Origin of the sequence: Synechocystis sp. PCC 7509, assembly GCF_000332075.2 — a bacterium.
GTDB lineage: Bacteria > Cyanobacteriota > Cyanobacteriia > Cyanobacteriales > Chroococcidiopsidaceae > Aliterella.
The window spans coordinates 1,378,880-1,494,222 of the sequence record NZ_ALVU02000001.1; the positions used below are offsets into that span (position 1 = coordinate 1,378,880).

Genomic DNA, 115,343 nt, shown 5'->3' on the forward strand with positions numbered 1-115,343 from the left:
ACATCAAAGCGCGAAAACCTGCTTGACTGAAGTGGCGATCGCACTGATGTAGCCATAATCTGACATAACTCCTGACTGCCTCCTCCTTTGATGCATTAACTCATTGACCTCGTAGTTCAAGTAGTTGAAAATAGAAGGGAAGGACTGATATAGGGATGAATTGTAGTTGAGGAACTCAAACCTCTCCTAAAGCTGACCCTCTATTTAATTAAGACTTCCTGTATAATAAATCCTTCGGAAATTTTTTACCTTATTAAAGCTAAATACTATAAGGAATAATTAATAAAATATGATTGGGATCAGCAACAATAATTTAGCCGGATTTTTAGTAAGTTGTTTCAATCCATCTTTGGTATCCTTTCAAGGAGAAATACTACTCTTTTACCGATTTATATCCTCTACATCCAAATACCCTGATAGCTATACCAATATTGCCTTTGTGAAGCTTAATCCTATTAACTTTCAGCCTATTAGTAAGCATCAAGTTGTCAATTTCACGGCAATGACAAAGCTACCTGCAACATTTGATGATCCAAGGGCATTTGTTTGGATGGATCAATTATGGCTTATGTATATTCAATCAGTTAAAGCTACTTCTGGAAAATGGTGTTCGGCAGTTGTTATCAGCCAGATTGATTTAGATGGTCATGTTATTCAAACTCGTATACCTGAATATGGTCGTAATATCAATTTTGCCGTCTCAGAAGATGCTTTGCCAGCGCAAGAAAAAAACTGGTCTCCTTTAGTTCTTGGAAACGAGCTTTATTTCCTTTACGAGATCAATCCTTTAAATGTAATTAAATTTCAACCAGAAAATAATACTTGTGTACAAGTTTTATCTAGTCCTTGGGAGAGTCATTTCCAGACTTATCTATCTGGAAGTACACCTTTAATTCCTTGGCGTGGAACTGAATATATTGGAATTTTTCACACTTATGAACTCTCAAACTCAATTCGTACATACTCAATGGGATTTTATATCGTAGATATAACCCAGTGGCGGGTAACTCAAATTTCTTCAGAACCAATATTAATTGCAGAACCTGGAATATTTAAGAAATTGTTTGGAAGATTTTTGAATAAACTTTGGTACAGTAAATATTCAAAAATTGATTGGTTAGGATATCTTTTACGGATAATATACGGAGATCCTTGGAATGTAATATATACGTGTGGAATGATTGATTATGGTGAAAAATGGGCGGTGTCTATTGGGTATAACCACAAAAATTGCTATATTGAAATTTATGATAAAGTCAAAATTTCTGAATCTCTTTCTGTTGTTCAATAATTGTCGTTTTTAGGGATGGATTATAAAGAATAGCTCTACAGTTGTAAAAAACCATGTTAGTCAAATCAAATTTTAAATAAATTAGAGATGCGCGATCGCATTCAAGCAACAGTATGGGCGCTGTAGTAAGTTGTTCATTGCAACCATTGCCAAACTAAAGCTAATAGCACCGCAGCTATTGCGCCAATTAAGGTATTAAAAATATTGACTACTTCATTGGTTAGCCAATCTACCTTGGCTTGCAAAGTTGCGCCAATCACACTTTCTATATTTGTGGCGATAAAGGCAGCTACTACACAAAAAACTAACCCCGATACGTCAATTAAACCTACTCCCCAGCCAATAAATGCGATCGCAATTGAACCAACTATTCCGGCTAATGTCCCTTCTAAACTAACCGCTCCCTCAGTTCCTCTAGGTACGGCTTGCAAGGTTGTAATTAAATAAGTCCGCTTTCCGTAAGCTTTCCCTACTTCACTGGCGCAAGTATCTGATAGTTTGGTACTAAAACTTGCTACATAACCTAGTAGTAACAATGGTGCGATCGCTTTTATCCCCACAGCTACCCCCACTGCACATATAGCCGCCGTTAGCGCTGAACCCCAGACATTTTCCGGGCCTCTCGCCCCTGATCGCTTTTCGGCAATTCCTTCAGCTTCTTTTTGCGCCAAACCAATGCGAGTAACGCCCGAACCAACTAAAAAGTAAAACAAAACAACTATGTATCCCTGCCAACCTAAACTACCCCAAATTAGTACCCCTAGTATCCAGCCATGAAATAACCCGGCGTTTGTGAGGAGTTTTTTGGGAGAAATCCAGGCAATAGTTAATAAAACTGTGTTCAATATCACAGCAATTATCCAAGGATTTAGCGAATAAATTGGAGATACCATTACATTACTAGCCTGTAAATTTTGAGCCGTGAATCAAACTTTATTCCATCTTGCCTTTCCCGTCACCGATATCGCTCAAACAAAAACCTTCTATGTTGATGGGTTGGGTTGCATTCCTGGACGTGAAACTCATCATGCTTTAATTCTTAATTTACACGGTCATCAACTGGTGGCTCATACAACTAAAGATGTCCTTACACCTCAAAAAGCTATTTATCCTAGACATTTTGGTTTAATTTTTACTTCAGAACCAGATTTTGAGAAGCTGCTAGAGCGATCGCGCGATTCTAATCTACTTTTTCGAGAAGAACCCAAGCACCGTTTCCCCGACTCACCATTGGAGCATCGTACCTTTTTTTTAGAAGATCCTTTTTACAATTTGCTGGAGTTTAAATACTATCGTTATCCGGCGGCAATTTTTGGCGATCGCGATTATGCTCAAATAGGCGATCGCTAACCATCCCCTAAAGCCTCCGCTACTACTTTCAAACATCCTTGATCTGTCACCATCCAATCATGGCGCAATACGTGCAGGGGAATATTTTTGCCCACAGGTAGCTCGGAACTATTTGCTGGCACAATCATTAAATCGTAAGGTGTCCAAATAGATGTAAAGTTTATACGCTCCAACATTTCCACGTCTTGCTCTAAGTCTTGCAAAAAAGCGCTATAAGGTCGCATTTGTACGCAACCGGGAGTGTCAAACAAATGAGCTACCCAAGTTCCTTGATGGGGAGAAGCTATAGTAATAAAGTTTTTTACTCGTTCTATTCCCCCCAACCTTTGAATGTAATAGCGGCTAACAATTCCCCCCATACTAAAGCCAATTACACTTAGTTTTTGATCGGGGGCAAAAGTTTCATTTACATAATCCGCTACCTGTTGCGCCAATTTGTCAAGAGGCAATTCCCCATTACTTGGTAGCAAATCAAGATCGTACACTGACCAACCAAGCTTTATTAAACTTGGAGCCATGGTTTGAAAAATTGCCCTTGTGTCATTTAATCCATGAACCAATAGTACGCATTTGCTAGTTTTCAAACTTGTCTTATCCCTTTTTATACTTACTACTTGAGCTAGAGGATTTATTTAAGGTACTGGGCTAATATATAACTCAACTTTAACTCAGTGCAATCTGTACCTTTTACTTAAATCTATTTTAAATATATGTAACTATTTACTAAGTAATTCCCTATATTACTCCTCTTGATAATTAAGTATTAATGCTTAATTATCAGTCTTGTATAAGTTTTGTTAACAATTATATAAAATTCTTGCAATAAGTCACAAAGAGAACTCATAATTAATGTGAACTAAGTGCAAGTTGTAGTTAACAAAAAGCAATTTAATAACAACTAAAAATTGCTATTAACAACAAGTAAATTGTTTGTAAGTAATTGCATAACGAGACAGAGCAATAGACCAATAGTTTCTGCATAAAAAGAAAATTTTGTTGTTACTTTAATCATTGTTAGAAATCAGGAGAAATTATAATGATTGGCAGTTTAAAAAATATATTGACGGGAATTTTATCGTTTTTTGTTGGGTTGTTTGCTGGTAAAAAAGCCCAAGCCGATAAGCAAATAGCTTCAGGTTCGGCTAAAGCCAAAAAACGTAGTGGCTATTTTATGGAACTTGATGAATCAGAAGATCCCAAGTTTTTAACTGAACCTGTTGCTGCGGTAAAACAAGCTGTAGAAAAAACTAAAAATGCGACAGTTGAAGCCGCAAAGCAAGTAGCAGAAATCGTAAAAACTTCTGAGCCAGTAGCCGCCACAAAACAAGCTATAGATAAAGATAAAACTTCTGAGCCAGTAACCGCAGCAAAACAAGCTATAGATGAAGCTAAAAATACCGAATCTACGCCCAAAGAAACAACAAAAACTGCTGAACCTGTAGCCGCTAAAAAAAGTAAGGTTGAGTTAGTACAAACAGCAGAAGGTTTGAAAGCAGAGCCAGCAAAACCAAGTAAATCTATAGCCGCAAGCAGCAACGGACAAAGCAAAACTGAAACGACTTTTGCACCCAAGTATCTTAACCCAGTTAATAGTTCAAGTAGCCGCCGTCGCCCTGGGGCAAATATGACTAATTTCCTGGATATGGCAAATCAAGTCAATAGTCCTACTAAAGGTTAATTAAAATTTAGAGGAGAATTAAATGTTCTCCTCTTTTTTATTAGCAGCTTTAATCGATACTAAAGTGCTGTACAACATAAACGCAGAATCCCAGGTAGAGGGAGTACGGCGAAAAAGATGAATATTAGAGGGAATGCGCTTCAATAGCTCAATTTGATCGATTACAGTTTCTGCAAAAGGAGAAAAATCAGACCAAATTGGAGTAGTGGGTAGTTGCAAAGAGAGAAAATCGAGCAGACTATTCCAGCTAATTCTAATAGTTGAGCGATCGCTTTTATCAATTTTAGTAACGCCTTTTTGGTACTCGTAGCTGTTATCGTGAATACGCAAAATGCAACCTCTGCTAGGAAGGACTAAATCGCAAAAGTGGGCGTAGTCTTGAGTTTTGGTTTTGCGCTGAAGTTTGCCTCGTACATCTCGGTCTACAACTTGCTCAAAAATGGGTAATAGTCCTAAAATGCGATCGCTTACTTCTGACCATTCAAAAGACATAGCCCCCATTTGTCCTTGTTCGTTTTGGCAAATTACCGTAGCTTGAGGTTCAGCGTGCTGAATATAGCTAACTTGAAAAACGCGAATTTGGTTAATTTCAGCTATATTTGCCCAAAAACAAGGAATCCCAGCAGCGCGGAGTTCTTGACCTAAAAATTGTAATTCCCCAATAGTACCGCTTTTGTAAAACCGCCAACCGCGACTAGGAAGCTGTAACCGTGCGGCGTAGGGTTCAATTTCCATAATTTGAGCAAAGTTTTGCGCCGCTACAGTTTTACTTTCACTAGAAATTGCTTCTAATACTAATACACCTAATTGATTATTATTTGACCCTGTAGTAGCTTGAGCAATTCCCCGTTGTCTTTGTTCTTGAATTAGGGTTTCTAGGCGCTGTAGTCCTTGACGTATTTGAGAAAGAAGTTTTGTATTCGTAACGTTTTTTAGCAAACTGCGATAAACTTTTTGAGCGGATTCTAGTTCGCCTAACTCCTCGTACAATCTTCCGGCGTAAAATTGCACCCAGGGGTTTTCGGGGGATGTTTGCAATAATGGTTGCAAAAGTTGGGCGGCGGCTTGGTAATCTTGGCGTTCAAAAGCAGCAATAACATAGTCAAGCATAGCGATGAAAATAGTTATAAAAAAGCTAAAGTCCCAGTTTACTAGCTTAGGATAATTAATTAGCGCGATCGCGTTTAATTATTTTCTAGCTTCAAAAGCCGCCGCCACAATAGCTACAGCAACAATTGGCGCGGTAACGGCTCTTAAAATGCGATTTCCTAAAGAAACCTTTTGAAACCCCGAAGCAATCGCTTTATCAATTTCTGCACCTGTCCAGCCTCCTTCAGCGCCAATAGCGATCGCAATTTCCCCTTCCCTTGCAGAATTAATTGCTACTTTTAAATGAGGATTATCGCCCCGCGCCACGCATAAATAACGATAATTAGATTTAACGGTAGTAAGCGCCGAACTAAAAGCCACAGGCTCTAAAATAGCCGGGATAATCGATCTTTCTGATTGTTCCGCAGCCTCTAAAGCAATTCGCCGCCACCGTTCTAGTTTTTGGGGACTGGGATTAAGAATAGTGCGATCGCTAATTACGGGCATAATTGTTGTTACGCCTAGTTCTGTACAGCATCGCACTACTTCATCAAAGCCGTTTCCTTTTGGTAAAGCAGCAATTAAAGTAATAGCTACAGGTAACTCGCTTGTAACTTCTAGCGGTTCTAAAATCTGTGCTTTTTGGTCTTCTAGTACCGCCAGCCACGAATTACCCTTACCATCCATCGCAATAAAAGACTTGCCCTTTTCTAACCGTAAAACGCGGCTTAGATAGTGCAATTGTTCTCGTGTTAGCAAAATTTGTTTGTCTTGCAGTTGAGAAAATGCGATCGCAAGTCTTTGTAATTGTGCCATTAATCAGCTTTTAAATAAGCCTCAATTGCAGCGTTAGCAAGTTGAGTCATCGATTTACCTTGGCTAGTAGCAGCATTTTTTAGCTGAAGATAAATGTCATCGCTTAGACTAATGCGACGGCGTAGTTTATTTGTAGCAATAGTGGTATTGCCAATTGCTACAGTTTGTCCGTCATTTTCGGCGATGGCGGAATCTGCCATTGCTTCGACTAAACCATCGCTATCATCGGTGGAGTAAGCTTCGACAACGTTTTGGGCTTCGTAATTAGCGGCAAATTCGCGGATAGAATCAAAACCAATGCGATCGCAAAAACAACCAAAACTTTCATTTTCTTGCTTTTCTTGTTTAAAATAAGCAAAAATTGGCTTTAATTGCGTCTCCAAATCGTTGATGTGCATCCGTTCCATATAGGGAACAGCTAGGCGCGTTTGACTTGGCGAACCACCTAACCAAACTTGATAAGACTCTGTAGCACTACCAACAAAGCCTAATTCAGCCAAATAGGGACGAGCGCAACCATTAGGACACCCAGTCATTCTCACTACAAAATGCTCGTTTTCTAAACCTACTTGTTCAAGCAAGGTTTCAATCCGTTTAAGAACGCTAGGCATAACGCGCTCAGATTCGGTAATTGCGAGTCCACACGTAGGCATAGCTGGGCAAGCCATAGAGTAACGTACTAAGGCGTTAATAGCTTGGGGGTCAGTTTGTACGCCACAACGAGTCAAAATGTCTTGTATCGCCTGCTTTTGACTTGGTTCGATATCGTAGAAAATTATATTGTGGTGAGCAGTAAGACGAATCGGTAAGTTAAATTGCTGGACAATTTCTCTTAAAGCCGTTCGCAATTGCAAAGCACCTTCATCTTTAACTCGTCCATTTTCTACCGATATACCAACAAATAGTTTACCGTCTCCCTGTTCTTGCCAACCTAAGAAATCTTCATACTTAAATTCTGGTAAAGCTTGGAACGGTGCGAGTTTTTTGCCAAAATATTCCTCAACTTTGGTGCGGAATTTATCTACACCCCAATCATTCATTAAGTATTTTAATCGGGCGTGGCGGCGGTCAGTGCGATCGCTATAATCTCTTTGAGTAGCTACAATTGCCTTAATAAGCTTGTAAACGTCCTCTTTGGCTACATAGCAAATCTCGTCAGCCATCCGCGCAAAGGTTTCTTCTTTGTTGTGGGTTCTTCCCAATCCACCACCAGCAAATACGTTGAAGCCTAGCAACTCTTGCTTGTCATTGGTAATAACTACCAAACTCAAGTCTTGAGAATACAAATCAATCGAATTATCTCCTGGTACAGTTACCGAACACTTAAACTTACGGGGCATATAATGCGTACCATAAATAGGTTCTGGGTTATCGTGAATAATTGTCCCTGTACCGTTGCTTTGACGTGCGGCGACAACTTCCGGGTTTTCTTCGGCGCTAACTGCTTTTTCGCCATCAAGCCAAATTTCGTAATACGCGCCTGTTTGCGGCGTTAGTAACTGAGCAATATTATCAGCGTATTCCCAAGCATACTGATAAGCTGGTTGATTTTTAAAGGGAGCGGGGGGAGCCATAACATTACGGTTGACATCGCCACACGCGCCCAAAGTCGAACCCATACTTCTTACAATAGCTGCGATCGCACTTTTGAGATTTTTCTTCAAAATCCCGTGCATCTGAAAGCCTTGTCTAGTTGTAACTCTTAGCGTCTTATTACCGTATTCTTCCGCTAATCTATCGAGAGTTAAATACAGTTCGGGAGGTACAAAACCTGCGGGGTTTCTAGTTCTCAGCATGAACTGATAATCTTTTTCTTGTCCCTTGACGCGATTATCGCGGTTATCTTGCTGATAAGAGCCATGAAACTTGAGAATTTGAATTGCGTCTTCCGAAAAATGCGTTGTATCTTGCTTTAGTTCGGTAGCGACGGGTTCGCGCAAAAAATTACTGCGTTCTTTTAAACCTTCAACTTTAGAGGGTTTGCGCGACGCAGCAGGATTAGAGATAGAAGACTTTACCATTGCACTTGATTAAGGGAGATTTTAAGACTACAACGTTCACCGCCGCACCAGTAGAATTACAAACATCCCAATCGGCTGTTCAATCTCCGGTAAATCCGTCGGTATTATGAGGAATACCTTAATTTTAACACGAGAAAAAGTTGGGGTTTGCCAATTCTATGACTAAACAACCCCAACTTTAATTTAATTGAACCTCACCACACCTAAAATTAGAACCGATAAGCTGCACCCGCTTGGAAACTTACCGCCGAGGCTGGGCTATTTTCATAAGCTTTTATACCTAGTTTGGCATCAGTATAAAACATTATGTTTTTGGTTGCTTCTGTTTCCAAACCTGCCGTTAATACAACAGAATCCTTGTTGCCTAAAGGTGTAGGTTTGCCATTTGCTTCTACAAAAGAGTAGCCTGCACCTACATAAGCATTTGCTCTATTTGTAACCGGAATATCGTAGGAAATTATCGGTATAAGGGCGCTAGTTTCGTTGCTAAATAAAATTGCTCCCCGCGCTGAAATTGATGTATTGGGAATTGCTAACCGTCCTTGAATATTCCCGCCAAGTTTTGCCGCATCTCCAGTTTGTCCACCATTAGTAACGCCCGTAGAAATACCTGCGCCGAGATAACTAGCTCTAGTGCCTGAAGGCATTGCTGAAGCTGATTGTGCGGATAATACTGGAACAATTAATAAGGCTGATAATGCTGCAAACTTGACAGATTGTTTGAGAAGTGATTTCATAAGTGTTAGTGTTTTTGATTTCATATTTTATTAGTCTTCTGACTGTTTAAAAATGTTCCAGTTTTGTTAAAAAAGTTTTCTACAGAAATCAATATTTATTAACGTGTAAAGGATTAAATAAAGGCACTATATAGACTGTTTATAAACTGTCACAATCTAAATGATTAAGTCTTAAAACAAACAGTAAGCCTAGGATTTAAACCCTAGGCTGATAATGGATATTGAAGCTAGTTTTAATTAGCTTTACTGCTTCAAGTCGAGTAAACCTTTTTCTTTTAACTTAGGATTGAAACGCACTTGCATTTTTAAACCGCGATCGCTCAATTGTGCTAATATTTGTTGCTCTACTCGCCGGGCAATATTTTTAAGTAATTTATCTTGCATTAATCCATCGCCAGCATGATAACTACTTTTCTCCTCCGCCGTCATTGTCAGTTTGGCATCAATAGGATCAGTCCATTGTGCGGCTTCTGATCCTACGCTGGCGGGAGTTGTGCTATTTTCACTTATCCAAGCATCTTTAATAGATTCTAAAATAGTGCGACTAGGGCGATCAATCAAATGGACTTTAAGCCAGTAACATTTTGTTGCTTGGCGGACTATATGTTGCTTCAGGCTAAGATCGATATCGCGGGAATAACCCACGTATTGCAACACTTTGTCTTGATCAAAAATGGCATAAACCCCGACTTTTCCTTGAAATTGTGCGGGGAGTTGACCCTCCGCATCCAAGTAAGGGATGTATTCTAAACTATCAAGGGTAGGAATATTAGCTTCAGTTGTCATTATCTACTTGGCGGTAAATTGCACAAAGGCGACTGGGTTTAAAGATTTTTGCCTGAAACATAAAGTTAGGCGGGACATTGATAATAATATATTCGTCGTCAGCGTGGTACTTTTCAAACTCTGCTGGCATTCCTTTGGGTGTCGCCGTAGTATAAGGTACAGGCTGAAACAACAACCCCGTAAACTCAACAGTTTTGCCCTCTATTTGCCCCGATAGTTGGTTAAGGAAAGATTCACCACGTAATGAGCTAAACAAAGCTTCCTGGGCTTCAGGAGCGAGGGTAAAACTACTATCAAAGTGTTCGACGATTTTGAGCGGCATTTTTTTGTGTAGGCGATCGCACGTTGTAACTATTTTACGATTGACAGAGAACTTCGGATCTATTTTTTCTTAAACCTAAGTTGGCAGATTTGCGAGAATATGATGGTACTTTCCATCACTCAAAATCTATGGATTCATCGCTATCAAATGATAAATCCCCCTTTCGCCATCCAATTCATCAAGCTTTGCTTGCTAAGACTTTTCACTGGGTTAATCTAATTAGCTTGTTATTAATGATGACAAGCGGAATCCAAATTTATAACGCTAATCCCGTATTTGGTGGACGTGGTGGGTTGCAAATTCCGCCCATATTTGCTCTTGGAGGTTGGTTAGCAGGTGGTAGACACTGGCATTTTGCGGCAATGTGGTTATTTGCCCTCAATCTACTTTGGTACGGAATTTATATTATTATTACTCAGCGCTGGAAACACCGATTTATCAGCCGTAAGGATCTTAAAGCTCTTAAACTCAGCCACAACCCAAAACGTAAGAATTATGCTTGGCATCGATTAGCTTACACGGCGATCGTGCCTATTTTACTACTTGCTATATTTAGCGGTATGGGAATGTATAAACCCGCTCAATTTTATTGGATAGTTGACTTCTTTGGTAGCTGGGAAGCCTTGCGAATTGTTCACTTTTCTTCTGTACCAATAGTAGTTATTTTTACTATTGTTCATTCTTTATTAGGGCTTAAAGTTGGCGGGTCGCGGTTAGTAGAATCAATGTTTTGGAAAGGTATAGTATGAGTTTAATTGAAGTTCCAAATCGTCGTTTGTTAATGCGTCGTCAATTCTTGCAGCTATCGGGATTATCTAGCCTAGGCTTATTATTAAATGGTTGTGGAGGAAGATTTTTTGAGGATGTAGTCGGTAAAACTTTTGAGCCTTTAAATCAAAGCGTAGAAGAATTATTATTAAACTCTCAAAAGCCTGTACCGGAATTTGCCAAAAGTGCTATCGAACCAGATGCTTTAATTATTAATACTTTTGATTTTACTCCCAAAATTGACGCGGCAAAATTTCGGTTATTAGTGGAAGGTGATATTAATAATCCTCTAAGTTTGAGTATGGCAGATATTCAACAAATGCCCCGTACATCAATGACAATTCGTCACGTCTGCGTTGAAGGATGGGCAGCAATTGTTCAGTGGGGTGGGTTACAATTGCGAGATATTGTTGCACTTGCCAAACCCATAAAAAACGTCCGCTACGTCTATTTTCAGTCAGCAGATGGTTACTATGAAAGTTGGGATATAGCTTCGGCTTTGCATCCTCAAACCTTGATGGCTTATGAGAAAAACGGGCAGCCTTTACCAATTGAAAATGGTGCGCCTTTGCGTTTAGCTGCTCCAATCAAACTTGGATATAAACAAAGTAAGTGGGTCACTCGCATCTTATTACTAGAAAACTTCTTACCAGTTAAAGGTTACTGGGAAGACCAAGGTTATGAATGGTTTGCAGGACTATAATAAAACTTTTCTAATAGGTAAAAAATTATACAATCTACAGAGGACTTTCAACAGCAAGTATTAAACAGACTTGATAAGTTAGATAGAGAGATTCAATCTTTAGACCTTAAGCAATTAGAAAGTAATACTAAAATAGATGCCTATCAAAAAGCTTCTAATCAAATAGTAAACTTAGCTTTTGCTTTAATTTCTGCGGCTACAGTTACCGTTGTTATCTCCGCAGTATTACAAAGATAAAAGAAGGGGCAATTATTCTATAAATTTCATCCCTGCTACGGAGGACACAAACAAATAAAAACTGCTTCACTAAAGTAGGAATGTTACAAGTTTTAGGCAATGACAGACCAGGTTTTAATTCTTGGAGGACGGGGGCGAATTGGCAGCAGTGTGGCTCAAGATATTGCTACCCATACACGATCGCAAATCACAATTACAAGCCGCAACTCAACGGCGGGAGAAGCTGTCAGCGCCAAGCTTGGACTTCGCGTACAGTTTTTGCAATTGGATTTAGCAGATACCACTGGTTTAAGAAATGCGATCGCCTCCTCTAATCTTGTCATCCATTGCGCTGGGCCTTTTCATTACCGCGATGCTGAAGTTTTGCAACTGTGTATCGAGCAAGGAGTGAATTATTTAGATGTTAGCGATCATCGCTCTTTTACTCGTAAAGCCTTGGCTTATCGCTCCCAAGCAGAAAAAGCCGGAGTAACAGCAATTATTAATACAGGGATTTTCCCCGGTATATCTAATAGCATGGTGCGCCAGTGTGTAGAACAATTAGACGAACCCGATCGCATTCACCTAAGTTACCTAGTAGCGGGTTCGGGTGGCGCGGGAATAACAGTAATGCGGACAACATTTTTGGGTTTACAACATCCCTTTGAAGCTCTAATTGATGGGAAATGGCAAGAAATAAAGCCTTATAGCGATCGCGAAGAAGTTCAATTTCCCGCGCCTTATGGTAAAGCGGGTGTGTACTGGTTTGATATGCCCGAAGCTTTTACACTTCCTGAAACTTTCCCCGTTAAAACCGTAATTACTAAGTTTGGCTCAGTTCCCGATTTTTACAACCATTTAACTTGGATTGCCGCCCATTGGTTTCCCAAAAAACTGATGAGACAGCGCAGCGCGGTAGAATTTTTAGCTCGTGTTAGCCACTTGATGACCGATGTAACCAATCTTTTTAGTGGTACTGGGGTGGCAGTGCGATCGCACGTTACCGGGCGCAAGAGTGGGCAAAATGCGGGGTATTGTGCAACGTTAGTACATGATAATGCCGCGACTTCTTCTGGTTACGGTACGGGTAGTATTGCTCAGTTGTTGCTAACAAAAAAACTTATTAAGCCTGGAGTATGGGCAGTAGAGCAAGCTTTACCAACAGATTTATTTGAGCAAACTTTAGCTAGTCGCGGCTTAACTATTCATCAAGAATGGTTGCCCTAAAGCCATCAATATATCCTGCGGCAGAAGGCACGGGTTAGGGCGTAAAAGTAGGATGCCTCTGGTAATGATAAATAGAGATCGGTTTATGCAAAGCTTACTAAAATCTTTGGCTCAAAAAATTGTAGTTTTGGGGCTAATGCTATTGATGGTTTTTTCGAGTGTAGCTCCAAGTTACGCGATAACTGCTTCTAGAGACAAATTGACAAGTCAAGACAAAATCGATCGCGCTTATCAATTTGGAGAAGGTGCAGGAATTTTAGAAGAAGAAAAGCAAGAATCGTCCAGCGCGAAACAAATTTTTAAACCGGAAGATAAAGCTAATCTTAAAAGTGTCAAAGAGTCTCAAGCTACAGATTCAGAAAAAAGCTTGGTAGAGCAAGGCAAAGATTTACTAGAAAAAGTAACAGGCAATAAAAAATAACAATTTTCCCTAGGGGCGTTTTTAAAAGCGTCTCTACTTTCATGACATATTAAAACCTGCAACCACCTTCTTGTAGTACGGGTCAGATGCTTGTACTAATGAATGAATGAAGTAGGAATATTTTTTATGAAACCAAAGATTATTGTACTTGATGACGATCCTACAGGTTCGCAGACAGTCCACAGTTGCTTGCTATTGACGGTTTGGGATGTAGATACTTTGCGCTTGGGTTTAACTGACGAGTCGCCAATATTCTTTGTGTTAACCAATACTCGCAGCCTTCCCCCAGAACAAGCGGCGCAAGTAACTAGGGAAGTTTGCCAAAATCTCAAAATTGCGATCGCATCTCTAAATCTCCAAGATTATTTAATTGTCAGTCGTTCCGATTCTACTTTGCGCGGACACTACCCGATTGAAACCGATGTAATTGCCGAAGAATTAGGCGGTTTTGACGCTCATTTTCTTGTCCCTGCTTTCTTTGAAGGCGGACGAATAACTATTGATAGTGTGCATTATTTGATTGTGGATGGCGTACCTATACCTGTAAATGAGACTGAATTTGCCCGTGATTCAGTGTTTGGATATAGTTACAGCTATTTACCCGACTATGTCGCCGAAAAAACTCAAGGGCGCATTCCAGCTAATACTGTAGAGCGATTTTTGCTTATAGGGATTCGCACGGGTTTTGATATTACTGGGAAACTTTCTACTTTAGAGCGCTTGCTAAAACTTACAGATAATCAATGCGTCGTTGTAGATGGCGAAGTTCAAGAGGATCTAAATATTTTTGCTAAAGATATCCTCGCCGCCGCAAGTAATGGTAAACGTTTTTTGTTTCGCAGCGCTGCTAGTATTTTAACGGCTTTAGCAGACCTTCCACCCCAAAGCGTCCCCGCCGAGGAGATGTTTCAGTATGTGCGAAATGGGAAGCCAGGAGCGTTTATAGTAGGTTCTCACGTCCAAAAAACTACCGATCAGTTACAAGCATTGCTACAAGAAACTGGAATTGTTGGGATTGAAATAGATGTTGCTCAATTGCTGGATAATTCAAAAGCCCATTCTTTACTACAGCAAACTTTAGAACAAATCCAACCCGTACACGCAGATAATAAAACTCCTGTAATTTATACCAGTCGTCAAGAATTGGCTTTTGCCGACGTGCAAGCGCGGTTACAGTTTGGCGCGGATGTTTCAGCTTTGCTTATGGATATTGTGCGCAGTTTACCTAGTGATATTGGTTATTTAGTCAGTAAAGGCGGGATTACTTCTAATGATGTCTTGAGTACGGGTTTAGCACTAACTTCAGCTAGGCTATTAGGTCAGATTTTAGCTGGCTGCTCAATGGTTGTTACTCCTGAAAATCATCCACAGTTTCCCAATTTACCTGTAGTATTATTTCCGGGAAATGTAGGAGATACCGACGCATTAGTGACAATTTACCATCGGTTGACAGGGAAAAAATAGCCAATTTAAAGAGGCAAGAAATTTTCTTGCCTCCCATATTATTACCTTTGAGGCGATTGAGCTACAGAACTATTTGCGAGAATTGCGATCGCTCTTGTATATTGAGGATCGTTTTTAGTCCCTAATAAAGTAGGATTAGAACCTAAAGTTTGTGCTTGAGATTCAGTGAGATCAATTTTGATATCTGGGGTAATTCCCTTATGGCTGATATCAGTACCTTTAGGAGTGTAGTAGTGAGCAATAGTTACAGCTATACCCGATCCATCAGAAAGGGAATGTACCGACTGTACTAACGCTTTACCAAAAGTTTGACTACCGACAATAATGCCGCGATTATTGTCTTGCAACGCTCCCGCCAAAATCTCACTAGCACTTGCCGAATTGCCGTCTACTAATACTGCTACAGGCAACTTAGTTAAAGCCGTGCGATTTGCTGCGGGTTGTTCGCTAGCACCATTTCGATCTACAGTCTTGACAATTGCCCCACTATCTAGCCACATCCGCGCAATTTCGATACTTGAATTTAACAAGCCGCCTGGATTGCCGCGTAAATCTAGAACATAAGCATCGACTTGTTGACTATCCAAGTCTTTAATCGCTCGTTGCATTTGTTCGGCAGCATGAGAGCTAAATTCTCTTAAGCTGATATAACCTACTTTCCGCTTACCTTCTTGTTTGAGGGTATAACGAACGGTTGGCAATTCAATAGTGGCGCGAGTCAGCTTCAAATCGAAGGTTTTTTGTCCAGAGCGTCCAATTTTTAGCGTAATTAGAGTACCAGCTTTGCCGCGAATTAGACTAGAAGCTTGTTGAACATCTAGCCCTTTGGTAGGTTTGCCGTCAATAGCTAAAATTTCATCTCCTGACTTAATGCCTGCTTTCAGCGCCGGAGAAGAAGCGATCGCTTCTACCACTGTAAGCTTATTTGTTTTTTCGTTTAATTCCAACCGAATCCCTACCCCAGATAATTCTCCAGAAGTTTGATCGGTTAGCGCTGCATAAGCTTCGGGAGTGAGAAAGCGCGTATAAGGATCGTCTAGTTTTTCTAAAGCTTGCTTAACGGCCGCATAAGCTTGTTCGCGAGAAGTATAATTACGGCTTAATAAGTCTTGACGAACTGCTTGCCAGTTAGTTTTATTAAACGTGCCATCTACATATTCGCTATTAACCAGTTGCCAGACTTCATCGACCAAAATTTTGGGGTTGTTGTCTTGCAACGAAGTACGGAGAGAATTACTCCAAACTGGAGCATACACAGATAAAGTAGCCGTAGTTGCGATCGCTCCGCTAAACAAAGCGATTTTGAGTGGTGAGAAGCGTCTTGATGGTTGGTGCATTGAAATTCGCGCTTTTTTTGGAGGAAAGGATGTGGAAAGCCGATTCACCCAGGCATTAAGTACCACGACGTAAGTTGTGGTGGTATTTGTATCGAATATACACCCGACTAGCGGTTTTGTGGGGAAAAGAAGGATTAAAGTTCTATTTTAACAAGGAGATTATTACTACCATAATCGAACTATTTGAATTTTGTTGTGACAATTTTTAGCCAGTTTTGGGACTGTCCTCCCTAAATACAGTATAAAAACTTACAATTCCCGAATTTTTAACTTTGATTTAATTTTAGCCAATTAAAGATTTGGGCGGCAGTAATTTGTAGATTTATTTCTGGCAAGATGAGAACTTGGACTTCGCCTCTATAAATATTAGGTTCTTGTTGAGGGGCAAAAGTTAAAATAGAATAATCATGAGGATCGACTAGCCACCCTAAGCAGCAGCCATGATGCAGGCAATGAAGGATGTTATCAATTACACGAGTTACTTTTTGATCGGGCGAAAGAATTTCAATTGTCCAATCTGGAGCTTCAACAAAATTATCTTCTGGCTCTCCAGTATCATTAACCTGTATGCGATTCCAGGCAATTACAGATATATCGGGGACAATAGAACGTCCAGCAAAGGTACATCGCAATTCAGGTAACGCAGTGTAGTTGTCGCTACTATTATCAAGGGCAATTAATAAGCGCTTTTGCAAAATAGAATGTCGCAATTTTGGCATCGGTTTTTGGATTGCCACCCCGTTAGCATACTCCCACGCTGGAGAATCATCTAAGTATGGCAGCCTTAGAAATTCATCAAGAGGAATTTTTTGAGTTAGTGCAACACTCATTGTCTAGTTAGGCAAAGCTTGATTAGCCTTTAGTATACAGAAGCTTAACAGTTTTAGTGCAAAGGGTCACTATTCTACTGTACAAGTTTCAACTAACAACCATTTTCCTGAGTAATTGAGAGTTCCCCAAACTTTTAGATATTGATTATTGGTACAGATTTGTAATTTATCGTGGATGTGCGATCGCATTGTGACTAATTGCCATGTCTGCATTGATTCGGTTAAGGTGAGCGTATAATTTTGCTCGCGATGACAGTTAAAGATGCCTTCAAAGCTGTGAGAATTAGGTTGTAGTGGTGGTGAGGCGTTTTGACTACAAGGGCAGTTGCCGCTAATGGGGTAAGCTTCTTGATTGTCTAAATAATAGGTTTGCCAGTACAACCAATCGGGATGATTAGAAGGCAAATTGAATAAAGGAATAATAGAAGCTTTAGCTTGCAATAAGGCGTTTTGTAGCTTTCTTACAGGCAAGTCTCGCGGTTGACAACCCAATTCTACGCACAGCGCCGCCGCCATTCCCGCCGCTTATCCAATATTCATAACTACGGGTTGTAATCTAGTTGCACCATTAGCAATGTGAGAAAGAGAGATATTTTTTTCACAGGCTAATAAACCATCGGTTTGCATTGGTACAAGGCAACTATCAGAAATTGTAAAAGGCGTACCCGTCCAGCGTCGTCCTCCCCAACGGATAGATTTAGGTTGGAGGGGATAGTTGTCGTTAGGGTAATGATGATCGTTGGCGTAGTTGCCTATAGCAATACTTTCCGGCGGTAATAAAACAACCTTTCCCTCAGAAACAGGTAAAATATCTTGGTCTGTTACGGTGGTTATTCCAACTAGGCGGCGACTTTCGCGGTAGTAGGGATGAATTGCATAAGCACTACCGTTAGGAAAAATATTCGTTGCAAGTTCGTATTTGCGCCCGAATTGAGTTTGAATAAAGTGGGCAAATCCTTAGAGTATGCCAAAGACTTTGTTGTAAAAATTCCTGTTTTGATGTTTCTGATTCAATTAAACGTTGTACGCCTTCTGCATAATCGTTACCATGCAGGGTCCAATTAATCATAAATAGATTTTCTGGCAAACGTCCGTAGTTTAAAAATTCTTCTTTCCCGTAATTTGCCCAAGCATCAGTAAACTTTGTGGGGTTGTAAGTTGGTGGTGCGGGAATTGTTGGCGCGATCGCACTTTCAAATTCTTGCATAATTACTACCCAAGTAGGCGCTTGAATTGGGTAAGTTTTAGTTAATTCATTTTCGGTAACGGGCGCACTAGCTTCGCCCCATTGCGCGTGTAATTCCCAACCCCAACGATAGGGAATTTCGGCTAATTCTAACAAGTCTCCAAGTTCTGTTGCATCTAAGGTAATCTTGGCTTTGACGGTAAAATCGCTAAATCTTACCCCAGTAACTGCATTACCATCTTTGATGACTTCTAAGGGGATGCTTCCCGCAATCCAATGTAAATTTGGTAATTCTTTTACCCAACCCTTAAATATTTCTGCACCTAAGCGGGGATTATAGCTAAAAAAACTTACCCAACTATTATTTAATCTGCCTATTTGTTTTTGTTGTAATTGCTGTAAAAATTCGCCCCATAGCCCGGTTTGAAAAGCTTCTAATTCTTTCCCATCGGGGGCTGCTATAAGCATTCCGCCTAACCATTCAAATGCGCTAACCAGGATAGTTTTAGCCCCTTTCCTTGCGGATTTGATTGCTGCCGATGTACCACCTGTACCACCGCCAACAACTAAAACATCGCAGGAAATTAGTTCGTTAGACTGCTTGGGCAAACGATCTTTTGTCCCCCTAACCCCCCAATTCTGGGGGGAACTAGATTTAAAGTCCCCCAAGGTTGGGGGCTAGATTCTTCAGTTTTTCCCACAACTCATTGATATAAACGCGGAACTAGATTTAAAGTCCCCCAAGGTTGGGGGCTAGGGGAGCAAAAAATTATTTATGCAGGAAGTCTATTATTTTCGAGCGCCATCGAGTAATCGTTGCTTGATCTCTCCCAAGCAATGAAGCTAGTTCTTTTCTACTGCTTACTTGTCCGCTTTTGAGCAAGTAGAGCATTTGTAATCTTTCCTTACTACTTGCTGTCCGAACCTGTTTGAGATTTTTATCTAACTTTTCTCGGCTTTCAGCTATCTCTACTTGGAATGGACGACCCATCACTTTTATCCTTCTGCACATTCTTATTCCCTTTTAGCGCATCTTTATACAGAATTGATGTCACCCGAAAACCCAAATTGAAATTTTTATGGCAAACTTGGGCAGTATAGATAAAACTACCAAGTAAAAAACCATGGATGGCAATCTTACAACCACTTTAGGTTTAGTTGCAGGTGTACTCACTACGATCGCCTACTTACCCCAACTAATCAAAACTTGGCAGTCAAAATCTGCTGGTGATTTGTCTTGGAGTATGTTAATTATTCTGTGTGCTGGAATTATTCTATGGCTAGTGTACGGTTTTACCGTTCATGATATCCCTATTGTGGCAGCAAATATCGTGACTTTTTTTCTTGCCTCAATCATCTTGGTTTTAAAGATTCGCTACAAGCAAGAAGCGTAACACCTGCCAATTGAAAACTTTTAAATTAGTTCAGACACCATTAGCCCTAGCGATACTATACCTAATAGGCTCATCAACCCCGCAGGCATAAACTTACGAGTTTTGGTAAGTCGGATTGCAAAGACAATTAATAACACTGATGTTATTACCGTTGCCAAAATTAGCCCCGCTTCTTGTCCTTGTAACTGCATAACACCCGCTACAATCAGCAATAAGCCGCTTATACTGCCGGAAATGAGCGATGCTTTGCTTTGTGCTTGCACGTAACCAATGATGCCTCCTATAAGCGCTAAGACACCGTAGGCGATCGCAGTAATAATACCTATCATAATTTTAAGTAGAACTATCTCTTTTACTTATCTAACTACAAATACTGACTTATCTTAAATGCGATCGCCTTTTGGTTAACAAAACTATTTAAACTATTGAGAAAAAATTTGCTTGGGATTAGCTAATTTTCTAATTTCTCAGAGTTAATGCTTATTTTTTGATAATTTATATAAATAAAATAAACTTAATTAAATTAAGCTTCAGTATAGACACCAAAGTTCAAGATAGTTCGTATATTTGTTCAAAATAAAAGTTGCGTATTTATTAACAAAAAATTGTTCAAAACTTTTAGTTAATTACTAGACGCTTACTTAGTTTTAAGGTTACAGTTATAAAGAATTTACCAAGCTTGAGCAACTACTAGAATTGCGGAGTTTGGCTTTTATTTAGCTAGAAATTCGCCAAGATTAAATTTTATATTTTTAGTCTTTGCTGCTTTATCACCTATTGTGTTTATTGCTGTTGCTCATCATTGACTTCATATAATTATGGATTGTCTAGCTCCAAATAGTAAATCTTCACAGAATACAGAAATAAGCTTTTTTCCGGGAATAATTAGCTGGTGGGAAGGGTTATATGGCTGGGTAGTAATAACATTATCAATAATGATAACTGTTAGCATATTAGGCTTTTTGTTTCCTGCTTTCAACTTTATAGTGTTTCTAAGAGACTGGCATAAACTCGAAAAGTTTTTTACTCCCCAAACTCTTTTTTGGGTAAGTGTAGCGGCTTATTTATATCATTTTGAGCATCTAGTCAGGCAACGTTTATCAGCTAATCAATAATTGTCATTGCCAGACTTATTTAAACTCAAAAAATAAAAATATTCTAACAAGGGTGGGCTTTGCTCGCCCAATATATTATTTAGGAAACAATACTCATGACGGCTAAAGTAGCAGCAACAAATTTCTCAAATTTATACTGCTGCCAAAGATTATTTAACTTATTTTAGCGAAGATGCTTTTACGAAGCTCTATCAATATGAGAAGACAACTATCGAGTCTATTGAGTTTCATAAAAGCCGAGAGTCGTTGGAAGTTAATAAGCAAAATTATCAGGTGCAGTTAATAAATAATTTGTTAGAAATGTTATGAATAGTTTTGAATCTTGGGAGATTGAGGAAAAATTAAACCAGCTAAAAGCTCAAATGCGTAATCCTCAAGCGCCCGCCAATCCTGCTAATGTTAAATATACTCCGCCTACAAGTGACAGCAAGACAAAAAAGAAATATTTATCCCAAGAGATTGAGGAAGAATTGGAGCAGCTAAAAGCCCAACTGCGTAATCTTCAAAACCTCACCAATGCTAAATATACTCCACCTATAAATAATAAAAATAAAGCATTTTGTGAAATTTTAGAAGTTAAATCCGGCGCTTCTCAAGATGAAATTAAACAAGCTTACAAGCGTCTAGTTAAGAAATGGCATCCAGATTTATTTTTTAATAATCCTAAATTGCAATTATAAGCTCAAGAGAAATTTAAAAAAATTAATGAAGCCTATAAAAAGCTAACTGATTGTTAATTTTTACGGATTAGCTCAAGAGAAAAGTGTAGTTATTTGGTAGCTTAGAATGCACTTGTCAGGGCATAAATTTATGAAACTTAAACATTTAGCGATCGCCAGCATCTCTTTACTACTATTTGCTTGTACTAACCAAACTCCGCCAGATCAAGCTATTGCAACCATTACCCCTGTAGTTGAGACATCTAAAAATGCGATCGCAAAATTTGTAACGGTATCCCACTCTACCGAGGGTGGGGTGAGAGTAATAACTGCTAATGGTAAGCGTTACCTAGAATTTGACGAAACGTTTAAAACCGAGGGTGGCCCAGATGTATTGGTATTATTACACCGCGATCGCCAGCCAAAAGAATATCAACAGCAAAAGTTTATCAGTTTGGGACACATCCAGAAGTTTAGCGGTACTCAGCGCTATACAATTCCTGACAATGTAAATTTGGCAGACTTTCGTTCTGTTGTAGTAAGATGCCGTTTGTTTAGCGTCACGTTTGGTTATGCGCCCTTAATATAGTTAACTTCTAAGCACATCGCTGTTAGGATAGCTTAAAATTAACCTAACTATGGATTTATCAATTCAATTGTTGCGCCGTTGCTGCGCGTCTTTACTGCTATATCAATCGGTTTTAAATAATCCCGTTGGTAAGTCATTTATTGACCTATTGCAAGCATTGCAGCAAATCGAACTAATGCCAGCTATGGGTCATAGTGATATTGACGAAATTGCTGTCATTCAAGCTTATGCTACATGGTTTAAGGCGACTTCTCAAACTAACCAAAGTTGGCAAGATTTTCTAATCGCACAAATTCTGTTAGATGATAATCCTTTCTCTCGTCAAGTACACAATTACGCAAATTTACCACCAGCATTAATCGCCGCTACTAAGCAAGATTTGCAATCTTTGCAGCTTCTTTATCAGTGTAGTGGCGACTTGTTAAGCGAGTGGGTGCGATCGGCTACTAATTTTGCTCCGGTTGCTTGGTATTGTGATTCACAAACAAAACCAATTCAAACTAAGTTACAACAATTGGATAATTGGGCGGATGGTTTGGAAGATTTAGCCGCTTACTATCAGCAATATGGTACGGGTTTATTTGCTCAATACCAAGCTTTGCGCTGGCAATCGGGGCAACTTGTGGGTATAAATACTCCCGATCCCGTGCAAGTCAGTCAACTGGCGGGTTACGAGTATCAGCGCGATGCTTTAATTAAAAATACTGAGTTTTTGCTTGCAGGTTATCCAGCTTTGCACGTATTGCTCTACGGTAGTCGCGGTTCGGGTAAATCTTCTTTAGTTAAGGGATTGCTGCATGAATATCAAAGTCGCCAACTGCGGATAATTGAAGTTGCTAAATCTGACTTGCAAGCTTTACCTACGATTTTGGAGCAGTTGCGCGGCGCTGTACAGAAATTTATCATCTTTGTGGACGATTTATCGTTTGAGGAAGATGACGATACTTTTAAGGCTCTTAAAGTGGTGCTAGAGGGCAATTTAACTGCTCGTCCCCAAAATGTAGTTGTTTATGCGACTTCTAATCGGCGACACTTAATTAAAGAATTTTTTGACGATCGCCCAAGTCCCAGCAATAGCGAAGAAGTCAATGCTTGGGATACAGTACAAGAAAAATTATCTTTTAGCGATCGCTTTGGTTTAACTATAACTTTTGAAAGCGCCGACCAAGAAACCTATCTAAAAATTGTTCGTCATTTAGCCGCCCAAGCTAAAATTAATCTTAGTCAGCAAGACTTGAAATATCAAGCTTTGCAATGGGCTACTCGTCACAATGGGCGTTCGGGAAGGACTGCACGACAGTTTATTGACTTTATCCAAGCAGATTTGGCAGCTAAATAAAAATTAACCTACAAACAATTAGCATAATTAGACTTTGATCGCTTACAATTCCTGCAATTGTGATTGAAGAAGGCACGCAGTAATAAAATATTTTATCCTGCGAACCAATTGCCTGTATTTTCTTTACTGTTATCTGTTATGGGAAAAAATCGGTTGCTTCTGGGTGCGGTTGTCTTTAGTGCCAGCTTAGTCCTAAGCTTAATTGTCAGCCAAGATGTAGGAATTGCTTTAGAAACAGGTTTAATTACTATACCTGCTACATTTTTGGGTGTAGGGGCGATAAATCTCAAACAGCGAAATCAGCAAAAGCTAATTCTCAACGATTTGCAAGCAGAGATTTATAAGTTAGAAAAGTGGCAAGTACAGTTAAATCAAGCTTTACGGGTAACTTCTGAGCAAAGGCAACAAACAGAAACTAACATCAATTTTCTGCAAGTTCAACTGCGCCAACTATCGGAACGTACAACTGAGCAACGTTATTATCAGCAACAAGTTACTCAAGAATTGGATTTATTAGTTCAACAAAAAACTAATTTAGTAAATAATGTTCAAGAATTACAGGTACAAGTTCAAGACTTAGAACAACATAAAGGCGAAATACATCAATCTGTGCGATCGCTAAAAAAATTAAAGCACGATGCAGAAACAGAATTTTACTTATTTGAAAATCAGTTACAAGACTTGCGCAGTCAAGTTACTCACTTACACACTCAAAAACAAGACTTAGAAGACGGTGTAACACTACTTAATCGCCTCAAACCCCAGCTAGAAGAAAAATCTCATCAGTTACAAACCGAGATTCAGCAGCTAGAGAAACAGCAAACAGAATCCACTGAAGCTTTAAATGCGATATCTGAGCAAAAAGATAATACTCAAATTCATCTTAGCTTTCTAAATAAGGAATTACTAGAATATCAATCTAAAAATGATAAAATAAAACAAGAATTAAATCAACTTATCGAACAACAAAAACATTTAGTTACGGAGAAAACCACCGCTAAAATTCCTGAAGAATGGCAAAACTTTATCTCCCATATTAGTAAATCCGAAATGCAAGTAATTGAAGCAATTATACAGCAAAACGATCCTAGTGCAACTATTAAGAAAATTGCTGAGGATAATATTACCATGCCGGAATTATTAATTGATTCTATAAATGAATGCGCCCTAGATACTATAGGAGATTTATTAATTGAACCAGGGAGCGATTCTATACCTTTAGGAATTATGGAAGAATATTTAATTCAATTAAACAAAATACTTAACTTAAATAAAACTCTATAAATGTCTATCAAAATACCGAAAAGAGTTACTACAGCTTTAATCAATTCTTTAGGAGCGGGAGTAGTACCAAGAGTTGGTTTAGAACATATTGCTGTAGGTAGAGAAAAGGAAGTCACTGCTCTATTACAAGACTTAGATAATATTGGCGAAGGTGGCGGTGCATTTCGGTTTATTGTCGGACGTTATGGCGCGGGAAAAAGTTTTATTTTGCAACTTATTCGTAACTATGCAATGGAGCGCGGATTTGTAGTTGCAGATGCAGACTTATCGCCAGAGCGTCGTTTAGTGGGAGCAAGTGGACATGGAGTAGCAACCTATCGAGAATTGATGCAGAATCTTTCTACTAAGATTCGTCCTGATGGTAGCGCTTTAACACCAATACTAGAAGGTTGGATTAATGGGATTCAAAATCAAGTTGCTCAAGCTACCGGAATGCGCCCAAATGATGAAGGTTTTGACGACAAAGTAGAAACAAAAATAATCGAAGCAATTAAAGAAACTGAAGGCTTAGTACATGGGTTTGCCTTTGCTACAGTTATTACTACTTATTGGCGCGGTTATCGTGGGGATGATGATAGTAAAAAAACTGCGGCTTTACGCTGGTTAAAAGCTGATTTTGCTAATAAGATTGAAGCAAAATCATTGTTAGGAGTTAGAGATATTATTGAAGACGATAGCTGGTATGACTATATTAAAATCTTAGCTAAGTTTGTTGCCGATATTGGTTATAAAGGATTAATAATTTTATTAGATGAAGCTGTACATTTATACAAAATAAGTCACAGTATATCGCGGCAAAATAATTATGATAAATTGCTAGCAATATTTAATGACACTATGCAAGGTAAAGCCGAACATTTAGGTATTTATATCGGCGGAACTCCTAACTTTTTAGAAGATTCAAAGCGCGGACTTTTTAACGATTTAGCTTGGAAGCGACGCACGACAAAAAGCCGTTTTACAAAAGGTTTTCAAGATACATCTAGCCCAGTTTTTCAATTAGAAGCGTTAACAGAATCAGAAATATTGTTGCTTTTTCAGCGATTATCTAATGTTCATGCTGTTCATTACAGTACGGAGAAAAGCTTAACAAATGATGAATTAAAAATGTTTATGCAAGAAGTAATTAATCGTTTAGGTGCAAATGCTTTACTAACTCCTGGTGAAGTAGTCCGCGATTTTGTGAGTGTTTTGAATGTTTTGCAGCAAAACCAAGATTTGACTATAACTAAATTACTGCATAGTTCTGGGTTTACCCTTACTGCTAATAGTAAAGTTACCAAAATAGATGATAGTGAATTTGCTGAATTTACTTTATGAACGATCCCACTTTTTCTAGACTTGCGCCGTTTATTCAAGAGTATATTTATACTCACAATTGGACGGAATTAAGACCTATTCAAATAGAAGCTTGTCAAGCAATTTTTGACACGGATGCTCATGTATTACTAGCTGCGGGTACGGCTTCAGGAAAGACTGAAGCCGCTTTTTTGCCCGTTTTAACTTTGATGCAGCAAAACCCCACAAATACAATTGGGGTTTTATATATTAGTCCGATTAAAGCACTAATAAACGATCAATTTGCGCGGTTAAATGACTTATTAAAAGAAGCTGATATTCCGGTTTGTCATTGGCATGGTGATGTTGCACCAAGTCGCAAACAAATGTTATTAAAAGATCCTAAAGGTGTATTGCAAATTACGCCAGAATCTTTAGAAAGCTTGTTAATAAATAAATATAGCCAACTAAATCGTTTATTTGGTGAACTAAAATTTATTATTATTGATGAAGTTCATGCTTTTATGGGTTCTGAACGTGGCGGTCAAATTATTTGTCAATTAGCACGATTGTCTAAGTTTATTCCCATTCCACCGCGCAGAATTGGTTTATCGGCAACTCTAGGCGATTATACTTCCGCCGCCAACTGGTTGCAAGCTGGAACGAATCGAGAAGTTATTACTTCAGATATTCAAGGCGGACAAAGAAAGTTACATTTAGCTGTAGAGCATTTTTACACACCAGATAAAGAGGAAGAATCTCTTACAAATCCTTACTATCAATACATTTTTGAACGGACAAAATCTCGTAACTGTTTGATATTTGCCAACAACCGCGCTGAAACTGAATCAGTGGTTTCTAACTTGCGTCAAATAGCAGCTAATGTTGGGTTTCCAGACATTTATCATGTTCATCATGGCAGTATTTCGGCAAAACTGCGTCAAGATGCAGAATCGGCAATGCGCGATAGCGCAAGCGCGCACGCAGGGCTTCGCACATCTTCGGCAGTGACGGCAGCAACTGTTACTCTAGAATTGGGCATAGATATTGGTCAATTAGAGCGCGTAATGCAACTAGACGCTCCCATATCAGTATCCAGCTTCTTGCAGAGGCTAGGACGTTCGGGAAGACGTGGAGAACCATCAGAAATGGGGTTTGTCTGCACGGAAAAAGAGCCAAACGCAGAATCCGCTTTACCTTATCAAATTCCTTGGCAATTATTGCAGGCGATCGCAATTATCCAACTGTACCTAGAAGAACGCTGGATTGAACCCATCCGTCCCTTGCAGTATCCGATGAGCTTGCTATACCACCAAACTATGAGTATTTTAGCGGCAATGGGCGAACTTTCTCCGGCGGCGTTAGCTGTACAAGTTTTAAAATTGCCAAGTTTTACCGCTATTGCTACCGACGATTTTCGCCTATTACTAAATCACTTATTAGAAATTGACCATTTACAACAAACAGAGAAAGGTAATTTAATTATTGGCGTAAAAGGGGAGAAGGTTGTAAATTCTTTCCAATTTTACGCAGTATTTGCGGACAATAAAGAATATAAAGTTAGAGATGAATCTATGGAAATTGGCAGTATCATTATGCCGCCGCCAGGAAACAGATTTACTCTAGCTGGTAGAACTTGGGAAATATTTGATATTGAACCAAAAGCAAATACTATTTGGGTGAAACCCGTAGAAGGAATAGCGAATATTGCTTGGCGTGGCGGTAGCAGCAATATTCATACTAAAATCTTGCAGAAAATGCAGCAAGTTTTAGCAGAAGACACAGAGTACAGTTACTTACAATCCGGCGCTAAAGCAAGATTAAAATCTGCGCGTCAACTAGCAAAAAGCACGGGATTAAATCAATTTAATGTTTTATTAACAAAAAGCAATACTTGCTGTATTTTTCCTTGGATGGGAACAGTAACTTATCGTACTTTAGAAAGGTTGCTTAATTTGTATGGTCGAGAAACTTTAGAAATTAAAAGTATTACTGGTGTCAGCCCATATTTTATGCTACTGAAAGTAAATAAAGATAAAATAGCTAACACTTTTAACAAAATTTATTCTTTATGCACTCAACAAATAGCACCTCAACAGTTAGTTAGTAGTAAAGAAGTATTGAAGCTGCAAAAATATGACCGATTTATTCCTACTCCTTTGCTGCATAGAGCTTTTGCTTTAGATTATTTAGATACCAAAGAATTAGCAGAAAGAGCAAGAAATTGGCAAACAAAAATTTAGACAAGTTAGACAAAGTGGCTTTTGCGTAATAATTATACAGATTGGTATATTGACATAAAACCAAAAATAACATCTAAATTCCCACCTGTTTAAAAATTAATTCAGGGCATTTTTATCTTGAGTATTTTTACTGATGGCAGCCCAAGGAATTGAAAAATAAGATAGAGCGCAGGACAAAAAGATTGGAGGATACAATAGACAAATAAAGTAAATTATTTTCCGAAAGCGATCGCATACTAACTGTTAGCTATTACCAAAGATTTCTCCTAGCACAAATCAAATTCCTACTTGTTTAGCACAGGAAAACCAAATCATGGCAGTTTCACTAACTAAAGGACAACGAGTATCCTTAGAAAAAGTTGCTCCAGGTTTAACAGAAATCTTTATTGGACTAGGATGGGATATTAAAGCCACCGATACAGGTTACGACTTTGATTTGGATTCTTCAGTGTTTTTGTTAGGTAGCAACGAAAAATTAATTTCTGACAACCACTTTATTTTTTACAATAACCTAACTAGCTCTGATACTGATAAATCCGTTCAGCACATGGGGGATAACCTCACGGGAATAGGTGAAGGGGATGATGAAATTATCAAAGTTAACCTCAAAAAAGTACCCAACGATGTCCAAAAAGTTATTGTAACTGTAACTATCTACGAAGCTCAACAACGCGGTCAAAATTTTGGTCAAATTAGAAATGCTTTCGTGCGCGTTGTCAATGCTCAGACAAAACAAGAAGCAATTCGTTATGACTTAGTAGAAGACTACTCTGTTGAAACCGCGCTAATTATGGCGGAACTTTACCGCAAAGATGGCGAATGGCGGCTTAATGCTGTGGGATCGGGCTATCAAGGTGGTTTGCAAGCCATCCTTAATCGCTACAGCTAATTGTTTACTGGCTAGGCATATCAACTAATAATTAGGATAATTTACATGGCAATCAACTTAGAAAAAGGTCAACGCATTTCTCTATCGAAAGAAGCACCAGGGCTAACAAGGCTAATGTGTGGATTGGGCTGGGATGTAGCAAAACGTGCCAGTGGTGGCTTATTTGGCGCTTTTAGCAATACTCAAGATTGTGACTTGGATGCTTCGGTCATTTGTTTAGACAGAGAAGGCAAAATTAAAGATAAAGCTAACGTGGTTTACTTTGCCAATTTGTCCCACAAATCGGGGTCGATTACACATTTAGGCGACAATCTCACCGGTGCAGGAGATGGCGACGACGAACAGATTATTGTAGACTTGGCACGGATACCTCAAGATATTCAAAAACTTGTTTTCACTGTCAATATCTACCAGTGTAAAACTCGCAATCAAGACTTTTCATTAGTTAAAAATGCTTTTGTCCGCTTGGTTAATGCCGCGAACAATCAAGAATTGGCTAGATATAATCTATCTGGTACAGAATACAAAGGGATGACGGGAATGATTATGGCGGAGATTTATAATCATAATAATGAGTGGAAAATGGCAGCTATTGGTAACGGCGTTAAAGCTAATGGGTTAGAGGAACTTGTGAAAACCTATGCTTAAATATTAGGTAAAAATCACCTTTGTCTTTTATCCTAAACTTAGGTATAAACTGTCTAATTGCCTCCGTTAGCAAGCTACGAATCGTTGTAAAAAACTAGGTAACAATTATGTCAATTAATCTCGGTAAAGGCGAACGAATCAATTTATCTAAAGAAGCACCCAATTTAAAAAATGCCGGAATTGGCTTAGGGTGGGACATTAACGCTACAGATACAGGTACAGCTTTTGACTTGGATGCCTCGATATTTATGTTAGGAACTAGCGGTAAAATTCCTAATGATAAATACTTTGTATTCTACAATAATAAAACTTCGCCTGATGGCTCGGTAAAACATGAAGGAGATAGCCTAACTGGGGAAGGTGTGGGTGATGATGAAACTGTCCAAATCGATTTAAGTAAAGTAGATGCTTCTATTCAAGAAATAGTTTTTGTCGTAACTATTCATGAAGGAGAACAAAGAAAACAAAACTTTGGTCAAGTTAGAAATTCTTACATCAGAATTTATGACAACACTACCGAGAAAGAAATTACTAAGTATGAGTTAGATGAGGATGCTTCCGCCGAAACAGCAATTGAATTTGGTAAGTTATATAAAAAAGATGGGGAATGGAGATTTCAAGCGGTGGGCGCAGGCTATAAATCAGGTTTGCAAAGCTTTGTAGATAAGTATACGGGTTGATAAAATAGCTCCCCCAAGTCTCCTTAAAAGAGGGGGAGCTATTTAATTTAACAAAAAAAATTTAGAGCTTAGATAAAATTAAAAGATATTAATTGAGCAAGTTTAACCGTTAAAAAGGACTAATTTGTAACTTTTACCTAAGCTATATTAATAAAATTATAGATGTGTCTAGGCGATCGCGGCTACCTGTTACAATCCTCTTTGCCAATGAGTTTAAAGCCATAAAAATAATCATTAAAGCGCCGATCCGTTGTCCTGTAGTGGTTTGCTACAATTTATTGCCCTTAGTTAATTATTTCTGGGAATCTCTATAGTTGTTGTGTATAAACTAATAACATCGCTTTTAGAGAAGCATATTATGATTGCAACTACAACTCAAAACCCAACTACCTCTCTACCTTTACCTGAAACGCTAATGCAAATGATTACGGGGGGGTGGGTAAGTCAAGCTATTTATGTAGCCGCTAAACTTGGGATTGCCGACTTATTAAAAGATGGGTCGAAAAGTAGCGAAGAACTAGCAACATTAACTAACGTTGACGCTAATTCTTTATATCGAATATTACGAGCATTATCTAGTTTAGGGATATTCAGCGAAGGCGATAATCGCTATTTTGAATTAACGCCAATGGCGGAATATTTGCGCTCGGATATACCAGAATCGTTAAATGCGGTTGCTGTAATGATGGGTGGAGAACCTTGGCACTGGCAGCCTTGGGGAGATATTCTTTACAGTGTAAAAACGGGTAAGCCTGCTTTTGACCATGTTTTCAAAATGTCCGTGTTTCCCTATCTTGGTGAAAACCCCGAAGCGGCGGCTATTTTTGACTCTTGTATGACCAGTCTTACCACTAGAGATAGTGTAGAAATTGTTGCTAATTATGACTTTTCCTCAATCCATACCCTCGTTGATGTTGGTGGCGGACACGGAAAGCTTTTGGCTTACATTCTAGAATCTAACCCAAATCTTCAAGGTATTCTCTACGATTTACCCGCCGTTGTGGTAGGCGCAAGCCCGCATCTTGACAAGTTTAGCAACCGCACTTCTATTGTTTCCGGTAGCTTTTTTGAGTCTGTACCCAATGGCGGCGATGCTTACATCATGAAACATATTATCCACGATTGGGATGATGAAAAAGCAACTTCTATATTAAAAAATTGTCATCAAGTTATGCCTGCAAACGGCAAGCTATTAGTAGTAGAAGACGTACTTCCCCCAGCTAACCAACCATCAATGGGTAAACTACTCGATTTAGAAATGTTGTTAATGACTAATGGTGGGCGGGAACGCACGGAAACAGAGTTTAACGAACTATTTGCGGCGGCGGGCTTCAAGCTAACCCGCATTGTCCCATCAGGAATGGCTGCAAATGTAATTGAAGGTGTGAAGGCATAAAATATTGTTGCTAACTAAGGCTCTCCTTTTTGCTAGTGTGAGCCTTATATTAAATCATCTTGACAAAATGCCCTTTGCTTACAAAAGAGTTATCCGCTTTGGCGATACCGATGCGGCGGGAGTTGTTTACTTTGTCAATGTATTATCAATCTGTCATGAAGCTTATGAAGCTTCTTTAGTTGCTGCAAATATTAATCTCAAAACTTTTTTTAGTAATCCTGCGGCGGCTATCCCAATTGTTCACGCTGACGTTGATTTTTTCCAGCCGCTTTTTTGTGGAGACGAGATCAATATTAATTTGCAGCCTCAACAGTTAAGCAACGAGAAATTTGAGATTATTTATCAAGTTTTAGGCTTAAATAAGCAATTGATGGCTAAGGCAATTACTCGGCACGTTTGTATTCATCCAACTACTAGAACTAGGCAAGAATTGACGGCGGAAATGTTACTTTGGTTGCAGTTGTGCAAAGAATAATCTGATAGATTAGAAACTAATTTTTAGATGTTCTTTAGCGATCGCTTTTATTTGCTCATAGTTAATTTTACCTTGAGCATTACGGGGTATATGTTCTACTGCAATCCAATGTTTGGGTTGTTTGTATTTACTTAGTTTGTCGGCGATCGCACTTTGTAATTTAGCCACAGAAACCCTTTGCTCATTTTCAACATAAATTGCTGTTACTATTTGCCCCCAAAGGCGATCGCTCACACCAATTACACAAACATCTGCCACTAAATTAGTGCCTCTAATAGCGGATTCTACTTCGATTGGGTAAACATTCTCTCCCCCAGTAATTATTTTATTACTACTACGTCCTACTAAGTTTAGAAAACCTCTTGAATCAATAAATCCTAAGTCATCCAATCTAAAATTTTCTTTATTTTTAAATAAGTTTGGGTAATACCCAAGAGCTAAAGATTGGGAATTAATAGTAATATTACCTACTTGATTTTGCGCTAATTTTTCTCCCCTATCATTGCAAATTGTTACTTGACTATGAGGTAAAATTTGACCGCAACTATTATTACCACTTAAAAAGTTTTCCGGCTTCAAAATTGCGATCCCCGAAGCTGTTTCTGTCATCCCATAAGTAAGCGCTAAATTAATCTTATATTGTTTAGCTTTATCTACTAATTCTTGCCAAGCTGGTGCGCCACCTAACAATACAACTTTAAACTTTGATAACCATTTGGCTGTATTGGGTTTTTCTAGCAATCTTTGTAGCTGAGTTGGCACTAATGATATAAAAAAATTGCTAAATTCAATGTCACTAAATGCACTATCTAATTGCTGAATTACTAACTTGCCATTAGTAGTAAAAGAGCGCATAAACTGCATAAGTCCGCTTACATGATAGAGCGGCAACGTACAAAATGAATTTATTTCTTGTAATTGAAAATATTGCTGAAAACCTGCAACCGAAGCTGTCAAAGTTTCCCAGGTATGGATAGCAAAGCAAATATTTCCCGATGAACCCCCCGTAGGAATCATTAACCAGTTTGGATTTACAACTTGCGGAGAGTTTGGGTAATAATTTTTTATTTCTAATTCCCAATCTCCATAGCCTAAAACTAAGTCTGGTCGTACTATTTTAAATACCTGCTGCCATTCTTGTTGTACCCAGTAGGGATTGCTTAAAAAAACTGGACAACTAGCCGCCGAAGCTGCAATAAAGCCTGCTAAAAACTTAACAGGCGATCGTTCTGCAATCAATACTTTTGGTGCTATTCCTTGCCGCGATCGCTCAGACAGTTCTAAATATAATTGCTCAGTGAGTTGATTTAACTGTCCAAAATCGCCGCCTAGCAGCCAGTCTTTACTACTTTGTTGGAAATGTTCTAATCTTTGTAGCATTTAATCGCTGTTTTCAAGCTGTGGCAATACTCAAATATGACGGTGATTGAGACGGTTTTTGCCTGTTTCCTAGAGCTTGTAGAAGCGATTAAGCTATTCCAACCTCCTACAGCTAGTTTAACTAGCTTCCTGCTTCTTCTAGGGACAAAATCAGAGACTACAACGTTAGCTAATTATTTTTGCTCTACTTGGTTTGCGACTTCTCTTGATCGATTTCTGCTTGAATGTTAGCCAATTGTTCGGGGGTAAGTTCATCTATCCTCTTTTTAAAATAGGCTTGTTCGTAGGCTTCTCGTTGCTGATGGTAAGTCATTTTATTGCTTGCGGCTCTAGTAATATAAGTCGCTATCCAACCAATTAAGCCCGCTACTAACAATAATTGACTCCAGATGCCTGCTTCTAGATTATCTAGACCAACTACTTGTAAAACTACGTAAACTAGCCCACCAGCAACAAAGACACCTATACCAATACCCAACACATCAATTTTTCGCATTTTTCATCCCTGAACTTGTCGGCGCTGGGGGCGAAAATTGGCAAAGGGCGACAGCAGCAATAACCCTGGAAAAAAGAAAAATACCAAAAAGTACATAAAACCGCGCTCGAAGGAAGTAGCTGTATACCACCTAAGTCTCAAATAAAACAAAGTTGCTATGGGCAATACAAATAAGTAAGAGCCAGCCAGTATTAAGTAAAGTAAGGGTACAATCATGGGTTTTCGCTTCTAGGTACCAAGGGCAAGTTTTTCACCTGCTATATTATTACGTTCTTTGGACTTTGGCGCATTATCCACGACTAAAATTCCATTTACTTCAAACTAAAAATCAATGTTTCTAGTTTTTTATGTTTACAAATTAATGAATTGTGTATATGATAGGAAGTCGCGCTCAAAATAAGACCGGGGGCATGGCGGAATGGTAGACGCTGCGGACTTAGAAAACTGAGCCTTGACTGGAGAAATCTGTCAAGTGACCGCTCTCAAATTCAGGGAAACCTAAATCTGGTGACAGACAAGGCAATCCTGAGCCAAGCCGAAAACTTAGTTTTTCGGAAGGTGCAGAGACTCGACGGGAGCTACCCTAACGTAACTGTGGCGAGGGTAAAGGGAGAGTCCAATTCTCAAAACCTAAAGATAAAATCTTTGGGCAGTGGCGAAAGCTACGAGAGGATGAAAATCCGTTGATGTAAAAGTCGTGAGAGTTCAAGTCTCTCTGCCCCCATAACAAAATCATTGCTACAATAAGCTTTGAGTTGAAAGCTCAAAACTAGACGCTACGCTTTAGCTAGGGCTTAGTTTTGAGCTTATTTATTTGCGCTGTGTTAGCACATGAGTTATTTTTTAATCAAAAATAAACAATTCTTAAGTAAAATCCAGTATATTCACCAAAGTTGAGTTTTGATAACATAATAATTATAATAAAGTTATCCGTATAATCTCGGTAGTATATAACGGTAGATAGAATTAACTTTGTTAATAAATTGAATTAGTTAACACTATTTTTAAAAGTAAAAATTCTAATTATTGAGTAGATGACCTAAATTAGCTAAGTATGAAGACTGAATTGCCCGCACTATTTTATACTGATTAAGTGCTGTTATGACGGACAATCAAAATTCTCAATTAAGTGTCAAATTAATTAGACCGACGGAAAATATTGAGCAAGCTCAAGAAAAAATATATTCATTTTTAATGAGTATTATTAAGAGTTGGTCGCCCGAAGCCGTTTTACAAGAATTTAATAGTTTATTTATTCAACATTTAGGCTCTATTAATTCGGGGGCTGTTGAGGGTTTGTATGAGCTAGTTGTAGCTGGGGAGGAAGATATATTTTATGCAACGCTCAAACGCTGTTGTTATATATTAATAAATAACTGGAAAACTACTAAACAAATTAAGCACATACATAGTTTAGTGGAGTTATTCAATAACCCAAGCATTGAAAAGACTTCGCTTTCACCGATTAGTAATTGTTTAAGAAGTTGGTTAAAAAAGTTTGTAGATAGTCAAGATTATCAAGAAATTAAGTTGTTTGCAGATAAAGTTGTTAACCAACAAACTCAACAAACTCAAAAAACACGTCACTGGAGCGAACGCTATAGTTCTCACATATTTCTAGCTCAATCGGTTAATCCTAAAAATTCTTTGGAACACCGGGAAGCTGCCAAAGAAAGAGCAAAACATTTAAGATATCGGTTTAAATTTGACTTAACAATGTATCTTGCTCGTGCAGAAAGCGACACCCAAAACAGTTTGGCAAAGAATCCAACAGGCGTAAGTGATGAGGTTTTAAGGCTAATCAAAACTATCGTCGCCAAAAGAGAACCAGCAACTTATAAGAAGTTCGCGAAAATTTTTTCTGAACAGTCTAAAGGACAAAAATATAAGCACTTTAAACAAAATTTATACAAATATTTAAGCATTTTTATCGATCACGAAGAACTTTTAGATACGTTAAATTTAAAAATTTTGTCATTATATGAAAAGCATAATGAAGAAATTTTAACCGATTCATTATTGATTATTACTTGCAATCGGTTAATTGAAAGTTTAACAACAGAAAATCATCGTCAGCCATCGCCATTGTTTTTGTTGTTGATTTCTCAAGGCAATACTTTAACTTTAGTAACGGTAATACTTAAGCTGATTCTTATTTGTAAGCCTGCTCACTCTCACTCGGAAACTTGTATTGCTGATTTAATTCGTTATTATGAAAATTTTAAAGAAGAAGAATGCGATTCAATGATTAACTTCTTAGAAATGTACAATATCATACTGGCTATTTATGGAGATAGTACAACTCTATTGTAAATAGTAATAAGTTGTGGATTTATGCAAGTTGGTAAGTATTTTACCCTGAAAGATTTTTGTATTTGTACAAATACCTATAAAAAATATGCCCACGAAATTAATTGCTATCCGACAAACTTAAAGGAGGCTACTTTAGCATTAGAAGATTTAAGTAAGTTTATTTTAGAACCAATAATTGACTATTTTGGCAAAGATAAGTTTCAGTTAACTTATGGCTTTTGTTCGCCAGACTTAAAGAAATATTTAGATAAAAAAGATGCAGTTACAGGGGTTAAAAATGGTCGAATAGATCCAACAAGGGATCAACATATGGCTTATGAAGTCAAAAAAAATGGCAAGTATTACTGTGAAAGATTAGGCGCTGCTTGTGATTTTTTGATTATAGATGAAAAGAGCGATCGCATTATTGACTGGATATTGCGATCGCATTTACCCTTTGATTCTATCTATTATTACGGCGCGTCTCGTCCTGTTCATGTTAGTTACGGACTTCAGCACAAGCGCGATATCTGGACGTTTACAGCCAAAGGAACACCAACTAGAAAAGGGATAGAAAGCTGGATTGAATTAGCTAAGTATTAAAAAAGTTTTTGCTATTTGCTCTTTTTTTGCTAATCGCCGAACGTAGTAACTTTAACTTGTAAGGATCGGCATCTTTGCTCCACCGCAATTGATGTTTATCAATGGTAGCGCAATGCTCTATTAAACATTTTTGCCAACCTTGCAAGCGTTTGATTTCATGCCAATTATCTAATAAACCCCAATCTTGTTCGCGATCGCTTAGTTTAGCAAATTTGGCGTAGTGCGGATAGTCGCAAGTAACCAATGTATCTTTTTGGTGTAATACTGGGGGGTCATAATCGCCATCATAGTCTGTATAAATTGCCTGCAAATCCCGTAAATCTATCTGCATACTGGCGGATAACGTAGGATGAGCTTTAGAGTCAAAATCTGGGTAAAAGTAGTAAGAAATTTTTGGTGCTTTGGTATGAAATTTAATGACATTCGCCGAATCCATGCGTCCAATAGTGCGACTAGCACAGCCTTCATAGAGGCGTAGTAAAGGGTTAAGAGATTCCAAGCTAGAAACATGAATTGTTAAAGAGTTGGGCAGTTTGTGACCAACTTCGGACTTTTGGCAGCATTGGGCAATAATATCTAAGTTGCCAACACTAAACAGCATCTGATCCGCGCACCCAATTGCTTGCTTGTAACTACCAAACAAAGCTTTGATATCTTCTTGGATTTGGGGCTTCAAGTCTGCCAATTTTGGGCGATAACTAAACTTACTCAAAGCAAAATAAACTAACAAGTCTTCTCGGCGTTTTTGCGCGATCGCTTCCCACTCCAAAGCATCTGTTGCTTGAAGAATGACTTGAAAAGCGCGTTTAAAACTATGAAATTCTGCCAATAGTTGCGATTCTTGGGGAATTTCACTTTTGACAGGCAATCGTCCGCGATCGCTAATAAAATTCATTAGGGGAGTAAGTAACTCTTGGTAATCTTCAAACCGCTTACTAGGGACGCGAATTTTGGGCGTAGTGGCGCGAGAACGATAGCGAGAGGCGCGGAAACTTTGGGCTTGGCTGGGATCTTGGAATACAAAATAAATCCCCAAAGCTACCGGAATCGCCTCTAATCCTAGTACCTGTTCGATATAAATTTTTAGTTCTTCTTGTTCGTAATACTTTTGAAAAGTATTGCGCCGTGTAACAACACCGTCACCGTATGCTATTTGTCCTTTAGTGCGATCGCTAATCAATACTTGCGCTGACACAATCAATACTTGGCGCGTGAGTTCCCACGCCTTAATCAAGGCTTCCCGACGCTCTTTTGTGTCTTCAATAACATTAATTACATACCCCAAATTAACAATATCGGCGGCTATGCGGGGAGTATCGGGGGAGTAATGAGGATCCCAGCCCGTACTGCTGTAACCCAGTTTATTAATGCAACTAATATCGCCACCATAGCCGCAACCGTAATCGAAAAAAGTAGTTTCGGGACTAAATAAATTAGCTTCAAGAGCAAGGCGTACCGGACGGGATAATTCAGTACGTGCGATCGCGGCTTTATGGCGTTCAATGCGGGGAGTAGCGCTACTACAGCGTTCTGGATGCAATATTAAGCTATGTCCTTGCAGTTCAACTCCTCGCAATTCTAGGCGTTGCTCCCACAAAAGCCGCGTCCCAATTGCGGTAGTATTACTTAGCAACCCTAAAGCCTGTTCGCGGCGAGTTAAAGCGGCAAATTGTTCGTAAAGCGGGTAATCGCGAGTAACAAAAGTTTCTTTGCGGTGCAATATCGGGGGATTGTCGGAGTTACGGTAGTCTCGATAACTTGTTTCTAGAGTTTTTAAATCTACTACAATGCTTGCTTGTAAGGCGGGGTGAGGATCGCTGTCAAAATCAGGATAGTACAAGTAAGAAATTTTTAATTTATCTGTACTAAATTTGACAATATTAATATTTTGTTGCTCTCTAGCAAACTTGGCGATTTGCTCATAGCTTTGCAACAGAGGATCGAGACAGGGTAAAGCTGAAATATGGACGTAAAGAGCAGACGGTAAAAGCTTACCAACTTCACTATGTTGGCAGAGTTCAGAGATAACACCAAGTTGGCTAAAACTGTACATGACAAACTTAAGCGGTGAATTTGAGAGGTAAACCTCATTTTAGTGTTGGTACAACCGCGCTAGACTTGGTAGTGCTTCTCCATAGGTGGGATGAATATGGACAGATTGCTCTAATAACTGCCATGTCGCGCCTGCTTCTATAAGGTCTAGAAACACATGAACGATCTCCGCCGCTTCGTAGCCGACTAAGGTTGCACCTAATATTTTATCAGTATCGCTATCGATAACCATACGATAAAAGCCTAAATCGTGTCCCCACTCAATTGCTCTAGCAATTTCTGACATGGGTAAGGTGACGCTACGGGTATTAATGCCTTTTTGTTGCGCTTGTTCGAGGGTCATTCCCACTCGTCCAACTTGCGGCTCTGTATAGATAGCATAACCGAGAGTGCGATCGCTCTTATTTCTATCTTCCTGTGCCAAAATTGCTTTCAAGCGGCGGTAGTCTTCCCAAGAAACATGAGTAAAAGCAGGTTGTCCCGCCACATCGCCAATGGCATAAATACCATTGCAAGTAGTAGCAAAGTAATTGTCAATTTTAATGTAATTGCGATCGCTTAATTCTATTCCTGTAGCTGCTACATTTAATGCTTGAGTATTTGGCTTGCGTCCTGTGGCTACAAGTAAAGCTTCGGCTGGCAAGGTTTCTCCATTATTAAGCGTGACTGTAAATACTCCGTCTGTATAAGCGACTTGTTTAACTTCGGCGTTGAAATGGAGCTTAATACCGTCTTGTTCCATTGCTTGAGCTAAAGTTTGGCTAACTTCAGCTTCTTCATTATTTAGAAGGCGACTTCCTCTGACAATTATCTGCGTTTGGCTACCTAAACGAGCAATTCCTTGTCCCAACTCCAAGCCAATATAACCGCCGCCAATTACTATTAGACGCTTTGGTAATGCTTCAAGGTCGAAAAAGTTGCGGTTTGTTAAATAAGGTGTCCCCGCCAAACCAGGAATAGAGGGAACTAAAGCTGATGTACCAGTATTAATTACAATTGTTGGTGCTTGAACAACAAAATCGCCACCCTTTACAGTTTTTTCGCCAATAAATGATGCTTCAGCAAATACTACTTCCACCCCAGCATCTTCTAAACGTTTATGAATGCCTTGCTTGAAACTGTCGCGGATACTGCGAACTCGTTGCATTACCGCCGGGAAATCAACGCTAACTTGAGCATGGATACCGAGCTTTTCCGCTTGTTTTGCCCTACCTGCGGCATGAGCCGCCGCTAAAAATGCTTTAGAAGGCGTACAACCATAATTAATGCAACTACCCCCCAAAACATCACGCTCAAACAATACTACACGCTTACCTTCCTTGGCAAAATCTGTCGCTAACGGAATCCCACCTTGACCGCTACCAATTACGATTAAATCCACGCTTTCCATTAGCTACCTTTTGTGTTGGATATTTGCGTCTTGCTTTTGCATCTAATTATAAGTAACTGCTACCCCAGCCATTCGGGGTTTTTGGCGGTGCTGTCAAATTGATCTGTAGTTTTAAATAATTCGTATTGACCGTTTGCTGCTGCTAATCGCGTTTTATTTAATAACGCTTGCACCTGTGCTTGGCTCATCGGCTGAAAGGTGCGGACTGCTTCAAGGGCTTGATCCAAAATTTGCATACTCTCAAAGCCAGTAATTACTGTTGATGTCGGCAAATTCATCGCGTAATGCAGACATTCAATTGGTTTAACGGTATTGCTCTTAAGAATATATTTGTCGCCCATCGATTTCATTCCTAATACCCCAATTTGATTTTTGACCAAAATGGGGAGAACTTGCTTTTCAAAGCTTCTAAAATGAGCATCCATGACATTTAAAGGCATCTGCACGGTATCAAAACGAAAGTTGTTTTGGGCAGCAACTTCCAGCATCCGCAGATGAACTAACGGGTCTTTATGCCCTGTAAAACCTATGTAACGAATCTTACCTGCTTTTTGCGCCTCAACTACAGCCTCCATTGCACCACCAGGAGCAAATATGCGATCGGCATCTTCCATACGGATGATTTCGTGGTGTTGTAATAAGTCAATGCGATCGCTCTGCAACCGTTTTAGCGATTCATTAATCTGCTTTGTGGCTTCGGCTTTAGTGCGACCATCAATTTTGGTCATTACAAAGGCTTTATCTCTGTAGCTGCCTTGCAACGCCTTACCCATGCGAATTTCGCTGCCGCCGTTGTGGTAATCCCAGGAGTTGTCCATAAAGTTGATGCCGCGATCAATGGCACTGCGGATCAGCCTAATACCATCTTGTTCGCTGGGTGGTCTTCCGATGTGATGTCCCCCCAAACCAATTACAGATACTTGTTCGCCCGTGCGCCCTAAAGTTCTGTATAACATCTCGCCTTTTTTAATTTGAGTTGGTTTTACTTGGGCGAATGCTGGTTCAATAATTTCTTTAGAAGCTGCGAGTCCTGCGGCAATCAACCCTGATGTAGTAGCAGCTTTTAACAAATCCCGTCTGCTGAACTCCATAAATATCTCCTAACAAAGTAATACTCAAAACATTGTCAAAACGAGCCACCAAATATAGTAGACTGCTGATAATTTAGACCTGTGGAGTGTCAGTTACTCCACAGGTCTACAAGTTAAAAACTAAGCTGATTAGGCTGGAACTTTATCTTTTTGTTCGCGCATCCAGAAACGATGCTGGGCGATCGCTTCTACAAAGGTTTTAGCAAAATCTTTTGGGTCAGAACTGGTTTTTGCCGTTACAACTCCTTTATCGTTCTGCATGGAGCTATCAGAGATTTGTACACCTTTGATGTTAGAGTTTTGTACTAACTCTACTCCTTCAGACATTGCCGCAATTGGCTTGCAGTGTCTAAACGCTTCATTGATAAAGTGAATTGCATCGCCTTGATTGAGCAAAGCTTCGATACTCGCAGCGCCACCGGGAACATAAATCGCATCAAACAGCACTGAGGCACTGGTTAGGAAGGTTTTATCAACCTTGATTTCCTCACCTTGGACGCTCTTAATCATGCCTTTAAATTTCGATACAATCTCCGATTCAACTCCCGCGTCTTTCAAGATAGTTTTCACGGCGGTTATTTGCTCACCATTTACGCCATCGGTTGCCAGAATTGCTACTTTGCGACCTTTAGCCGTTTTAGTAGTATTTTCTTGACTGAGCGCTGCTGAACTTTTACCATGATTTTCGCTTACGGCTTGCGTAGGTGCAGGGATACCAATACCCATAGCGACTTTTTTTGCTAATTCATGGTCTACATGATTAAACAAATCTACCATCCGTTCGCGCACGCCTTTATCTTCTACTTTGCCAAGCTCAAAATGAGCCGCTTCTACAGCGTGTTCTTTTTCTGGCATCGATAGACTGTTGTAGAACAAAGTTGCTTGGGTGAAATGGTCTTTAAAGCTAGGACTGCGTTCTCTAACTTTGTGACCTTCTACGCGCTCTTGGTAGTGGACAAAACCTTCTGTTGGCGATGGTGCAGGTTGTCCTTGTCCTAGAGAATTGGGGGAGTAATTAACCTTGCTAGTGGGAATCTGCATTTGCATTCTGCCGTCCCGTTGGTTGTTGTGGAAGGGACACAGAGATTTATTGATGGGTAACTCTGCAAAGTTGGCACTTCCCAAACGGTGCAGTTGCGTATCGTGGTAAGACATCAAACGACCTTGTAACAAAGGATCGTTACTAAAGTCAATACCAGGAACTACATTACTTGGTTGGAAAGCTACTTGCTCAGTTTCGGCGAAGAAGTTATCGGGGTTGCGGTTTAGAACCATTTTCCCAATAGGACGCACGGGTACGAGTTCTTCGGGAATTAGCTTTGTCGGGTCAAGAATATCAAAATCAAACTTGTGTTCGTCTTCTTCAGCAATAATTTGTACCCCTAATTCGTATTCGGGAAAATTGCCTTTTTCGATGGATTCCCACAAATCACGGCGATTGAAATCTGGGTCTTTTCCGCCGACTTTTTGAGTTTCGTCAAACGCCATTGAATGTACGCCTAGCAATGGTTTCCAGTGGAATTTAACAAAGCTGGCTTTTCCTTGTTCGTTGACAAAACGGAAAGTATGGATACCAAAACCTTGCATAACGCGGAAGTTGCGGGGTAAAGTGCGATCGCTCAGTATCCACATAATCATGTGCATTGATTCGGGCGTCAGCGAAATAAAGTCCCAAAAATTATCGTGAGCCGCCGCCGCTTGGGGCATTTCGTTGTGTGGTTCTGGTTTAATGGCATGGACTAAATCGGGAAACTTAATCGCGTCTTGAATAAAGAAGACGGGGATATTGTTCCCCACCATGTCGTAGTTGCCATCTTCGGTGTAAAATTTCACCGCAAAGCCGCGCACGTCGCGCACCGTATCCGCCGAACCGCGAAAACCGACAACGGTTGAAAAGCGCACAAATACAGGAGTTTGTACCGATGGATTGCTCAAAAACTTAGCTTTGGTATATTCCGCCATAGATTCGTAAGGCTGGAAATAGCCATGAGCGCCCGAACCACGCGCGTGAACTACTCGTTCGGGGATGCGTTCGCGGTCAAAATGGGTAAGTTTTTCTCTAAAATGAAAGTCCTCAATTAATGTTGGCCCACGTGAACCAGCTTTGAGAGAATTATCAGTATCGCTAACTTTTACCCCTTGATTGGTGGTCATGGTTTCGCCACCATCAACGCGGTACTGGTCTAAATCTTGATTTTTGGCGCTGTCGTTGCTGTGCTGCTCGGTCATAAAATCGCTTTTTCTGTGGTGTAGTTAATTGTCACGTTGGCAAAACCCAACGATTTACGCGCATCAGTAGCAAAACCGTCTGCATGACTTTTCTAGTCTAGGTCGCCGGACATGGGGGTTATTTACCTCTTTAGATAGACTCTGAGCAATGCTAGGAAAAATAAGTCTTTAAGTTATTGAACTTCTAATAATTGAGGTTAGCCAAAAATAAATTATGAGAGTATTACTTTGGGGTAGTTATAGAAGTGCTACGCTTGCTAGATGAGGGTTAAGAGGGTTTTCCATGCCAATTACTGCACAAGAAGTCTATAACCAAGTCGTTCGGACATTGCCATCAACAGAGCAGCTACGTTTAGCAAACCTGATTCTCAATGAATTAGTCGAGCAAAATATATCGGATAGCGATACTTGGACAGAGCGAGATCGATTCGATACTATGAACTTTTCGTTACAGCACTTTGCGATACTATTTCCTGAAGATGAAGCTCGTTGTTGAATTTACATCGCTTGTTAAAATAGCTAATAGGTGGAGTGAGCGATCAAAGTGCCTACTGCTGCTCAATTAGAGACTTTATATCGTGTCGGCTATCAACTGACTTATATCATGCTTCAGCCCATACATCTCATTTGTGTTGATAATCGGACTCGTAACGTTTATGTATTGGCTGGATACTATGAAGAAATTGAGTTCCAAATTTTACCTAATGGGGAGTTTGCCAATGAGCCGAGCTAACTATGATGCAATGACCAAAGCTGAATTAAAGCAATATTTTCTTAAGCATCGTGGCGATCGCGCAGCGTTACAAGCATACTTAGATAGAATCAATCAGCGTCCGCTCAAAATTATTGCAAGTCCCGGCGATCCTGATTTTGACGAGAAAATCCGAGCAGCGATTCGCCAAAAACTCGAAAATGGTATAAGTAGCGATCGACCGTAGTCTAAAAAGTCAAATACCGCAGAAGATTATGCAAGTTACTTAAATTTATTGACGATAGTAGTTGAGAAGCAGTTAAATATAGGCGATCGTTCCGTTTAGAGGAAAAGACTTAGCCAAAGCTTTATATTAATCACCGTAGTAGCGCGGAGGCATTAGAAGTAGCTCAAGCTGAGAATAGGTGAGTAATACACCGATTTATTTACTTCTAAAATGTCAAAACTACTAACAATAGCTGTATCAGCATTAAGCTTGATTTCTATTATTACAATACCTCAAGCTGCAAGAGCCGCCGTTTCTTGCGAATCGAATACAGCTAGTAATTACTCAAATGGCTCATTAGCGAGTTGTGTTTTGAGTGTTGAGGCGAATATTGGCTTAAGTAACAACTACTTTGCTTGCAAACAAAAAGAATCTATTTCTTTTGATGAAAAAGGACAATTTAAAAGTTGTACCCTTGCGCGCAATCTTCAAATTAGAACGGGAAACAAAGTTACCAATTGCCTTGCTGACGGCAGAGTAGATGTAAGTATTGCCAGCACTGGTATTCAATCGGTTAGTTGTTCCCGAATTGCTGCAAATTAATTGAAAACCGCGATTTCTACAATTTAACAGAAGCAACGGAATCGCCAAAACCAAGATAACCGCGCGGTGTAATCATCCAATTATTATGAGTGCGAGTAGTTTGATTGCCAATTAATACTGTAGTTAACATATCAACATTAGTATCGAGCAACTTATCTAAAGTAGTTAAAGTAATTTGCTCATCTGGGCGATAGGCAGAACGAACGATCGCAACGGGAGTATTTGGATCGCGGTATTGTAAGAAAATAGCCGTTGCTGTGGCTAATTGTTGGGTACGAGTTTGCGACTTAGGATTGTACAAAGCTGTAATAAAATCGGCTTGAGCGGCGGCTATTAAGCGTTTTTCGATGGTTTCCCAAGGTGTCAGTAAGTCGCTTAAACTAATGGCACAAAAATCGTGCATTAAGGGCGTACCCACGCGAGAAGCAGCAGCTTGTAAAGCACTAATTCCCGGAAATAACTGCACGCTGGGGGTTTTTCCATCCCAGTTAGCGGCTTGCAATTGTTCCATAACTATTCCCGCCATTCCATAAATACCGCTATCGCCAGAAGATACTACAGCCACCGTTAAACCCCAATTGGCAAGCTCTATAGCGCGTTCAGCCCGTTGGCGTTCTTGGGTAATGGGCATTGCTTCAATAATTTGCTCAGGTTGTAATAAAGGGGCAATTAAGTCTATATACAACGAATAGCCAATAACTACATCAGCAGATGCGATCGCAATTTTTGCTGCTGGAGTAATTTGATCTAATTGTCCTGGGCCCGTTCCAATTAATAATAATTTGCCTGTACGCCCAGTATATTCTTGCTTTGATTGCGCGATCGCAATTGTTACCGCACCAACGGATTTAAAAATCTGTTTAGTAACTAACAAGGTTTGACTACTAGAAGCACTCAAAGCGGCGGCTTCGGCAACGCTGGGCGTGCCAACTTCCGATTTAACGATGTTTGAAGGGTTGGGGACAGTAACGGCGCTTAAAACTTCTTTAGTAAAGGTAATTAAAGGTAAATCTCGTTCTTGACATAGTTCTAACAAGCCCACTTCATCAGCTTTTATATCAATAGTTGCAATGGCTGCGATCGCACTTTCGGCTAACTTATACTCTAAAAATACCTTTGTAATAGCCTTTGCGATCGTTTCCTTTGTTGTGCCACGTTCGCAGCCAATCCCCACCCACAAAACTTGTGGATGCCATTGGATTTGAGGATAATCTAATTTATCTACATTACGAGCAGTTATATATATTTTGGCTTGAGGTGTGGGGGAATCTTTAAAACTATAGGCTTTTTGCCACAAGTTAGAACCTGCTTCCTGAATGACTTGTACCGATTCACCCCTTGCTACTACCGCACTTACACCCGTCCAATCGCCGCCACCACGTCGCCAACCAAAGGGAACGCCTAACATATCTACGGCGGGAAGCCCCAAAGAGGCGGAAACCCCTGTTAATACTGGAGTTGCACCGATTAGTTGAGCAATTAGAGTTGTTAACTTATCCGCGCCGCCTTGATGTCCGCCACACAAACTAATAACAAATTTACCTGTTTCATCTACTACTATCACTGCCGGATCGGTAGATTTATGCTGCAATAAAGGAGCAATTAACCTTACTACCGCTCCTGTTGCTAAACAAAATACAATTGCTGCTTGGGTTTCCCACAAACTCGCTACATGAGTTTTTAAATCTCCCCTATAGGTTTGCGCTTGGGCAATATTTGTTATAGATTCGGGAATCCAAAGCTGTGCGCCGATATTAGAGCAGATTGGCTGTAAAGTTTTGGTAGCATTGGGGGTAAGTGCGATCGCAGCTATCAATTGAGTCATCAAAATACCTAATCCATAAATAAAGGGCGCACAACTTAGGTACGCCCCTAAAATAATTATCCTTAATAGTTAAAAATTTACTCCGCCGCTTCCCTCAAATCAGTTGCAGCTTGAGCAGTTTTTAAAGTGCTAACAATCGAAGGTTGTAATATTGGCGTATTAGCCACAGAATTATTAGCCAAGGTAAACAACGGATTAGACAAAATTCCCGCCAAAGAAGTCGCCACCAAAGTCAAAATTAAACACACTTGAAGTGGGCGCATTCCGGGCAAATCCCAGCGAATTTCGGGATAATTCTTCACTGATTCCGACATTTCTTGAGGTTCTTTCACTACCATCATCCGCACTACGCGAATGTAATAGTAAATCGAAACTACCGTAGTGACAAGTCCTAGCAATACTAACCAATATTCCCCAGCTTGCCAACCAGCCCAAAACAGGTAAATTTTGCCAAAAAAGCCAGCCAGTGGCGGAATCCCACCCAAGGACAGCAAGCAAATACTTAAACCCAACGTTAAAAGCGGATCTTTTTGGTATAAACCAGAGTATTCGCTAATTTGGTCAGTTCCCGTGCGTAAAGAAAAGAGAATCACGCAGCAGAAGCCGCCCAAATTCATAAATAGGTAAATTAGCAGGTAAAACACCATGCTAGAGTAACCAGCTTCTGTCCCTGCAATCAAGCCAATCATTACAAAGCCCGCTTGAGCAATGGAAGAATAAGCCAGCATCCGCTTCATGCTAGTTTGAGCAAGGGCGACAACATTACCTAAAATCATACTAAGTACAGCAAGGGCGGTAAATACAAATTGCCACTCGGCGGTAATAAGCGGAAAAGCCGTTGTTAGCAAACGAATTGCTAAAGCAAAACCCGCAGCTTTTGAACCTACCGATAAAAAAGCAATAACTGGAGTCGGTGCGCCTTCGTAAACGTCGGGTGTCCACTGGTGGAAAGGTGCAGCAGAGATTTTAAAGCCAATTCCGGCAATTACAAATACTAAAGCAATTAGCAACCCTAAAGATTGTTCGCCGTTAATATTGGGAATATTAGCCGCGATGATATCTAACTGAGTTTCTCCCCCCGAAAGTCCGTACAGTAAGGAAACTCCATACAAAAATACCGCCGTACTTGAAGCGCCAATTAGCAAGTATTTTAAAGCCGCTTCATTAGATCGCGGATCGCGCTTAGTGTAACCTGTCATTAAGTACGATGAGATACTCAGGGTTTCTAGGGAAATGAAAATCATGACAAGTTCATTTGCTCCCGAAAGAAACATTCCCCCCAAAGTCGCACTCAGCATAATTGTGATAAATTCTGCCAAAGCCGTACCCGATTGCTCGATATAGCGAATCGACATCAAAATTGTCACGGCGGTGGTTAAAGCAATCATCCCGCGAAACACAATACTTAAGTCATCGCTATTAAATGCACCCAAAAAACCAATAGGGTTGGGATTATCCCACTGTAAGTATAGAGCAGCGATCGCACTCAATAATCCCGCGATCGCACCGTAGGGAATCCAACGCGCAGCACTGCGCCCCCCAATTAAGTCACCGACTAAAACCGCCAGAAGGGTAGCAATAATTATCCCTTCAGGCAAAATTGTCCCAGCGTTCAACTGGGCTGCAAGCGTGGCAAAATCCATACTTTGTATAGGCTGCCGTTATTAGGCATAAAAACTAACCGTGTTCATTGTATTGTTTCTCAAACGGATTAGGATGTTTTTTTAATTTTGATTTTTAATGTTTATCCTCAAAGTTTCCGATTTTACTATTCGCAACGATGAAAAATTCTTGCCTCATCCTCCAGAGGAACAATTTTAAATACTGCTAGTTCTAGTTAGCAAAATTGTTTTTTAGGGGATCAAGTCAAATGTCTTTACGCCTTAAGTGCAGCATTTTTGCCGTTTTAAGCCTTACTTTTATACCGTCGGCTGGAGCAGATACTGTAGCTAATCAAAGTTTAGTCCAGCAAAAACAAGTCAACTGGCAAGAACGACCTGATTTTGGTAAATACTTCCAGCAAGCGGGTGTTAAAGGTACTTTTTTACTATACGACCTTAAGAAAAATCAGTATCTAGTTTACAACGCCAAAAGAGCAAATACCCGTTATGTTCCCGCCTCTACCTTCAAAATTTTCAACTCGCTAGTGGCGCTAGACACGGGTGTAGTAAAAGACGAAAATGAGATTATTAAATGGGATGGTGTGAAAAGAGTAATTCCCCAGTGGAATCAAAATCACACCATGAAAACTGCAATTAAAGTCTCCGCCGTCTGGTTTTATCAGGAACTAGCTAGACGCATTGGCGAAAAACGAATGCAGAAGTATATTAATTTAACTAACTATGGCAATCGAGATATTGGCGGCGGAATCGATAAGTTTTGGTTGCAGGGAGATTTAGGCATCACTCCTAAAGAGCAAATAGATTTTTTAGTCAAGTTGCATAATAATAACTTGCCTTTTTCCCCTAGAGCGATCGCTATTGTCAAAAATATTATCATTGCCGAGAAAACCGAAGATTATGTACTGCGTGGTAAAACAGGCTTGCAGTCACAAGTAGGCTGGTATGTAGGCTATATAGAACGAGACGGTAACACCTACTTTTTTGCTACGCAACTAGACGTTATCAAAGAACAAGATATTAAAGCCAGACTCGAAATTACCAGAAGTATTTTAAAGAACATGGGATTGCTCCCCAAAACCCCTTAAATCCCTACTGGGTATGAGCAAAGGCTGCTGAAAGATTGATTATCTATTTGCAGTTAGCGCCGCCTGAGTGGAAAACGTCAAAGGAGTATCAAATCTCCATTGCTTCCCTTGATAAAACAAACATTGGTAAACCTGCATTCCACCGTACCTAAACCCCGCCTCAAATGATTGCAAATAAAGATCCCACATCCGCAAAAACCGCTCGTCGTAAATGGGAGAAAGCGCAGAAATTTTGCTTCTATTGATAATAAAATTATTTCTCCAATGTCTGAGAGTTTCCGCATAATGAGGCTTCAAACTTTCACAATGGGCTACAGATAACTTGGCTGTCATTAATTCCCGCGTTATCTCGTGGAGTTGCGGTACATACGCCCCTGGAAAAATATATTTATCAACCCAAGCACCGTTTCTTTGAGTGCTATTTGTCCCAACAGTATGTAATAAACCAATTCCATTAGGTTTTAAAAACTTTGCTGTGGCTTGCATAAAGGTGGAAAAATTACCTTTGCCAACGTGTTCAAACATTCCAATGCTGACAAACTTATCGTATTGCCCTTGTATTTCCCGGTAATCTTTGACGATAATTTGAATGCGATCGCTTAATCCCTTCTCCTCAATTCTTTCAATGGCTAACTTTGCCTGTTCCCCACTCAGCGTAATTCCTGTACCTTTTACACCATAATGCTCGACGGCATAAATTAGCATTCCTCCCCAACCACAACCAATATCAATAAGGGATTCTCCTGGTTTTAAGGCAAGTTTGCGACAAATTAATTCGTACTTTTGCAACTGCATCTGTTCTAAAGAGTCAGTTTCGCGCTGACGATAACCACAGGAATAAGTTAAAGTTGGGTCGAGAAAGTGCTGATAAAAATCGTTGCCTAAGTCGTAGTGGTGTTGAACGTTTTTACGGCTGTTTTGAATCAAAATCGGCATTGTCCGCAAGCGTTGGGTGACAACTTTGATAATTAAAGGCAGTGTTAAAATACTTCGCGCTTTTGTATACACACCATTAGTATGAAACAAACCGATTAATTCACTGAGGCGGCTTTCTTCTTCATCCCACCAACCTTCCATGTAAGCCTCGCAAAACCCCATCGCCCCAAAACTCAACACGCGATCATAAGTATTTTGGTTATGTACGATTAGATGTAGTGAAACCGTTGAATTGCGATCGCCAAAATTAAATTCTTGCCCTTGGGGGTTAGTTACTTTGAGATAACCTACTTTAATTAAGCTGAAAAGCTGATATAGATAACGCTCTCCACTAGGTAGATTCTGCATAAATCCTTCCTTTGCTAATTTTTAATCGAAATTGATGCCCCAATTGCCCTTTATCCTACAACAGCAAGGAATGCCGAATGTTAAATTGAACGTAAGTGCAGCATAAAGGACGCAATAAGTCATGACGTTTGATTACGATCTGTTTGTAATTGGGGCGGGTTCTGGGGGGCTGGCAGCCTCAAAACGAGCCGCTAGTTATGGGGCAAAAGTAGCGATCGCCGAGCAAGATTTGGTAGGCGGTACTTGTGTAATTCGTGGCTGCATTCCCAAAAAACTCATGGTTTATAGTTCCCACTTTCCCCAATTATTTGATGCGGCGGCGGGTTATGGTTGGCAAGTAGGCGAACGTAAATTAGATTGGCAGCATTTAGTTGGCGTTATCGATAAAGAAGTAAATCGTTTATCCCACTTGCATATCGGCTTTCTTGAAAGAGCAGGGGTGGAACTTATTCCCCACCGCGCCACCATTATCGATCCTCATACGGTAGAAGTTGACGGGCGCAAAGTTACAACTGATAAAATTTTAATTGCTGTCGGCGGTCGTCCCATAAAACCGGATATACCCGGTATGGAGTATGCCATTACCTCTAATGAAATGTTCCATCTCAAAGAGCAACCAAAACATATTGCTATTGTTGGTGCTGGCTATATCGGGGTAGAATTTGCTTCAATTATGCGCGGCTTGGGCTGCGAAGTAACGCAAATTATGCGTAAAGATTTAATTTTGTACGGATTTGATAAAGATATTCGCCACGAGATTCAAAATGGGATGACTCATCACGGCATTAAGTTTCTAACTAATACCCTAGTCACACAGATAGAAAAAGTTGATAAGGGCTTAAAGTTAACTTTGTCAGGCGCAGGGGAAGAATCAATAACTGCTGATGTTTTTCTGGCTGCAACGGGGCGCGATCCTTATGTAGAGGGACTAGGCTTAGAAAATACTGGAGTTGATGTTATTTCTACTCCTGCCGATGGTCTAGGTTATAGTACCCGCAGCGCGATCGCCGTTAACGAATTTAGCCAAACTTCTGAACCTAATATCTTTGCTGTGGGCGATTGTACCGATAGAATTAATCTTACTCCTGTAGCCATTGGCGAAGGGAGAGCTTTTGCAGATACAGAGTTTGGCAACAATAAACGATCTCTTAGTCATCAAAACGTCCCATCAGCAGTATTTTCTACCCCTGAAGCCGCCACGGTGGGGATGAGCGAAGAAGATGCCCAAGCAGAATATGGCGATGATGTAACTTGTTACCGCGCTCGCTTTCGTCCCTTATTTCATAGCCTCACTGGACTAGATGAAAAAACTTTAGTCAAGCTAGTAGTAGACAATAAAACCGATAAAGTTTTAGGCGCTCACATGGTGGGCGAAAATTCTGCGGAGGTAATTCAAGGGATGGCGATCGCGATTAATATGGGGGCGACCAAAAAAGACTTTGATGCTACCGTTGGGATTCATCCCTCTACGGCAGAAGAATTCGTTACCCTACGTTAAACATTGGATTACATTTATCTTCATGGCTTCGCTTCTAGTCCCAATTCTGCCAAAGCCAAGTATTTTCACTCCGCTTTTGCAGAATTATCTATTGATTTAAAAACCCCCAACTTAAATCAAGGGAATTTTTCTCAATTGACGATTACGCGCCAAATAGAGCAGATAAAAGCAGAGTTTCCCCCATCTCCTACCCCTGTAACCTTAATTGGCTCAAGTTTGGGCGGTTTAACGGCGGCTTGGATAGCCGAAACCTCATTGCAAGTTCAAAGGTTGGTTTTACTCGCGCCAGCCTTTGAATTTTTGTCCCACTGGCTACCACAATTGGCAGAAGCCAAGCTAAAACAATGGCAGGACGAGCAATATTTAATGGTCTATCACTATGGGGAGAAGCGATCGCTACCATTGAGTTACAATTTTGTTTTGGATGCTGCTAATTACCAAGATGATCGGTTATTGCGCCCCATTCCTACGTTAATTTTGCATGGTTGTGACGATGAAGTTATCCCCATCGCCGCCAGCCGTAATTATGCGTCTTCTCGCCCTTGGGTACAGCTAATTGAACTTAATAGCGATCATGCTTTAGCGGACGTAAGCCGCCAATGGCAACAAATTAAAAGTTTTATCCAAATTTCCTAAATATCTATGCTTCCTTTTATTCGTTCCGACTTAGACAAGCTTCGCGCCTACAAGCCTCATCCTGGTAGCAATACAAGCCAAAGCATCGATCGCCTAGATACCAATGAATCCCCCTACAACTTGCCTAGCGAACTCAAGCAAAAGCTAGCTTGGACGTATCAAGAAGTAATCGAGAGTAATCGCTACCCTGATGCTGGACACGATGAATTAAAAGCAAAAATTGCCGAATATGTCAACCAATCAGCCCATACTAATATTACTGGTGCTAATATCTCTGTTGGCAATGGCTCTGATGAAATTATCCGCTCTGTACTTATAGCAACTTGTGTAGGCAATGAAGGCTCAATTCTAGTTGCCAATCCTACGTTTGGAGTGTACGCGATTTTTGCTCAAACTTTGGGTATTCCTGTAGTTAGTGTAGAGCGATCGCCTATCAACTTTGAAATGGATTTAGCCGCCGCCCAAAATGCGATTACTCAAACCCAACACCCAGCAATACGAGTTGTTTTTGTTGTTCATCCCAATTCCCCCACCGGAAACGCTTTAACTACAGATGAATTAGTTTGGCTGCAAAGCTTACCAGAGCATATTTTAGTAGTAATTGACGAGGCTTATTTTGAATTTAGTCAAAACACCGTTGTCAGCCAACTAGCCGCGCGTCCTAACTGGCTGGTGTTAAGGACATTTTCTAAAGCGTTTAGATTAGCCGCTCATCGTGTCGGTTATGCTATTGGACACCCAGAAATAATTGCCGCCTTAGAAAAAATCCGTTTACCTTACAATTTACCGACTTTCTCTATCGCTGCCGCTTTGGTTGCTCTCCAGCATCAGCAGCTATTATTAAACGTAATTCCCCACTTAATAGCCGAACGGGTCAAATTGACTCACAATCTAGCTCAACATCCAAGCTTGCAAGTTTGGGAAAGTGCTGCTAATTTTATTTATCTGCGACTCAAAACTGACTTTCCCCAATCCGTTGACCTTTTGCATCTCATCCACGAGCAATTACAAGCCAGTGGTACTTTAGTTCGTCATATTAGCGGCGGATTAAGAATTACCGTAGGTAGCCCAGAGGAAAACCAGCGCACTTTAAACCACCTCCAAGCCGCTTTATCCCCTCTTATTCCTATTTCCTGATAGATTCATCAAAAATTTGTTCGTCTTACCGGTTAAAACTTCGATAAGAACGGCGTACTGCACTCACTGTTTGCGGTAACACGCCTACTAACAATGCAAAAGCTTCATCGGGCAATTGTGCTACTGTTTCTGCATCAAAATACTGTTCAAATTGTTCTAAAATCTTTTGCACTCGTTGCTGTGGGATTGGCTTTTCAGTAATTTGTTTCATCAAGCGAATCCACTGTCGCCTAATCAAATAGGCTTTTTGCCTATCCTCATGAGAATTGGGAGACAATAAAGAGAGATTGCCAACGGGCAGTGCTAACTTACAATCAAAATCGTAAATATTTCCTACGGCTGCTCCTGGCCCTGCAAATTCAGCATGAAAACCTTTGTAGAGAATCAATCCGTTTCGACGACGACTATTGACCTCTAGCAATTGTCCACTATGAAGCATTTTTACTATTTCTGGGGCATTTTTTTCTTCACTGGAATTTGTCATTTCACTAGCACCCAAAGAACTAGCGACACAAATACCTTTGGCAGCTAAATCAACTAATCCTACCGTTTTTTGATAGTGCTGATTATTTTCGCTATCCATCTGTTTTTCTGTAAGTTTAGGCATGATGAACAGCCATAAAGAAAATCAGAACTTTTAATTTTCTAGCATCGTCTTAGACAACTATCTAATTAGTAAAAAAGATTAGTCATTAAACGTGATAACCATTCCATTTTATTGTATTTAGTCAAACTAAATGGTTAAATTTTAAAGTCTTAATAAAGATTGGTTACAGATACTGTAAACCTTTTGTGAAGCGACTAAGTTCTCTCTCAAAATAGCAATTATTTGTAATTTTAAAGTTAATAAGTTTACGTAAGCAAATAAAAGCCAGTGTAAATAGATTGACATTGAACAACTCTAGAACAACGATGTAATTTTTTAGATAAATTCATGGTTTTGGGCGTGATCCCACAAAGGCGATCGCGCATTAAGGCAAATGTTTGTGTAGCAATATTTGCTGCGGTCTTCCCAGTATACGGTTGCTCCAACTACCATCAATTTGATGCAATTGATAACCTAGCTTGAAATATAACTGTCGAGCTTGATAGTTATTTTCCAAGACGTGAAGATAAATATCATGAAACCCCCAATCTAAAACTACTCGTTCGCAACTTAGCAATAGTTGTAACGCAACTCCCTGACGGCGGCTGCTGGAACGTACTGCCAAATTTGATAAATACGGATAGCGCAAGTAGTTACCCCCCCAAGGAATGCTACTCGGACGCACGGCTATTTCTAAAGTGCCAACTAAAAGCTCTCCACTACTACAAAATTTTTCTGCTGTTTCTATAGCTGTACCATTTACCGCCACTAAGCAAACATGATGAAAAGCGCCAGTATGCAAGCGATTCCTCACGTCTTCGTAGATTCCCAAACGCAGCAAAGGATATGCCCACCCTAGCATTCCTACTTTAGAGTGAAAACTATCGGCAAGAATTTCAGCAATGGCGCTCACGTCTTCAAGTTGAGCCGCCCGAATTTGCAAGTAGGAATTAGATTGACGATCTTCTGCTGGCTGACGATCGGTGGAAGACAAGGGTTTTAAAAAATAATATATACCGTCAATATCCTAAACGATTTTTGCAACTGCTATTGTCAGACCTTGAGCGCCCCAAAAATATGCGGCTAAACCGTTATTTTTTTAGCAAAGTATGTTATGATGGTAATTCTGCAATTGCGGGCGTAGTTTAGTGGTAAAACCTTAGCCTTCCAAGCTAATGATGCGAGTTCGATTCTCGCCGCCCGCTTTAAATAAATATCCCCACTGTTGTAACAATGGGGCAATACTAAAATATTTAACCGCACTAGCGATCGCCAAGATAATTTGAATTATCTACAGCGCTTAATTTTTATCTTTTCTACCTGTAATCGCTTCTAGAAAATTCTTTGATTTGTCTTCAACGGAAATAGCATCTTGAGAGTTTTCTGGACGACTCATTTGGTCAAAATCAGCAGCTCCCTGAATTTCGTTTAAACCTTGATTGGCTTTATTTTTGGTTTCTGCTTGAGAATAAGGATCTTTTAAAACTGCTTTTTGAGCTTCTTTCTCAATACTTTGAAGATTAGCTTCGCCTTGTTGCAATGAAGATTTGCCGCTAGTAGGATTTACCGGATCGGCAAAGGCTGGAAAAGTATTTGAAAGCAATAATAAGGCGCAAACACAAGCAGCTACTAAAAAACGAACTGGACGTAGTGTAGATAAATTAAAACGGACACGCATACCAATTTTCTCCTAGTGATAGCAATTATTATTCAGATTTTTATTGAGCTACTATTGGCTATTTGTTAACATGGTAAAACTCAGCAAAAACCCGAACTACTATTTGTATTAGATTAAATTGTTGCTTTCAATACATCTACATCAAGACAGATATTTTTCGGCTAATTTTTGAGATTTAGTTATAAAAACAGTCAATTTTTCGCCAAAAAATCAACTTTTGGTAATAGTGGGTCTTGAACAATTCCGACACCTTTAAACCCCCATCTTTGCAGCAAATTTCCTAATTGATTGCCAGAAATTGTTTCTACAGCAAAGCTTTCGCGAACATCAAAGCCATGAGTATTCAAGTAACTTAAAGCATCAAAGCTTTCATTAAACATCAGTAGGTATTGAGTGTTTTTATCGGCGCTTGGGCGATCTCCAGAGCGAGCAACTAGATAGCTGCCGTCAGCTTTAGAGCGAAGCAGATAATAGACTTGCGAGAACATATCATACCAAAAATTAAGTTGCTTGCTATTTTTTAAATTGTTAATTAATGTTTTCTAAACGAATGCGAGGATCGACACCTTTGAGCAGCAAATCTGCAAGTAAATTACCCACAATTAGCATTACAGCACCCATAACCAAGCTTGCCATAACTACATAAAGGTCTTGAGCAGTTACGGCTTGCAAAATCAATCTTCCTAAACCTGGCCAATTAAAGAAAAATTCCGCAATAAACGCCCCACTTAACAAACTTGCTAATTCAAACCCCAAAAGCGTAATCAAAGGATTAATCGCATTTCGCAGCGCATGAACGTAGATTACCCGATTTTCCGGCAATCCTTTAGCTCTGGCAGTTTGAATGTAGTCTTGGCGTAATACATCCAATAATTCACCGCGAGTTATGCGTTGTAGCCCTGCAAAGCTAGTAATACTTAAAGCAATCGTCGGCAAAATCATATGCCAACCAATATCTAAAACTTTACCCACGGGGGATAAATCATCGTGGTTAATGCTCGTCATATCTCCGACTGGAAACAATGGCGAGATATTTTGCGCCAAAATTAACAGTAATAAAGCGGTGATAAAACTAGGGAAACCTTGCCCAGTGTAGCTAATAACCTGGAGAATGCGGTCTATAGGACGATTTTGCTTCACGGCGGCGACAATCCCTAGAGGAATTGCGATCGCCCAAGTGACAATTAATGAGGAGATAGCAAGTAATAATGTAGGTGGTATGCGCTCCCACAATAGCGATGCGACAGAACGCTGATAGACAAAACTCTGTCCAAAATTACCTTTACTAACTACTTGCCACAGCCAGCGTTTGTACTGTTCTATCCAAGGTAAACCCAAACCAAATTGAACGCGCAGTTCCTCAATTCGCTCTGGGGAAATCTTGGGATTAGTCTTTAACGTACTTAAATAATCTCCCGGTGCTAACTGAATAATAAAAAACGATAGCGCCGATGCCAGTAGTAATGTCAATAGCGCCTGCAATACTCGTTTAACTATATAAACAAAAGCCTCGCCCGTAAAAAATTTAGTTAATCTATCTGCCGCCGTCGTTAAAGAAACTTTACTAAAAGTCATAGTTATCTCAGCGATTTTAGCTAGTATTCTATCAACGAGACAATGGGAACTGAGGGCAAGACTTCGCGCCCGCGTAAATCTTTTAGCTCAATAATAAAACCAAAACCTACCAGTTCGCAGCCGATGCGTTGGACTAACTGCGCTGTAGCACTAGCAGTTCCGCCCGTCGCAATCAAATCATCAATAATCAATACCTTACATCCTGGCTTTAAAGCATCTTGATGGACTTCTAAGCAGTCTGTACCGTACTCTAAATCGTATTCCACCGAATGGACTGCACCGGGAAGCTTGCCACGCTTACGGACGGGAATAAACCCTAAAGACAATTTGTAAGCCAAAGGCGCACCGATAATAAAACCCCGCGACTCCATACCGATAATATAATCCGCTTTTAAGCCAAGACTTGCAGTTTTTTCCGCTAAACTGTCGATGGTATAGCGCAATCCTACGGGATTGCTAAGTAGGGTAGTAATATCTCGGAACATAATTCCGGGTTTGGGAAAATCGGGAATATCACGAACCAGTAACTTTAAATCCATAAGGTGGTTGCAGGCAAAAATTCAATAAATTGCGCTCTAAAAATGGAGAGTCACGGGAAAAATCGTACACTATCATAGTTAGATTGTTTTGATAATCGCATTTTTATTGATGCTTATTCCCTGATTTCCTAAATTTTTCCCATCAATAGCAAGATGTGCGAACTTAGATAATTGCCTCCCGGCTCAATTTGCAAAAGAGGAAACCCTTAAATACGTTTAAGAAACTAACGCTGCTTTGTCAATTGAAGTAAAAATTAGTTAATAATCTCGCCAAGGCTGGGAATAATAACTAATTAGTTGGCTTAAATATACTTGTTATTTGGCGAACAGCCTATGCACCCGACCAGTTTGTAAGGAAAAATGCTTTTGTGAGCGTCCAGCCATTAGATACCCCCGTTGAATCATTACCGTTAATTTTAGACAGTTTACCAAATCCATCTGTCGAGGAAAGAGCGTGTCCGCAAAGAACTAGGTTACAACTTGACTTGATTTTATTAGCTATCGAAGCTTTAGAGCTTGGCGGCTCGGAAGCCATTTTAGGATTAGCACGTGAATTGGAACTAACAGATATTATTAAAAATCGCGTCAATTTATGGCGGATGCGGAGTACAAACCCGCTCAGGAGAGCGCATACTCGTCGCCCTTTAAGCATAGTGGAGGCAAAAGCTTTGGCTATTATGGCTTGTTATTTGGCGCGGCGATTAACAGTAGTGATTCGTCAGTTGCTAATTGCTTATCAGCAAATGAGCGACAAGCAAATTCCTTTAGAACAAAATTTACGACTAGCCAGTTATTTAGAGCGGTTTCAAGTTCATTTCAAAAGTCGGATGAATCCTAGACGCTCAGGAGCGATCGCTTATTACAGTAAAGAAAAATCAGACCAACTAGCATTAAGTTTATTAGAACAATTACTATTTTGTACGGGAACATCGGGAATGCAACGGTTTTGGGTTAGTTTGTTTGACGGGGAAGTAGAATGACAATTCAACGCAAGTACAGCTTGCCAAGCTGTGTATTAGTGGTAGAGGGCTTGAACGATATGGGTGCGCCACCTACCGACGGTAGACCAGTATTATCGATGCTTGTCAATGTTGAATGTCATTTTCCTAACTCCCAGCAACCACCATTGAGCGGCGGACGAGAGTTTTTAGAAAGCTTGATAAAATCAGCAAGCAGCTACACTCAGGAGTTTTTGAGTAAAATTCCCCATCGCCAAGCCCAAGAGCGCCAGCCAGAATTAGTACAATTGCAAAAGTTAAACAATCATCAACATCAATTGCTTGTGCGCTCAACCCCCCAAGCAGTCGAACAAGTTAAAATTGATTTAACCACAGTCCAGCTATTTGACTTAGTAGAAGCGGTAGATCAGTTATTGGCAGATAGCCGCACTTTGCCAGACTTATCGCTAAAAATCAGCCCGATTTCTAAGCGTTACGTTACTTCCCGCCAAGATATGGCAAAGCAAGCCGTCCCGGCGACGGTAGGAGTATCTAGTTTAGCAATTGCCGCGATCGCCTTTTTCTTCGTTCCCATCCCCGAAGTGCAGCCACCTAAGCCAGCATTGCAGTCTAGCAGTCAGTCTACTACGACCAAACCAGTACCAGAAATTATCGATCCAGTGCAGTTATCAGCTTTAAATCAGCAACTATATAAGCAGCTAGACTCAGGCTGGAAAACGCGAAACTTGGCGCAAGACTTGACTTATCAAGTGGTGGTATCGCCCACTGGTGCGATCGTCGGTTACAAGGGGCTAGATACAGCTTCTAGCGACCAAATCGACCAAACACCTCTACGCAGCCTACTAACTCCTAGCGGCGCTACGCCAAGCCCAAGCCCTCAACCCATAGCTCAGTACAAAGTAGTGTTTGCTAAAGATAATCAATTGCAAATTACTAATTGGGCAGCAAATAAATAAACTTATTGCCGGGAACTGCAATTCCCGGCAAAATTGTTAATTTATCGCTACTTAAGGAACAACTTTTCGCATATAACTACTCCACAAACGAGCCGCTTGAGCGCTACTACCGTAGGTGGGCGAATTATTATCGTTTCCTAGCCAAACTCCCGTCACCAGTTGCTGGCTGGGAATAAAGCCAATAAACCACAAATCCACGTTGTTGTTAGTTGTACCTGTTTTACCTGCTTCCCCGTAGCCAATAGCGGCGCTTCTACCCGTACCGCGCTCTACTACCCCCCGCAGCATCGCTGTCATTGTATCGGCGACTTGGGGCGACAATACTTGCACGTTAGCATTAGGGCTTTGGTCAAAAGCATAAATCACTCGGCAAGTTTTTAAGTCTTCTCGATTTGGGCAATCGCTGCTGTCAAGAATCCGACTAATTAAATGAGGGCGATTCCACTTGCCATTATTAGAAATTGTGCCAAAAGCGCCAGTCATTTCTAATACATTTACTTCACTTTGACCCAAAACTAACCCCGGTACGGGATTAAGGGATGATGTGATCCCAAGTCTCGTTGCCATTTGCACGACTTTATCTAGCCCCACATCTTGAGCTACTCGCAGGGCGATCGCATTTTCTGATAGTGCCAGACCCGTTGCCATAGATACACTACCGCTAGAGCGTTCGCAACCGCGATATCCTTGCCCTCTCCAACTAAGGGGCGCACAAGAATAAGCTTTGCCCGAAGAAATGCCTTGCTCAATTGCCGAAGTGTAAGTAAATAGCTTAAAAGTTGAACCAGGTTGGCGCTTTGCTTGAATAGCTCGATTGAATTGACTTGTACGATAACTTGTGCCACCTACTAGCGCTCTTACTCCCCCGGTGCTGGCATCAAGAGTAACTACCGCGCCTTGAGAAAAGCCATAGCTACCCCCGGAATTACTTACAGTATCGCGTAGAGCAGATTCGGCTTGAGACTGCATTTTGGGATCTAACTGCGTCTCGATAATAAAATTACCTTCATTGGCTAAGTCTTTGCCTAGTAAGCTCTGCAATTCTTGAAATACCGACGCATAAAAATAAGGAGCAATAGTGTTTGCCTGCTGTTCGCAGACTTTACGGCTAATTTCAATCGGCGATCGCCTAGCTCTATTTGCTTCTTCTTGATTGACAGAGCCTTGTTCTAACATCCTAGCTATGACGCGATTTCGGTAGTCAATTGCCTTTAAACCATCACTATTGCCACACAAATCGAAAGCGTTGGGCGCAGGTAAAATGCCCACTAAAGTTGCTGATTGTGCCAAAGTTAAATCTTTAGCCGCGCGATCGAAGTAATAACGCGAAGCATCCTCAAAACCATAAGTATCTGAACCTACATAAATTCGATTTAAGTAGGTTAATAATAAAAAATCTTTGCTATAAAACGTCTCTAACTTTAACGCTACCACCGCCTCTTTGAGCTTGCGTCCCAAAGAATCCTCCGCCCCAACATAGTCTCGAAACAAGCTGCGGGCAACTTGCTGAGTTACGGTACTAGCTCCTTGCTGAAATCCTTTGCCCTGCACGTTGATAGCTACAGCCCGTAAAATGCCCACCGGATCGACTCCTACGTGCCAATAAAAGCGGCTATCTTCTGAGGCCACGATCGCATCGGGTAAGTAAGGTGAAAAGTCTGATAAGCGCTTCATATCTATGTGGGCTGTAGTTCGAGGCGGACGCAAAGGCGTTTCGCCATCACGAGCATAAATAACCACTGGCCCTTGCTTTGGTGTCGGCAAAGGTGTAACCGAAAATTTTGTCCACTCAAAACCAATTGCTAATGCTAACAGCGCTGTTACCCCACTGACCGCATAAGCTGCCCACTCCGCAGCTTTGACATACTTTGGTGGTGGGTCTATGTATTGTACTTTTACACAGGCGGCAAGTTCTGGAGGGCCAAGGGTAAATACATCGCCATGACGCAGTTTTAAAGTTTGCAGCCGTCGTTTGCCCTGATAGATGCCATTTGTGGAATTTTCGTCTTTAATTACAAAAGGCGAAGTCCGATTTTGGGTATCTCGCGACAATGATAAATGTACTTGACTTACTACCGGATTGCGGACAACAATATCGCAAGATTTGGAACTGCGACCGAGTAAGTAGCGATCGCCCAGTAATGGATAAACTTCCGCTTTATCTGCTCCCGCCTCCTGAATCCATAGTTCCGGGACTCTAGCTTTGGGATTAAGGGCTAGAGATTGAAAATTTACCTTGGCTTGAATTGTCTGTACTGCTTGGGTTACTTGCCCCACAAACGTTTTTGGTTTTACAGGAGGCTGTGGAGAACTCATAGTTGGCGATCGTAAGTGATTATTTTTACAACTTAAAAATTAAGTATATAAAATTTCAAAATTTTCTCTAAATCTATTTTACTTGTTAAACTGTGCAACCTGTTTGCTGTCTAAATTTCACCAATTTAGCTATTTTTAAAGCATATTAAGTCAAATTAGACATCTACATCCAGGTGGATTTTTGCAAGTCTATCCTTTGTTCTAATATTCGGAAAGCTTAATTGAGGTTAATTGGTGTGAAGGCAAAATATTTAACCATCATTTGCACAACATTTGCATTGGCAGTAACTGGTAGCGTTGCTTTAGCCCAAACCGGTACTGAGACTAAAACTCCAGAAATCTATCTTTCCCCAGAAGGTTTTAAGATTCTGTGCGAGCGTTTTCCGCTTAATTCCCGTTGTCCTGGTGGAACAACAAGTTCGACCCCAACTCCATCAACGGAAACACCTAGCACTCCCGAAACCGAACCATCTCCAAATCCTGTAGCGCCCGATCCAGCTACTCCAGAAAATACTACCCCTGGAACAACGGAAACTCCACCACCTACAGATACAACCTCCCCCGGCGTTCCTGGTGGTGCTGGCGATACTATAACTAATCCATCAATGCCACCAGCCGACTCTGGTATTCCACCTACGGATACAACCTCTCCAGGTGTACCTGGCGGTGCTGGCGATACAATCGAGAATCCATCAACGCTACCACCCGATGGTACTCCCCCCAGCGATACAGCCCCTGGCGTTCCTGGTGCTGGTAATGGCACAGTTCCTGAAGGTAGCCCACCACCTACTACATCTCCATCTCCATCTCCCTAATTATCTAAAAACTACAGTAACAATTTTTTGTTCTTTAGTTTTTCTAGAGTTTTGCAACCTAGATAGAGCCAATCTGTCTAGGTTGTATAGCTTTTTTAAAGCTCGATAATTAACAAATTAAAGATGTGAATTGCGCTCGGATTTTTGTTTTTTAAAGCTATCAATTAGCCAACAAATAATTCCCAAATTTATAGAGACATCCGCTAAATTAAATACAGCAAATCTAATTAAGCGAAAATCAATAAAATCTACAACACTGCCAAAAACAAATCTATCGATGCCGTTACCCATTGCTCCACCTAAAAGCAATCCATAGCTTACTTGTTCGAGCTTTTTTAGCTTGCCACCAAATAAAGCAAAAGCCATTAAACCTAAACTGACAAGCAAAGACAGCCAGCCCAGTAATTCAGCTTTGCCTGTCAAAAGGCTAAAAGCTGCTCCGGTGTTTCTGACATAGGTAAAATGAAATACTCCAGGTATTAAGGGGTGCGTTTCTAATAGATCAAAGTTTTGGACTATCCAATACTTAGTAGCTTGATCTAAGCAAAAACTAATAGTAGCAGCAATCCAAAAAATACTATTTTTAAAACGCATAATAATTGATAAAAACTGAAGAAAAAGTTTTGGACTAAAAACTGCAATAAGTAAAACCAAGCTAAGTTGTTGGCTAATAAAACATTAAGTGTCTTAACCCATAAGCTAAAACCGTAACAGCACAGACAATTACTAGCTGCCCTGGCAACGGGGATAAGGAATACTGGATAGCTAACTGCAATAAAGATAATTGAGAATTTATCCAGTTAAAAGCGTGAATAACAATTAAATAGCTTAATCCAGTAATATGAATTGCCGCTAAACCAAAAACGCAACTAAAGGCAAGAGATTCTATTTTTGGCTGAGTTTTGAACGCTAACAAACCACACGCCCAAGCCCCAGGAATAAACCCCAATACATAACCAAAGTAGGGCTGTTTTAAATAATCAACTCCACCGCCTTGAGCAAATACTGGTAGCCAAGTTAAACCCAGGAGTAAATAAGCAATTTGGGAAATCGCCCCAGCGTTTTTACCCCCTACACAACCTGTTAATAAAACTGCGCCAATTTGATAGGTGATACCCAAAGAAAAAGTTTGCACGCCGCTACTATCCCAGCTTAGAGGTGAACTGGTAATATAGGCATTTAAAAAAGTACCGCCAATAGTTAGAAGTAAGCCGATAAAAGCCCACATTATTTGATTGGGAGCAGTCACGGTTTTGAGGATACAAAGGGGATAATAAATAATTGGCTCATGGACACCATTCGCCAGGAATTGGGGCTTCACCACCAATCAGCCCAAGGTTTTCAAGCATTGCTTGGTCTTGTTCTGGGGGCTGTCCCATAGTAGTGAGGTAGTGACCGACGAGCATAGCATTAATTCCAGCTTTTAAACCCATTTCTTGAAGTTCGCCCATTACCGCCTCGCGGCCGCCAGCGTAACGTAAAATTTGTTCTGGTAGAATGAGACGAAAAATTGCGATCGCTTTTAAGGCTTCGTAGGGATCTAGTCTAGGTTGATTATTTAATGGCGTTCCGTCTCTAGGATTAAGCAAGTTGAGCGGTACAGATTCTACGGCTAATTCTCGCAAAGCTAAAGCTAAATCAATCCTGTCTTCCCAACTTTCTCCTAGTCCCATAATCCCGCCAGTGCAAGCTTGAATTCCTGCGGCTTTGAGGTTTTTGATCGTAGCGACGCGATCGCGCCAACTATGAGTTGTGACAATATTGGGAAAAAAGCTTTCTGATGCTTCCAAATTGTGGTTGTAGCGCGTTACTCCAGCTTCTTTTAGCGCTTGGGCTTGTTCGGGGGTGACTTCTCCTAACGCGCAGCAAGGCTTGATATTGGTTTCGACGATAATTTGTTTTACAGTAGCTAAAATCTGCTCAAATTCTGTGGATTTGGGACTGCTGTACTTAGGCCCGCGCCCTTGACTTACTAAGCAAAAACGTTTTGCTCCCGCCGCTTCGGCGGCTTTAGCTTGAGTGACAATTTCTTCGCTAGACTTTAACCCATATATTGGGGAGTCATTGCTTTGATGGTGCGCTGACTGAGAACAAAAACCGCAGTTTTCTGAGCAATTACCGGATTTAACGTTGATAATGCTGCATAAATCTACCGTATTACCGCAGCAAGCTTGACGAACGCGATCGGCGGCGGCACATAACAGTAAGATATTTTCTTCACCTTCGATTTGGGTCAAAAAAACTGCTGTAGGGCGATCAATTAATTCTCCCGCAACTATTCGCTCTGCTAGATGATCGAGCCACTCTTTGAGTAGCTCTTTATTGCTAGGCAAATCAGTATTTAATTTATTCAAGGCGGTTGATAAGGGTGCTTGAACCACTTTTTGCCCCTAGATTGGATGACTTAATTGTTGGCATTTTACCACTGCAACGCTCCCTTTAATTCGGTTTGTACAATTGACATCTCAGAGGACTTAGGACATAGATTGTTATAGATAGACTAATTTTATTTAACTTATCTTTTCACCACAGCTTTTATTATTGTTAACCTTTTCTTTACCTTACCTTTACTACAAAACGCTAAGGTCGAGACGAATACCAGTAGAAGTACGCAGAGCTTTTTATGTTTTCCCGTGTTAACTCAACTCGCAGAGCTTTTTTGTTGTCGTTAGTAGCCCTGTCCTTTGGCATTGCATCCTGTCAACCGCAAACAACAAATCCTCCTAGCGCCGATCCTAATTCCTCTGCTAGTCCCGCCGCAGATACAAGTGCGGGTGCAACATTAAACGGTGCTGGAGCATCTTTTCCCGCTCCTTTATATCAGCGTTGGTTTTCTGAATACAACAAAGCTAATCCTAATACCAAAGTTAGTTATCAATCTGTAGGTAGTGGGGCGGGGGTAAAACAGTTTACCGCCGGAACTATAGACTTTGGAGCTAGCGATACTGGCATGACAAAGGAAGAAATTGCTAAGGTGTCTCGTGGAGTGCTATTAATCCCAGCTACCGCCGGAAGTGTTGTCCTTGCTTACAATCTACCTGGTGTAGAAGGTATAAGGCTATCAAGGGATGTTTATCCAGATATTCTTTTAGGCAAAATCACCAATTGGAACGATCCTAGAATTGCTAAGATTAATCCTGACTTGAAATTTCCCGACCAGCCAATTACAGTTATTTATCGTTCTGATGGTAGCGGTACTACTGCTGTGTTAACCAAGCACCTCAGCACTATTAGCCCAGCTTGGAAAAGTGGACCAGGAGAAGGGAAGTCCGTTAGCTGGCCGGCGGGAACAGGTGCTAAAGGCAACGAAGGCGTAACAGCACAAATTCAACAAACTCAAGGTGCAATTGGTTACACTGAGTACGGTTATGCTACGCAAAATAAAATTCCCTTTGCCATACTGGAAAACAAAGCAGGTGAGTATGTAGCCGCTACACCAGAATCCGCCTCCACAGCCCTTGCTTCAGTAACGCTACCGGAAGACTTTTTAGGTTTTGCACCCGATCCAGAAGGAGCAACGTCTTATCCGATAGTGTCCTATTCTTGGATTATGGCTTACAAAACCTACGACGATCCAGCTAAAGCGCAGGCGATAGAAAATGTCCTGAAATGGGGATTGACGGAAGGACAAAAATTTAGCGGCGAACTAGGATATGTGCCTTTACCAGCAAGTGTAGTTAGCAAAGTACAGCCAGCCGTTGATGCAATTAGCAATTAATTAGTTCACCTTAGATATCGCCTTTGTAAATCTCTTTACAAAAATCAATCATGAGTTCAACAGTCCCTCAAGCCCAAACAACAATCAAACCACGCCCTAGTTGGGAAAAAAATCTGGACACAGGCTTTGTGTGGCTAACCCGCTTACTAGCAATGGCGATCGCCGCAGTTTTGCTGTGGATTGCCTTAGAAGTCGCGATCGAAGCATTCCCGGCAATTCAAAGGTATGGGTTAGGATTTCTTACTTCCACCGCTTGGAATCCGGTAAAAGAGGAGTATGGTGCATTACCCCAAATTTACGGTACTTTAGTTACGGCATTTATTGCCCTACTTTTGGCTGTACCAATTGGTGTAGGAACCGCCCTAATAGTCAGTGAGAATTTTCTGCCCTCCTCAGTACAAACGGTAATAGTATTTCTGATTGAACTATTAGCCGCAATTCCCAGCGTCGTCTATGGCTTGTGGGGCATTTTTGTGTTAATTCCCATACTCACAAGTGTGGGCAAAGTATTGCATTCATCCCTAGGTTGGCTGCCAATATTTAGTACACCGCCTTCGGGCCCCGGCATATTTCCGGCGGGTATAGTTTTGACAATTATGATTTTGCCAATTATTACGGCAATTTCTCGCGACGCTTTAGTTTCGTTGCCGCCAGACTTGCGACAAGCGGCTTACGGATTAGGGGCGACGCGCTGGGAGACAATTTTTCGAGTTTTACTACCCGCCGCGACTTCTGGGATTGTGGGGGCGACAATGCTAGGGTTAGGAAGGGCAATGGGTGAAACGATGGCAGTAACGATGATTATCGGCAACTCCAACCGTATTAGCCCTTCGATCTTGACTACAGGAAATACTATTGCTTCATTGCTGGCAAACCAATTTGCGGAAGCTGATGGGATTCAAATCTCAGCTTTGATGTATGCAGCGCTAGTTTTGTTTGGGCTAACTTTGGTTGTGAATGTTTTGGCGGAGTTAGTCGTGCGTAGAGTGGGGAGAATTTAAGTGAGATTTACGGACATGAAGTTAAAAACTCCTAAAAAAGTATGACCTACCAAGACACCGATAGCTCTAAAAGTATAAACCGGAGCTTAAATCGTTCTCCTAACTCTAAACGAGTAGTTTTTGGCACGGTAATGACGGTTTTGGCGTTTGCCTGCGCGATCGCGGCGTTAATTCCTTTGGTTGCTGTTCTTAGTTACGTGATTATCAAAGGTTTTAGCCGCCTTAATCTCAGCGTGTTTACAGAACTTCCGCCACCGCCCTTAGTAGAAGGTGGCGGCTTTGGTAGCGCGATTGTTGGTACGCTAATGATGGTCGGGATTGCTGCTTTAATTAGTATTCCTGTGGGGGTACTAGCAGCGATTTATCTGACGGAGTTTAGCAAAGGTAAAGTCGCCGATACTATCCGGTTTGCTACCAACGTCCTTAGCGGCGTTCCGTCGATTATTGCCGGAGTTTTTGCCTACGGGGTGGTAGTGTTGACTATGGGAACATTTAGCGCGATCGCTGGTGGGATTGCTTTAGCAATTTTGATGCTGCCAATTATTGTTCGCACTACCGACGAATCGCTGCAATTAGTCTCAAGAGAATTGCGCCAAGCGGCGGTAGGGATTGGGGCAACTAAGTTTCAAACCGTCATGCAAGTTGTTTTGCCTGTAGCGATTCCAGCGATTGTTACGGGAACTACTTTAGCGATCGCCAGAGCCGCCGGAGAAACAGCGCCGTTGTTGTTTACAGCCTTGTTTACGCAGTTTTGGCCCACAAATTTAACCTCGCCCACTCCATCACTAGCGGTGTTAGTTTTCAACTTTGCGATCGTGCCGTTTGATAACCAACAAGAACTCGCTTGGGCGGCTTCTTTAGTTTTGGTACTTTTAGTTTTGGTTACTAGCATTATCTCTCGCATGGCTACTCGCAAGCGTGCTTAACCAGTTAATGATTAGTTAACCAAATTTTATGTAAACTCAATTTTTTTTGTTAATTCTCCTAGTAACACTCTCCTATTCTATATGCCTACTGAAACCCCAACTATCAATCAAACGCAGACTATTCTACGAACCGAAAATGTCAATGTTTACTATGGCAATTTCTTAGCTCTCAAAAATATTTCCTTGGATATTCCCAAAAACCGGATTACCTCTTTTATTGGCCCTTCCGGTTGTGGAAAAAGTACATTGCTGCGGTGCTACAACCGTCTCAATGACCTAATTGATAGTTTCCGCGCTGAGGGGAAAATTTTTTACTACGATCAAAACCTTTATGCGTCTTCCATAGATCCTGTAGAAGTGCGGCGACAAATAGGTATGGTATTTCAAAAACCTAACCCTTTCCCCAAATCAATTTACGACAATATTACCTTTGGCGCTAAGATTAATGGCTATCGCGGCGACATGGACGAATTGGTAGAACAATCTCTAAGACAAGCAGCTTTATGGGATGAAGTCAAAGACAAACTCAACCAAAGCGGCTTATCTCTTTCTGGGGGACAACAACAGCGTTTGTGTATTGCGCGGGCGGTGGCAGTCCAGCCTGATATTATTTTAATGGATGAACCCTGTTCGGCGCTCGATCCAATTTCAACTATCAAAATTGAAGAATTGCTACAAGACCTCAAGAAAAAATACACGATTGTGATTGTTACTCACAATATGCAGCAAGCCTCGCGGGTGTCGGATAAAACGGCATTTTTCAACGTCGAGCCTACAGACAAAGGTGGGAGAATGGGTTACTTAGTGGAATATGACAATACTGAAGTTATTTTCCAAAATCCGCAAGAAGAATCAACCCAACAGTATGTAAGCGGACGCTTTGGCTAAATTCTAGGAAAGGCGATCGCATTTTTCCCAAACTTGCCGGTATATTTTTGGTTAGCATCTAGCAGTTAGTTAAAGTGACAATAGCATTGCCTAGCTTGTCAATAACTCCTTTTACTCAATGACTAAAAAAAACAAATTACTGCTGCCGATATTAGCAACCAGTTTGCTAGTTGGGGGTGGTTTAGCCGTCTACTGGCTTGTAATTGCGCCTCAACAATTAGCTCAACTGCCTCTGGGAGCAAATATTATCCCGCAAGATGCGTTACTTACGGTTTCGGTGTCTACAGAGCCGAGTAAGTGGCAGCAATTGCGAGAATTTGGTACGCCTCAAACCCAAGCTATCTTAGATAATTACTTAGTGGAATTGCGCGATCGCTTTCTTACAGATAATGGTTACAACTATCAACAAGATATCCAGCCTTGGGTAGGTAAAGAAGTTACTTTAGCGGTAGTATCCCCGCAAAAATCCCCAGAATCTCAAGCAATGGTGATAGTATTACCGATTGCTAAACCTGATGTGGCGGCGCGGTTGCTGTCAAAAGCTCAAGTTAAAACGAAAGACATTACTTATAAAGGTATTCAAATAAGATCAACTACCAACTACTGGGCAACGGTACTAGATAATCGTTTTTTGGTAATTAGCGATAATCTTAAAGCGACCGAAAGAGCAATTGATACTTTCAAAGGAGAAAATTCTTTACTGAAAATGCCCAGTTTTAGGGAAAAATTTGGAGAGATTGCCCAAGAAAATCCTTTTGCCCAAGTTTACGTAAATGTTCCCGCCGCCGCTCGGCTAGCAAATAGCAATCCCCAAAAACTATCGCCGCAACTAGCTGGGCTTCAGCAAAGTCTTGGGTTGGCAACAACAATTAACTTAGAGCTAGAAGGGGTTGAGCTTAAAAGTGTATCGTGGTTGAAGCCAGATAGCGATCGCGTTCATGTAGTGCAAAATAATGCCGGGAAAATGCAGAATCTTTTACCCGCCGAAACTTTGATGATGGTATCGGGGGGAAACTTACAGCAATTATGGGTTGATTATTTGCGATCAGTAAAAACTAACCCTTTGACACCAATTCCCCCGGAAAACTTACGAGCGGGAGTAAAAAGTACAACGGGATTAGATTTAGATGAAGACTTGCTCAGTTGGATGGATGGAGAATTTTCTTTAGCGGTAATTCCAGCGCCAACAAAAGCTGAGGCTGCACCGAATGATTTTGCATTGTCTTTAGCGTTTATGGTGCAAGCAAAAGATACAGATAAAGCTAAAAAAGCATTTCAGGAAATAGACAAAGTAATTAGCAGTCAGTACCAGTTTAAGATTCAAGAAACGCAAGTAGCAGGAAAACCCGTCGTTAACTGGATTGCTCCCTATGGGACGTTAACTGCAACTCACGGTTGGTTAGAGGGAAATGTTGCTTTTTTCACCCTTGGCGCACCGTTAGCTGAGAAAATTATTCCCCGACCTGCGGTCAATTTAGCGAGTACCGAGCAATTCCAAAAAGCCGTACCATCGGAACTTAGCCCGAATAATGGGCAGTTTTTCTTGAACATCAATCCAACGTTTAAAAACTTGCCGCTACCGCAAATTATTCCTAACCAACAAATCGTCCTAGAGGCAGTACGTTCGGTAGGAATTACTACCGCCGTAAAAGATCGCCATAGTATTCGTTATGACATTTTTATGGCACTTAATAAAGCTGGAAACCCTCAACCTTTACCTAGTCCTAGTTTGTCTCCCTCACCGCGACCTTAAAATGTCAGAACTTTAACGATAGAAAACAAATTCTTTAAACTTAGGTAAGTATTCAACTAACTGTTGCAGTTAGGATCGAGATTAGTATCAATAAACTTTGAGCTTAAAGTAACGCGGAGAACACTATATGAATCTGGTTTCACTGCAAAACTGGCTAGATAATGCTGCGTTTGCGGTATTATTTGTCACTATGTTAATTTACTGGGTTGGGGCAGCTTTTCCCCAATTACGTTATTTACCCGCTTTGGGAACGGCAGGAATGGCGATCGCCAACTTATGTATGGCAACTTTATTAGGGGCAAGATGGATAGAAGCTGGCTACTTCCCTTTAAGCAATTTGTACGAATCGCTGTTTTTTCTAGCTTGGGGAATTACTACTATCCACTTTTTGGCAGAAAACAATAGCCGCAGCCGTTTAGTTGGAGTTGCAACCGCACCTGTAGCGATGGCAATTGTGGCATTTGCGACTTTAACTTTGCCCTCTCAAATGCAAAATTCTGAGCCTTTAGTTCCTGCTCTTAAGTCAAATTGGCTAATGATGCACGTCAGCGTCATGATGTTGAGCTATTCAGCTTTGATGGTGGGATCGTTACTGGCGATCGCATTTTTAATTGTGACTCGTGGGGCAAATATCGAATTGCGGGGTAGTTCTGTAGGTACGGGGGGCTATCGTTTGCATCGCTCTACAGATTTAGCAACTTCAAAAGTGGCTAATTTCTCTCAGTACAACAGTAATGGTAATACGGCGGTGCTTAACTTACCTACAACTGAAGCCATAACTGAAACTCTTTCACCCCAACGCCTTAATCTGGCGGAAACTTTGGATAATATCAGCTACCGGATTATTGGGCTAGGATTTCCCTTGCTTACCATCGGGATTATCGCCGGGGGAGTTTGGGCAAATGAAGCTTGGGGATCTTACTGGAGTTGGGACCCTAAAGAAACTTGGGCTTTAATCACTTGGCTAGTATTTGCCGCTTATCTCCACTCTCGCATTACTCGCGGTTGGCAAGGGCGCAGTCCAGCTATTTTAGCTTCGGCTGGGTTTGTAGTGGTATGGGTTTGTTATCTGGGAGTCAATCTTTTAGGTAAAGGCTTGCATTCCTACGGCTGGTTCTTTTAGTTAATAAAAGACCAAGTTTTAGCAATAAAATGTAACTCGATATTAATTGCAGGTCAGTTAGAGCGTGAAGCTATTTATTTACCATACTCCCGAACTTACTCCCACTGATACTGTCCCCGATTGTGCGATCGCAGTGGATGTACTTCGAGCTACAACGACGATGGCGACGGTTTTGGCGGCTGGTGGTGAGGCGATCCAGGTGTTTAGCAATTTGGATACTTTGATAGAGGTTAGCGCTTCCTGGGACGCGGATAAACGTCTGCGAGCCGGAGAGCGGGGCGGTGCGAAGGTGGAAGGGTTCGATTTGGGAAATTCTCCTTTAGACTGCACTGAAAAGCTGGTAAAAGGACGCAGATTGTTTATTAGTACAACTAATGGAACTCGCGCTTTACAACGGGTACAAAGCGCCCCAGCCGTCTTAGCTGCGGCTTTTGTTAATCGAGCCGCCGCCGTAAATTATCTTTTGGCTAAACAGCCTGAAACTGTCTGGATTGTTGGTTCTGGTTGGGAAGGTACTTATTCCTTGGAAGATACGGCTTGCGCTGGGGCGATTTGTCATAGTATTTTACAACAAGCAAATATACCTCTAGCTGAACTTGCGGGTAATGATGAAGTGATAGGTGCGATCGCTCTTTACGAACAATGGCAAAGTCGTTTAGTTGAGCTATTACACCAAGCAAGTCACGGTAAACGGCTATTACGCCTCAATTGTGACGATGATATAAAATACTGCGCTCAGGTAGATATTTTAGATGTTTTGCCTATTCAACAAGAGCTAGGGGTGTTGAAATTGGTGTAACTGTTTTTTCATGTTACTTAAGAAAAACCAAGAATTGGGGGGTCTGCCCCCCAAACCCCCCATTGGGGGACGAGTTGCCTCCCCCAAACCCCCTGCAAAAGGGGGTTTTCTTTGGGTACGGCAGTTTTTAGGCAATAGACTTAGTTACGGGTGTTGTACGCTAGTCCTTTAATTTTTGGGTGTTGCTGAAAGTGTGATGATTTCCCAAAACGGTAACTCTCCTATCTCACCCTTTTTCATACCGTATTACCCATTACCCATTACCCATTACCCATTTCTGTAAGTCTTCACCTAAATAATTAGCAAAATTCTGTTGCTGTTTCTCGGTAGGGTTACTAACGGGTTTTACCCCGTAACTACTCGGACGTGGCTCTCCTAAAGTTACTTGGTATTGACGCAATTGTTCTTGATGAAATACTGTAACTTCTATGCTGTCTCCCCCTTGATAATCTTGCAAGAATTCGCTCATTGTGCTTGCTGTTACTCTAATTCCATCTATTGCTAATAACTCATCTCCCGGATCGATTCCCGCTTTCTGCGCTGGTGTACCCGATTCTACAAATTTAACTACTTCTCTCCCCTGCTCAGAATTTACTTTTATTCCTAAATGCGGCACTAGGTCTTTGTCTTCCCCTACTACCTGCAAACCAAAGGGCTCTAAATATTGATTAAACGGCAACTCCTCTGTGCCATCAATATATTTGGCAAAAAAGTCTGTTAAATCTATCTCTGCAACCGCTTCTATTACTTCCTGCAACTGCTGAGGCGTAAACCCTATTTCCTCAATCCCAAATTGTTGCCACATTTTTAGCATCACGTCATCTAGGGATTTGAGATTGTTATGTTTTGCTCGAATCAATAAGTCTAGCAACAGTGACACCATCTCCCCTTTTAAATAGTAAGAAATTTGCGCGTTATTACTGTTGGCTTCGGGTCTATACAACTTAATCCAAGCATCTAAGCTTGATTCGCTTACTGGCTGCACCCATCGCCCCGGTGTTAACTCGTAACGAGTAATTTCTTTACCCAAATTCTGTAAAAAAGTTTTAACGTTATAAATTCCCGCCTTTAATGGGATTGTTAAGTCGTAATAGCTTGTCGTCCCTTCACTAAACCACAAGGACGATGTGTAGTTTTCGCCGTCGTAATCAAATACTTCTAAGGCTTTGGGGCGAATGCGCTTGACATTCCACAAGTGAAAAAACTCGTGGGCTACCAGTTGCATAAAACGATTGTATTTGTCTGGGGCGCGAAATCCAAAACGAGGATAGTTTAAGGAGCAAGCATATTTATGTTCTAATCCGCCGTTGCCTTGGGTGGATAAATGCAGCAAAAATATATAGTGATCGTAAGGCAATCCACCAAATATTTTAGCCTCTACTTCAATTATTTTCTGGGTGTCAGCAATTACTTTCTCTGGAGCAATATTACTCTTTCCCCCCCAAATAGCCAATTGGTGAGCTTTTCCTAATACTTCAAATTCATAAACTTCCTGAGTCCCAATTTCAAAGGGGCTATCTACTAAGGTGTCAAAATCTGCGGCGATAAATTTATTAGTTTGTCCTGTAACTTCTGGTAGTGGCGTGGTAACTTGCCAATTGTCTTGCGGTAAAGCGACTTCAATTTGCATTGGTTGTGCTTCTAATCCAGGAATTCTAAAAAATATCGCCGCACCGTTAAAATAACCGTGCGTTGCATCTAAATGATTTGTGCGTACTGATAGCTCATTGGCAAAAACTCGGTAACTAATCTCAATAGTTTGGTTATCTAAGTTAGAAGTTTCAATTTGCCAGTGATTTTTAGCGATTTTGTGCCAAACTAACTTATTTTCACCCGATTTTGCGCCAAAATCTTGAACGTGTTTGGCATACTCCCTCACTAAGTACGAGCCTGGTGTCCATACAGGTAGTTTTAAATTTAATACAGGCAATAGGTAACCTTGCACTGACAACACTACCTCAAATAAATGTGATTCAGGTTGAGGCATGGCGACGCGATAAGTAATTATTGGTGCGTTTTCGCACCGAAGCTGACTAAATTGAGTTAAGGTGGCTTGAGTCATAATCAAGTAATAATTTGGTTATTTTCTCCATCCTAAATACTCCGCCATTATATTCGTGGCGACCAGAGCGAGAAAATATCAGTTTTGCTTAACTTTGACTACGCATAGCTTGAGCCGCTAAATAGATTTTTCCCCATTCACTAATAACTTGGTGGGCTTTGAGTTTTAGCTCTAGGGCGATCGCATCTATATCTTGACCTACTTTTTTAAACTCAATCAACTGGCGCTGATTTGGACTTAAATCTGCCCATAATTTTGCCCACTGCTGGGGTAATAACCCAAAGTTGTTTTCCTCCAGTGAAGTCTCTAACCACTCGTCAACTATTGGTGAGTTACTTTTTATTGCAAAAACCTGGACGGCGTGATAACTGACTTTTTCGCGCAATCTATAAACTTTTTTGATATCTAAATTTATTGCTGTGGCGATTTCTTCGGGGGATTTTCCTTGTAAATATAACTCCAACCATTGGGCTGCATCTTTCCCCAGTTTTTCGGTTAAGTAGTCGGAAAATTCTTGCTGAACGCGGCTACGAGCGGCTTGTTGTTGTTCTATTACTCGATTGTTTTCATACTCGGCGATCGCTTGATTATCTAATAAATTAACAGGGTTATCATTTTCCTCTGTTAGCACTTCGTCTGATACTAACCTAACTAAATCTTTCACTGGAACGTTAGTTAGTCCCCCTCTTTGGCTTCGTCGCAAATAATTGACAAATCTATAAGCTAGTAAAGGTTGATTGCGTACCGGGCGCAAACAGTATTCTTCCGTCGCTGCAAATAGTAAAGCATTTTGCAGTCGTCGCTCTTTAGTAAACTGGGCAATCCAAGTCATTTGCTGCTGCATATAACGATCACTTTGCAGTAATTCTTGTAATACTTCTTGCAGTACATCGGCTACCGCTCGATGGCGATCTCGGCTTAACGCTACCCCGGTACTAATCTTACTGCGCAGCAATACCACGCTTCCCAGTCTTTTAATTAAATTACTGTAAGCTCTTTCTGGTGCTATACCCAGATAACGCTCTTTTAAAATTCGGTAGCGATAGGCGATCGCACTGGTGGCAATTTCTAGCTGATGAGTTTCTAAGCTTTCAAATCGCTCTACATCTATTCCCAACAGCCAGCTAAGAATACTCTCCCTTGTCGTGCGGCTTTGTTCAGCACACTCTATTTCTAACTGTGATCGCCATTGCTGCTCTATTTGTTGAGCTAACTTCCCCATGAGATTACTTTCCTCTGCGCCCTGCTTCTAAGGTTTTCCCATAACAAATATTATTTGCTGCACGTTTTCGCTAGGAGTTGACATAATATAACCATTTTGCCCTTTTGTAACCATTGATTGTTTTTTTATACTCTAATTACGATTTGTTATCAACTTCTAATTAGATATTTGTCTTAACAAAAACAACAAAAGCCCTGTTTTATAAAAAGATTTTAATTTATTTTGTAAATTTATTATAAAGTTTAAAATTGATTTAGCTAGTAGCATTGACGACTAACCAAATTGTAAATGTAATTTTTGGTTGGCACTAACATTTTTTTGAGCTTTGACCTTATGGGGGCGGCGCTCCTAGTCTATTTATGCCGATCGCTGAAATATGTTTCTATTTACAGCAAGTTGACTATTAAAAAATACTTTATCCACGTTGTACTTATAATTTTTTATTAACTTGTGCATCTATAAGGCAGTAATTATACTGAGAAATATATAAATTTTTAGTGATGATATTATTAGAAATATAAAGCAACTTTATTTTTTTGAGCGCACTATCTCCCGACACAGACAATTTATATTTACATTAAGTAATATTACAGTTGTTTCATCTTCATTAAACTCATAATATTTAAAAATACTTAAGTTTATTAACTTGACCATAAAACTACGGCAAAAGCACAAAAACAAACCAATATAATAGCTAGTAAGTAGTATAAATATGTCGAAACTCCTCGCAATATCTCAAACTAATTTATATTTATATTCAGTATTGTCAAAGTTTCCTTATGTCAATAGTTACAAGGGCAAAATCATGTTAATTGCCTTTTTAGGTACTCACGTACCATTACTATCGATACTAATTTATTTTATAGTTTCTGCATCCTTTACTATAGATGTAAAAATGCGGATAATTGCGATCGCATTAGTAGCAACTTTAATCGGTACAGCCTTAACACTTTACGCTTTACATAACTTAGTTGCGCCAGTTACTTTAACATTTTTGGCGTTGCGTGATTATCTTAACAATCGTCAATTACCCAATCTACCTACTAATTTTACTGATGAAGCTGGTATTTTGATGGCAGATACTACTCACACTTTAAAAAAGTTAGACGAAATTATCGAACATATTGCTAGTTACGATGAACTAACTGGATTGCCCAATCGAGTTTTATTTCATGATAGGTTGCAACAAATTTTAGTACAAAATCAAAACAATCAATTATTTGCGGTAATTTCGTTAAGTTTAGATAAACTGAAAAATATTAATAATACTTTAGGACATGAAGTTGGCGATCTCATGCTTAGAAGTGTTGCTCAAAAACTGACTAACTGTATTTGCGACATGGATATATTGGCACGTCTTGATGGCAGTAAGTTCGCAATTATTCAAACTAATATTGATTCTGTAGATGAAGTAGTTAATTTAGCAGAAAAAATTATTTATGAGTTAGCAAAACCTGTACTAATAAATAATACAGAAGTTTTTAGTAGTGTCAGTATTGGTATTAGTAATTATCCTAGTGATCGCACCGGAATAGATAATTTATTAACTAACGCTGTGATGGCGATGGATAGAGCTAAACAACAAGGGCAAAACAAATATCAATTTTATTGCAGCGAATTAAATAAAAACTTACAAGAGCGATTGTTTTTGGAAAAAGAATTGCATAATGCAATTCAAAATAAAGAAATGTTTTTACAGTATCAACCACAAATTTGCCTTCACAGTGGAAAAATCATTGGTGTAGAAGCTTTGTTGCGCTGGATTAGTCCGATTCATGGGTTTGTTTCTCCGGCTAAATTTATTCCTATTGCTGAAGAAACGGGTTTAATTATTTCTATTGGTGAATGGGTACTACGTACTGCTTGTACGCAAAATCGTAGCTGGCAATTAGCCGGATTACCGCTAATTAAAATGGCAGTTAATATCTCGTCACGCCAATTTAAAGAACAAAACTTGGTAGAACTTACTAATCAAGTTTTACAAGAGACTGATTTAGAGGCTAATTATTTAGAATTAGAAATAACTGAAAGCTTGATTATAGAAAATGTCCAGCAAGCAATTAATACTATGAATCAATTGCACGATATGGGTATTACTTTATCACTAGATGATTTTGGTACAGGTTATTCATCGCTAAATTATTTGAAACGTTTACCGATTGACATACTCAAAATAGATCAGTCTTTTGTACGTGAATTAGTAGCTGATTCTGACGATGCAGCGATTGTCAAAGCAATTATTTCTTTAGCGCATAACTTAAAATTAAGTGTAATCGCCGAAGGTGTAGAAACTCAGGCACAGCTAGAATACTTGCAAAAAAATGGCTGTGATAAAATTCAAGGTTACTATATCAGCCGTCCGGTTTCGGCGGAAGCATTAGCCAAGCTATTGCAGCAAGAAAGCAATTTAACTTGTAACATTAATAACTTAGCGATCGCCGCTTAATAATTCAATTATTTTTTCGCAGACAGAATTTGCTCGGCGATCGCAATTTGGGATTGACTAAAAGCTGCTTTTTGGAGATGCTTCAGAAAAAAAGGGTTATTGTACCTTGGATCTAGATTTAAGGCTTGACGATAAGTAAGTTTAGCAGAAGTGAAGTCGCCTAAACTCCAGTAAGCGATCGCTTTAGCAACCAAGGAATGAGGATTATTAGGTTCAAGTTGCGCCGCCTTTGTAGCTGTAGAAACCGCCAAGCTATACAACTTCAATTGATGTAGAGACAGGCTTAAATTATAGTAAGCAATTTCATTATTGGGTTCTAACATCGCCGCCCAAGTATGAGTAACTACCGCCGCCGTAACATCACCATTAACTAAATAGACAATTCCCAAAGCATTGAGAGCAGGGACGTATTGTGGATCGTTGTAAACTACTGGTAAAAGAGACTCGGCGGCAGTTTTTTGGTGTCCAGCCAAGTGTTGAGTCCAACCTAATAGTACGCGCGCCGAAGCATTTTCTGGTTCAAGGTCAACAGATTTTTTAAAAGCTGCGATCGCCTGATCGTAACGTGCGTTAGCTCGGTAAGATAGACCGATAGAGCGGTATTCACTAGCAGAAGTCGCCGCAAAAACTGGTTTAAGTCCAAGCATTGCAACAGCACAAACAGGAATAAAAGCATATTTCCAGTAGTGGAACATAAAACTTGAATGCTCACATAAAGATTAGACTACAACACCCAGAACTAGGTATATTGCTGAAAACTTCCGAGCTTAAAGATAGACCCTTTTGCAGGGGGTTTGGGGGGCAGACCCCCCATATTTGGTTTTTCCTAAAATAAAGCTAGAACCAAAAAACTTATCCTTCCTCGCGCAGTTTATCGAGTACACCGCGATCTTCTAAAGTCGAAGTATCGCCCGTAATTTCTTGCCCAGAAGCTAGGTTTCGCAGCAAACGCCGCATAATTTTACCCGAACGAGTTTTGGGTAAAGAATCAGTAAAGCGAATCACTCCCGGACGAGCGATCGCGCCAATTTCTTTAACTACGTGCTGTTTTAGTTCTTTACTCAGTTCTTCGCTAGGGCTGTAAGTGCCTTCTAGAGTTACAAACGCCACTATATCCTCCCCTTTAATTTCATCGGGCTTACTAACTACCGCAGCCTCCGCTACGGCGGGATGAGACACCAAAGCCGATTCAACCTCCATCGTCCCTAGACGGTGTCCAGAGACGTTGATTACATCATCTACGCGCCCCATCACCCAAAAATAGCCATCTTCATCCCGTCTAGCGCCATCTCCAGCAAAATAAACATACTGCCCATTAACGGGGGGTATATGCTCCCAATAAGTGCGCCGGAAACGCTCCTCGTCGCCGTACACCGTCCGCATCATCCCCGGCCAGGGGTGACGGACAACTAAGTAACCGCCCTCGTTGTCGGCTACAGCATTGCCCTCTAAATCGACAATATCCGCGATGATTCCAGGAAAAGGACGAGTAGCAGATCCCGGTTTAGTAGCGATCGCACCAGGCAAAGGTGTAATCATAATCCCCCCGGTTTCTGTTTGCCACCAAGTATCGACAATCGGGCAATTACCACCGCCAATTACCCTTTGATACCACATCCAAGCTTCGGGGTTAATTGGCTCTCCTACCGTCCCTAATAGGCGCAAAGAAGATAAATTTCGAGCATTAGGCAACTGTTCGCCCATTTTGATAAAAGTTCTAATGGCTGTCGGTGCAGTATAAAAAACTGTAACGCCGTACTTTTCGATCACATCCCACATACAACCAGGATTTGAAGCACGGGGAGCGCCTTCGTACATCAACGTCGTAGCACCGTTGGAAAGTGGTCCGTAAACTATATAACTGTGTCCTGTAATCCAGCCTACATCGGCGGTACACCAGTAAACGTCTGTATCGTTCAGGTCAAAAATCCACTTGGTAGTAATGTGGCTGTACAGGTTATAACCGCCCGTTGTATGTACTACGCCTTTAGGCTTTCCCGTACTGCCAGAAGTGTAAAGTACAAATAGCATATCTTCGCTATCCATTGGCTCGGCGGGACAGTCGGCAGATACTTGTTTTTGCAATTCATGCCACCAAAAGTCTCTCTCTGGCTGCATTTCTACTTCTTGCTTAGTCCGTTGTACCACTAAAACATTTTTAACAGTGGGTGCAACATCATTAGCTAAAGCTTTGTCTACTTGCTCTTTGAGAGGAACGATCGCATCTTTACGCCAACCACCATCGGCGGTAATAACTACTTTAGCCTCTACATCAATTAACCTATCGCGCAAGGCTTCGGCGCTAAAACCCCCAAATACCACGCTATGAGTTGCGCCAATTCTGGCACAGGCGAGCATGGCGATCGCCGCTTCTGGGATCATGGGCATATATATCCCCACGCGATCGCCTTTAACTACTCCCAAATGCTTTAATACATTGGCAAACTGACAAACTTCAAGGTGCAACTGAGCGTAAGTTAATGTCCGCGAATCGCCGGGTTCTCCTTCCCAAATTAACGCCGCTTTATTTTTGCGCCAAGTTGTCAGGTGACGATCTAGGCAGTTGTAAGCAATATTGGTTTTACCACCTACAAACCATTTAGCAAAAGGTGGTTGCCAATCTAGCACAGTGTCCCATTTCTGAAACCAGTGTAATTCTTGCTCGGCAAGTTCTGCCCAAAACTTTTGCGGATCTTTTTGGGCGCGATCGCATAGTTGCTGATATTCTTCTAAGCTTTTGATTTGGGCATTTTGAGAAAATTCCGCCGTCGGGGGAAACAAGCGCTTTTCTTGCAGGATTGATTCAATAGTTGACTCAGACATAGCTTTTGCTGTAATCGGTTTTGCTCAAAAATATTGTGGACGCATATATGCACTAATTACTTTTGCGTTTCATTAAGTATCGGTGGATTCTGGCACGATATTTACGAGACTTGGCGTTTTTAACTTAGGATTATTGGTAGTCCGCAGTTGGTGATATGGTTTCCATTGCTCGTAAGCATCTGCTTGAGGATATTCCCCGCTTTCTTGTAGCTCAAGCTGGAATTATGTTTGCTGTGAGCTTGGTTACAATTCAAACGGGTATTTTTAATGGGTTTACTCGTTCTACCGTGCAATTAATGACCAATTCTTCGGCGGATATTTGGGTATCGTCGGAGAATTTAGTCCATCTAGAACTAACTTTACCAATTCCTTTAACTAATTTAAGTCTTTCTCGCCAGGTAAAAGGGGTAGAAAGCGCCGAAGCTTTGATTGTTAAAACTGGGGTATGGCGCAACAATAATGAGATTTCTTTGGCTAGAATAATTGGATTTGATCCTAACGGACAGTTGTTTATCCCGCAAAATATTACCCAAGGAAATGTTAATAAGCTTAAAACTCCCTACACGGCAATAATAGATGCTTCAAACTTAAAGGCTTTAAATCTTAGTAAAGTTAGCGATCGCGCTGAACTTAGCACCTTATCGATTGAATTAGTCGGCATAACTAGAGGAAATCGCTCGATTATATCCAATCCTTACATATTTACATCTTTAGAAAACGGTAATGCTTACGCAAATTCTGGGCAAACTACTAATCTATCTTGCCGATTGCCGTCAGATTCGGAAGAACTTAAATGTACTAATAGTTACATCAAACCCGATCCTAATACTACTGCACCTAAAAGCTTGACTTCGGCAGATACTATTACTTTTGTTTTGATTAGGGCAAAAAAAGGGGAAGATTTATTGGCATTAAAGCAAAGATTAGCAGCAGCTTTACCCGGTACTCGCGCCTATACTGCTACCGAATTAAAGCAAAAAACCCAAGCTTTTTGGCAGCAAAGAACAGGTATTGGTTTTATTTTAGGATTAGGTGCAGCAGTGGGAGTAATTGTTGGTGGAATTATTGTCGGACAAATTCTTTACTCCTCAGTAAGCGATCGCCTCAAAGAATTTGGAACTTTAAAAGCAATGGGTGCGTCCGATTTTACTATCTACAGTGTAATTCTCGAACAAGCTTTATGGATGGCAATTTTAGGCTATTTACCGAGTATGGCACTTTGCTGGGGAATCTCTGCTTGGACGCTGGCAAGTCAGGGAATCTTGATATTAATTACGCCCACTACGGCGATCGCTGTTTTGGGAATCACAATAGTTATGTGTGTTGGATCGGGTGTTTTTGCGATTCAAAAAGTTATGCGCCTCGATCCTGCATCGGTATTTAAGGCTTAATAGCTCAATCATCTACTTTCGGTTGCAACAAATATAAAGAATTACCTAGCTAAGTATGCCAGAAGCTATAAGTGTCCACACCTATTAGTTGTTAAGATCGGTAAAAGTAATAATATTTATAAACTATCCCATAGTGGCACATTCTTACTTAGCGCTTCAATATAACTTACAAAAAATAGCAAATACATGACTGCTGCTAAATATAATAATTATAAAAATATTCCCTCTCCAATTGAAGCATTAGGCATAGAGTTAGTTGCTAATCAAAATATAGCGATCGCTGCCCAAGGGGTAGAGATGGAATTTAAGTCGCAAAAACGATGCTTTCAAATATTGAAAGATATAGATTTAGCAATTCCTCAAGGTAATATTCAGTTATTAATGGGCCCGTCGGGTTCTGGGAAAACTACCTTGTTATCTATTTTGGCTGGGTTAATGACACCAACTAGAGGGAAAGTTAGCTTGCTCGGCGAAGATATTACAAAAATGTCTCGCCAAAAACTAACAAAATTTAGACAACAAAATATTGGATTTATTTTTCAAAACTTTAACTTATTTCCGGCATTAACTGCTAGTGAAAATGTTGAAGTGGCGCTAAATATTAAAGGTATAAGAAAAAATGCCAAATACCAAGCACATTTGCTATTAGAACAAGTAGGTTTAGAAAACCAGTCAGAGCAAAAACCCTGTGACTTATCTGGGGGACAAAAACAAAGAGTAGCGATCGCTCGTGCTTTAGCAGGTTCTCCCCAATTAATTATGGCAGACGAACCGACGGCGGCGTTGGATTCAAAAAGCGGACACGCGGTAATTACATTATTGCGTTCTTTGGCTAAAGAGCAAGGTTGTACGGTATTGATGGTGACACACGATCCACGTATTGTGGACGTAGCCGATAGCGTTACTTATTTAGAAGATGGGGCGCTCAAAGAGTAACTAATTCTTTTAAAGTGTCGGTTACAGAGCGGGGTTGCCAACCTAGCTTAGTACGGGCTTTAGTGGCATCTACTCTCACGCAGCGATCGTATATATAATGTACTCGTTCCCGGCTTAAAGGTGGTTGAAACTTAAACAATCGCCCTAGAGGATCTAACAAGTTTCCCGCCAACCTAACTAACCATTTAGGCGCTTCGCGGGGTGCGGAAATGCCTGTAAAATTTGCCATAGTTGCAAACATTTCCTTCGTTGTTAAGTCTCCGGCGGAAATAATATATTTTTCGCCATTTATTCCCTTTTTGGCGGCTAGAATCATTGCAGTGGCTAAGTCGTCAACGTGAACAATTCCTGTAACACGACTTCCTCCCGCCCACAATTTCAGCCGTTTTTTGATGAATTGCTGCAATATCGGGCGAAAATGCGGATCGTCTGCGCCAAATATTCCTGAAGGTAAAACGCTTACTACTGGCAATCCTTGGGATGCAAAAATATCAATTAATTCTTGCGCTTGGTACTTTGTGCGATCGTAAGCTGAAGAAAAGCCTTGTTGCTGGCGTTTAAAGGTTTCGTCGATGGTTTGCCCTTGAGTGTCGCCAAATACGCCGATGGTACTACAATAAACCATTTTGCTAATACCGCAAGCTTTCGCAACTTCCAATACGGCGCGAGTTCCTTCTACATTTACCCGCTCCATTTCCTTTTCGTCAACTATTCCTAGTTCTACATAGGCGGCGGTATGAAAAACTACATCAACTCCCGTCATTGCTTGCTGTAACGCGGAAGTATCGGTAATGTCTCCATAAACTAACTCAACGTTGCAATTAGCTAAACGATCCAAATTGCTTGATTTTCTCACTAAACCAACAACGCGATCGCCCTTTTCTACTAAAACTTTTACTAAGTGAGAACCTGTAAACCCATTCGCCCCAGTAACTAACGCCTTCATAGAGCTTTTTCGTAAATGCGATAGGTTTTATAAATTTTCGCTCCACAAGCTTCAATTAGTTTGCGAGAGGGATAATTATCTTCGTATACCCAAGAAAGTTCGCAATCTTTATAAGGTTTCCCTTCCTTAAGTACGCCTTGCATTCCTAGATAGATTAAAGCTGCGGCTACCATTTTGCGGCGATATTCTGGTAAAGCGCAAACTAAAGCTACTCGCCCGCGATTTATTTGCCGACGATACCACATAAATTTCAAAGTTCCTAGCCAATCTAGCTTGCCGTTTAGATGTTTTAGCACCATATTGTAATCGGGCAAGCCTACAAAACAGCCGATCATTTTACCTTCATACTCCGCAATCGGGAAAGCGTCGGCATCTACCAGAGTTTGTAAAGATTTTGCCTCATCTAAAAATTCTTCCTCAGTGCGTGGAGTATAACTCCAATTATTGGCATAAGCTTTGTTTAACAAGTTGTACAGGTTGCGGCAATCTTCTTCAAAAGCTGCGCCTTTGGTTCTAATTAGGCGAAAATTAACCCCAGATTTGCAAGCAATTCTATGAGCTTTGGTAAATTCTTCTGGTAATCCTGCACCTATGGGTAATTCGTAAGCATAAGCGTCTTTTGCCTTATTCCAGCCATCAAGCTGCATAAATTCTGGATAATAAGCTGGGTTGTAAGGCATCAAAATCATTGGTGGCGAATCAAAACCATCGACTAAAAACAAACAATTGTTATGAGTAGATAAATCAATGGGTCCTCTAATAACTTGCATACCTTGCTCTTGCAGCCATTTTCGAGCAGATTCTAGTAAAGCTTGGGCGATCGCAAATTCTTGTATACACTCAAAATAGCCAAATAATCCCACCTTCAAGCCTTCGCGTTCAATTAAACGGTGATTGACGGCGGCGACGATTCTCCCCAAAGGCTCGTTGCTAGGAGATACTGCTATAAACTGTTGTAGCTTGCCATATTGAAAAAATGAATTTTCTGGAGCAAATTGTTTTTCTACACTGCTGCGGATTGGTTGAACCCAGTGAGGATCGTTCTTATACACTCTACTTGGGACATCCAAAAATATTTTACTGTCGGCGTTCGTTGTTACCGCCCGAATCTGAAAGTTTTGATTAGTCACAAAATAAATTTAATTAGTTAGCTGTTAGGGCGTTGCATATTCAATGGATAAAAATCATCGACTGTAATCTTTGCGGATATGTAGAGACGTTGCACTGCAACGTCTCTACACAATCGATACTTACCAATTACCAATTCCCCATTAAGCACTAATTGTTGGTTTGTACAATAAGTCTCTAGTTGCTACCATTCCGGCAACTAATCGATCCATTTCCTGCTGAGTATGAAGGGCATTAACGGTAATGCGGATGCGAGGCTTGGCTATAAACCAAATGGGAGACACCCAAATACCGTGTTTTTGCATCATTTGCCTACCAAACATTTTGGGATTGATTTCTGGCGGTAAAATTACGGGAATGACGTTAGTTTCGCCAATAGGTGTAAAACCACGCTCAATTAAACGCGATCGCAAGTATTGAGTATTTGCTTGCAATTGTTGCACTAATTGGGGCGATTTCCGCACTTGACGAACACTCTCTAAAGCTGCTCCGGCTAAGGGTGGCGATAATGAAATTGTGCCGATAGATGTTGGCGACACGTTTAATAACGGAATTAATTCGCTGACGTGAGTGCTAATTGCTGCCCCTGCGGAAGCCGCAAACTTCGAGAAGGTGGTCATAATTAGGGGAATAACGCCCCTTTCGATGGCATGACTTGGTAACATCTCAAAATGCTCGTATATGCCCCTTCCTGTTGCTCCTATCGAGCCGCTTGCGTGTGCTTCGTCCATTAATAGGACGCTACCAGGATAGTTTTGCATAACGTTTATCATTTCAGGTAGCGGGGCAATATCGCCATCCATTGAAAATACAGCATCGGAAACTACCATAATGCGATCGCCTGGACGCACATAACGCCGCAATTTTCGCGCCAAATCTTCCGTGTCGCAATGACGATAAGCTTTAACTCTAACGTTAGGACTATGCCCAAACACCTTTCCTGAGCGAGTTCCAGCGTTGACAACCGCCGAAACAATACAGCCATGATTTAGTACATCGGTCAAAATCAAAGTTTCTCGCGTGTGGGTAAATCCTGGTACGGGAATTGCCAAATGACAAAAGGCATCCATCAACGCTTGCATTGCCATCCAAGCATTAAGGAATAATTGGGTATGAGGCAAATGTTTAAAATCAGAAATTTCTGCTTCTAGCTGTCTATGTAAGTCAATTCGACCGCTCAAAACCGAGCAAGAGCTATTAGACGTGCCATACTGAATAATTGCGTCAATTGCCGCTTGCTTTACAGCTTCTTCTTGAACTAGCCCTAAGACATCATTGGTGCAGAAAGTGAGAACAGTTTGCCGATTTCCGGTGGCTGCTTCTTCAATTTCTACTAAGTTTCCTTGCTTTTGATGACATATATACTCATCAGGATCGAGTCCACTTTCATACCAGCGTTGAACATACTCTTTGATAACTTGCACTAATTTACTCCCCTCACCTTTTACCAAATAGCCGATTGTCTGTGGCTCAACAGTATATTCTCGCTGGCTTTTTATTTGCTATGTAAGTCTTAGCAAAAGCTCTATTAGAGAATTTATGATACTGTTTATTAAGAAATTTATCTAGTAGAGACATTTTAATGGAATGTCTTTACAGAAATTTATCTTTCATCTTACTTGACTAGATTTTTGTAAAAATTGTTCGTACTGTCGCACAATTAATCGTTGAATAGCAATGATTGCCGGGTTTATTTCTACATAACGGCGATCGCGGTTGGCTAAATAAGTCCGTTGTTCGCTTTCAATCATTTCAATGTCTTGAGCTAAAAATTTCTTTAATACTAAACCCCTCAGCAGCTTTTGCAACAATGGCTGTAACGGTTTTAAAATTGACTGCGGTAGACGAACTTTAAAGAAAAACAAAGCAAAAGACCTACTTTCTGTAGCGCTTACGGGCAATCTAAATAAGTACAGGCTAGAAACTCCTTCCAAAGAAGTGTAGTAATTCGGGTAATGATACTGAACTGCTACAGGTAAAGTTGTGACTTGGTTAGCGGTTTGGCTTAAGCCCAAAAATTTAGCCATCCAGCCGCGATAGGAAACCTGGTAATCGGCACATACGGCGGTTTCTGTCTCCCGCAAGTTTATTAGCACCGGATCGAACCAACCTTGTAATTTTTGGTGGAGAAATCCGTGAAATACATCCATAGTATTTTCATTACAGATGGAAAAATGTGCCTGAAAACGAGCCGAGAGAGGAACTACTAACCACTCTTTTTGAGTAAGTTCAGGGATATTGGGTAAATCGCTAGTATTTGCCAAAGCTGGATCTCCAGGAAAAATCCAGATTAAGTTATACTTTTCCTCTACTGGATAGTTGCGGGCTTGGGCGCGGGGTAGCTTCTGGGTTTTAGGTAAGTAGGGAATATTTACACAATCACCATCACCGTTAAATTCCCATCCATGATAGCCACAGGCAAGATTACAACCCGTTACTTTACCGCGATGGAGTTGCACTCCTTTATGAGGGCAAGCGTCTTCTAGGGCGTGGATTTGACCGTTTTGGTCACGGTAAATTGCGATCGCCCTTGACCAAATAACCACAGGCATAATTTCCCCAATTTTTAGCTCGTCTGCCCATCCGACAGCGTACCAATAATTAGGATTTATACCTACTTCGCGGACAGTATTTTGGACTACTTGGCTAGTTAAAGTTGCGGCTAGTTGCTTCATTCGTACTTTTGGTAACAACTTCTGTGACAAAATTTAGCGTTATTGTTTTTTCCAGTCAAAAATAGATCGTTAAGCCAGTAAGATTTTTGGGCGCTGTATAAATTTGTATGCCTACTTTGACTGTAAATAAAACGAGCGATAATTTCTTAAAACTAAGCGATCCTAAGTTATTAATACTTTTAGCATCTGGTTCTCTAACTACTATGGCGGGGGGCATAGTTGCCCCCGTTCTACCCGATATAGTACAACAACTCCAGCTAGATCCGGGGCTGGCTGCCAATTTAGTCAGCTTCCATTGCTTAACTCTGGCAATATTTAGCCCCCTACTGGGCATTCTGGCAGACCGCATTGGACGAGTAAAGGTGTTGGTTGCTTCTTTACTCTGTTACGCCGTATTTGGGACGGCGGGGGCTTTTATGTCTAGTTTTTTGCCATTATTAGTCACGCGGGGCTTAATTGGCGTTGCTAGTGGCGGAATTGCTGCTGCTAGTTTGGGAATACTGGGGAGTAATTACGAAGGTGAAGCAAGAAGTGTTGCTTTGGGCTATGCCACTAGCACGTTAACAATTACCGGAATTTTGTTCCCTTTGTTGGGTGGCTGGGTGGGTTCTAGTCATTGGCAATATGCTTTTTATCTTTACGCTTTGGGGATTCCCATCGCTGGGTTAGCAATGACATTTTTACAAGAAGACCAAACAGCAAAATCAACGGAAAAAAACTATAAATTAAGCCAAATTTTAGGACAACGCCAAACTTTATGGCTGTTACTTACCTTAGTTTTAGTATCGGTGGCTATGTATTCTGTGGTGATTTATGCGCCCCTTTATCTCAAGGCTACCATTGCCGCCGGAGCAGTTTTAAATGGTGTGGTTTTGGCATCACGGGCGATTGGCGCGGCGATTGTTTCGGCTTTTGGGAGTAAGTGGTTGGCGCAAAAGTTTGGTTTGCCCAATGCGATCGCTTTTGGTTGTACGTTAATGGCTATAACCTTGATTACCATCCCCTTATTGCACGAACTTATCCCAATTATCTTAACGGCGATCGCCTTTGGAGTAGGTTTTGGGATTGTTTTACCCAATGTTTACAGCGCTTTAGCCAATCTTGCTACTCCCAATTTACGCTCAAGTGTTTTAGCTTTGGGTACGGGAGCAGGGTTTTTAGGACAGTTTCTATCTCCCATTATCCTTAGACCAATGTTGAATTATGGGGGATTGGAAACGGTTTTTTATGGTGCGGCTATTGTGGCGATTATGGCGGGAGTGTTGATGCTATTAAGTCAAGATAGTTAGTCAATTCTAATTTCTTGAATTACTTGCAATCCCGATAGAAAATTGCGATCGCTACTTATATGCGGAAACTTTAATTGCGAATCGGGAATGCCTTTAAGTAACTGACGCTGACGGACAATTGCAAAGCTTCCCCGCGCAAGCACTCGCAAGCGTGGAGAAGGAATAGTATCGGGGCGTTTAATCGCGTAAGATGTATTATTTTCTTGCAGCAAGAGATCGAAAGCTGTTAAAAAACCTGAATAGTCCTCCAAGGTTTCACCCGGCGCAAGTTCAATATTGACAAGGTAAGCAGGTGGAATTGTCTCGTCAGATAAAGTTATACAAAAGTCTTCTAAAAGCACAGAAAATTTTTGTTGCAATTCTTGCATTACTTGAGTGACGTGAAACTCTGTAGTTTTTTCTGTTGTCGAGGAAAGCAACCCACCGCGACGATAGCGAAATACAAGTAACGGCGCTTGCTCGTAAAAGCCCACAACTTCCACCACATCGCCAATATCGTAACGATAAAAACCACTGTAGTTAGTAACCAAAATCCGGTAAAATTCCCCCAGTTTAACCTCTGTAGCGAGTAGAGTTTGGGGATGTTCGGTTTCCCATTGATCTTGGGGGATAAATTCAAAAAAGCCGCTTTCAATGGCTAAAATACTACCATCAGTATTGAGATCGTGGTTAATACTAAACGTCCCCTCGGCGGAGGAATAAACCGCCCCAAAACCCGGTGTATCGCCAAAATAGGTAGTAAACCGCTCAAAGTAAAAATCGGACGTACCACCCCGCGCAGTAGCCACAAAAGATAGATCGGGCCAAGCAAGTTTTGGGGTTAAGATGCCATTAGACTTATAAATTTCCCGTAATTGTTTGGCGCGACGGGGATTTGCTAACATTTGTTGTTCTAAAAGAGCGCGAACTTTTGGCTCTAAACTTAACCAAAGGGCAATTGTTCCAGTTTCTAAGTCTTTGATTAAGTCTTCGGTGTAAATCTCTAAATAGTTGCAAATTCGCAGTACCAACATGGGGAAATTCGCCCCAATTCCGCGTAAGTTGGGATTTCCTAGCGCAAATAACAAGCAAAGGTAGTGACGGGCTAAACTATCTACTGGTTGCAAAGTTTCGTAAGGATGAGAAAATAGTTGTTCGTAGACAAACTTGCCCATGCGTAAAACTCCCACACTTGCAGTCCCGTAGTCAATACCACCGCTAGTTGTCCCGACAAGTTGGACGGAGTTTGTTGCTAAGAGTTTGCCAAATTTGCGCCCTTGGGATTTCAAAGCTTCATGCAAAAAGCCGATGCTAGTTAGATTTGCTTGGCGTAAAGAGTTTTGAAAGCGTTTAGTAACGGGAATGAGCTTTTGTTTACTTGTAGAACCGCTAGTAAGATTAAGGTAAACTACCGGGTCATTAGTGAGAATATTTTGTTCGCTGTTGGCAATTCTTTCTATGTAGGACTCGTAACTACTGTAAGGTAAAACGGGAATGCGGCTTCTAAACTGATCAATAGTTTTGATTTCGCCGATTTTGTAAGCGTTTCCCAGTTCGGTATTTTGATAAGCAGATAATAAACTAAGCAAAAACTGCTCTTGAACGGCGCTAGTACGTCGAGTTTTTTGGCTAAAATTATTTTTAACCCGACTAGAGACAGTAGTTAGAAGTGGAAGTAAGAAATTTGCCATTGAGAGGTTGCAAAAATTAGCTGAACTGTATAAAAATCGATAGAGCCTAACCAAAGGAGGATCTATGAACGAAACTCAAAGCATATTACTTGCAAGTGCTTGTTTTGCTTTAGCTTTTATCTTGGCAAGTTTATTAGAGTATTGGCTGCATCGCTTGATGCACGTCTCCAAAAAAGTTGGCGCGCGTCATTTAGAACACCATCGCAACAACACCGGACAGGGTGTATTGTGGGAATTTCGAGATTATATCCGAGGAGCTATTGTTTTAATCGCGGCGATGTTCTTTTATTCTTGGGTTGCGGGTATTGGCTGGCTTTTGGGTAGTCTTGCTTACGCGGCTTTTTCCGCTTATGCTCATCAACTCCAACACGAAAACCCCACAAAGTGTTTTTGGATGAAAATGCCTGTCCACTACGTCCATCATAAGTACGGAATGTGGCATCACAATTTTGGTTTGGCTGTAGATTGGTGGGATAAAGTTTTTGGTACTTACAAACTCGTAGATTGGCTAACAGAAGAAGAATTAAGCCAACCAGAAAAGAACTTGCTACAACTGCGATGGTGGTAAAAAAGGAGGATTATTTTGACTTATTTTCAAGAAGCTAAAGTTTATTTTGCCCAGTGTCACCAGCACCCAATTAACCAGCTTTTGCACCATATTACGAATATTTTGGCGATCGCATCTCCCATTATTTTATTCTACGATTGGCGGCTGACGGTTGTTTGCTTAGTTTTAACTCAAGTGTTGGCAATTGGCGGACACCTTGTTTTTGAGAAAAATCAACCAGCTTTTGCCAAATACCCGGTGTGGGTAACTATTCCTACGTCGTTGATGTGGTCGTTCGAGCGTTGGTTTGGTTTGCGTCAAGTTTGGCAATATTTGCTACAAAAAACCGCGTAAGTTTAAATTCGTTGACAAAAAAACTAGCGATCGCGGCTTGTTTTCGCTACATTAAACCGAGTGCTTCAAAAAATAATTTACCTATTGACTTTGAGGATAATTCATGTATCAGGGTTTAAAAGTCATTGATGCCGATGCCCACAAGTTAGAAAATCCGTTGGTATTGCGAGAGTATTTAGAGCCAGAGTACCGCGATCGCATTGGACTTGCGATCGATAGCTTAGGCGACCAAAGGGCAAGGATTGTAGACTTTAATCCAGCAACGGGCAAAAATGATTATATGCGGATGTTTCCGCAGCCTCAAGGGTTAGGAAAAGGCGGTTTTCGCAATTTACACCCCGATACAACGCTAGGGGCAATGTTTAACCGGGTACGCATCGAACACATGGACGCGGAAGGCGTTGATGTTCATGTGATTTACGGGACGCTCAATTTAGTATTTTCGAGCCTTTTAGATAAAGACTTGGCGATCGCACTTTGTCGCGCTTACAACAGCTACATAGCGGACGATTGTAGAGGCTACGATAACAGACTTAAGCCCATTGGTGTCTTACCTCTGCAAGACGTTAACGAAGCCGTTGCCGAAATGCACCGTTGTATCAACGAATTAGGCATGATTAGCGTAGCAGTTGCGCCCAATATGCCGATTCCGCACCCCAAAGCCCCCGACGCTTTCCCAGAAATTCGGAGTTGCAAAACTATCAGTCATCCAGACTTTCGCCCCATTTTACAAGCGGCGGTAGATTTAGATATCGCTCTTGGTATTCATGGCGGGCCGGGTTCGTATATGGTGGGTGGAATTGCTGACTATACAGAAACCTTTGTACTTACCCACATTTTTGTACAAAGAAATCAGCAACAACTAGCTTTAGCGCGGATGGTTTTCGATGGCGCGTTTGAGCAATTCCCCACTTTGCGCGTAGGCTTTTTAGAAGGTGGTTGCGGTTGGTTGCCAGATTTGGCTCATGCTTTCCACGAGCATTGGGAAAAAAGGATTAGAGACTTCGATCCCAAGAAGCCTTATCGCCCTTCGTTAATGGAATTTACAAAGCTAATGGTGCAAGAAAGAGGCACTAGCAACAACTTCAACTTAATTAGTCAAGCAAAAAATATGTTTGACTTATTGTGGAATACTCAGCACGATCCAGCAAAAATCAACGACGAAAGCTTGTATGAGCATTACGATTTGCGCCACCGCGATCCAATGGAGTATTTTCAGCGCGGACAAATTTACACTTCCTTTGAATCCGACGATCCAGGTCCCGCTTATCTTCCTGTTGCAATGGGAGAAATAGGCAAGCATCTAACTTGTTTTTCTGGAGACTACGGACATTGGGATGGAGTATTGCATGGCTGCGTCAAAGATGCGGCAGAAGTCACCAATTATGACCGCGATCACTTGGAGTTATTGTTGGGCGGTAATGCTTTAGCGCTTTATGGCAAAACATTACAAAACTCTTTACCTAGCTATTTAACTACGCCACCATCGGCAGTAATTAAGTAAGATATATTGCGATCGCATTACGCCAATTAGCATAATGTGATCGCATTTCTCGTAAGCTAAAAATCAATTACTTAGGCTTCCAATATAGATTTGTTAAAATACAAGCATAATCAAGCATCTGGCAAGAGACTATGCGGTCGATTGAGCAACTAACAGAAGAAATATTATCTTTGCCTAGTATATCGAGAGCAATCTTGGCAGATAAGCTAGTAGAAAGCTTAGAGTTTGATATCGATCCAACCATTCAAAAAACTTGGACCGCGGAAGCAAAGAGAAGACAGAATGAAGTGCAAAACGGTTCTGTACAGATAGTTCAAGGAGATGAAGCTCTAGCTCAAGTAAGGCTATTACTTGAAGAATGAAATATGTATTTCACCCTGAAGCTCTAGCCGAGTATACTGATGCGGTTCAATACTACAAAAAACAAAGAACGGAGTTAGCGCAGGCATTTATTAATTCTATTGAAGATGCTGTCTATCAAATTAAAGAACAGCCTACTCGTTATCTTGTGATTGATGAGGATGTGCAGCGATGTATGACTCGCAAGTTTCCTTATGCAATTTTCTACACTGTTGAGCAAGAATATATCCTGATTTTGGCGATCGCCCATTGCAGCCGAGAACCTAGATATTGGAAAAGTCGCAAATAGTCGCCAAATGACAAAAATTACTAACTCAAGACGCGATCGCATTTACGGGATAAAGGACAGAGATCGCAACTACGATTTCTCTCCGTACAAATTGCTGACCCCAAGTCTAACAATGTAAGCATCTTCGATATTTACTCACACAAAATGGCGGCGTGGTGACGAATATGATCTTCAATAAAGGTCGCAATGAAGTAATAACTATGATCGTAACCAGGCTGAACACGCAATTTTAGCGGCTGATTTACAGCCTTACAAGCTTGCTCAAATAAATGGGGTTGAAGTTGGTCTAAATACTGGTCAGCAGCACCTTGGTCAATTAAAATCGGCTTCTTATAGTTAGCTGTAAGTACCAGTTCACTAGCATCATACTCCTTCCAAGCTTCCTTATTAGTTCCGAGGTATTTAGTCAAAGCTTTATCTACCCAAGGCGATCGCAGAGGGGCAACAATTGGGGCTAGAGCGGAAACAGATTTATATAGTTCTTGATTTCTCAAAGCACACACTAGCGCTCCGTGTCCGCCCATAGAATGCCCAAATATGCCTTGTTTGTCTGCTCGTACCGGAAAATTCTCAGCAATTAGGGCGGGTAATTCTTCAACAATGTAGCTGTACATTTGATAGTTGGCTTTCCAAGGTGCTTCTGTCGCATTTACATAAAAACTCGCACCACTACCAAAATCCCAATCGTCATTTTCGCCTTCGATTCCTGTATTGCGGGGGCTAGTATCGGGGACAACTAGCATTAAACCGTATTGGGCGGCGACACGTTGCGCTCCGGCTTTGAAAGTAAAATTTTCCTCCGTGCAAGTCAAACCTGATAGGAAATATAACACCGGGACGCTTTGAGAGGAGGCTTGCGGCGGCTGGTAAATCGAAAAACGCATTTCACTATTACAGGTTTGGGATTGATGGCTGTAGAAGCCAACAGTACCGTCAAAACAGCGATATTCGCTCAATAGATTAATAGATGCAGACATGAGGAGATTAAAAGATGAATATCCCCAGAATTATAGCTATTACTGCTGTTCTTGCAGCCAATTACGAAAAGCTCGTTTAGCTTGAGTTTCTCCTTGACTATTACACTGCGCCAAAAATTCGTAAATCTTTGCCTTGGTTAAAAAAGGAAAAGTAGGGCTAGTAACTGATTCTATATATCGATCTTCATTTAACAGGTAAATAGTTAAAGCTTTGCCGTTGTAGCGCCAAAATTCCGGCACTTTCATCTCTTGATACAATTGGGTTTTATTAATATCTGTATGAGTTATATCTACTTCTAAAACTAAATCGGGTGGAGGATCGATCGCTAAGTTTACTATCTTTCCCCGAACCGCAGGCTCATTTTGAATGTAGTAACATTTATCGGGTTCAGAGCCAATTTTTAATTCAGGCTTATTAAGTGTAGTTGAAGCCATGCTTTTGATATTTAGATTCAGTTCTTCTGTCAGAATATGAATTAATGTACCAATGCGATCGCTTGCGCTTTCATTTTCCTCTAGAGGACTCACAATTTCTAAAGTTCCTTTGTAGTAAGTAAGTCGTGCTGCTCGTTTGTTGCCAAGAGCCTCTAAAATTTGCTCGTAAGATTGCCAACTGAGGTTATAAAAACTAACACGCTTTTCAGCAAGTGTTTTTTCTATAGGAGTGCTTACAGATTCACTGATAGTCACTTTTTAATTTTCTCCTCATCGATTGCGATATTTATGTAAATATAGGTGTGCGATCGCCTTTTAAACTACTTGAAATTACTTCACCAAATGTCAAAATTGGAAATATAGATTATTGAAAACACTAATTATGATAAGTTTCAACCATTACGATCATACAGTCCGTGAGAATATGGGTGCTGTTCGAGTACAGGTAAAGTTAACAAATGCAGTTGACGAGGAATTAGTTAATCGAGGCTTACTTAATCCAACTTTGTTAAGGGTTTGTGAGATCCAAGCACTTGTAGATACTGGTGCAACGCGGACTGTATTACCAAGCTCTATAGTGCAGCAACTTGGTTTAAGAATTCGGGGTCAGGAAATAGCTCAATATGCAGATGGAAGGCAAGAAGTGGTAGGGTTGACTGGGCCTGTGGTTATTGAATTACTTGGTCGTGAAACAATTGAGGCAGCAATGGTTACTGGTGATGAAGTGCTAATTGGTCAGACTGTGTTGGAAACTTTAGATTTACTTGTGGACTGCAAGAGTCAGCGTTTAATTTCCAATCCCGCACATCCTGAGCAGCCAGTTTTGAGAGTATAAAAATTATTATTTTTACTATAATTTTCCTTCTCGCACTTGCAAGAACTGAGTAATACTCTTACAAATATATTTAGCGATCGCCTTTTAATTTTTACTTAAGTGCGATCGCACTGCAAACCTATTCCCGTCCTTCTCGCTCTTTACGGTGTTTTTCTAGCAATTGCGGAAAATGTTTTAAGTCATCAATTGACTGTGGTGCTGGATATACTTCTGTAGGTGGTTCTGCATGAATTTTGTCCATATAAGAGTAAAAAGCCTCATCATCCTCCCGATTTTTAAGTATGTATTCTCGTAATTCTTTGCGTGTCATTGCTTTAAAATCAGGTTTCATCATACAAAGCTCCAAAGTCCATTACTAAAAATTAAAATAGCTGTTTCTTCGCCAGCCAAGAAAAACACTTCTCCCGTGCGTTCATCTATCCAAACTATGAAAATGGGCAAATACATCTTTGTAGCCCAACAGCTAAGAACAAAATAAGTAAATAGTTGCGCTGCTGTAGGAATAATCAACCCTCTCACCCTTAATAAATATAATAACTAAAATGTTACTACGCTGCGGATAGATTCGCCTTTGTGCATTAAATCGAAAGCATCATTTATTTTTTCTAACGGCATTGTATGAGTAATCAAATCGTCAATATTTATCTTGCCTTCCATATACCAATCAACAATTTTTGGTACATCAGTGCGCCCTCTAGCACCGCCAAAAGCCGAACCTTTCCAAACTCTCCCCGTTACTAATTGAAAGGGACGAGTTGCAATTTCTGCCCCCGCTTCTGCTACGCCAATAATTACGCTAACACCCCAACCTTTATGACAACATTCCAACGCTTGACGCATTAGTTTAACGTTACCAATACATTCAAAACTGTAATCAGCACCGCCTTTTGTTAAGTCCACTAAATAAGGTACTAAATCGCCTTCTACTTCTTTGGGATTAACAAAATGAGTCATCCCAAATTTTTCAGCTAATTCTCGTTTGCTGGGATTAATATCAACGCCAATAATCATATTTGCGCCTACCATTCGCGCCCCTTGGATGACATTTAAACCAATTCCACCTAGCCCAAAAACTACAACATTTGCACCTGGTTCAACTTTGGCGGTATGAATAACTGCACCAATTCCTGTAGTTACGCCACAACCGATATAGCAAACTTTGTCAAAGGGCGCATCGTCGCGGATTTTGGCTACAGCAATTTCTGGTAATACAGTGTAATTTGCAAAGGTAGATGTCCCCATGTAATGATGCAACATTTGTCCGTCTATGGAAAATCTACTCGTACCATCTGGCATTAAACCGCGCCCTTGAGTGGAACGAATTGCTTGACAGAGGTTTGTTTTACGACTGAGGCAGTATTCACATTGACGACATTCGGGGGTATATAGAGGAATAACGCGATCGCCCTTCTTTAAGCTTTTGACCTCAGATCCCACTTCCACCACAATGCCCGCCCCCTCATGCCCTAAAATCGCCGGAAATAGCCCTTCTGGATCTTTGCCGGAGAGCGTGTAAGCATCGGTGTGACAGATTCCCGTGGCTTTAATTTCAATTAGTACCTCTCCCGCTTGGGGTGGCGCTAATTGCACGGTGGTAACTTCTAAAGGCTTTCCGGGTGCGAAGGCTACGGCGGCTTTTACATCCACGATTTTCTACTCCTAGTTTAAACGATGACTTCTCCTCTAACTGATAGCCTAAAATGTATAGAATGCGCGAAGTTTAATCTAATGCTTTGCAAGTCTCCCGCCAACTTTTTCAGCGCTAACACGGCGCGAGCATATATTTTATGAGTATTTTTACCCTGCAAGCTGTTAAAAAAGACTTTGGAATTAAAGAAATCCTTAAAGAAGCAAGTTTTAGTATTGATAGTACAGATAAAGTGGGATTAATTGGTACAAATGGTTCGGGGAAGTCTACGCTATTAAAATTGATCGCTGGTTTGGAATCTATTGATAGCGGACAGATTTTAGTTAATTCTGGGGTGAGAATTGTTTACTTACCTCAGCAACCAGATTTAGATGAAAATAATACGGTTTTAGAACAGGTTTTTGCTGATAGTGGCGAACAAATGGCATTGGTGCGCGAATATGAAGAAGTATCCGATAAATTAGCGCATCATACCGGAGATATAGAACAATTAATGTCACGTCTATCTACAGTAATGCAGAAGATGGAAACTAGCGACGCTTGGGAAGTTGAAACTAAAGCCAAGATTATTTTAACAAAGTTAGGAATTGATGATTTCGAGGCAAAAATTGGCACTTTATCCGGTGGATATCGCAAACGAATTGCTTTAGCTGCTGCCTTACTTTCTGAACCTGATGTATTGTTAATGGATGAGCCAACAAACCATTTAGATGCTTTATCTGTGGAATGGTTGCAAAGTTATTTGAATCGCTATCGTGGCGCTATTTTATTAATTACTCACGATCGCTATTTTCTCGACAAAGTTACTAATAGAATTATTGAAATTGATCGCGGCGATATTTATAGTTATAGCGGTAATTATTCTTACTATTTAGAAAAGAAAGCTTTATCAGAAGATTCGGCGGTTAGCACGCAACGAAAACATCAAGGCTTATTGCGCCGCGAGTTGGAATGGTTGAAAAAAGGGCCAAAAGCTCGGAGTACAAAACAAAAAGCTCGGATAGATCGCGCTCGGCAATTGCAAGCAACGGAGTTTAAAGAAGTTCAAGGAAAAGTAGATATTTCTACCGTTAGTCGGCGAATTGGCAAAAAAGTAATTGAGCTAAATAATGTTACTAAAGGCTATGGAGATCGGACTTTAATTAAAGATTTTACCTACGACTTTAGCCCCGAAGATCGCATCGGTATTATTGGCGGAAATGGTGCAGGAAAGTCAACTTTGATGGATATGATTACCGGAAGAATTAAGCCTGATTCTGGAGAAGTAGAAATTGGTACTACTATTCACATTGGCTATTTCGATCAGCATTCTGAGGAATTATTATCAGCTTTAGACGAAAATCAGCGCGTAATTGACTATATCAAAGAAGAAGGCGAATTTATTAAAATTGCTGATGGTACGCAAATTAGCGCTTCGCAAATGTTGGAGCGGTTTTTGTTTCCTGGAAATCAGCAATACTCGCCGATTCATATGCTTTCTGGTGGGGAAAAGCGGCGGTTATTTCTATTAAGGGTGCTGATGGGTGCGCCGAATGTATTAATTTTAGACGAACCGACAAATGACTTAGATGTACAGACATTAGCGGTTTTAGAAGAATATTTAGAAGATTTTAGCGGTTGTGCGATCGCAGTTTCTCACGATCGTTACTTTTTAGATCGTACTGTAGATACAATCTTTGCTTTAGAAGACGGGGGAAATATTCGCCAATACCCCGGTAACTACTCAGTATATCTAGATTACAAAAAAGCTGAAGAAGAAGCCGCTATTCCAACAGTTGTTAAAGAAAAAGCTCCGATTGAGAGGAGTTATAAGCAACCCGTAAATGACAATAAACCGCGTAAACTATCTTCCAAAGAAAAGCGCGAATATGAAACGTTAGAAAGTAAAATTGCTCAATTGGAAGTAGAAAAAGCTGAATTAGAAAAAGCTTTATATGCGGTTTCTCCCGGTGCAGTTACTAAGGTACGAGAACTCTATGAAAAAGTAGAAAATATAACTAAATCAATTGATACTGCAACAGAACGCTGGTTAGAATTAGCAGAAATTGAATCTTAATTTATCGAAGGTAAAAAAATGACTGTAACTTTAAGTTTACACCCAGTTTTAGAACTAACTGACGATCAATTTTACGAACTATGTCAAGCAAATCGTAACTTGAGATTAGAACGCACAGCAACCGGAGAAATAATTATTATGTCCCCCCGCAGGAGGAGAAACAGGACATCGAAATATTGAAATCTCTTTTCAAGTGCAAGCTTGGAGTAGTCAGAACGATTTAGGAATTGCTTTTGATTCTTCTACAGGTTTTAAATTACCTAACGGTGCAGAAAGATCCCCTGACGCTAGTTGGATAAAACGCGACTTCTGGGATAGTCTAAATGCAGAGCAAAAGCGTAATTTTCCGCCATTATGTCCTGATTTTGTGATTGAGTTGCGATCGCAAACTGACTCAATTAAAACTCTACAATTGAAGATGCTTGAGTATATAGATAATGGCGCAAAGGTAGGCTGGTTAATCGATCCCAAAACCCAAAAAGTAGAAATTTATCGTTTAGGAAAGCAAGTAGAAATACTCCAAAATCCGGGAACTTTATCCGGGGAAGATGTTTTACCAGGCTTTGTACTCAAGTTGAGTTCTATTTTTAAAGATGTTTAATAATTAATGCAAGTTTATATTAATCCTGCTTCCTCAAAAACCTTTTTTACGGTTAATTCTAAACCAGGCAAAAGAGAATCAATAATAAGCATAGTATCTGTATATATTCTACTTGAACCATCTTCAGAAAAAACTTCAATCGTTACAGCTTCAGGATCTACAACCCAAACTCTCGATATACCAGCTTTAAAGTAATCTGTAGTTTTATCTGCAAATTGTTTAGAAGTTTGACCAGGGGAGATAATTTCAATTACTAATTCTGGCGCAATCGGACAAGCTTCATTGCGTTTCCAACTTTTAGGTAAACGTTGATAAGAAATATAAGTTAAATCCGGTACAGGAACCCAATCTTCATCTTGGCGTTTCAAAACAATCGCCCACTCAGAAACAACCCTTCCTTTTCCTTTACACCAAGGATGTATAAGTAATAATAATGCCGATTGCAAAGTCGAATGAAAGTATTTAGGAGACACTTTAGCTACTGCATAACCATTGACTAACTCATAGGTTATATCTCCTATAGGCAAATCAAGAAACTTTTGTAAAGTGAGTTTGTTTTTTATGCTTACCATATATTAAATAACCCAATTCTATTTATTATCAACGCCGAAGGAGATTTTATATAATGAGCGTAAATAATCTTCAACATTTTAGCACTGATGAATTACTCAAACAGTTTAAGGAAGCTACTCTTCAAGGTAAACCACCTCAAGAACTTGTTAGGGAATTGCAAAAGCGCCCTGGTATTGTCTTAATTAATGCAACGGATTCAGCCAAAGTTACTTTAGAAAAAGCCCGCAAGGGCGATCGCAAAAAACCAAAAGAGCGATCGCACCGTGTAAATGTAACTTGTCTCAACACACCTAGCACGAACTCTAAGGTATCGTTAGGTAAAAACAGTTTTGCGTCAAAGTAACGTTAATGACTTTAGTTTCTCCTGATTCAGCACCCCACAAGAAAGCCAAAGCTTTAAAACCTTCTAGTCGTCGCCCAGCAAAAGAACTTTGTAGCGAATGCGGACTATGCGATACATATTATGTTCATTATGTCAAGGATGCTTGCGCTTTTATTAATCAACAAATAGCTGAGTTAGAAACCCAAACCCATACACGCAGCCGCAATTTAGATGATGCTGACGAACTGTATTTTGGGGTCAATCAGGGAATGATGGCGGCGCGGAAAACAGATCCAATTGAGGGAGCGCAATGGACGGGGATTGTTAGCAGTATTGCTATTGAAATGCTGACTAAAGGCTTAGTTGAGGGCGTTGTCTGCGTCCAAAATACTAAAGAAGATCGTTTTCAACCAATGCCAATAATTGCTCGTACTCCCGAAGATATCCTCAAAGCTAGAGTAAATAAACCCACACTTTCGCCGAATCTTTCGGTACTTGAACAAATCGAACAATCGGGGATGAAGCGACTGCTTGTAATTGGTGTAGGCTGCCAAATTCAGGCATTAAGAGCCGTTGAAAAGCAATTGGGGTTAGAAAAGCTTTATGTACTGGGTACGCCTTGCGTAGACAACGTTACTCGCGCTGGATTGCAAAAGTTTTTGGATACCACTAGCAAGTCGCCAGGAACCGTCGTGTCTTACGAATTTATGCAAGACTATCGAGTTCACTTTAAGCACGAAGACGGCTCAACGGAAACTGTACCCTTTTTTGGACTCAAAACCAACCAACTTAAAGATGTATTTGCCCCTTCCTGCATGAGTTGTTTTGATTATGTCAATTCTTTAGCAGATTTGGTAGTAGGTTATATGGGCGCACCCTTTGGCTGGCAATGGATTGTAGTCAGGAATAATACTGGGCAAGAAATGCTAGATTTGGTGCAAGATCAGTTGCAAGTTCAAGAAGTGATGTCTTCTGGCGATCGCACGGCTGCCGTTCAACAAAGCATTCCGGCTTACGACAAAGGGGTTACACTCCCTATGTGGGCGGCAAAAATGATGGGGGTGGTAATTGAAAAAATTGGACCTAAAGGTCTAGAATATGCTCGATTTTCGATTGATTCCCACTTTACCCGCAACTACCTTTACGTCCAACGCCAGCACCCAGAAAAATTAAATGCTCATGTGCCAGAATTTGCTAAAAAAATAGTCGCTCAATACCGCTTACCAGAATAGCAAGCCAAGCTTGGAGTTGTTTCATGAGTTACTGTATCAACCCCAGGTGTCAAGAACGCCAAAATCCCGACAACTTACAAAGATGTAAGTTTTGCGGTTCTCCCTTGTTGATAAGTGGACGATATCGGCTTGTTGAGCCATTACGGGAACTTTCGGGACTGCATACTACAGAAATATTTGAAGTAGACGATCGCGGCACGACGAAGATGTTTAAGGTATTAAATAGCGATCGCCCAAAACTAATTGAACTACTGCAACAAGAAGCGCGAGTCCTGCAACGCCTGCAAAATTTAGGAGTTCCTAAAATATACGAGTATTTTACTTTTTTACCCAACAATGAAACCAGAAAACTACATTGCTTGGTCATGGAGAAAATTGAGGGTCAAAATCTTAAGCAATGGAGCGAAGAAAATGAGCCGATTTCTGAACCCAGAGCGATTGATTGGCTCAAACAACTAACAAATATTTTAAAAGAGGTACACCAAGCAAAACTCTTGCATCGAGACATCAAGCCATCTAATATTATGCTGCGTCCTGATGGGCAATTGGTGTTAATTGACTTTGGCACAGTTAGGGAACTTACTCACACCTACGTCAATAAACTAGCTTGGAACGATATCACTCAAGTTTATTCTCCAGGATATACGCCCATAGAACAAATTGAAGGTCAAGCATCTAGAGAATCAGACTTTTTTGCTTTGGGACGCACGTTTGTACATTTACTTACGGGGATTTATCCGGCGGAATTACCCAAAAATCCGCAAACTAATCAGTTGGTATGGCGAAACCGAGCGCCGCACATTTCTGAGTGGTTGGCTTATTTAATTGAAGAATTAATTGCACCCCTACCCCAAAATCGACCCCACAACGCCCAAAGTATTTTGGAGTGCTTAGTTAAAGGCAATACCCACGACGAGACACGCCTACCTTTAACTACAAAGCAGATTGCAACTACAATCAATCAAATAACTCGCACTCAACAGCATCAAAGCTGTAATACTCAAGCTTGGCGTACTGGTCTTCAAATACTCCTAACTAGCGTTGTTGTCACTAGCTTAGTTATAGGCGTGCGCCAGCTAGGAGGATTGCAAACGTGGGAACTAGCAGCAATGGATAGTTTGCAACGCTTACGACCAATTGAAGGAGTCGATCCGCGTATACTCGTGGTGGCAATTTCTGAAGCCGATATTCAAGCGCAATCCCAAAGACAAGGTAGTTTAAGCGATCGCACTTTAGAGCAATTACTGATTAAACTAGAGCAGTACCGACCAAGAGCCATCGGTTTAGATATTTATCGCGATCTTCCCGTTAGCACAGCCTATCCAAACTTAACTAAATATTTGCAAAAGAGCGATCGTTTTATTGGTTTGTGTAAAGTTAGCGATCCCGATACAAATAATCCTGGGATTGCACCACCCCCAGAGCTATCACCAGAATTTGTCGGCTTTAGCGATATTATGCCTGACGATGATAGTGCTGTGCGCCGTCAGCTTTTAAATCTTACTCCACCTGCCAATTCTCCTTGTACTACCGAATACGCGTTTAGTCTTCAGTTAGCACTGTATTATTTGGCAACCGAAGGTATTGAACCAAAAGTTACTTCTCAGGGGAATTTACAGTTTAATGATATTGTTTTTGAACGTCTCACCCCTAATAATAGCGGTGCTTACAAAAATGCTGACTTGAGAGGTTATCAAGTTTTGCTCAACTTGCGCCCTTATCGTAAAATTACAGATATTGCTTTGCTTGTGAGTCTTAGAGATATTTTAGATGATCGCCTTACTCCAGCTATAAAGAAAAAATTGCAAGATCGAATTATTCTTATTGGGGTTACTGCGCCCAGCAGTGTTAACGATTACTGGTTTACACCTTATAGTAGTAGTCAGTCGCGCTTTGAAAAACAGCTACCGGGGGTATTCTTACAAGCCCAAATGATTAGTCATATTTTAAGCGCAGTATTGAATCGCAGACCTCTATTATCAGCGTGGAACTTATGGCTAGAAAATCTTTGGATTGCCGGATGGTCGATCGCCGGAGGTCTGCTGGCTTACTACTCTAAGCAAGTATTATATTTAGGAGTGACAGTTTTTGTTACACTTTTAACTTTATACGGTCTGTGTTTTGCACTTTTACTTCAAGGTAGTTTAGTTCCTTTAGTACCAACAGCTTTAGCATTAATATTTGCAAGTATCAGTATAATAATTTGCCGAAAATTATAGACTTAATGTAGTATTACTTTTTTTAAAATACCTTTATTTGAATGAAACTAGCGATGGAAAACATGAACCAAGTCTGTGCATTTGCCAAGCGTGCGCTCGGTACAATTGTCTTGGTGCTGATTAGTACAAGCTACATTACTGAGGCTAAGGCACAAAAAAATAGTTTTGATAATTTTACTGGGCGATCGCTCAGGCAAGTAGAAAGTAAACCTGTCCTAAAGCCCCAAAAGACTTCGCCAAGAGTAGGTTTCGTTCAACCCAAATTCCCCAGTAGTGGAGCGCCTAGCGGACGGCAAAGAGGAGCGGCAGGGCGGGGCAACTGTTTAAATAATGTCAAGATACCTTTAACAGCTTTAGTGCCGACAATTACAAAATCTGTTAGTAACAGACAAAGTGCGATCGTCGCTACCCAAGTTTGGGGATTAACAGTTAAGGAGCATCCAACTTTTTTGTTTTACGTTCCTTATACTCAAATATCTGCGGCGGGCGAGTTTGTGCTGCAAGATTCTGACGACAATGATATATACCGCGCTCCGGTATCACTTCCAGAAGTACCGGGGATTGTTAGGGTGCAACTACCGCCAGATTCTACACCTTTAGCAGTAGACAAAATGTATCATTGGTACTTTAAAGTTCGTTGCGCTCAAGGTATGGCAAGCCCAGTATTTGTGGAAGGATGGGTACAGCGAATCAATCTCAACTCCACTGTCGCCGATCAAATAGCCACAGCAATAACGTTACAGCAAGTCGCCTTGTATGCAAAAAATGGTATTTGGTACGATACCGTAGCACTTTTAGCTCAAATGCGTTTGCAGAATATGGAAGATGCGGCATCTAAAGCCGATTGGTACAATTTATTAGAGACAATTGATTTATCTACTCTAGCCTCGGAGTCAATTAAGAGTATGGAAACTAAAGATCAAAAATCCTTAGTAAGTACATACAACCCTTAACTTACCCACGCCCCTATTAAAGCCAATTACCAATTAAAACATAAGCTCCCCAATAACTAGGACGGCTGTAATTAGGATAGTTTTTTAAAAAACTCACCTGAGCGCGGCGGAGAGCTTCAGCTTTAGTAATTTTATTATTGGCTAACTCTCGATAAAATTCACCAATAAATAGGGCTGTAGCTTCATCATCTATTTGCCATAAGGAAGCTAAGGTACTGCGCGCCCCCGCCCGGATTGCTACCCCCGCCAGCCCCAAAGCAGCGCGTTTGTCACCTACGGCGGTTTCGCAGGCGCTCAAAACTAATAAAGAAATTGCCTCCGGTGAATTAGGATTGCGACTTTTTCCGCCGTTGGCATTGCGGAGCAAATTATCTAGTTGCTTAACATTAATTTCCCCATCGGCAGCTAGGATAAATGTATCTTTTGCTTGCGAACTAAATTGTCCGTGTGTAGCAAGATGAACAATATTAAAGTCTGTTGAATCGATGGCTCTAGCCAAAGACTTGCGGGTAAAGTTTTCATCTAACAGTTGATTAGTGGCTACTCCGGCTTGCTTAATTAGGTTAAATTCGGCTTTGACGGCGGGAAGTGCGGGGTAAGGAGAGTTGGCAGGAGCAATGCTAAGTCCCGCCGTTAAGGCTTTTAGCCCATTTTGGGGTAAAGGTTGTGGAGCTAGTAGTTGCAAGCCAGGACTTAAGGTTACAGCGTACTTTTCAACCAAATACTGTTTGCCATCATACAAGGTTGCCATCGGAATATTTTGCAACGCTCCATCAAGTACAAATACCAAGGTTTTAGCACCACTTTTAGCGATTTGCGCTTCCGCAGGTTGAATTAACCAGCTATATACTTCTTGAGATAAAGCTTTAACCTCTTTAATGGTGTCGGGTTCTGTTAGCTTGAGGCGGAGAGTTTCTAAAGTTTTTTCTACTTGAGGTTGAGATTTTGTAATGGTGTAGTGAGTTAGGGGCGCATTGGGGAGTTTGAGAATAACTTCGGTGCGATCGCCTAAAATAATTGGATAGATAATCGCTGCACTTTGATCTTCTTTATCTGCCAAACTATCGATTAATATCGAATTGCCTTCGATACAAGCTTCCCGAAAAAAGTTATCTAACTGCGCTACTTGCAGTGATTCAATTACCGCCCGTGCTTGAATTAAGTTTTCTTGAGTAACGGTGGGATTATCTTTACTTAAAAGCAAATCTACTAATTCCCGATAAACCGGTTCTACTTCTTCTCGAAAAGAAAATTGCACTTCTGGATTTATCGCCACTAAATCGTTGCGTAAAGACTTGAGGAGACTAACAGATTCGGTGTAAGCTGCGATCGCTTTTGTTAGTTTACCTTGAGCTTTAAATATCTGTCCTAGCTGCCACGAGGAGCGATAAGCTATATCGGGAGCATTAATTGATTGAGCAATCACAAGAGACTGTTCTGTTAACTTTTGGGCATTTTCCCACTGTTGAGTTTGGACGTACAACTGCCCTAAATTACTTAAAGCATAAGCCTGGGCCCGTTTATCTCCAAAGCTTTGAGCTTGCTGAACAGAAATTGCTAGTAATTGAGCAATTTCGGCTAAATCTGGTGTCGGCAATTCTTGTAAACTCTGAGCAAAATCAATTTGAGCGTATATTGCTTTACTGCTTAAAGGTAAACTAGCAATTTCTGTTTTAATTTGGGGCAATAAGGATTTCGCCGCGACAGTTTGATTTGTTTCTATTAACAAACTAAGTTGATTTAGTTGCGCTTGGGTTTTAAGAATTCCAGAGGAGGTGTTTGTAGCTTGTTTGTAGTATTTTAAGGCGGCTTTATTATCTTTTTGCGCTCTTGCGGTATTCCCCAAACTAAACAACGCACTGCCAACATCTGGAGTTGAATTTAGTTTTTGAGCTAAAGTTAAACTTTGCTGCAATATTTGCTGTGACTGTTCCAAATCGCCGACTACTCGTAAACCATTGCCTAAGTTGCGTAATCCAGCTATTTTAACTAGCGAATCCGGTTGTTTTTGCAGGTTTTGGTTAACAGAATTTAGGGTAGCTAAAGCGCGACGGTAAAACCCCAATGCTTGCAAAGCCAGAGATTGGTTAATTAAACTTCGAGCAATACCAGTTTCATCTTTTGCCTGAGTGTAAGTCGCCGTTGCTTGAACCCAAGTATTCAAAGCTTCCTGAGATTGACCTAAACTTAGCTGAAGACTACCTTGAGTGTTGAGAGCTTGGGCGAGAATTGGTAGATTTTTAGCAGTCGAGGGTGGCAATAATTTTAGGCTAGATGCGATCGCTTTTGTTGCCTCTTCCCATTGTCCAAGTTGCTGATAAGCCAAGGAAAGATTGCTTAATACCATTGCTTGATTAGCTACATCGTTTTGCTTTTGGTAGGCTTGTAAACTGAGTTGCCAAACTTTGATCGCCGCCAAAAACTGCCCAGTTTCATATAATTTTCTACCTGTTTGGACTAGCTGCGAGTCTTCTGTAGCTTGAAGTGGCGATACCGATGGCAAAGAAGCCGCTATTAATTGTTCGGGAATTAAACATATTATTCCTACAGCAAGACTTGCTTGTAGCAGCTTTTTGGCTAAATCCTTTTTAGGTCGGGAGTTGGTCAAAATGGGTTGTAATTCACCGAAAAATATAAACCATTTTCTTGCCATGTTTTATCCCCTGAAGAAATCTCAACCACAGGAATACCCCAATCTAATCGAGCCGTAAAATCATCGCCCCATTGACAGCGTAAACCCAGACCTAGAGACGCTAAAGTATTAGATTGCGAAGTGTTGCCTGTTTCAACTGTACTGGAATTATTCCACGTAGTACCAATATCTACAAAGGGTACTAACTGTAGGAGCAATTTTTGCCTGCGTAAACGGTAAATAGGTAGATGCAATTCCACCGATGTAAAAGCACCATTATCCGTAAGTAAAGCATCTTGACGATAACCTCTAACGTTTTTGATACCGCCTAGTCCAAACTGTTCTAAGGGTACGAGCGGTCTATCTGCTAATTGCACGTCTGCGCGGACTAAAAGCAATGTATCCCTAGCTAAAAGTTTCACCCATTGCCCTTGTCCCCGCCAAGAGAAAAAGCGGCTATCTGGTTGATTTTGATTAATTGTGGAATTTAGAGCGCCAATCCCTAAACTAAATTGAGAACGAGCGGCGATAATTTCGTTATTGTTGCGAGCAGTCCAATCTTGAAAAAATTGCGCTACCGAAACGCGGGTACGTCCTCGCTCATCCGCACCAGAAGAGGGAAAAGGTATTTGCACTCCTTCTAAAAATAAAGCATCACTCTCTCTACGTGCGGTGGTCAAACCAAGGGCAAATTCTTGACTTGGTGTTTGAATAATTGGTTGACGCAGAGTTAGTTCGTAGTAGCGAGAACTAGCATTAATATCGAGGAGATTAAAAGGAGACTCAATTATCTTGCTGGCGGAAGTACCGTAGCTAAAACTAAGAGTGCCATCGCGGGGATTGAGAGGTAACCTATAGCTGGCATCTAAACTATTGCTGCCGTCAGTGTTGCTGTAGGCTAGGCTTAGACTATCTCCTAAACCCAAAAAATTGGCATCATTTACCTGTATTTGGCGGCGGAAACTTCCCACACTAGGCGATCGCGCATTATCTGCCACAATTGAAATATGGAATGGTTGCGCCTCAACAACATTGACTTCTAATATACTCGTGCCAGAGCGAGAACCCGTTTCTAGTTCCGCCACCAGGTTTTGAATTAAGGGATTGAGTTGCAATAGTTGTAACGCGGCGAGGAGTTGCTGTTGGTTAAGCGGTTGACCTGCACCAATTGCAATGCGATTTCTAATATAATTAGGACTTAATCGTTTAGTTCCCGTAATATTAATCGCTTCTAAACTACCTTCCACTACTTGAATTTTCACCACACCATCTTGAAGCGTTTGCGGTGGAATCAAAGCGCCAGAAGTTATATAACCCCGTTCTAAATACAACTGAGTAACCGCCGCACGAGCATTGAAAACTTCGGCAAAAGAAATTGGTCTATTAGTATAAGGAGCAAGGACTTGAGCAAATTCTGCCGCGCTAAACACGGTACTTCCTTCTACCTCAAATCTTTTTACTGTAATCGTTGAAGGAGCTTCCCCAGGGATGGGTTCTGGAGTTGTAGGTATAAGAGGAATTTGGAGCAGTTCTTCTGGCGGTGGTAGCGGCGCGGGTGTAGGTAGTAGTTCGGGGGTTGGCTCGCTAGAGGGCAGTAAGTCCTGGGGAGCAGATAATTGGGCAGTTTCTAGGTTTTTAGATTTTTCAGAGGCTGAACACGCTGCTGAGAGGCAATAACTGTTATTAAGATGAGATTCTAGCTCAAGATCCTGGGCTTTTAATGGTGTAGCGCTACTTAATACGATTAAGCTTAATTGCCACCATACAGAGCTAAAGCAGCTAACAACTTGTTTAGGAGCCATGACAGCTATTAGATTTCATCCAAGGAATAGAAGGCGTAACGTTAGAAGCCGAAGCTGTAAGTATTACCTCTCCTTTGTCACTGATTACCCATCCTTGAGCTTCCACTAGGGGCATTTTGTCAAGGTTTTGATTGGTGGGTGCAACTACCTTTACTTGCGGAGCAACTTCTCTTTCTGGCTTACCCAAATCTGCTAAAGCCATGTCACTTCTAAAAGCTTCTTGAGGATTAGGTGGCAATCCGCCGCGTCCAGTGACGACAAACTTACTACCTCTAACTACGCTAGAAGAACAGCCTTGAGCAATCAATCCAGAAATATTAACAGGCTCGGTGGGTAGGGTTAGCAAGGCATTTTCGGGATCGTTTTCTAGCCTATCGATTTCGACTACACCATCAATACCCTGTTCCGAGGAGGCAGTAATTTTACTATCAGGAGATAGAAATAGTCCTTGGGTAGTAATGCTAATGTTGCCGCCATTACCTGTACCATTAGCATTGGCGGTAATGTCGCTATTTTCTAGAGCCGTTAATAAGTCTGTAGAAATTGCAATATTACCCCCATTTCCTTTCCCTTGGGCGTTAGTAGATATTTCACTATTCCCTCTTAGTAAGAGTGAATTTAGACCATTTAGCGATATATTCCCGCCACCAGTACCTAATTTACTTGTAGCTGTAAATTTTCCTTGATTATTTAAACTAACAGTCGAAGCGGTGACTTCTAAGTTACCTGCATTACCTGTATTTTCACTACTGACACTAACTTCCGCGCCATCTCGAATTATCAATGTCCCAGTTTTGAGAATTAAGTCACCAGCATTTCCAGAACCTTGAGTGGTAGTGGATAAGCCTGTCTTTTTGGATAAATTACCACCGATTAGCTCTATAGATTCCGAGGCATTTATCGTTATATTTCCTCCTTGTCCTGTAGCTAATATAGTTTGATCCGGTAATAACACAACACTAGACTCTGTGGTAATTAAGCCTCTATCTCGAACAATCAACTTGCTAGTATTAACAGTGATGTCGCCTGCATTTCCAGAAGTAAAAGTTGCGCTTGACAAGCCACTAAACTCCTCAAGTTCTGAAATCCCACTGATTTCTACAGACTCGGAGGCATTTATCATGATATTTCCTCCGTTTCCCGTCCCTGGAATGAAATAGGGTGGTTCAAAAAGATAGAATCCACTAGCTGCCGTTGATATTTGAGAACCATCTAGGACAATTAGCTTTTGAGCATTGATAACTACGTTGCCTCCATTTCCGGAGCCTTGAGTTTGAGCTAAAATTTGCGAAGCATTGCTCAAAATTACATCTTTGCCTTGGATTTGAATACTGCCGCCGCTCTCACCACTAGCATCTAATGTAGATCCTTGAGATAAGCGAATATCCTGAAAATTCTCTATCCCTTCATAGCCTAAAGTCCAACCTTGATTTGTGGTTTTTAAACTAACTAAACTTAAACTATTCACACTTCCTATTTCAATTCGACCTTCTATTGCTGTTATATTTCCACCATCTAAATTAATATTGCCGCCCACCAAAGCTAAAGTTTTTCCGTTTGTGACTTGCAACCCAACAGGAATAAATAAGCTATTAACCATCCCATTTGGACTAGCTTGGGAGCGGTTAATAATTGCTGCCGGGTTTGAGCCAAATTGCAAGCCTACAGGAACACTTAAGGTTAGTAAAGGTGATAATTGAGGTTCTGTAGCACTAAACTGACTCCCATCAGCAAAATTGAGACTATTGGCTGTACTCGCCACAAAAGAGCCACGTATATCTAGACTGGCATTTAGACCAAAAATAATCCCGTTAGGATTGAGCAAAAATAGATTGGCATTACCTAATACACCAAGCACTCCTTGAATATTAGATGGGTTACTTCCGGTCACTCGACCGATAATATTTTCAACTCCAACGGGGTTAGAAAAATAAGCTTTTTGTCCTTCAACGATATTGAATTGTTGAAAGCTGTGAAATAAGTTTTTGCCCCGGATTGCTCCATTGTCAATTTGTTCAACTAGAGGCTCAATTTGTCTAATTGTAGAGCTTTCAGAGCCTAAAGAGGTGTCGCTTTCGATTTGAGCAAGGGCAGTATGGTCAAAAGTTGCGATCGCTGTACATATTATCGAAAAAAATGCGACTTTTGTACTCCATGTCTTATAGTTAACTCGACTCATTACTACTTTTGCCTTTAGAGAATGTTTTTAAAGGCCTTGAGTTGGTAGCTAAATTATTACCTACCAACTCATCCCTCCAAAAAGGGAAACTTTAAGCCCTTCTCTCTTTGTCAGGGGCTAGAGAGCAGGGCTTTTGTATGGAAAGTTACAGACTTTAACTTTTCAAACATCCCTTTAAAGTACACCATACTAGATCGCGGCCCAAAACCAAAAATATCAATCTAGATTGATACTTGGCAACACGGTTTAGGAAGACAAGGGCATCTTAGTGCCATCATCCCTACATCATTAATTTTAAACTCAACAATCACAGGGTGTTCTTCCGAGATAGTTACATCGCGTTTCAATAAAATACTTTTAAAAGTAGGTAGCATTTCCGCTTTACTAAAAATCTCAACTATCTCTTGTCCAATAGTTTCATTTAGCTTTATTTGTTCCAGGACTTCTATATTGCTTCCGTTGGCTTGGTCCCAGTAACAGAGGGAACTTGATGAATCAAGCTCCCTTTGACAATGTAATAAAGTTTCGTCACCCCACTTAAATTTTACTGTAATGGGTTCGTTGGTTTGTATACCTTGAGTTTGTAACATTTTACTCAAGCCAAACTCAATTTCAGCTCTAGTTAAAGCTTGGATTAATTCTGTAGCAACGTCATTATCTATCATCTTTTCTGTTCTCCCAAATAGATTAATTTTACGAAGTCAAATTGTACTAATAGCAATGGTGATATTTACTGTAAAATGCTTGTACAACTTAAAATAGTAAAATGCAAATTTTACTAAGCTTATTTACTATCAATTAAGTTTTTCAAACTATTGAGACTATTTAACAAGTAGTACAATTTATTTCTAATACAGCAGGAATTTAGGCAATTTCGGATAATTTTGTCCAATTATTACTTGAGTTTGCGGGCGATCGCACTCCAACCTATACGTCAGAATCTGGCTAAGGCGAAATTTTTAGGCGATCGCTCTCAAAATAAGGTTCTAGAAACCAAGATTTAAATTGCTTCTACAGCAACAATAGCAGCTTCAAGAGCGATCGCCACGTGCGTCCAATGAGTCCCCCCCTGACAAAACACTACATAGGGTTCTCGCAAAGGGCCATCAGCAGAAAATTCGGAGGTACTACCATCAATAAATGTGCCGCCAGCCATTACCAACAAGCTCTCGTAACCCGGCATTTCTCCCGGAACGGGGTCTAAGTAGGAACCGATGGGAGAATGCTGTTGGAT

Annotated in this window: 112 protein-coding genes and 1 tRNA gene (1 of these 113 cut by a window edge); 58 read left to right on the plus strand and 55 right to left on the minus strand. The window is 40.7% G+C overall.

Annotation, left to right across the window (positions count from 1 at the left end):
• Positions 1 to 289 precede the first annotated feature (289 nt).
• Positions 290 to 1,291 (plus strand): glycoside hydrolase family 130 protein, encoded by a 1,002-nt coding sequence (locus SYN7509_RS0207005; RefSeq protein ID WP_009634389.1) that lies wholly within the window; start codon positions 290 to 292, stop codon positions 1,289 to 1,291.
• Between the two features lie 134 nt (positions 1,292 to 1,425).
• On the opposite strand, the gene SYN7509_RS0207010 is transcribed toward SYN7509_RS0207005, so the two are convergent.
• Positions 1,426 to 2,184, minus strand: coding sequence for a TIGR00297 family protein (locus SYN7509_RS0207010; RefSeq protein WP_009634388.1), 759 nt, complete (start codon positions 2,182 to 2,184; stop codon positions 1,426 to 1,428).
• Between the two features lie 28 nt (positions 2,185 to 2,212).
• Between SYN7509_RS0207010 and SYN7509_RS0207015 the strand changes: the two genes are divergently transcribed.
• Positions 2,213 to 2,641 (plus strand): VOC family protein, encoded by a 429-nt coding sequence (locus SYN7509_RS0207015; RefSeq protein WP_009634387.1) that lies wholly within the window; start codon positions 2,213 to 2,215, stop codon positions 2,639 to 2,641.
• On the opposite strand, the gene SYN7509_RS0207020 is transcribed toward SYN7509_RS0207015, so the two are convergent.
• Positions 2,638 to 3,225: an esterase/lipase family protein gene (locus SYN7509_RS0207020; protein ID WP_009634386.1), complete on the minus strand. Its 588-nt coding sequence runs from the start codon at positions 3,223 to 3,225 to the stop codon at positions 2,638 to 2,640. The two genes, SYN7509_RS0207015 and SYN7509_RS0207020, sit on opposite strands and share 4 nt — an antisense overlap.
• A gap of 452 nt (positions 3,226 to 3,677) precedes the next feature.
• Here SYN7509_RS0207020 and SYN7509_RS0207030 point away from each other — a divergent pair, with 452 nt between their 5' ends.
• A complete protein-coding gene (locus SYN7509_RS0207030) occupies positions 3,678 to 4,319 on the plus strand; it encodes a hypothetical protein (RefSeq protein ID WP_009634385.1) in 642 nt (213 codons plus the stop codon).
• Positions 4,320 to 4,337: 18 nt separating this feature from the next.
• On the opposite strand, the gene SYN7509_RS0207035 is transcribed toward SYN7509_RS0207030, so the two are convergent.
• From SYN7509_RS0207035 to SYN7509_RS0207060, 6 genes are all read right to left on the minus strand, one after another.
• Positions 4,338 to 5,429: a tetratricopeptide repeat protein gene (locus SYN7509_RS0207035; RefSeq protein ID WP_009634384.1), complete on the minus strand. Its 1,092-nt coding sequence runs from the start codon at positions 5,427 to 5,429 to the stop codon at positions 4,338 to 4,340.
• Positions 5,430 to 5,507: 78 nt separating this feature from the next.
• Positions 5,508 to 6,224 (minus strand): 16S rRNA (uracil(1498)-N(3))-methyltransferase, encoded by a 717-nt coding sequence (locus SYN7509_RS0207040; RefSeq protein ID WP_009634383.1) that lies wholly within the window; start codon positions 6,222 to 6,224, stop codon positions 5,508 to 5,510.
• Positions 6,224 to 8,245: a sulfite reductase, ferredoxin dependent gene (gene sir, locus SYN7509_RS0207045; RefSeq protein WP_009634382.1), complete on the minus strand. Its 2,022-nt coding sequence runs from the start codon at positions 8,243 to 8,245 to the stop codon at positions 6,224 to 6,226. Before sir ends, SYN7509_RS0207040 begins: the two co-directional genes overlap by 1 nt.
• Positions 8,246 to 8,454: 209 nt before the next feature.
• Positions 8,455 to 8,982 (minus strand): porin family protein, encoded by a 528-nt coding sequence (locus SYN7509_RS0207050; RefSeq protein ID WP_009634381.1) that lies wholly within the window; start codon positions 8,980 to 8,982, stop codon positions 8,455 to 8,457.
• Between the two features lie 243 nt (positions 8,983 to 9,225).
• Positions 9,226 to 9,768 carry a GIY-YIG nuclease family protein gene (locus SYN7509_RS0207055; RefSeq protein WP_009634380.1) on the minus strand — a complete coding sequence of 181 codons (543 nt, stop codon included), beginning with the start codon at positions 9,766 to 9,768 and terminating at the stop codon, positions 9,226 to 9,228.
• Positions 9,758 to 10,090 carry a hypothetical protein gene (locus SYN7509_RS0207060; RefSeq protein ID WP_009634379.1) on the minus strand — a complete coding sequence of 111 codons (333 nt, stop codon included), beginning with the start codon at positions 10,088 to 10,090 and terminating at the stop codon, positions 9,758 to 9,760. Before SYN7509_RS0207060 ends, SYN7509_RS0207055 begins: the two co-directional genes overlap by 11 nt.
• A gap of 128 nt (positions 10,091 to 10,218) precedes the next feature.
• Here SYN7509_RS0207060 and SYN7509_RS0207065 point away from each other — a divergent pair, with 128 nt between their 5' ends.
• The 5 genes from SYN7509_RS0207065 to SYN7509_RS0207085 all read left to right on the plus strand — a co-directional run bounded on the left by SYN7509_RS0207065 (position 10,219) and on the right by SYN7509_RS0207085 (position 14,889).
• Positions 10,219 to 10,839 (plus strand): cytochrome b/b6 domain-containing protein, encoded by a 621-nt coding sequence (locus SYN7509_RS0207065; protein ID WP_009634378.1) that lies wholly within the window; start codon positions 10,219 to 10,221, stop codon positions 10,837 to 10,839.
• The gene (locus SYN7509_RS0207070) at positions 10,836 to 11,561 is read left to right on the plus strand and encodes a molybdopterin-dependent oxidoreductase (protein WP_009634377.1); all 726 of its coding nucleotides are present in this window, start codon (positions 10,836 to 10,838) and stop codon (positions 11,559 to 11,561) included. Before SYN7509_RS0207065 ends, SYN7509_RS0207070 begins: the two co-directional genes overlap by 4 nt.
• Before the next feature lie 336 nt (positions 11,562 to 11,897).
• Positions 11,898 to 13,004 carry a saccharopine dehydrogenase family protein gene (locus SYN7509_RS0207075; RefSeq protein ID WP_009634376.1) on the plus strand — a complete coding sequence of 369 codons (1,107 nt, stop codon included), beginning with the start codon at positions 11,898 to 11,900 and terminating at the stop codon, positions 13,002 to 13,004.
• 85 nt (positions 13,005 to 13,089) lie between these two features.
• Positions 13,090 to 13,425 carry a hypothetical protein gene (locus tag SYN7509_RS0207080; protein WP_009634375.1) on the plus strand — a complete coding sequence of 112 codons (336 nt, stop codon included), beginning with the start codon at positions 13,090 to 13,092 and terminating at the stop codon, positions 13,423 to 13,425.
• Positions 13,426 to 13,551: 126 nt separating this feature from the next.
• Positions 13,552 to 14,889, plus strand: coding sequence for a four-carbon acid sugar kinase family protein (locus tag SYN7509_RS0207085; RefSeq protein WP_009634374.1), 1,338 nt, complete (start codon positions 13,552 to 13,554; stop codon positions 14,887 to 14,889).
• Between the two features lie 41 nt (positions 14,890 to 14,930).
• On the opposite strand, the gene ctpB is transcribed toward SYN7509_RS0207085, so the two are convergent.
• The 6 genes from ctpB to SYN7509_RS0207105 all read right to left on the minus strand — a co-directional run bounded on the left by ctpB (position 14,931) and on the right by SYN7509_RS0207105 (position 19,233).
• Positions 14,931 to 16,226: a carboxyl-terminal processing protease CtpB gene (gene ctpB / locus SYN7509_RS0207090; RefSeq protein ID WP_009634373.1), complete on the minus strand. Its 1,296-nt coding sequence runs from the start codon at positions 16,224 to 16,226 to the stop codon at positions 14,931 to 14,933.
• A gap of 266 nt (positions 16,227 to 16,492) precedes the next feature.
• Positions 16,493 to 17,056 (minus strand): Uma2 family endonuclease, encoded by a 564-nt coding sequence (locus SYN7509_RS0207095; protein ID WP_009634372.1) that lies wholly within the window; start codon positions 17,054 to 17,056, stop codon positions 16,493 to 16,495.
• A gap of 69 nt (positions 17,057 to 17,125) precedes the next feature.
• A complete protein-coding gene (locus tag SYN7509_RS30950) occupies positions 17,126 to 17,572 on the minus strand; it encodes a hypothetical protein (RefSeq protein ID WP_009634371.1) in 447 nt (148 codons plus the stop codon).
• A 9-nt stretch (positions 17,573 to 17,581) separates the two neighbouring features.
• Positions 17,582 to 17,998 (minus strand): FAD-dependent oxidoreductase, encoded by a 417-nt coding sequence (locus tag SYN7509_RS31265; protein WP_369792305.1) that lies wholly within the window; start codon positions 17,996 to 17,998, stop codon positions 17,582 to 17,584.
• Positions 17,946 to 18,851: an FAD-dependent oxidoreductase gene (locus tag SYN7509_RS25330; RefSeq protein WP_255327290.1), complete on the minus strand. Its 906-nt coding sequence runs from the start codon at positions 18,849 to 18,851 to the stop codon at positions 17,946 to 17,948. The genes SYN7509_RS31265 and SYN7509_RS25330 overlap by 53 nt, the downstream gene beginning before the upstream one ends.
• 160 nt (positions 18,852 to 19,011) lie before the next feature.
• Positions 19,012 to 19,233: a helix-turn-helix domain-containing protein gene (locus SYN7509_RS0207105; RefSeq protein WP_009634368.1), complete on the minus strand. Its 222-nt coding sequence runs from the start codon at positions 19,231 to 19,233 to the stop codon at positions 19,012 to 19,014.
• Between the two features lie 133 nt (positions 19,234 to 19,366).
• Here SYN7509_RS0207105 and SYN7509_RS0207110 point away from each other — a divergent pair, with 133 nt between their 5' ends.
• The gene (locus SYN7509_RS0207110; protein WP_009634367.1) at positions 19,367 to 19,636 is read left to right on the plus strand and encodes a SemiSWEET transporter; all 270 of its coding nucleotides are present in this window, start codon (positions 19,367 to 19,369) and stop codon (positions 19,634 to 19,636) included.
• A gap of 20 nt (positions 19,637 to 19,656) precedes the next feature.
• Here the strand turns inward: SYN7509_RS0207110 and SYN7509_RS0207115 are convergent, their stop codons facing one another.
• On the minus strand, positions 19,657 to 19,965 hold the full coding sequence (locus SYN7509_RS0207115) for a TMEM14 family protein (protein ID WP_009634366.1): 309 nt from the start codon (positions 19,963 to 19,965) through the stop codon (positions 19,657 to 19,659).
• Between the two features lie 1,091 nt (positions 19,966 to 21,056).
• Between SYN7509_RS0207115 and SYN7509_RS0207125 the strand changes: the two genes are divergently transcribed.
• From SYN7509_RS0207125 to SYN7509_RS0207180, 11 genes are all read left to right on the plus strand, one after another.
• On the plus strand, positions 21,057 to 21,431 hold the full coding sequence (locus SYN7509_RS0207125) for a J domain-containing protein (RefSeq protein WP_009634364.1): 375 nt from the start codon (positions 21,057 to 21,059) through the stop codon (positions 21,429 to 21,431).
• A 130-nt stretch (positions 21,432 to 21,561) separates the two neighbouring features.
• Positions 21,562 to 21,999 carry a DM13 domain-containing protein gene (locus SYN7509_RS0207130; protein ID WP_009634363.1) on the plus strand — a complete coding sequence of 146 codons (438 nt, stop codon included), beginning with the start codon at positions 21,562 to 21,564 and terminating at the stop codon, positions 21,997 to 21,999.
• Between the two features lie 49 nt (positions 22,000 to 22,048).
• A complete protein-coding gene (locus tag SYN7509_RS0207135; RefSeq protein WP_009634362.1) occupies positions 22,049 to 23,338 on the plus strand; it encodes an ATP-binding protein in 1,290 nt (429 codons plus the stop codon).
• 138 nt (positions 23,339 to 23,476) lie between these two features.
• A complete protein-coding gene (locus tag SYN7509_RS0207145; RefSeq protein ID WP_009634361.1) occupies positions 23,477 to 24,622 on the plus strand; it encodes a tellurite resistance TerB C-terminal domain-containing protein in 1,146 nt (381 codons plus the stop codon).
• Entirely contained in the window at positions 24,623 to 25,942 is a 1,320-nt protein-coding gene (locus SYN7509_RS0207150) for an ATP-binding protein (protein ID WP_009634360.1), read from the plus strand.
• A complete protein-coding gene (locus SYN7509_RS0207155; protein ID WP_009634359.1) occupies positions 25,939 to 28,143 on the plus strand; it encodes a DEAD/DEAH box helicase in 2,205 nt (734 codons plus the stop codon). Before SYN7509_RS0207150 ends, SYN7509_RS0207155 begins: the two co-directional genes overlap by 4 nt.
• A gap of 313 nt (positions 28,144 to 28,456) precedes the next feature.
• The gene (locus tag SYN7509_RS0207160) at positions 28,457 to 29,032 is read left to right on the plus strand and encodes a TerD family protein (protein ID WP_009634358.1); all 576 of its coding nucleotides are present in this window, start codon (positions 28,457 to 28,459) and stop codon (positions 29,030 to 29,032) included.
• Between the two features lie 45 nt (positions 29,033 to 29,077).
• The gene (locus SYN7509_RS0207165) at positions 29,078 to 29,680 is read left to right on the plus strand and encodes a TerD family protein (protein ID WP_009634357.1); all 603 of its coding nucleotides are present in this window, start codon (positions 29,078 to 29,080) and stop codon (positions 29,678 to 29,680) included.
• 107 nt (positions 29,681 to 29,787) lie between these two features.
• Positions 29,788 to 30,360: a TerD family protein gene (locus tag SYN7509_RS0207170; RefSeq protein ID WP_009634356.1), complete on the plus strand. Its 573-nt coding sequence runs from the start codon at positions 29,788 to 29,790 to the stop codon at positions 30,358 to 30,360.
• 358 nt (positions 30,361 to 30,718) lie between these two features.
• Positions 30,719 to 31,756, plus strand: a complete 1,038-nt coding sequence (locus SYN7509_RS0207175) for a methyltransferase (RefSeq protein WP_009634355.1) — start codon at positions 30,719 to 30,721, stop codon at positions 31,754 to 31,756.
• Between the two features lie 67 nt (positions 31,757 to 31,823).
• Positions 31,824 to 32,231, plus strand: coding sequence for an acyl-CoA thioesterase (locus SYN7509_RS0207180; protein ID WP_009634354.1), 408 nt, complete (start codon positions 31,824 to 31,826; stop codon positions 32,229 to 32,231).
• Positions 32,232 to 32,240: 9 nt separating this feature from the next.
• Here SYN7509_RS0207180 and SYN7509_RS0207185 read toward each other — a convergent pair whose 3' ends face one another.
• The 3 genes from SYN7509_RS0207185 to ndhL form a co-directional block, all read right to left on the minus strand.
• Positions 32,241 to 33,611 carry a 2-succinylbenzoate--CoA ligase gene (locus SYN7509_RS0207185; RefSeq protein ID WP_009634353.1) on the minus strand — a complete coding sequence of 457 codons (1,371 nt, stop codon included), beginning with the start codon at positions 33,609 to 33,611 and terminating at the stop codon, positions 32,241 to 32,243.
• Between the two features lie 184 nt (positions 33,612 to 33,795).
• Positions 33,796 to 34,107, minus strand: coding sequence for a DUF3007 family protein (locus tag SYN7509_RS0207190; RefSeq protein ID WP_009634352.1), 312 nt, complete (start codon positions 34,105 to 34,107; stop codon positions 33,796 to 33,798).
• 3 nt (positions 34,108 to 34,110) lie between these two features.
• Positions 34,111 to 34,323 carry an NAD(P)H-quinone oxidoreductase subunit L gene (ndhL, locus tag SYN7509_RS0207195; RefSeq protein WP_028954163.1) on the minus strand — a complete coding sequence of 71 codons (213 nt, stop codon included), beginning with the start codon at positions 34,321 to 34,323 and terminating at the stop codon, positions 34,111 to 34,113.
• A gap of 885 nt (positions 34,324 to 35,208) precedes the next feature.
• On the opposite strand from ndhL, the gene SYN7509_RS25335 reads away from it, so the two are divergent.
• Entirely contained in the window at positions 35,209 to 36,420 is a 1,212-nt protein-coding gene (locus tag SYN7509_RS25335; protein WP_009634351.1) for a hypothetical protein, read from the plus strand.
• A 21-nt stretch (positions 36,421 to 36,441) separates the two neighbouring features.
• Entirely contained in the window at positions 36,442 to 37,002 is a 561-nt protein-coding gene (locus SYN7509_RS0207210; RefSeq protein WP_009634350.1) for a hypothetical protein, read from the plus strand.
• Here the strand turns inward: SYN7509_RS0207210 and SYN7509_RS0207215 are convergent.
• From SYN7509_RS0207215 to SYN7509_RS0207230, 4 genes are all read right to left on the minus strand, one after another.
• On the minus strand, positions 36,992 to 39,055 hold the full coding sequence (locus SYN7509_RS0207215) for a DNA phosphorothioation-associated putative methyltransferase (RefSeq protein ID WP_009634349.1): 2,064 nt from the start codon (positions 39,053 to 39,055) through the stop codon (positions 36,992 to 36,994). The genes SYN7509_RS0207210 and SYN7509_RS0207215 overlap by 11 nt on opposite strands.
• 39 nt (positions 39,056 to 39,094) lie before the next feature.
• The gene (locus tag SYN7509_RS0207220; RefSeq protein WP_009634348.1) at positions 39,095 to 40,444 is read right to left on the minus strand and encodes a dihydrolipoyl dehydrogenase family protein; all 1,350 of its coding nucleotides are present in this window, start codon (positions 40,442 to 40,444) and stop codon (positions 39,095 to 39,097) included.
• A 59-nt stretch (positions 40,445 to 40,503) separates the two neighbouring features.
• Positions 40,504 to 41,535: an aldo/keto reductase gene (locus SYN7509_RS0207225; RefSeq protein WP_009634347.1), complete on the minus strand. Its 1,032-nt coding sequence runs from the start codon at positions 41,533 to 41,535 to the stop codon at positions 40,504 to 40,506.
• Positions 41,536 to 41,664: 129 nt separating this feature from the next.
• A complete protein-coding gene (locus tag SYN7509_RS0207230; protein ID WP_009634346.1) occupies positions 41,665 to 43,764 on the minus strand; it encodes a catalase in 2,100 nt (699 codons plus the stop codon).
• Positions 43,765 to 44,047: 283 nt separating this feature from the next.
• Here SYN7509_RS0207230 and SYN7509_RS0207235 point away from each other — a divergent pair, with 283 nt between their 5' ends.
• The 4 genes from SYN7509_RS0207235 (at position 44,048) to SYN7509_RS25340 (ending at position 45,284) form a co-directional block, all read left to right on the plus strand.
• Positions 44,048 to 44,260, plus strand: coding sequence for a hypothetical protein (locus tag SYN7509_RS0207235; RefSeq protein WP_009634345.1), 213 nt, complete (start codon positions 44,048 to 44,050; stop codon positions 44,258 to 44,260).
• 48 nt (positions 44,261 to 44,308) lie between these two features.
• A complete protein-coding gene (locus SYN7509_RS0207240) occupies positions 44,309 to 44,497 on the plus strand; it encodes a DUF6888 family protein (RefSeq protein ID WP_009634344.1) in 189 nt (62 codons plus the stop codon).
• A complete protein-coding gene (locus SYN7509_RS0207245; protein ID WP_009634343.1) occupies positions 44,484 to 44,702 on the plus strand; it encodes a DUF6887 family protein in 219 nt (72 codons plus the stop codon). Before SYN7509_RS0207240 ends, SYN7509_RS0207245 begins: the two co-directional genes overlap by 14 nt.
• Positions 44,703 to 44,912: 210 nt before the next feature.
• Entirely contained in the window at positions 44,913 to 45,284 is a 372-nt protein-coding gene (locus tag SYN7509_RS25340) for a hypothetical protein (protein ID WP_009634342.1), read from the plus strand.
• A gap of 16 nt (positions 45,285 to 45,300) precedes the next feature.
• On the opposite strand, the gene cobJ is transcribed toward SYN7509_RS25340, so the two are convergent.
• Positions 45,301 to 47,109 (minus strand): precorrin-3B C(17)-methyltransferase, encoded by a 1,809-nt coding sequence (gene cobJ, locus SYN7509_RS25345; protein WP_009634341.1) that lies wholly within the window; start codon positions 47,107 to 47,109, stop codon positions 45,301 to 45,303.
• A 77-nt stretch (positions 47,110 to 47,186) separates the two neighbouring features.
• The gene (locus SYN7509_RS0207260) at positions 47,187 to 48,752 is read right to left on the minus strand and encodes an NAD(P)H-quinone oxidoreductase subunit N (RefSeq protein WP_009634340.1); all 1,566 of its coding nucleotides are present in this window, start codon (positions 48,750 to 48,752) and stop codon (positions 47,187 to 47,189) included.
• 227 nt (positions 48,753 to 48,979) lie between these two features.
• Between SYN7509_RS0207260 and blaOXA the strand changes: the two genes are divergently transcribed.
• Complete coding sequence (gene blaOXA / locus SYN7509_RS0207265; RefSeq protein WP_009634339.1) at positions 48,980 to 49,816, plus strand: class D beta-lactamase; 837 nt, start codon at positions 48,980 to 48,982, stop codon at positions 49,814 to 49,816.
• Between the two features lie 39 nt (positions 49,817 to 49,855).
• Here the strand turns inward: blaOXA and SYN7509_RS0207270 are convergent, their stop codons facing one another.
• The gene (locus SYN7509_RS0207270; RefSeq protein WP_009634338.1) at positions 49,856 to 51,100 is read right to left on the minus strand and encodes a class I SAM-dependent methyltransferase; all 1,245 of its coding nucleotides are present in this window, start codon (positions 51,098 to 51,100) and stop codon (positions 49,856 to 49,858) included.
• 121 nt (positions 51,101 to 51,221) lie between these two features.
• Between SYN7509_RS0207270 and gor the strand changes: the two genes are divergently transcribed.
• The 3 genes from gor to SYN7509_RS0207285 are packed head-to-tail and all read left to right on the plus strand — an operon-like array spanning position 51,222 to position 54,371.
• Positions 51,222 to 52,598, plus strand: coding sequence for a glutathione-disulfide reductase (gene gor, locus SYN7509_RS0207275; RefSeq protein ID WP_009634337.1), 1,377 nt, complete (start codon positions 51,222 to 51,224; stop codon positions 52,596 to 52,598).
• Positions 52,599 to 52,601: 3 nt separating this feature from the next.
• The gene (locus tag SYN7509_RS0207280) at positions 52,602 to 53,234 is read left to right on the plus strand and encodes a YqiA/YcfP family alpha/beta fold hydrolase (protein ID WP_009634336.1); all 633 of its coding nucleotides are present in this window, start codon (positions 52,602 to 52,604) and stop codon (positions 53,232 to 53,234) included.
• Between the two features lie 6 nt (positions 53,235 to 53,240).
• Positions 53,241 to 54,371, plus strand: a complete 1,131-nt coding sequence (locus SYN7509_RS0207285) for a histidinol-phosphate transaminase (RefSeq protein WP_009634334.1) — start codon at positions 53,241 to 53,243, stop codon at positions 54,369 to 54,371.
• Between the two features lie 25 nt (positions 54,372 to 54,396).
• On the opposite strand, the gene SYN7509_RS0207290 is transcribed toward SYN7509_RS0207285, so the two are convergent.
• On the minus strand, positions 54,397 to 54,978 hold the full coding sequence (locus SYN7509_RS0207290) for a hypothetical protein (RefSeq protein ID WP_009634333.1): 582 nt from the start codon (positions 54,976 to 54,978) through the stop codon (positions 54,397 to 54,399).
• A gap of 364 nt (positions 54,979 to 55,342) precedes the next feature.
• Entirely contained in the window at positions 55,343 to 55,951 is a 609-nt protein-coding gene (locus tag SYN7509_RS0207295) for a GNAT family N-acetyltransferase (RefSeq protein WP_009634330.1), read from the minus strand.
• Between the two features lie 140 nt (positions 55,952 to 56,091).
• Here SYN7509_RS0207295 and SYN7509_RS0207300 point away from each other — a divergent pair.
• Positions 56,092 to 56,162: transfer RNA gene (locus tag SYN7509_RS0207300), tRNA-Gly, on the plus strand.
• 95 nt (positions 56,163 to 56,257) lie between these two features.
• Here SYN7509_RS0207300 and SYN7509_RS0207305 read toward each other — a convergent pair.
• The 4 genes from SYN7509_RS0207305 to SYN7509_RS0207320 all read right to left on the minus strand — a co-directional run bounded on the left by SYN7509_RS0207305 (position 56,258) and on the right by SYN7509_RS0207320 (position 58,749).
• Complete coding sequence (locus SYN7509_RS0207305; RefSeq protein ID WP_009634329.1) at positions 56,258 to 56,635, minus strand: hypothetical protein; 378 nt, start codon at positions 56,633 to 56,635, stop codon at positions 56,258 to 56,260.
• A 191-nt stretch (positions 56,636 to 56,826) separates the two neighbouring features.
• Entirely contained in the window at positions 56,827 to 57,123 is a 297-nt protein-coding gene (locus SYN7509_RS0207310) for a hypothetical protein (protein WP_009634328.1), read from the minus strand.
• 40 nt (positions 57,124 to 57,163) lie between these two features.
• Positions 57,164 to 58,210 (minus strand): ABC transporter permease, encoded by a 1,047-nt coding sequence (locus tag SYN7509_RS0207315; protein ID WP_009634327.1) that lies wholly within the window; start codon positions 58,208 to 58,210, stop codon positions 57,164 to 57,166.
• A gap of 20 nt (positions 58,211 to 58,230) precedes the next feature.
• On the minus strand, positions 58,231 to 58,749 hold the full coding sequence (locus tag SYN7509_RS0207320) for an adenine phosphoribosyltransferase (RefSeq protein WP_009634326.1): 519 nt from the start codon (positions 58,747 to 58,749) through the stop codon (positions 58,231 to 58,233).
• Between the two features lie 368 nt (positions 58,750 to 59,117).
• On the opposite strand from SYN7509_RS0207320, the gene SYN7509_RS0207325 reads away from it, so the two are divergent.
• Entirely contained in the window at positions 59,118 to 59,729 is a 612-nt protein-coding gene (locus tag SYN7509_RS0207325) for a DUF3038 domain-containing protein (protein ID WP_009634325.1), read from the plus strand.
• The gene (locus SYN7509_RS25350; protein ID WP_009634324.1) at positions 59,726 to 60,664 is read left to right on the plus strand and encodes a DUF4335 domain-containing protein; all 939 of its coding nucleotides are present in this window, start codon (positions 59,726 to 59,728) and stop codon (positions 60,662 to 60,664) included. The genes SYN7509_RS0207325 and SYN7509_RS25350 overlap by 4 nt, the downstream gene beginning before the upstream one ends.
• A 51-nt stretch (positions 60,665 to 60,715) precedes the next feature.
• Here the strand turns inward: SYN7509_RS25350 and SYN7509_RS0207335 are convergent, their stop codons facing one another.
• Positions 60,716 to 62,980 carry a transglycosylase domain-containing protein gene (locus SYN7509_RS0207335; RefSeq protein WP_009634323.1) on the minus strand — a complete coding sequence of 755 codons (2,265 nt, stop codon included), beginning with the start codon at positions 62,978 to 62,980 and terminating at the stop codon, positions 60,716 to 60,718.
• A gap of 236 nt (positions 62,981 to 63,216) precedes the next feature.
• Between SYN7509_RS0207335 and SYN7509_RS27525 the strand changes: the two genes are divergently transcribed.
• The gene (locus SYN7509_RS27525) at positions 63,217 to 63,795 is read left to right on the plus strand and encodes a hypothetical protein (protein ID WP_009634322.1); all 579 of its coding nucleotides are present in this window, start codon (positions 63,217 to 63,219) and stop codon (positions 63,793 to 63,795) included.
• A 117-nt stretch (positions 63,796 to 63,912) separates the two neighbouring features.
• On the opposite strand, the gene lspA is transcribed toward SYN7509_RS27525, so the two are convergent.
• The 3 genes from lspA to bioB all read right to left on the minus strand — a co-directional run bounded on the left by lspA (position 63,913) and on the right by bioB (position 66,149).
• On the minus strand, positions 63,913 to 64,389 hold the full coding sequence (gene lspA / locus SYN7509_RS0207345) for a signal peptidase II (RefSeq protein WP_009634321.1): 477 nt from the start codon (positions 64,387 to 64,389) through the stop codon (positions 63,913 to 63,915).
• 73 nt (positions 64,390 to 64,462) lie between these two features.
• The gene (locus SYN7509_RS0207350; RefSeq protein ID WP_028954168.1) at positions 64,463 to 65,044 is read right to left on the minus strand and encodes a biotin transporter BioY; all 582 of its coding nucleotides are present in this window, start codon (positions 65,042 to 65,044) and stop codon (positions 64,463 to 64,465) included.
• 37 nt (positions 65,045 to 65,081) lie between these two features.
• The gene (gene bioB / locus SYN7509_RS0207355) at positions 65,082 to 66,149 is read right to left on the minus strand and encodes a biotin synthase BioB (RefSeq protein ID WP_202807290.1); all 1,068 of its coding nucleotides are present in this window, start codon (positions 66,147 to 66,149) and stop codon (positions 65,082 to 65,084) included.
• A 269-nt stretch (positions 66,150 to 66,418) separates the two neighbouring features.
• Between bioB and pstS the strand changes: the two genes are divergently transcribed.
• The 7 genes from pstS (at position 66,419) to SYN7509_RS0207390 (ending at position 74,003) form a co-directional block, all read left to right on the plus strand.
• Complete coding sequence (pstS, locus tag SYN7509_RS0207360) at positions 66,419 to 67,513, plus strand: phosphate ABC transporter substrate-binding protein PstS (RefSeq protein ID WP_009634318.1); 1,095 nt, start codon at positions 66,419 to 66,421, stop codon at positions 67,511 to 67,513.
• A gap of 50 nt (positions 67,514 to 67,563) precedes the next feature.
• Positions 67,564 to 68,514 (plus strand): phosphate ABC transporter permease subunit PstC, encoded by a 951-nt coding sequence (gene pstC / locus SYN7509_RS0207365; RefSeq protein ID WP_009634317.1) that lies wholly within the window; start codon positions 67,564 to 67,566, stop codon positions 68,512 to 68,514.
• Positions 68,515 to 68,555: 41 nt separating this feature from the next.
• Positions 68,556 to 69,440, plus strand: a complete 885-nt coding sequence (pstA, locus tag SYN7509_RS0207370) for a phosphate ABC transporter permease PstA (protein WP_009634316.1) — start codon at positions 68,556 to 68,558, stop codon at positions 69,438 to 69,440.
• An 81-nt stretch (positions 69,441 to 69,521) separates the two neighbouring features.
• Complete coding sequence (gene pstB / locus SYN7509_RS0207375; RefSeq protein WP_009634315.1) at positions 69,522 to 70,328, plus strand: phosphate ABC transporter ATP-binding protein PstB; 807 nt, start codon at positions 69,522 to 69,524, stop codon at positions 70,326 to 70,328.
• Between the two features lie 118 nt (positions 70,329 to 70,446).
• Positions 70,447 to 72,081, plus strand: coding sequence for a DUF3352 domain-containing protein (locus SYN7509_RS0207380; protein WP_009634314.1), 1,635 nt, complete (start codon positions 70,447 to 70,449; stop codon positions 72,079 to 72,081).
• A gap of 127 nt (positions 72,082 to 72,208) precedes the next feature.
• On the plus strand, positions 72,209 to 73,204 hold the full coding sequence (gene ccsB / locus SYN7509_RS0207385) for a c-type cytochrome biogenesis protein CcsB (RefSeq protein ID WP_009634313.1): 996 nt from the start codon (positions 72,209 to 72,211) through the stop codon (positions 73,202 to 73,204).
• Between the two features lie 64 nt (positions 73,205 to 73,268).
• Positions 73,269 to 74,003: a 2-phosphosulfolactate phosphatase family protein gene (locus SYN7509_RS0207390; protein WP_009634312.1), complete on the plus strand. Its 735-nt coding sequence runs from the start codon at positions 73,269 to 73,271 to the stop codon at positions 74,001 to 74,003.
• Between the two features lie 253 nt (positions 74,004 to 74,256).
• Here the strand turns inward: SYN7509_RS0207390 and SYN7509_RS0207400 are convergent, their stop codons facing one another.
• Both SYN7509_RS0207400 and SYN7509_RS0207405 read right to left on the minus strand, forming a co-directional pair.
• Positions 74,257 to 76,065 carry a M61 family metallopeptidase gene (locus SYN7509_RS0207400; RefSeq protein ID WP_009632091.1) on the minus strand — a complete coding sequence of 603 codons (1,809 nt, stop codon included), beginning with the start codon at positions 76,063 to 76,065 and terminating at the stop codon, positions 74,257 to 74,259.
• A gap of 88 nt (positions 76,066 to 76,153) precedes the next feature.
• The gene (locus tag SYN7509_RS0207405) at positions 76,154 to 77,287 is read right to left on the minus strand and encodes a HetZ-related protein 2 (protein ID WP_009632092.1); all 1,134 of its coding nucleotides are present in this window, start codon (positions 77,285 to 77,287) and stop codon (positions 76,154 to 76,156) included.
• A gap of 712 nt (positions 77,288 to 77,999) precedes the next feature.
• Here SYN7509_RS0207405 and SYN7509_RS25360 point away from each other — a divergent pair.
• Positions 78,000 to 79,733 (plus strand): putative bifunctional diguanylate cyclase/phosphodiesterase, encoded by a 1,734-nt coding sequence (locus tag SYN7509_RS25360; protein WP_009632093.1) that lies wholly within the window; start codon positions 78,000 to 78,002, stop codon positions 79,731 to 79,733.
• Positions 79,734 to 79,741: 8 nt separating this feature from the next.
• On the opposite strand, the gene SYN7509_RS0207415 is transcribed toward SYN7509_RS25360, so the two are convergent.
• Both SYN7509_RS0207415 and acs read right to left on the minus strand, forming a co-directional pair.
• A complete protein-coding gene (locus SYN7509_RS0207415) occupies positions 79,742 to 80,428 on the minus strand; it encodes a tetratricopeptide repeat protein (protein ID WP_009632094.1) in 687 nt (228 codons plus the stop codon).
• Positions 80,429 to 80,585: 157 nt separating this feature from the next.
• Entirely contained in the window at positions 80,586 to 82,556 is a 1,971-nt protein-coding gene (acs, locus tag SYN7509_RS0207420) for an acetate--CoA ligase (protein WP_009632095.1), read from the minus strand.
• A gap of 155 nt (positions 82,557 to 82,711) precedes the next feature.
• On the opposite strand from acs, the gene SYN7509_RS0207425 reads away from it, so the two are divergent.
• Entirely contained in the window at positions 82,712 to 83,947 is a 1,236-nt protein-coding gene (locus tag SYN7509_RS0207425; protein ID WP_009632096.1) for an FtsX-like permease family protein, read from the plus strand.
• A 186-nt stretch (positions 83,948 to 84,133) separates the two neighbouring features.
• Positions 84,134 to 84,883, plus strand: coding sequence for an ABC transporter ATP-binding protein (locus tag SYN7509_RS0207430; protein WP_009632097.1), 750 nt, complete (start codon positions 84,134 to 84,136; stop codon positions 84,881 to 84,883).
• On the opposite strand, the gene SYN7509_RS0207435 is transcribed toward SYN7509_RS0207430, so the two are convergent.
• The 4 genes from SYN7509_RS0207435 to SYN7509_RS0207450 all read right to left on the minus strand — a co-directional run bounded on the left by SYN7509_RS0207435 (position 84,873) and on the right by SYN7509_RS0207450 (position 89,662).
• Positions 84,873 to 85,829 (minus strand): NAD-dependent epimerase/dehydratase family protein, encoded by a 957-nt coding sequence (locus SYN7509_RS0207435; RefSeq protein ID WP_009632098.1) that lies wholly within the window; start codon positions 85,827 to 85,829, stop codon positions 84,873 to 84,875. The two genes, SYN7509_RS0207430 and SYN7509_RS0207435, sit on opposite strands and share 11 nt — an antisense overlap.
• Positions 85,826 to 86,959: a GNAT family N-acetyltransferase gene (locus SYN7509_RS0207440; protein ID WP_009632099.1), complete on the minus strand. Its 1,134-nt coding sequence runs from the start codon at positions 86,957 to 86,959 to the stop codon at positions 85,826 to 85,828. Before SYN7509_RS0207440 ends, SYN7509_RS0207435 begins: the two co-directional genes overlap by 4 nt.
• A 141-nt stretch (positions 86,960 to 87,100) precedes the next feature.
• Positions 87,101 to 88,381: an aminotransferase class I/II-fold pyridoxal phosphate-dependent enzyme gene (locus SYN7509_RS0207445; protein ID WP_009632100.1), complete on the minus strand. Its 1,281-nt coding sequence runs from the start codon at positions 88,379 to 88,381 to the stop codon at positions 87,101 to 87,103.
• Positions 88,382 to 88,567: 186 nt separating this feature from the next.
• Entirely contained in the window at positions 88,568 to 89,662 is a 1,095-nt protein-coding gene (locus tag SYN7509_RS0207450; protein WP_227501482.1) for an aromatic ring-hydroxylating dioxygenase subunit alpha, read from the minus strand.
• Between the two features lie 77 nt (positions 89,663 to 89,739).
• Between SYN7509_RS0207450 and SYN7509_RS0207455 the strand changes: the two genes are divergently transcribed.
• Positions 89,740 to 90,921: an MFS transporter gene (locus SYN7509_RS0207455; RefSeq protein ID WP_009632102.1), complete on the plus strand. Its 1,182-nt coding sequence runs from the start codon at positions 89,740 to 89,742 to the stop codon at positions 90,919 to 90,921.
• Here SYN7509_RS0207455 and SYN7509_RS0207460 read toward each other — a convergent pair.
• Complete coding sequence (locus tag SYN7509_RS0207460; RefSeq protein WP_009632103.1) at positions 90,918 to 92,591, minus strand: GH3 auxin-responsive promoter family protein; 1,674 nt, start codon at positions 92,589 to 92,591, stop codon at positions 90,918 to 90,920. The two genes, SYN7509_RS0207455 and SYN7509_RS0207460, sit on opposite strands and share 4 nt — an antisense overlap.
• 64 nt (positions 92,592 to 92,655) lie before the next feature.
• Between SYN7509_RS0207460 and SYN7509_RS0207465 the strand changes: the two genes are divergently transcribed.
• From SYN7509_RS0207465 to SYN7509_RS0207485, 5 genes are all read left to right on the plus strand, one after another.
• On the plus strand, positions 92,656 to 93,159 hold the full coding sequence (locus tag SYN7509_RS0207465) for a sterol desaturase family protein (protein WP_009632104.1): 504 nt from the start codon (positions 92,656 to 92,658) through the stop codon (positions 93,157 to 93,159).
• A gap of 15 nt (positions 93,160 to 93,174) precedes the next feature.
• Positions 93,175 to 93,492, plus strand: a complete 318-nt coding sequence (locus SYN7509_RS0207470; protein ID WP_009632105.1) for an Mpo1-like protein — start codon at positions 93,175 to 93,177, stop codon at positions 93,490 to 93,492.
• A 103-nt stretch (positions 93,493 to 93,595) separates the two neighbouring features.
• Positions 93,596 to 94,996 carry an amidohydrolase family protein gene (locus SYN7509_RS0207475; RefSeq protein WP_009632106.1) on the plus strand — a complete coding sequence of 467 codons (1,401 nt, stop codon included), beginning with the start codon at positions 93,596 to 93,598 and terminating at the stop codon, positions 94,994 to 94,996.
• A 131-nt stretch (positions 94,997 to 95,127) separates the two neighbouring features.
• Complete coding sequence (locus SYN7509_RS0207480) at positions 95,128 to 95,358, plus strand: addiction module protein (RefSeq protein WP_009632107.1); 231 nt, start codon at positions 95,128 to 95,130, stop codon at positions 95,356 to 95,358.
• The gene (locus SYN7509_RS0207485; RefSeq protein WP_009632108.1) at positions 95,355 to 95,645 is read left to right on the plus strand and encodes a type II toxin-antitoxin system RelE/ParE family toxin; all 291 of its coding nucleotides are present in this window, start codon (positions 95,355 to 95,357) and stop codon (positions 95,643 to 95,645) included. The genes SYN7509_RS0207480 and SYN7509_RS0207485 overlap by 4 nt, the downstream gene beginning before the upstream one ends.
• Positions 95,646 to 95,776: 131 nt before the next feature.
• Here the strand turns inward: SYN7509_RS0207485 and fghA are convergent, their stop codons facing one another.
• Positions 95,777 to 96,622 (minus strand): S-formylglutathione hydrolase, encoded by an 846-nt coding sequence (gene fghA, locus SYN7509_RS0207490; protein ID WP_009632109.1) that lies wholly within the window; start codon positions 96,620 to 96,622, stop codon positions 95,777 to 95,779.
• Positions 96,623 to 96,661: 39 nt separating this feature from the next.
• Positions 96,662 to 97,312: a Uma2 family endonuclease gene (locus tag SYN7509_RS0207495; protein WP_009632110.1), complete on the minus strand. Its 651-nt coding sequence runs from the start codon at positions 97,310 to 97,312 to the stop codon at positions 96,662 to 96,664.
• A gap of 127 nt (positions 97,313 to 97,439) precedes the next feature.
• Here SYN7509_RS0207495 and SYN7509_RS0207500 point away from each other — a divergent pair, with 127 nt between their 5' ends.
• Positions 97,440 to 97,892: a retroviral-like aspartic protease family protein gene (locus SYN7509_RS0207500; RefSeq protein WP_009632111.1), complete on the plus strand. Its 453-nt coding sequence runs from the start codon at positions 97,440 to 97,442 to the stop codon at positions 97,890 to 97,892.
• 118 nt (positions 97,893 to 98,010) lie between these two features.
• Here SYN7509_RS0207500 and SYN7509_RS0207505 read toward each other — a convergent pair whose 3' ends face one another.
• Genes SYN7509_RS0207505 through SYN7509_RS0207515 form a run of 3 tightly spaced genes read right to left on the minus strand, consistent with a single transcriptional unit; the run spans position 98,011 to position 99,539 of the window.
• Complete coding sequence (locus SYN7509_RS0207505; protein ID WP_009632112.1) at positions 98,011 to 98,226, minus strand: DUF6887 family protein; 216 nt, start codon at positions 98,224 to 98,226, stop codon at positions 98,011 to 98,013.
• Complete coding sequence (locus tag SYN7509_RS0207510) at positions 98,223 to 98,402, minus strand: DUF6888 family protein (protein ID WP_051482557.1); 180 nt, start codon at positions 98,400 to 98,402, stop codon at positions 98,223 to 98,225. The genes SYN7509_RS0207505 and SYN7509_RS0207510 overlap by 4 nt, the downstream gene beginning before the upstream one ends.
• A 27-nt stretch (positions 98,403 to 98,429) precedes the next feature.
• On the minus strand, positions 98,430 to 99,539 hold the full coding sequence (locus SYN7509_RS0207515) for an S-(hydroxymethyl)glutathione dehydrogenase/class III alcohol dehydrogenase (RefSeq protein WP_009632113.1): 1,110 nt from the start codon (positions 99,537 to 99,539) through the stop codon (positions 98,430 to 98,432).
• 140 nt (positions 99,540 to 99,679) lie between these two features.
• Here SYN7509_RS0207515 and SYN7509_RS0207520 point away from each other — a divergent pair, with 140 nt between their 5' ends.
• Genes SYN7509_RS0207520 through SYN7509_RS25365 form a run of 3 tightly spaced genes read left to right on the plus strand, consistent with a single transcriptional unit; the run spans position 99,680 to position 102,197 of the window.
• The gene (locus SYN7509_RS0207520) at positions 99,680 to 101,596 is read left to right on the plus strand and encodes an ABC-F family ATP-binding cassette domain-containing protein (protein WP_009632114.1); all 1,917 of its coding nucleotides are present in this window, start codon (positions 99,680 to 99,682) and stop codon (positions 101,594 to 101,596) included.
• An 18-nt stretch (positions 101,597 to 101,614) separates the two neighbouring features.
• Positions 101,615 to 101,776: a hypothetical protein gene (locus tag SYN7509_RS31890; protein ID WP_009632115.1), complete on the plus strand. Its 162-nt coding sequence runs from the start codon at positions 101,615 to 101,617 to the stop codon at positions 101,774 to 101,776.
• Positions 101,777 to 101,789: 13 nt separating this feature from the next.
• Positions 101,790 to 102,197, plus strand: coding sequence for a Uma2 family endonuclease (locus tag SYN7509_RS25365; RefSeq protein WP_009632116.1), 408 nt, complete (start codon positions 101,790 to 101,792; stop codon positions 102,195 to 102,197).
• A gap of 14 nt (positions 102,198 to 102,211) precedes the next feature.
• On the opposite strand, the gene SYN7509_RS0207530 is transcribed toward SYN7509_RS25365, so the two are convergent.
• Positions 102,212 to 102,769: a Uma2 family endonuclease gene (locus SYN7509_RS0207530; protein ID WP_009632117.1), complete on the minus strand. Its 558-nt coding sequence runs from the start codon at positions 102,767 to 102,769 to the stop codon at positions 102,212 to 102,214.
• A gap of 53 nt (positions 102,770 to 102,822) precedes the next feature.
• Between SYN7509_RS0207530 and SYN7509_RS0207535 the strand changes: the two genes are divergently transcribed.
• From SYN7509_RS0207535 to SYN7509_RS25370, 4 genes are read left to right on the plus strand one after another with little or no spacing between them, the layout of a single operon-like run.
• Positions 102,823 to 103,113 (plus strand): hypothetical protein, encoded by a 291-nt coding sequence (locus SYN7509_RS0207535; RefSeq protein ID WP_009632118.1) that lies wholly within the window; start codon positions 102,823 to 102,825, stop codon positions 103,111 to 103,113.
• Between the two features lie 5 nt (positions 103,114 to 103,118).
• On the plus strand, positions 103,119 to 104,324 hold the full coding sequence (locus tag SYN7509_RS0207540) for a Coenzyme F420 hydrogenase/dehydrogenase, beta subunit C-terminal domain (protein WP_009632119.1): 1,206 nt from the start codon (positions 103,119 to 103,121) through the stop codon (positions 104,322 to 104,324).
• A gap of 23 nt (positions 104,325 to 104,347) precedes the next feature.
• Positions 104,348 to 106,543, plus strand: a complete 2,196-nt coding sequence (locus tag SYN7509_RS0207545) for a CHASE2 domain-containing protein (protein WP_009632120.1) — start codon at positions 104,348 to 104,350, stop codon at positions 106,541 to 106,543.
• A gap of 41 nt (positions 106,544 to 106,584) precedes the next feature.
• On the plus strand, positions 106,585 to 107,496 hold the full coding sequence (locus tag SYN7509_RS25370; protein WP_009632121.1) for a DUF928 domain-containing protein: 912 nt from the start codon (positions 106,585 to 106,587) through the stop codon (positions 107,494 to 107,496).
• Between the two features lie 16 nt (positions 107,497 to 107,512).
• On the opposite strand, the gene SYN7509_RS0207555 is transcribed toward SYN7509_RS25370, so the two are convergent.
• The 5 genes from SYN7509_RS0207555 to SYN7509_RS0207575 all read right to left on the minus strand — a co-directional run.
• Entirely contained in the window at positions 107,513 to 110,149 is a 2,637-nt protein-coding gene (locus SYN7509_RS0207555) for a CHAT domain-containing protein (RefSeq protein WP_009632123.1), read from the minus strand.
• Positions 110,101 to 111,930, minus strand: coding sequence for a ShlB/FhaC/HecB family hemolysin secretion/activation protein (locus SYN7509_RS0207560; RefSeq protein WP_009632124.1), 1,830 nt, complete (start codon positions 111,928 to 111,930; stop codon positions 110,101 to 110,103). The genes SYN7509_RS0207555 and SYN7509_RS0207560 overlap by 49 nt, the downstream gene beginning before the upstream one ends.
• A complete protein-coding gene (locus tag SYN7509_RS0207565; protein WP_009632125.1) occupies positions 111,920 to 114,109 on the minus strand; it encodes a two-partner secretion domain-containing protein in 2,190 nt (729 codons plus the stop codon). Before SYN7509_RS0207565 ends, SYN7509_RS0207560 begins: the two co-directional genes overlap by 11 nt.
• A 221-nt stretch (positions 114,110 to 114,330) precedes the next feature.
• Positions 114,331 to 114,774, minus strand: a complete 444-nt coding sequence (locus tag SYN7509_RS0207570) for a hypothetical protein (protein ID WP_009632126.1) — start codon at positions 114,772 to 114,774, stop codon at positions 114,331 to 114,333.
• 335 nt (positions 114,775 to 115,109) lie between these two features.
• A protein-coding gene (locus tag SYN7509_RS0207575) for a methionine gamma-lyase family protein (RefSeq protein WP_009632127.1) crosses the window boundary here: on the minus strand, positions 115,110 to 115,343 show its 3' portion. It continues 999 nt past the right edge of the window; the window shows 234 of its 1,233 coding nt (coding positions 1,000–1,233); its start codon lies beyond the right edge, outside the window — the gene reads right to left on this strand; its stop codon occupies positions 115,110 to 115,112.

Coding starts and splice junctions, on each gene's coding strand:
- SYN7509_RS0207005 (WP_009634389.1), top strand. CDS start 290: ATGATTGGGATCAGCAACAATAATTTAGCCGGATTTTTAGTAAGTTGT.
- SYN7509_RS0207010 (WP_009634388.1), bottom strand. CDS start 2,184: ATGGTATCTCCAATTTATTCGCTAAATCCTTGGATAATTGCTGTGATA.
- SYN7509_RS0207030 (WP_009634385.1), top strand. CDS start 3,678: ATGATTGGCAGTTTAAAAAATATATTGACGGGAATTTTATCGTTTTTT.
- SYN7509_RS0207035 (WP_009634384.1), bottom strand. CDS start 5,429: ATGCTTGACTATGTTATTGCTGCTTTTGAACGCCAAGATTACCAAGCC.
- SYN7509_RS0207040 (WP_009634383.1), bottom strand. CDS start 6,224: ATGGCACAATTACAAAGACTTGCGATCGCATTTTCTCAACTGCAAGAC.
- sir (WP_009634382.1), bottom strand. CDS start 8,245: ATGGTAAAGTCTTCTATCTCTAATCCTGCTGCGTCGCGCAAACCCTCT.
- SYN7509_RS0207050 (WP_009634381.1), bottom strand. CDS start 8,982: ATGAAATCACTTCTCAAACAATCTGTCAAGTTTGCAGCATTATCAGCC.
- SYN7509_RS0207055 (WP_009634380.1), bottom strand. CDS start 9,768: ATGACAACTGAAGCTAATATTCCTACCCTTGATAGTTTAGAATACATC.
- SYN7509_RS0207060 (WP_009634379.1), bottom strand. CDS start 10,090: ATGCCGCTCAAAATCGTCGAACACTTTGATAGTAGTTTTACCCTCGCT.
- SYN7509_RS0207065 (WP_009634378.1), top strand. CDS start 10,219: ATGGATTCATCGCTATCAAATGATAAATCCCCCTTTCGCCATCCAATT.
- SYN7509_RS0207070 (WP_009634377.1), top strand. CDS start 10,836: ATGAGTTTAATTGAAGTTCCAAATCGTCGTTTGTTAATGCGTCGTCAA.
- SYN7509_RS0207075 (WP_009634376.1), top strand. CDS start 11,898: ATGACAGACCAGGTTTTAATTCTTGGAGGACGGGGGCGAATTGGCAGC.
- SYN7509_RS0207080 (WP_009634375.1), top strand. CDS start 13,090: ATGCAAAGCTTACTAAAATCTTTGGCTCAAAAAATTGTAGTTTTGGGG.
- SYN7509_RS0207085 (WP_009634374.1), top strand. CDS start 13,552: ATGAAACCAAAGATTATTGTACTTGATGACGATCCTACAGGTTCGCAG.
- ctpB (WP_009634373.1), bottom strand. CDS start 16,226: ATGCACCAACCATCAAGACGCTTCTCACCACTCAAAATCGCTTTGTTT.
- SYN7509_RS0207095 (WP_009634372.1), bottom strand. CDS start 17,056: ATGAGTGTTGCACTAACTCAAAAAATTCCTCTTGATGAATTTCTAAGG.
- SYN7509_RS30950 (WP_009634371.1), bottom strand. CDS start 17,572: ATGGCGGCGGCGCTGTGCGTAGAATTGGGTTGTCAACCGCGAGACTTG.
- SYN7509_RS0207105 (WP_009634368.1), bottom strand. CDS start 19,233: ATGGGTCGTCCATTCCAAGTAGAGATAGCTGAAAGCCGAGAAAAGTTA.
- SYN7509_RS0207110 (WP_009634367.1), top strand. CDS start 19,367: ATGGATGGCAATCTTACAACCACTTTAGGTTTAGTTGCAGGTGTACTC.
- SYN7509_RS0207115 (WP_009634366.1), bottom strand. CDS start 19,965: ATGATAGGTATTATTACTGCGATCGCCTACGGTGTCTTAGCGCTTATA.
- SYN7509_RS0207125 (WP_009634364.1), top strand. CDS start 21,057: ATGAATAGTTTTGAATCTTGGGAGATTGAGGAAAAATTAAACCAGCTA.
- SYN7509_RS0207130 (WP_009634363.1), top strand. CDS start 21,562: ATGAAACTTAAACATTTAGCGATCGCCAGCATCTCTTTACTACTATTT.
- SYN7509_RS0207135 (WP_009634362.1), top strand. CDS start 22,049: ATGGATTTATCAATTCAATTGTTGCGCCGTTGCTGCGCGTCTTTACTG.
- SYN7509_RS0207145 (WP_009634361.1), top strand. CDS start 23,477: ATGGGAAAAAATCGGTTGCTTCTGGGTGCGGTTGTCTTTAGTGCCAGC.
- SYN7509_RS0207150 (WP_009634360.1), top strand. CDS start 24,623: ATGTCTATCAAAATACCGAAAAGAGTTACTACAGCTTTAATCAATTCT.
- SYN7509_RS0207155 (WP_009634359.1), top strand. CDS start 25,939: ATGAACGATCCCACTTTTTCTAGACTTGCGCCGTTTATTCAAGAGTAT.
- SYN7509_RS0207160 (WP_009634358.1), top strand. CDS start 28,457: ATGGCAGTTTCACTAACTAAAGGACAACGAGTATCCTTAGAAAAAGTT.
- SYN7509_RS0207165 (WP_009634357.1), top strand. CDS start 29,078: ATGGCAATCAACTTAGAAAAAGGTCAACGCATTTCTCTATCGAAAGAA.
- SYN7509_RS0207170 (WP_009634356.1), top strand. CDS start 29,788: ATGTCAATTAATCTCGGTAAAGGCGAACGAATCAATTTATCTAAAGAA.
- SYN7509_RS0207175 (WP_009634355.1), top strand. CDS start 30,719: ATGATTGCAACTACAACTCAAAACCCAACTACCTCTCTACCTTTACCT.
- SYN7509_RS0207180 (WP_009634354.1), top strand. CDS start 31,824: ATGCCCTTTGCTTACAAAAGAGTTATCCGCTTTGGCGATACCGATGCG.
- SYN7509_RS0207185 (WP_009634353.1), bottom strand. CDS start 33,611: ATGCTACAAAGATTAGAACATTTCCAACAAAGTAGTAAAGACTGGCTG.
- SYN7509_RS0207190 (WP_009634352.1), bottom strand. CDS start 34,107: ATGCGAAAAATTGATGTGTTGGGTATTGGTATAGGTGTCTTTGTTGCT.
- ndhL (WP_028954163.1), bottom strand. CDS start 34,323: ATGATTGTACCCTTACTTTACTTAATACTGGCTGGCTCTTACTTATTT.
- SYN7509_RS25335 (WP_009634351.1), top strand. CDS start 35,209: ATGACGGACAATCAAAATTCTCAATTAAGTGTCAAATTAATTAGACCG.
- SYN7509_RS0207210 (WP_009634350.1), top strand. CDS start 36,442: ATGCAAGTTGGTAAGTATTTTACCCTGAAAGATTTTTGTATTTGTACA.
- SYN7509_RS0207215 (WP_009634349.1), bottom strand. CDS start 39,055: ATGTACAGTTTTAGCCAACTTGGTGTTATCTCTGAACTCTGCCAACAT.
- SYN7509_RS0207220 (WP_009634348.1), bottom strand. CDS start 40,444: ATGGAAAGCGTGGATTTAATCGTAATTGGTAGCGGTCAAGGTGGGATT.
- SYN7509_RS0207225 (WP_009634347.1), bottom strand. CDS start 41,535: ATGGAGTTCAGCAGACGGGATTTGTTAAAAGCTGCTACTACATCAGGG.
- SYN7509_RS0207230 (WP_009634346.1), bottom strand. CDS start 43,764: ATGACCGAGCAGCACAGCAACGACAGCGCCAAAAATCAAGATTTAGAC.
- SYN7509_RS0207235 (WP_009634345.1), top strand. CDS start 44,048: ATGCCAATTACTGCACAAGAAGTCTATAACCAAGTCGTTCGGACATTG.
- SYN7509_RS0207245 (WP_009634343.1), top strand. CDS start 44,484: ATGAGCCGAGCTAACTATGATGCAATGACCAAAGCTGAATTAAAGCAA.
- SYN7509_RS25340 (WP_009634342.1), top strand. CDS start 44,913: ATGTCAAAACTACTAACAATAGCTGTATCAGCATTAAGCTTGATTTCT.
- cobJ (WP_009634341.1), bottom strand. CDS start 47,109: ATGACTCAATTGATAGCTGCGATCGCACTTACCCCCAATGCTACCAAA.
- SYN7509_RS0207260 (WP_009634340.1), bottom strand. CDS start 48,752: ATGGATTTTGCCACGCTTGCAGCCCAGTTGAACGCTGGGACAATTTTG.
- blaOXA (WP_009634339.1), top strand. CDS start 48,980: ATGTCTTTACGCCTTAAGTGCAGCATTTTTGCCGTTTTAAGCCTTACT.
- SYN7509_RS0207270 (WP_009634338.1), bottom strand. CDS start 51,100: ATGCAGAATCTACCTAGTGGAGAGCGTTATCTATATCAGCTTTTCAGC.
- gor (WP_009634337.1), top strand. CDS start 51,222: ATGACGTTTGATTACGATCTGTTTGTAATTGGGGCGGGTTCTGGGGGG.
- SYN7509_RS0207285 (WP_009634334.1), top strand. CDS start 53,241: ATGCTTCCTTTTATTCGTTCCGACTTAGACAAGCTTCGCGCCTACAAG.
- SYN7509_RS0207290 (WP_009634333.1), bottom strand. CDS start 54,978: ATGCCTAAACTTACAGAAAAACAGATGGATAGCGAAAATAATCAGCAC.
- SYN7509_RS0207305 (WP_009634329.1), bottom strand. CDS start 56,635: ATGCGTGTCCGTTTTAATTTATCTACACTACGTCCAGTTCGTTTTTTA.
- SYN7509_RS0207310 (WP_009634328.1), bottom strand. CDS start 57,123: ATGTTCTCGCAAGTCTATTATCTGCTTCGCTCTAAAGCTGACGGCAGC.
- SYN7509_RS0207315 (WP_009634327.1), bottom strand. CDS start 58,210: ATGACTTTTAGTAAAGTTTCTTTAACGACGGCGGCAGATAGATTAACT.
- SYN7509_RS0207320 (WP_009634326.1), bottom strand. CDS start 58,749: ATGGATTTAAAGTTACTGGTTCGTGATATTCCCGATTTTCCCAAACCC.
- SYN7509_RS25350 (WP_009634324.1), top strand. CDS start 59,726: ATGACAATTCAACGCAAGTACAGCTTGCCAAGCTGTGTATTAGTGGTA.
- SYN7509_RS0207335 (WP_009634323.1), bottom strand. CDS start 62,980: ATGAGTTCTCCACAGCCTCCTGTAAAACCAAAAACGTTTGTGGGGCAA.
- lspA (WP_009634321.1), bottom strand. CDS start 64,389: ATGCGTTTTAAAAATAGTATTTTTTGGATTGCTGCTACTATTAGTTTT.
- pstS (WP_009634318.1), top strand. CDS start 66,419: ATGTTTTCCCGTGTTAACTCAACTCGCAGAGCTTTTTTGTTGTCGTTA.
- pstC (WP_009634317.1), top strand. CDS start 67,564: ATGAGTTCAACAGTCCCTCAAGCCCAAACAACAATCAAACCACGCCCT.
- pstA (WP_009634316.1), top strand. CDS start 68,556: ATGACCTACCAAGACACCGATAGCTCTAAAAGTATAAACCGGAGCTTA.
- pstB (WP_009634315.1), top strand. CDS start 69,522: ATGCCTACTGAAACCCCAACTATCAATCAAACGCAGACTATTCTACGA.
- SYN7509_RS0207380 (WP_009634314.1), top strand. CDS start 70,447: ATGACTAAAAAAAACAAATTACTGCTGCCGATATTAGCAACCAGTTTG.
- ccsB (WP_009634313.1), top strand. CDS start 72,209: ATGAATCTGGTTTCACTGCAAAACTGGCTAGATAATGCTGCGTTTGCG.
- SYN7509_RS0207400 (WP_009632091.1), bottom strand. CDS start 76,065: ATGACTCAAGCCACCTTAACTCAATTTAGTCAGCTTCGGTGCGAAAAC.
- SYN7509_RS0207405 (WP_009632092.1), bottom strand. CDS start 77,287: ATGGGGAAGTTAGCTCAACAAATAGAGCAGCAATGGCGATCACAGTTA.
- SYN7509_RS25360 (WP_009632093.1), top strand. CDS start 78,000: ATGTCGAAACTCCTCGCAATATCTCAAACTAATTTATATTTATATTCA.
- SYN7509_RS0207415 (WP_009632094.1), bottom strand. CDS start 80,428: ATGTTCCACTACTGGAAATATGCTTTTATTCCTGTTTGTGCTGTTGCA.
- acs (WP_009632095.1), bottom strand. CDS start 82,556: ATGTCTGAGTCAACTATTGAATCAATCCTGCAAGAAAAGCGCTTGTTT.
- SYN7509_RS0207425 (WP_009632096.1), top strand. CDS start 82,712: ATGGTTTCCATTGCTCGTAAGCATCTGCTTGAGGATATTCCCCGCTTT.
- SYN7509_RS0207430 (WP_009632097.1), top strand. CDS start 84,134: ATGACTGCTGCTAAATATAATAATTATAAAAATATTCCCTCTCCAATT.
- SYN7509_RS0207435 (WP_009632098.1), bottom strand. CDS start 85,829: ATGAAGGCGTTAGTTACTGGGGCGAATGGGTTTACAGGTTCTCACTTA.
- SYN7509_RS0207455 (WP_009632102.1), top strand. CDS start 89,740: ATGCCTACTTTGACTGTAAATAAAACGAGCGATAATTTCTTAAAACTA.
- SYN7509_RS0207460 (WP_009632103.1), bottom strand. CDS start 92,591: ATGGCAAATTTCTTACTTCCACTTCTAACTACTGTCTCTAGTCGGGTT.
- SYN7509_RS0207465 (WP_009632104.1), top strand. CDS start 92,656: ATGAACGAAACTCAAAGCATATTACTTGCAAGTGCTTGTTTTGCTTTA.
- SYN7509_RS0207475 (WP_009632106.1), top strand. CDS start 93,596: ATGTATCAGGGTTTAAAAGTCATTGATGCCGATGCCCACAAGTTAGAA.
- SYN7509_RS0207480 (WP_009632107.1), top strand. CDS start 95,128: ATGCGGTCGATTGAGCAACTAACAGAAGAAATATTATCTTTGCCTAGT.
- SYN7509_RS0207485 (WP_009632108.1), top strand. CDS start 95,355: ATGAAATATGTATTTCACCCTGAAGCTCTAGCCGAGTATACTGATGCG.
- fghA (WP_009632109.1), bottom strand. CDS start 96,622: ATGTCTGCATCTATTAATCTATTGAGCGAATATCGCTGTTTTGACGGT.
- SYN7509_RS0207500 (WP_009632111.1), top strand. CDS start 97,440: ATGATAAGTTTCAACCATTACGATCATACAGTCCGTGAGAATATGGGT.
- SYN7509_RS0207505 (WP_009632112.1), bottom strand. CDS start 98,226: ATGATGAAACCTGATTTTAAAGCAATGACACGCAAAGAATTACGAGAA.
- SYN7509_RS0207520 (WP_009632114.1), top strand. CDS start 99,680: ATGAGTATTTTTACCCTGCAAGCTGTTAAAAAAGACTTTGGAATTAAA.
- SYN7509_RS31890 (WP_009632115.1), top strand. CDS start 101,615: ATGACTGTAACTTTAAGTTTACACCCAGTTTTAGAACTAACTGACGAT.
- SYN7509_RS0207530 (WP_009632117.1), bottom strand. CDS start 102,769: ATGGTAAGCATAAAAAACAAACTCACTTTACAAAAGTTTCTTGATTTG.
- SYN7509_RS0207535 (WP_009632118.1), top strand. CDS start 102,823: ATGAGCGTAAATAATCTTCAACATTTTAGCACTGATGAATTACTCAAA.
- SYN7509_RS0207540 (WP_009632119.1), top strand. CDS start 103,119: ATGACTTTAGTTTCTCCTGATTCAGCACCCCACAAGAAAGCCAAAGCT.
- SYN7509_RS0207545 (WP_009632120.1), top strand. CDS start 104,348: ATGAGTTACTGTATCAACCCCAGGTGTCAAGAACGCCAAAATCCCGAC.
- SYN7509_RS25370 (WP_009632121.1), top strand. CDS start 106,585: ATGAAACTAGCGATGGAAAACATGAACCAAGTCTGTGCATTTGCCAAG.
- SYN7509_RS0207555 (WP_009632123.1), bottom strand. CDS start 110,149: ATGGCAAGAAAATGGTTTATATTTTTCGGTGAATTACAACCCATTTTG.
- SYN7509_RS0207560 (WP_009632124.1), bottom strand. CDS start 111,930: ATGGCTCCTAAACAAGTTGTTAGCTGCTTTAGCTCTGTATGGTGGCAA.
- SYN7509_RS0207565 (WP_009632125.1), bottom strand. CDS start 114,109: ATGAGTCGAGTTAACTATAAGACATGGAGTACAAAAGTCGCATTTTTT.
- SYN7509_RS0207570 (WP_009632126.1), bottom strand. CDS start 114,774: ATGATAGATAATGACGTTGCTACAGAATTAATCCAAGCTTTAACTAGA.